Genomic DNA, 85,567 nt, shown 5'->3' with positions numbered 1-85,567 from the left:
ACCCACAGGGGCGGACAGCCCGGTCAATTCAACCAATCAAAAAACAATCGGTATCAACAAACTTGGCACACTATTGAGTTCTCAAACAACAGACACACCCGGCACCACCACCACAACAACACGCCATGTGGATCGCTCCGGAGCAACTTTTCAAACTTACCCGCTGGCTTCTCACTTGTCAAACCGGCGTCTGCGACGATCCACACCCGAAGGCTTGATTGTCGGTTTTTCCGTCTGACTCCGTGGAGCAGCGCGGAAATAAACTCTACCACCACTGTGCCCGGATGGCCAACCCGGCAGTGAAGCTCATTCCTGACCAGCACCGCAGGCCACGAAAAAGCCCGGGATCGCGGGGATCCCGGGCCTTTCACAGGGCTGGCGGTCAGTTGGCGGCTGACCCCGCCGGCTTGAAGTACGCAGCACCAAGCGGCGGCAGTGTGACGCTCAGGGTGGCCGGCTGTCCGTCCTGGCCCTCGTCCGTTGCCTTCAGTTCCCCGTTGTTCAGTACACCGGAACCGCCGTACGTCGTGGCGTCGGTGTTGAGGACTTCAGTCCAAGCACCAGCCTCCGGCACTCCCAGGGTGTAGCCGGCGTGCGGCGCTCCGGAGAAGTTGATGGCGCAGACCAAAGGGTTGCCATCCTTGTCCCAGCGGATGAACGACAGGACGTTCCGTTCTGCGTCTCCCCCGTTGATCCACTGGAAACCGCCAGGCTCGTTGTCGCGTTCGTACAGAGCAGGGGTGGATGCGTAGAGCTCGTTAAGGTCCTTGGTCAGCAGCTGCAGTCCCTTGTGCGCGGGGATGTCGGCGAGCCACCAGTCCAGCCCGTGCTGTTCGGACCACTCCGCTTCCTGGCCGAACTCGGTACCCATAAAGATGAGCTGCTTGCCCGGGTGTGCCCACTGGTAGGCAAAGAAGGCACGCAGGTTGGCCAACTGCTGCCAACGGTCACCGGGCATCTTGCGGAGCATGGAACCCTTGCCGTGCACTACTTCGTCATGGCTGATGGGGAGCAGGAAGTTTTCCGTGAACGCGTAAACCAGGGAGAACGTCACCGTGCCGTGGTGCCACTTGCGGTTGATGGGCTCCTCGGAGGCGTACTTCAGGGAGTCGTGCATCCAGCCCATGTTCCACTTCAGGCCAAAGCCCAGGCCGCCGTTGCTGGTGGGTGCGGTAACACCGGGGAACGCCGTTGATTCTTCAGCGATCATGACAGCACCGGGGTGCGTCTTATAGACAGTTGCATTGACTTCCTGGAGGAAGGAGATGGCTTCCAGGTTTTCCCTGCCGCCAAAGCGGTTGGGCCGCCATTGCCCTTCTTCCCGGGAGTAGTCCAGGTACAGCATTGAGGCGACGGCGTCCACGCGCAGGCCGTCGATGTGGAACTCATCCAGCCAGTACAGGGCGTTGGCCACGAGGAAGTTGCGGACCTCGGTGCGGCCGAAGTCGAAGATCAGCGTTCCCCAGTCCGGGTGCTCACCCAGGGCCGGATCAGCGTGCTCGTACAGGGGCTCGCCGTCGAACTGGGCCAGGGCCCAGGCGTCCTTGGGGAAGTGTGCCGGCACCCAGTCCAGCAGGACGCCGATACCGGCCTGGTGGAGGGCGTCCACCAGGTACCGGAACTCGTCAGGGTGGCCGAACCGGGAGGTGGGCGCGAAGTACGAAGTGACCTGGTAACCCCAGGACCCACCGAAGGGGTGCTCGGCCACCGGCATGAATTCGACGTGGGTGAACCCGAGCCACTTGACGTAGTCCACGAGCTCCTTGGCGAGTTCCCGGTAGCCGAGTCCCAGCTTCCATGAACCAAGGTGGACTTCGTAAACGCTCATGGCGGAGTTGTGCGGATCCCGTTTGGCACGGGCCGCCATCCATTCGTCGTCCTTGAAGGCGTACGAGGGTTCAACGACCCTGGACGCCGTCAACGGGGGAACTTCGGTGCCGAAGGCCAGCGGATCTGCCTTCTCCACCCAGTGGCCCGACTTGGTCCTGATTTCGAACTTGTAGCACGCCCCTGCTACAACACCGGGAATGAAGATCTCCCACACTCCGGAGGAGCCCAGGGAGCGGAGCGAGTTTTCGCGGCCGTCCCAGCCATTGAAGTCGCCAATGACGCGGACAGCCTGGGCGTTGGGCGCCCACACGGCGAAGGACACACCATCCACATCCCCCAGGGAGGACTTGTAATGCTGGACATGGGCGCCCAGTACTTCCCAGAGTTTTTCGTGCCGGCCTTCACCGATGAGGTGCAGGTCCACTTCACCAACGGTGGGCAGGTAGCGGTAGGGCTCGTCCACGGTAACCGGTTCAGCACCCGGGTAGGTGACGGCCAGCCGGTAGTCCGGGACGTGCCCTTGCTGCAGCGGGTCCAGCACAGCCACCCACACCCCGTGGGCCTCATGCTCCATGGGAATTTCGCCGGCCGCGGTGATGACGGTGACAGCTTCGGCCAAATGCTTCACCGTGCGGATAGTGACGTGCCCGTAGTCGTCCAGGTGTGCGCCCAGAATGGAATGGGGGGCGTGGTGTTCGCCGTTCGCGATCCTGCCCAGGGTGCCCGCATCCACGTGCAGCGGCACCCCCGGACGGTCCGTTCGTGCTGAGCCTGTCATTTCACTACCTTCCGATGCTGCCCCGGCGTTGTCGCCGACGCCCTTACCGCTGAGGAGCCGCCTGGCGGCCTTCACTGGGATCGCCAGCCAGTCCGGCCTGTTACGCATTTCATAAACTACTTCGTACAGGGCCTTATCCAGCCACAATGCCACAAACAGCGGTGATTCCCTGTTGACCGTACCCGGGGTGACAGCCGCATAACCGGCAAGGAACGCTTCGGCGCAGTCATCAACCCAGGAGTCCGGCACCTGCGCGCCCTCCTGCTCGCGCTGCGCTGCTCCCGCGGCGTAATCGAAGGAACGGAGCATGCCAACGACGTCCCGGAGGGGAACATCGGGAACGTTCCGTTCCGCGATGGGGCGCAGCGGTTCACCTTCGAAGTCGAGGATCGCCCACCGCGGGGCGTTTCCGGCCTGCCCGGGAACCTGGAGGATCTGGCCAAGGTGGAGATCACCATGGATCCGCTGGAGCGGACCGGTGGGCACAGCGTCAAGCCCGTTCAGGAGTTCGTCCAGCGCTGCGTCGTAGGGGCCGACGGCGGAGGCGGCTTCCGCCCAGGCCTGCCGGACGCGCTTGGCTACTGCAGGGGCAACCGCCTTTCCGGGTTCAGCTTCCGCTGTTTGCCCGAGCGCTTCGGCGAGGCGGCGGTGGACTGTTGCCGTGGCAGCACCCAGGGCGCGTGCCTCGGCCGTGAAATCCGTCCCGGACCGGGCCGCGTCAACAGCGAGCCGCCAGGCGTCCCGTCCGCCGGCCAGGAACTCATGTGCCACCGCAAGCTCTCCCTGGACGTACCGCGAGCCGGAGCCCGGCCCGTCGGAGGAGGAACCGCCGTGCGTCAGCCATTCGCCGCGGACCCAGCCCAGGGTTGCCGGCACTTCAGCGGTGCCGGCCGACGTCAGGGCGGCGCCGACCTCAACCTCGGGGTTGGTCCCGTCCGACAGGACACGGAAGAATTTCACGATGGCGGCCGATTCGCCGTCGTCCACAATTACTGAAGTGTTGGACTGCTCTCCGGAAAGGACCTTTACCACTCCGTGGGCGGTGGGCAAACGGTGGTTACCCGGGGTGCGGAAGCCGGTGGCCGTGCCGCTGGGGGCCTTTTCCCCGCCACGCATCAGCTCAAGCCAGCCGCCAACAAAATCGGGATCGTGCACAGCGTCGTAAACCCATGGCCGCGACGGATCCATGCCGGCGGCCTCCCCCACCAGCGCCCGTTCCATCCCTGCAGCCGGCGCCGGCCGGAAGCTCAAGGGAACCTGGATCACGTCGGTGCGGCGTCCGGCACCGGCTCCCTTGCTGGTCACTTTCAGGAGGAACACTGCGAGTGCGGCATGGCCGGAAGGATCTTCCAGGCCCAGGCTGCCGGCTTGGGACAGCTCGAAGCCGGGCGACTTCACGGGGAACCAACGTTGCTTCGGAAGCCATTCCTGAAGCAAGGCGGTAAGGGCAGGAGTAAGGATGGGCTGGTTCATGTGTCAGTTCTCAATCGAGAGGATCGGCATTGCCTGCGTATAGGGGGACGAAGGATTGGACGCTGCCGACCGGATCCTCAGCCAGAAGAAATCGTGGCTGCCTAGGGTCAGCGTCAGCGTCCCGTCCTCGTTGATGCCGGGAAACGGCTGGCCGCCAAACACGTCACGAAGACCGCGCCCGCCGTAATCGGGGATGCGAAGCCTGGCGGCCACTGGATGCTGCGAGAGGTTGAAGGCACACAGGATGGATTCGCCGTCCACACCGGCGGAGTTACCTCCGGGCAGCTCCCGGAGGTAAGCCAGCACGGCGTCGTGGTCGGCCTCAACATGCTTGAAGGCACCGAGGCCGAAGGCGGGGTGGTTCTTGCGGACGGTGAGGATCTGCCGTGTCCAGCGCAGGAGGGACCCCGAGTGGGCGGCCTCGGCCTCAACGTTTGCCATGTTGTAGTTGTAAACCAGCGACTGGATGACCGGCAGGTAGAGCTTGCCCGGGTCCGCGTTTGAAAAGCCCGCGTTCCGGTCGGGGTTCCACTGCATGGGGGTCCGGACAGCGTCGCGGTCTTCCAGCCAGATGTTGTCCCCCATGCCGATCTCGTCCCCGTAGTACAGGAACGGGCTGCCCGGAAGCGACAGCAGCAGGGCATTGATCAGTTCGATCTCGGCGCGGGAGTTGTCCAGCAGGGGCGCGAGCCGCCGGCGGATACCGATGTTGGCCCGCATCCGGGGGTCCGGTGCGTACCATCCCAACATCGCCGCCCGCTCATCGGCGGTCACCATCTCAAGGGTGAGCTCGTCGTGGTTCCGCAGGAACGTACCCCACTGGGCGCCGTCGGGAATGTCAGGCGTGTCCTGCATCGTCTCGATGATGGGCGCGGCCTTTTGGTCCCGGAGCGCGTAGTAAAGCCGGGGCATGATCGGGAAGTGGAAGGCCATGTGGCATTCCGGTTCCTCATCCGTCCCGAAGTACTCCACCACCTCGTTGGGCGGCTGATTGGCCTCGGCAATGATTACGCGGCCGGGGTAGCTTTCATCCACCATGGCGCGGAGCTTCCGGAGGAAGTCATGGGTGGCGGGCAGGTTCTCGCAGTTGGTTCCCTCCTCCTCGAAGAGGTAGGGAATGGCATCGGCGCGGAACCCGTCAATGCCCTGGTCCAGCCAGAACCGCACCACGTCGAAGAGGGCGTCGATAACCTTGGGGTTCTCAAAATTCAGGTCGGGCTGGTGGCTGAAGAACCGGTGCCAGAAGAACTGCCGGCGGATGGGGTCGAAGGTCCAGTTCGATTCCTCGGTGTCCACGAAAATGATGCGGGCATCCTGGTACTTCTCGTCAGTGTCGCTCCACACGTAAAAGTCGCCGAAGGGCCCGTCCGGATCCTTCCTCGATTCCTGGAACCAGGGGTGCTGGTCCGAGGTGTGGTTCAGGGGAAGGTCGATGATGACCCGGACCCCCCTGGCATGGGCCTCGGCAACCAGCCGCTTGAAGTCGGTTATGGTGCCGAACTCGTCCAGGACTGAGTTGTAGTCCGAGATGTCGTAGCCGCCGTCGCGCAGCGGGGACTGGAAGAACGGCGGCAGCCAGAGGCAGTCCACGCCCAGCCACTGCAGGTAGTCAAGCCTGTCGATGAGGCCCGAGAAATCTCCCGAGCCGTCACCGTTGGCGTCCGCAAAAGCTCTGACGAGGACCTCGTAGAACACGGCCTTCCGGTACCACAGCGGATCGTGCTGCAGGCCCGGCGCATTCAGTTCGAAGGTGCTCTTCGGCGTGAAATGCTGGCCCGAACTTTGCGGGTTAAAACTCACTGATGCGTTCTCCTCACGCTGAGGATGTGTGCGGGCTCAACGTGCGGATCGAGGCGGACGTAGTTGAACTCGCCCCACTCCCAGCTTTCACCGGAGATGAGGTCATCCACGTGGAAGCCGCCGTTCCCAGTGAGGTCCTGGGGGTCCAGTTCAAGGGCGGCCAGGTCCAGAGCGACGCTGCATTCCTTGGTGACGTGCGGATCCACGTTGACCACCACGATGATGGTGTCCTTGGAACCATCGGCGAGGGTCTTGTGCTTGGAGTACACCACGGTGGAATCGTCAGTGCTGTGGTGCACAGTCAGGTTCTGCAGGTCCTGCAGCGCCGGGTGTGTGTGCCGCAGTTCGTTCAACCGGGTGATGTAGGGGGCAAGTGTCCGCCCGGACTGTGCTGCTGCGTCCCAGTCCCGCGCCTTGTATTCGAACTTCTCGTTGTCGATGTATTCCTCGGCACCGGGGCGGGCAACATGCTCGTACAGCTCATAGCCGGCGTAGACGCCCCACAGCGGGCTTGCCGTGGAGGCCAGGACTGCCCGGATCTTGAACGCGGCCGGACCGCCGAACTGCAGGTATTCCGTGAGGATGTCCGGGGTATTCACAAAGAAGTTGGGCCGGAAGAAGGCCGGGGACTCATGGCTGACCTCGTGGAAGTACTGCTCGATTTCCTTCTTGGTGTTCCGCCAGGTGAAGTAGGTGTAGGACTGCTGGAAGCCCGCGCGGCCCAGCGCGTGCATCATGGCAGGGCGCGTGAAGGCCTCGGCGAGGAAAACGACGCCGGCAACTTCCTTATTAACCTGCGCGATGAGCCATTCCCAGAACCACACGGGCTTGGTGTGCGGGTTATCCACGCGGAAAATCTTCACGCCGTGGCTGACCCAGAGCAGGACAATACGGAGAATTTCGTTTGAGAGGCCCTCGGGGTCATTATCGAAATTCAGCGGATAAATGTCCTGGTACTTCTTCGGCGGGTTTTCCGCATAGGCAATACTGCCGTCAACCCTGGTGGTGAACCACTCTGGATTGGACTGGACCCAGGGGTGGTCCGGGGCAGCCTGCAGGGCCAGGTCCAGAGCTACTTCCAGGCCGAGTTCGTTGGCCCTTGCCACGAAGGCGTCAAAGTCATCAAAGGTGCCAAGGTCAGGATGGATGGCGTCGTGGCCGCCCTCCTTGGCGCCGATTGCCCAGGGCGAACCGGGATCGTTGGGCCCTGCAATCAGCGTGTTGTTGGGTCCCTTGCGGTGCTGGACACCGATCGGGTGGATGGGCGGCATGTAAATGACGTCAAAGCCCATCGCGGCAACGGCATCGAGGCGTTGCGCCGCCGTGCGGAAGTTTCCGGAGGTCCAGGCGCCCGTGTTGTGGTCACGGACTGCACCTTCGGAACGCGGGAAGAACTCGTACCAGGCGCCGCGGCCGGCCCGGTCCCGCTCAACCAGCAGCGGGTACTGCTGGGAGACTGTCACCAGTTCGCGGATTGGCTGGCGCGCCACGATGCCGGCCACTTCCTGGCTGAAACCGGCGGCGAGGCGCTCTTCCGCGGTGAGGGAGGAGTCCGCCAGCGTGTTGGCGGCACCGCGCAGGGCGGCCCGGTCCGCCTCGCTGCGGGAGTCGTCGTCGGCTGCTTCATTCAGCAACACGGCACCCTCGGCGAGCATCAGCTCGACGTCGATGCCCGCTTCCACCTTTACTTCCGCGTTGTGGTGCCACGTGCCGTAGCGGTCGTGCCAGGCTTCGATGACGAAGGACCAGTTGCCGGTGTCCGACGGCGTGAGGACGCCTTCCCAGCGGTCCGTGCCCATGCCGCGGACCCCGCGCGGCGGTGCGAGCCTGACGCGCTGGCGTTCCTGGCCCGCCGGATCCAGGAGCACGGCACTAACCCCCAACTGGTCATGCCCTTCCCGGAACGCGGTGGCACCCACTACGATCCCCTCGCCAGGCAGCGCCTTGGCTGGAAACTTTCCACCCTCCACCACCGGCTGCACGGCCGTGATGGGGAAACGTCCAAACCGGAGGCCGTCCGTGATGGCGCCCAGCGGCTTTTTCTTCGATGCGGCAATGGTTTCTGAGTTAGTCGTCACAGGCTCGACGTTAGCGAGAAATGACCCGGAATGCTAAGCCTGCGCACTATTTTCATTGCGGCCCGTGTCATTTCCTCCCTGCCAACTGTCATTTACCCAAAAGAAACCCGATGCTGGTTCCGGCTGCCCATGTTGTCGGTTAGTGTGACGCAGGTGAAGGCAATCCGCAGATTTACGGTCCGTACAGTCCTCCCCGAACCGATCAGGCCGCTCGCCCGGCTGGCGAGTAATTTGCGCTGGTCCTGGCACCGGCCCACGCGGGAGCTTTTTGCCGGTTTGAACCCCCGGCTTTGGGTGGAGAGCGGCGAGGACCCGGTGGGTTTCCTTGGCCTGGTGAGCCGGGAAGAGTTCCAGCAGCTGGCGGCAGACCAGTCCGTAGTGGAACGCGTCCGCGCCGCCGAGGAGGACCTTGACCGGTACCTCGAGGAGCCCCGCTGGTACCAAAGCCTGGGCCCGGATGCGCCGGCGTCCATTGCCTACTTCTCCCCCGAATTCGGTATCACCGAAGTCCTCCCCCAGTACTCCGGCGGCCTGGGCATCCTGGCCGGTGACCACCTCAAGGCGGCCTCGGACCTGGGCGTGCCCCTGATCGGCGTGGGCCTGCTCTACCAGGCCGGGTACTTCAAGCAGTCGCTGTCCAGGGACGCCTGGCAGCAGGAAACCTATCCTGTCCTGGACCCGGACGGCCTGCCGCTCACTTTGCTCCGTGAGCCTTCCCGCGACGGCAATGGCCGGCCGCTGCAGATCTCCCTGCCGCTGCCCAACCACCGCCGGCTGCTGGCACACATCTGGCGCGCGGACGTCGGACGCGTCCCTCTGCTGCTCCTGGACTCGAACGTCCCGGGCAACGACGAAGCCGCCCGCAGCATTACTGACCGCCTTTACGGCGGCGGCGGAGACCACCGCCTGCAGCAGGAACTGCTGCTCGGCATGGGCGGGGTCAAGGCGCTGCGCGCCTTCCAGAAGCTCACCGGGACCGGCGCCCCCGAGGTGTTCCACACCAACGAAGGCCACGCCGGCTTCCTGGGCATTGAGCGCATCCAGGAACTGATGTCCGGTGACGAGGCGCTGACGTTTGATGAGGCTTTGGCCGCAGGCCGTGCCTCCACCGTTTTCACCACGCATACACCGGTGCCTGCCGGCATCGACAGGTTTGAAATTTCCCAGATCCACCACTTCTTCCAGGCGGGGCTCGCTCCGGCTGTGCCCGTGGACCGGATCCTGGAGCTGGGCCGCGAGAATTACGCAGACGGCAACCCGTCCGTCTTCAACATGGCCGTGATGGGCCTGCGGCTGGCGCAGCGGGCCAACGGCGTGGCCAAGCTCCATGGCGAAGTGTCCCGTGGGATGTTCTCCGCGCTGTGGCCGGGCTTCGACCACTCCGAAGTGCCCATCACCTCGGTGACCAACGGTGTGCACGTGCCCACGTGGGTGGACAGCCGCATCTCCAAGCTGGCCCGTGACCAGTTCGGCAGCGAGGCTGAAGCGCTGGGTCGCTGGGACCTCGCCTACAACGTCAGCGACGCCGACGTGTGGGAGCTGCGCCGGCAAATGCGGAGCGCCCTGGTTGACGATGTCCGCCGCAGGCTTCGGGCTGCGTGGAAGAAGCGCGGCGCGGCCGACGCCGAGCTGCGCTGGACGGACAGGGTGTTGGACCCGGACGTTCTGACCATCGGGTTCGCCCGCCGCGTGCCCACCTACAAGCGCCTCACCCTGATGCTGCGCGAGCCGGACCGGCTCAAGGCACTGCTCCTGCACAAGGAGCACCCGATCCAGCTGGTGATCGCCGGCAAGTCCCACCCCGCGGACGACGCCGGGAAGAAGATGATCCAGGACCTGGTGCGCTTCACCGATGACCCGGAGGTCCGCCACCGCATTGTCTTCCTGCCCAACTACGACATCGCGATGGCCCGGACGCTGTTCCCGGGCTGCGATGTGTGGCTGAACAATCCGCTCCGGCCGCTTGAGGCCTGCGGGACGTCCGGCATGAAGGCCGCGCTGAACGGTTCGCTGAACCTGTCCGTCCTGGACGGCTGGTGGGATGAGATGTACGACGGCGAGAACGGCTGGGCAATTCCGACGGCCAATAACGACGCGTCCCCCGAGGAACGCGACGATATCGAGGCCGCCGCGCTCTACGAGCTCCTTGAGACACAGGTTGCCCCGCGGTTCTACGGCAGCACAGTTTCGGAAGGAGCCGGAGCAGCCGGGCCGTCCACCTCGGGCACCGAGAAGGTGCCAACGCACTGGGTGTCGATGATCAAGCACACGCTTTCACACCTCGGCCCGGCAGTTTCGGCCGAGCGGATGCTGCGTGACTACGTGAACATCCTCTACCGCCCCGCCGCGGAAGCGGGCCGGGCTGCCGGTGCCAACTCCTACTCCCAGGCCCGCAGTCTGGCAGCCTGGACCGCCAAGGTCCGTGCCGCCTGGCCGCAGGTGCACGTGGAGCACGTGGACTCGGTGGGGGTCGCCGAGGATCCGCAGATCGGTGACACGCTCCAGGTCAATGCCTACGTGGCACTGAACAGCCTCACCCCGGAAGATGTCAGCGTGGAAGTCGCGTACGGCAGGGCCGAGGAAAGCGACACACTCACGGACATCACCGTGGTGGAGCTGAAGGTCCAGGAAGACCTGGGCAGCGGCCGCCACCTCTTCAGCGGTTCCCTGATGATCGACCGCTCGGGATCCTTCGGCTACACCGTCCGGGTGCTGCCGCGGCACGATGCGCTGGCGTCCAAGGCCGAGCTGGGCCTGATCGTTAACGCATAACAGGCAGGGCCCCTAACCACTGCAGGAGGATTCCGTGAACGACCGTACAGTGGCAGACCTGATCGTGGAGCGGCTCACGACCTGGGGCGTCAACCGCGTGTTCGGGTACAGCGGGGACGGGATCAACGGTTTCATGGGGGCCCTGCGCCGTGCCGGGGGCCGGGTCGAATTCGTACAGGCCCGGCACGAGGAAAACGCCGCCTTTATGGCGGTGGGGCATGCCAAGTACACCGGCGGCGTGGGCGTGGTGACGTCCACCCAGGGTCCGGGCGCCGTCCACCTCCTCAACGGTCTTTACGACGCCAAACTCGACGGCGTGCCTGTAGTAGCCATTGTGGGGCAACAGAGCAGGACGGTGCTGGGCTCGGCCTACATGCAGGAAATTGAACTGACCGGCCTTTTCAAGGACGTCGCAGCCCAGTTCGTGCAGCAGGTCAACGCCCCCGAGCAGCTTCCCATGGTCCTGGACCGCGCCTTCCGCACGGCAAAGGCGACGTCCTCGCCATGCGTGGTGATCCTGCCGCATGACATCCAGTCCGCGCCCGCGCCCGAACTGAAACAGGAACATGGCGTGGTGGTCACCGCGCCGTCCTGGAGCACCTCCGCCAAAACACCGCGCGGGGAAGACCTGGACGCTGCTGCTGCCATCCTCAACAACGCTCAACGGGTGGCGCTGCTGGTTGGCCAGGGCGCCAGACATGCCGGCCAGGAAGTGGTGGCCGTCGCGGAACAGCTGGGGGCGGGCATTGCCACGAGCCTCCTCGGCAAGCCCTACGTGGACGAAACCTTGCCCTTCGCCGTGGGAACCATGGGACATCTGGGCACCACCGCCAGCGCGCACCTGCTGGGCAACTGCGACGCGCTGCTGATCGTCGGCTCGAATGATCCCTGGACCGAGTTCTATCCACCACCCGGAGCCGCCCGGGCTGTCCAGATCGATATCGACGAGCGGAAGATCGGCAACCGGTACCCCGTGGAGGTGGGACTGGCAGGGGACGCGGCAAGCGCCCTCCGGGCCCTTGGTTCGCGGCTCAACCAGCGGCAGCGCGGGCAGTGGCGGGAGGACGTCGAGAAGGAAGTCACGCGCTGGCGTGCCCTTGCCGAAGAACGCGCCGCGGTAACAGCCAACCCGGTCAACCCGGAAAGGGTGGTGCGGGAGCTCAACGGCAGGCTGCCGGCTGACGCCCAGTTGAGCATCGACGTTGGCAGCTGCGTTTACTGGTATGCCCGCCAGCTGGTACTTCCGCAGGGGGTACCGGCCCACCTGTCAGGGACGCTGGCCAGCATGGGCTGCTCCATCCCCTATGGTATTGCTGCCAAGCTTGCCCGCCCCGACCGGCCGCTGGTGGCGTTGTCCGGGGACGGCGCCATGCAGATGGCCGGAATCGCCGAGCTGGTGACGGTGGCGCACCGGTGGCGGCAGTGGGAGGACCCGCGGTTCGTCGTCTGCGTCTTCAACAACCGGGAGCTCGCCGAAGTGACGTGGGAGCAGCGGGAGTCCGAGGGCGAGCCGCGGTTCCGGGACAGCCAGGAACTTCCGGACTTTCCGTTCGCGGGCTACGCCGACCTGCTGGGATTGACCGGCATACGGGTGGACGATCCGGAGCTTCTTGGCGATGCCTGGGAGCGGGCGCTGGCCGCTGACCGCCCGGTGGTCATCGAAGTGCTGACCGACCCGGAGGTTCCCCTCCTGCCGCCCTTCCCGGGAGGCCGTGAGAAAGCGGAAAGCATGCGCAAGGCCCTCGGAGAGGAGGAAGGCAGCGGCCGGGCCCTGGACCTGCTGGAAACTTACACCGGCCAGGAAGAACGGTCCTAGGGGCAGCGCCACTTGTCAGAGCAGGACGGCTGTGACGGAGAGGTCTTTCCCGGCGTAGCGCTCAGCGTCCTGCAGGATCTCGCAAATGACGCCGAAGGACCTGTCGGCCCGAAAAGGCGCGGCCACTTGCCAGAGCACGGTGACCGGCGCGTTGCCGTTGTCCGTGATGCTGTCCGCGAAGTCATGCAGGGAATCGTTCAGGGCGTCAAGGTTGACGGCGTAGTGTTCGGGAAAGCTTAGGACCTCGCCAAAGGTTTCAAGGACGGCCCTCTTGCTGTCGGCTGCGGGAACCACCAGGCTACGGCGGCCGGCGTCGGCCACCTGTTCCTGCAGTTCTTCCAGGGTCCAGGTGTCGCCGGAGTAGATCTTCATTATTGACTAGCTGCCTTCTGCTATGAATCGGAACGTCTCGTAGTGGTCATCGGTGTAGTATTTCTCGCCGCCGTCGCCCGCAACGATGCGCCGCGCTCCCCGGTCTGATTCTCCCGGTGTGGGCACCGTATATTCCCGGTAGTAGCCCCTGTCCCGCCGCGGCAGGATCCGTTCGAAGTTCCAGAAGGTCTGGTCGTCCTGGCTGTATCGGTACGGTCCACCGGCGCGGATGAGGTTGAGGGTCCGACGGGCTTCACCGGGCAAGGCCGACTCCCGCACTTCCGGCAGCCCTGACGGGTTTTCCGGCGCCTGCGCTCCGGGGGTGGCAGCTGCCTTCCCCGGGGCGGCAGCAGGGGAACCGGCTGCAGGGGGGCCTGTTGCGGCACCCGGGCGGGGCGTGGCACTGGCCCCGGCCTCCGTCGTCGTACTTTCCGCCAGTTGGCCCAGGATACCGGTGCCGCCGAACGCGATCAGTCCCAGTACCACGAGCGCAGTCAGCAGCAAGGGCAGAATTTTGCGGTGGCGCATTATGTTGTTCCCCGGTGCATCAGGTGCGGTAGATGTTGATGGAGTTCGCCTCCACGAGGTCCCGCTCCCCCGATAGCACCCGGCTGCCCTGGCGGAGCTCGTGCTGCGGTGTGGTGGTCAGCCGCAGCTCGAACTTCGTGTGCAGAGCACCATCGGTGACGGTCCGGGGCAGCGTGATCTGAACGTCGGAAGTGCTGCCGTTCACCACCACCAGGCCGGCCAGTGTCCCGTCGTCCGAGCCGAGCAGGAGTTGGATCACGCGGTGCTGCGGATCGTTCCAGCGTTCCATGGACATGGGCTGCCCGGCGTGGTCGAACCAGTACAGGTAGGACTGCTCATCGCGGACCGGGAAATCGCGCGGCTGCGCGGCGAGGAACTCCTTGCGAAGGCGGATGTACCGTTTGGTGCTCCGAAGCATCTCGGAGGACTCCGGGGTCCTGGTCCAGTCCAGCCAGGCGATGGCGTTGTCCTGGCAGTAGGCGTTGTTGTTACCCTGCTGGGTCCGGGCCAGCTCGTCTCCGGCGGTAATCATTGGGACGCCCAGGGAAATCAACAACGAGGCCATCAGGTTGCGGCGGGACTGGGCGCGCCTGGCCAGGATCTTGCCGTCCTCGGTGGGGCCCTCGAAGCCGTGGTTGTAGCTGCGGTTGTCGCCGTGGCCGTCCCGGTTCTGCTCACCGTTGGCTTCGTTGTGCTTGCGGTCGTAGGAGACGAGGTCGTTGAGGGTAAAGCCGTCATGGGCCGTGATGTAGTTGACGGATGCCAGCCTGGAGCGGCCGGACCCGGCAAACAGGGCTGCGGAACCGGACACTACGTCTGCGAGCTTGGCCACCGTGCCGCCCTGCCCGCCGGATTCAAGGGAAGCGCGGTCGGCCAGCCAGAAGGTGCGCACGGCGTCACGGAAGTGGTCGTTCCAGTCTGCCCAGCCGGACGGGAAACGCCCGGTCTGCCAGCCGCCGTAACCGATGTCCCAGGGTTCGGCAATCAGCTTTACGTCGGAGAGGACGGGGTCCGCAGCAACGGCAACCAAAAACGGGTGCCCGGGGTCAAACTCATTGGCATCGTTGCGGCAGAGGGTCACGGCGAGGTCAAAGCGGAAGCCGTCAATGTGGAACTCGTCTACCCAGTAGCGAAGGGAATCGAGCACCAGCTGGACCACCTGGGGCTCGGCAAAGTTCAGGCTGTTACCGCAGCCGGTGGTGTCCGCGTACTTGCCGTGCCCGTCGGTCCGGTAGTACTTGTCCTCCCCCAGCCCGCGGAAGCTCAGGGTTTGCCCGTCCGGCCCGCCTTCTGCAGTGTGGTTGTAAACGACGTCGAGGATGACTTCCAGGCCAGCGGCGTGGAGCGCTTTGACCATTCCCTTGAACTCATCCTGGACCGCCTGCGGGCCCGCTTCCTGTGCCGCTCTGGTGGCATAGCCGGGATGCGGGGCGAAAAAGGCCGCGGTGTTGTACCCCCAGTAGTTGGTCAGGCCCAGGTCCTGCAGGTGCGGTTCGTCAAGGTGGAAGTGCAGGGGCAACAGCTGAACCGCCGTAATGCCCAGGCTCTTGAAGTGTTCGATAACGGCCGGGTGTGCCATGCCGGCGTAGGTGCCGCGCAGTTCCCGGGGCAGGTCCGGGTGGAGCATGCTTTGCCCCCGGACGTGGGCCTCGTAGATGATGGTGTCGCGCCATTCCAGGCGAAGCCGCGAATCTGATTCCCAGTTGTAGTCACCGGCTACCCGGACGCTGCTCAGGAATCCGTCGCTCTGGTCCACTGCCCGGCCGTACGGGTCCAGGAGCAGCGGCTGGCCGCCGTCGCCATTAACGTTCTGCGCAGGCACGGCAAGCGGCAGGGACTGCTCCGGTAGCGCCGGCCGGAACCCGTACCGCGAGCCGTAGGGCAGGTTGTCCACGATCCCGTGGTGGACGCCGTGGTTCAGATTGGGCAGCGCCTGCACGCGCCAGTCCCGGCCTGGTGCTTTGTAGACGATCTCCAGGCTCCGCACGCCCGGGGCGTAGCAGGATACATTGGCCCGCGCGCCCGGACGGGGACCAGCACCGGCTGGAGCCGCGGCATCTGGGCGCGAAACAGTCACACCAAGTGGAAGGGCCGTTGAGGCATCCGTGGTGGAAGCAGTGTCGAAGAGCGGCATGACCATCCCCTAAATCTTAGCCGCCGAGGGCACATCGCCTGCCTGTGCGTCACATTCGCGCACAGGCAGGCCTGGAAACAAACTTTGTTGTTGTGACGCGGTTACTTTGCCTTGCGCTGGCGTGATATCTCGTACAGCGAGATGCCCACTGCCATGGAGGCGTTGAGAGATTCCATGGCCGAGTCGATGGGAATCGAAACGATCTGGTCGCAGTTCTCCCGGACGAGGCGGCTGAGGCCTTTGCCTTCCGAGCCCACCACGATGCACACCGGCTCGGTGGCGAGGGTGAGCTCGGGAAGGGACACATCGCCGTCTCCGTCAAGGCCCAGGACAAAGATGCCCATGTTCTTGAACTGCTTCAACGCACTGTTGAGGTTGGACGCGCGTGCCACGGGGACCCTGACCGCTGCCCCGGCGCTGGTTTTCCATGCTGAGGCGGTGACGCCCACAGAGCGGCGTTCGGGGACAATCACGCCGTGGCCACTGAAGGCGGACACGGAGCGGATGATGGCACCCAGGTTTCGGGGATCGGTGATGCCGTCCAGCGCCACGAAGAGCGGCGCGTTGGCGACGTGCCCCTTCTTCCAACTCTCCACCGTTTCTTCGGCGAGCTCGTAGGCGTCCTGGTAGTCGTACGGCGGGATCTGCAGGACCAGGCCCTGGTGCACGGCGTCGTCCGTCATCCGGTCCAGTTCCGGTTTGCCGGTCTCCAGCAGCGGAATGCCGCGTTCGGCGGCGAGCTTCAGGGATTCCTTGACCCGGTCATCCATTTCGATGCGGATGGCAATGTGCAGGGCCTTGGCGGGAATGCCGGCCCGCAGCGCTTCAACCACGGAGTTCCGGCCCGTGACCACTTCCTCCGTAGCCCGTCCCTTGGGGCCGGACTTTGCTGCACCGGCGCTGCGTGCGCCTGTGCTGCGCTTGGCGGCTGAGCGCTCCGCGAGCTGCTTGGACTTGTGGGCTTTATGGTACGGGCGGTCCTCCGCCTTGGGCGTGGGGCCCTTGCCTTCGAGGGCCTTGCGGCCATGGCCACCGGTTCCGATGGTTGGGCCCTTCTTCGCTTTAACCGATCGGCGACCATTGTTGGCCATGATGTTCCACCCTTGATTGTGCTGACTGACTCTGCCTACCAGTCTACTGAACCAAGTAAAATCGCCCGACCCGCTGGAATTGCCTGCGCTGAAACTGCCAGCTCAGTCCCGCTTCAGGCTCCAGCCCGCACCGTCCGGGCCATCCTCCACGACGACGCCGGCTGCGGCCAGTGTGTCCCGGATCGCGTCCGAGGCGGTCCAGTCTTTTTCGGCCCGCGCCGCGGCACGCGCTTCCAGCTGCGCCTGGACCAGGACCTCCAGCGCTGTTGCTTCCTTGCTGCTGACGGCATCGGTTCCCGCGACGGCGTTGAGCCCGAGCACCTCCGTCATCGTTGCCACGGCGGACAGCGCCTGGCGGGCGGCGTCGTCCTCACCTTCGGCGAGGGCGGTGTTCCCGGCACGGACCGTCTCGTGGAGGGCCGCCAGGGCACGCGGCACGTTAAGGTCGTCGTCCAGGGCCTCCGAGAAGGTGCGGACAGCAACGGCGGATGAGCCGAAGTCACCAGAAGCATCGCCTGAGGCTTCACCGAAGCGGGCGGAGGCCTTTGCCAGGAAACTGTCAATACGTTCGACGGCGGCGGCAGCCTCCTGCAGCGACGTGGGACGGTAGTCCAGGAGGGAGCGGTAATGTGCCTGGCCGAGGTAGTAGCGGACCACCCGGGGCGACGCCAGTTCCAGCATCTCGGCCGGGCTGATGGTGTTCCCGATCGATTTGGACATCTTTTCGCCCTGGTAGGTGACCATGCCGTTGTGCATCCAGAAATTGGCGAACGCGTGGCCGGCGGCCTGGGACTGGGCCAGCTCGTTTTCATGGTGCGGGAACCTCAGGTCCAGCCCGCCGCCATGGATGTCGAACTCGGTGCCGAGGTACTTGGTGACCATCGCGGAGCATTCCAGGTGCCAGCCCGGACGGCCGGCGCCCCAGGGGGAAGCCCAGCTCGCGGTGGCCGGCTCGCCGTCCTTGGATCCCTTCCACAGCGCAAAGTCGCGGGGGTCCCTCTTGCCCCGCGGATCAGCATCGGGGGCCGCCTGCATGTCGTCGATGTTCTGCCGGGTGAGCGCGCCGTATTTGCTCCAGGAACGGACGTCAAAGTACACGTCACCGGACTCGTCCAGCGCGGGGTAGGCGTGCCCGCGGTCGATCAATTGCTGGATGAGGGCATGCATCTCCGGGATGTGGCCGGTGGCGCGGGGCTCGTAGGTTGGCCGCGAGACGCCAAGCGTGTCGTATGCCTTCAGGAACTCCTGCTCGTAGCGGTACGCGAGGGCCCACCACTCTTCCTGGGGCACTTCGCCGGCCTCCGGCGTAAAACCTGCCGCGAATGAAGCCTCGGATTTGGCGAGGATCTTGTCATCGATGTCGGTGACATTCCTGACCACCGTGACCCGGAGCCCCCGGTAGGTCAACCAGCGGGTGAGCTGGTCGAAGGCAATGGCTGAACGGATATGGCCCACGTGGGGCATGCCCTGCACGGTGGCCCCGCAGTAGTAGAGGCTGGCCTTGCCCTCAACGAGAGGGACGAAGTTCCGGACTTCGGCGGAGGCGGTGTCATAGAAGCGCAGGGTCACCGCTCCAGATTAGCCGATGGCGCCGGAGGGTCTCGGATACACCAGCGCTGTGGCCACCGCAGAGATACCTTCTCCGCGGCCGGGGAAGCCCAGGCCGTCGCTGGTGGTTGCCGTGACGCTGATAGGTGCGCCGGCGGCTTCGCTGAGTACCCTTTGCGATTCTTCCCGCCGGGGGCCGAACTTCGGCTCGTTGGCAACGAACTGGACGGCGACGTTGCCGATCTCGAAACCTGCTGCCCTGACGATCCGTGCCGCCTCGGCGAGCAGGGTAACTCCGGAGGCGCCGGCGAATTCGGGCCTGCTGGTTCCGAAATGTGTACCAAGGTCACCGATACCGGCCGCCGAAAAGAGCGCGTCGGCAGCCGCGTGGGCAACGGGGTCGCCATCGGAGTGCCCGGCGAGGCCGCGTTCACCCTCCCAGAGGAGCCCTCCGAGCCACAACTGCCGCGGCGCATCTTCCGGTGCGTAGGCATGGACGTCAATGCCGATGCCGGTGCGGGGCAGGACAACGATGGGGTCAGGCACGGTCAGCCCTCCACCCAGCGGGCGCCCAGCGGCCCTTCGAGAAGCCCCTCGGCGAGGATCAGATCCAGCGGAGTGGTGATCTTCAGGGACTGGCTGGAGCCCCGTACGGCATGGACCGGGGTACCCAGCAGTTCCACGAGCATGGCGTCATCAGTAACGGCGGCGGACTGGTGCTCGTCCAGGTCCCGGGCTGCCTCATGTGCGTTCAGGAGGGTCCCCAGCCGGAAGCCCTGGGGCGTCTGGACAGCGCGCAGGTCCTCGCGCGGTGCGGTCCCGGTGACAACCTCCGGTGCGAAGACGCTGTCCTCCCCCGTAGTCGCGGCCACGGTTTTGACAGTGTCCACGACGGCGACGGCAGGAATTACTGCCGAGGCGCCCGCCGCCAGTGCGTCCACCACCCGGTGAAAAACCGATTCGGGCGTCAGGGCCCGCGCTGCGTCGTGTACCAGCACGGCGTCGATGCCCTCCATAAGCGCAGCTATGCCGGCGCGGACGGACTCAGCCCGGGTGGCACCGCCGACGACGATGGAAAGGAGGGGGCCGCCGTCGGCCAATTCCTCCCGGAAGTCCTCGCACAGCTGCCGGAGGGCAGTGTCAGCGGCTGGCAGCGCTATGCACACCTGGCTGCTGACCCCGGATGCAACAATGCCCCTCAGGGCGTGCATCAGGATGGGTTCGCCGCCGAGCGGCACCGCCGCCTTGGGCATGCCGTAGCCCAGCCGCTGCCCGGAGCCGGCGGCCACCAGGATCACCGCGGTGACAGGGCGCGTGGAAGTTTCACTCATGCGGACTAGCCTACGTCCCCGCTGCCGGCCCCGCCCGGACCTGAATCCGGGCAAAAAGAAGCCCCGGCGGCACTTGGGTGCCACCGGGGTTCAATTCTTAGGAAGCCAGGACCTCGTCGAGAACGCTTGCAGCCTTCTCCTCGTCGGTCTTTTCAGCCAGCGCCAGTTCTGAAATCAGAATCTGCCGGGCTTTGGCCAGCATTCGCTTCTCGCCTGCGGAAAGGCCCCGGTCGTGATCGCGGCGCCACAGGTCGCGGACGACCTCTGCAACCTTGATGACGTCACCGGAAGCAAGCTTCTCCAGATTTGCCTTGTACCTGCGTGACCAGTTGGTGGGTTCTTCGGTGAACTCGGCACGAAGCACATCGAACACGTGCTCCAGGCCTTCCTTGCCCACTACGTCCCGAACCCCAACAAGATCAACGTTCTCTGCTGGAACTTCAATGGTCAGATCACCCTGGGCCACCTTGAGCTTGAGATACATCTTCTCTTCGCCCTTGATGGTGCGCATCTTGATTTCTTCAATCTTCGCAGCACCGTGGTGAGGGTAAACTACTGTCTCGCCGACCTCAAATACCATGTGGACATTTCCCCTTTCCCGCTGACCAGTTTATCACGATTCAGGCATATGACCGGCCGGGAAGCGGGCCGGGAACCGCGTAAATACGCGGAAAATGGGCATAAACAACCCCCTTCACCCCCTTGACGAACACGGATAATAGTGCATGCTGCGGGTGCTGCCAAGGGCGATATGACAATGCCGAATCCGCGTTTAGCAGGGTTTGCGGATAGGCTATGCGTGAATAATCTTCCAGAACTTTCGAGGAGTACGTGACGTGCGTTTCACTGCGACGAACCGGGCCCGCCGCGCCAAACTGGCCCTCACGGCAGGTGCCCTTGGCATCGGACTGCTGGCCTCGGGCTGCGGGTACACCAATTCCCAGCAGACCAGCGTTCAGTACCAGTCGTCGGACGGCATCATCACCGACCTCGGCCCGCTCCAGCTGCGCAACATCCTCATCATCTCCAATGGGGAGGACCAGCCGGGCCGCGTCATCGGCGCCGTCTACAACTCGTCCTCGGAGGATGTGACGCTGACACTCAACGGCGCTGAAGGCTCGCAGACGGAAGTTCCGGTCAAGGCCAACTCCTCCACCCTGCTGAACAACACCACGGACGAAGTGGTCCTGAGCACCACGGGCGGAATCCCGGGCTCCCTTGTGGACGTCAAGATCAGCGAAGACGGCACCAACGTGAGCAACACCGTGCAGGTTCCGGTGCTGGACGCAACCCTGCCCGAGTACAAGGAATACCTGCCGGCAGGCAGCACTCCTTCGCCGAGCCCGTCCGCCACGCCAACGGCCTCCGAACTCGGCGGCGGAAGCGGCCACTAAGGCCCACACACAACGCAAACAAAAGGGAGGGGCCCACGGGCCCCTCCCTTTTTGTGCTCCTAAATGGTTCCGGTCCGGAGCCGGCAGTCCTGCGGCTCCAACCTGTTGCCCGTACTTACGGCTCGAACTTGTAACCGAGGCCGCGCACGGTCACCAGGAACCGCGGCGCCGAAGGATCGGGTTCGATTTTCCCGCGCAGGCGCTTGACGTGGACATCGAGGGTTTTGGTGTCGCCCACGTAGTCCGAGCCCCACACGCGGTCAATGAGCTGGCCACGGGTGAGCACCCGGCCCGAATTGCGCAGGAGCATCTCCAGGAGTTCGAACTCCTTCAGGGGAAGCAACACCTGTTCCCCGCCCACGCTGACCACGTGGCGTTCGATGTCCATGCGGACGGGGCCGGCCTGGACAGTGGCGGAAATCAGTTCCTCGGGCTCACCCTGGCGGCGCAGGACGGCCCTGACCCTGGCCACCAGTTCCCTGGAGGAGTAGGGCTTGGTGACGTAGTCGTCGGCCCCGAGTTCCAGCCCCACCACCTTGTCGATCTCTGAGTCCTTGGCTGTCAGCATGATCACCGGGACGCTGGAGCGCTGGCGCAGCTGGCGGCACACCTCGGTGCCGGAGAGCCCGGGAAGCTGGAGGTCCAGCAGTACCAGGTCCGCTCCGTTCCGGTCGAATTCGGTGATGGCGTCCAGGCCGTTGTCCACGACCTCCACCTCGAACCCTTCCTTGCCCAGCAAATAGGACAAGGGATCGCTGAACGATTCCTCGTCCTCCACAATCAAAATCCTGCTCAAGCGTTAGCTCCTCGTTCTTTTGCGCCTGCGGCGCGGGGTACTTGGGTGACGTTTGGCTCCCGGTTTCCATGACCAGACAATCCCGGGGCTGCTGCGGGCAGGACGTCGTCCTCCCCCTCCTGCCCTTCCATTTCCGGGAGCCGGAGCGTGAAGGTGGAACCCTGGCCCGGCTGGGACCACAGGGTCACTTCCCCGCCGTGGTTGGAGGCAACGTGCTTCACGATGCTTAGCCCGAGGCCCGTGCCGCCGGTGTGGCGGGAACGGGCCGAGTCCACCCGGTAAAAACGCTCGAAGACCCGCTCCTGGTCCTCGGGGCTGAGCCCCTCGCCCTGGTCCGTCACCGAAATGGAAACCAGGCCGTCCCGGGAGCGGACTCCGATGCCTACCCGCGTGTTGGCCGGCGAGTAGCGAATGGCGTTGTCAATCAGGTTGCGCAGTGCGGTGACCAGGAGGTCCTGGTCACCAAAGACCTTGCCCTCTGTCCGTCCGCCCACCACAATACGGATGTTCTTGCTCTCGGCGGGAAGCTGCGAGCGGTCCACTGCCTCGGCGATGACGGCGTTGACGTCGACGGGGCGGCCCTCCTGAATGACGCTCGCGCCCTGCAGCCGGGAGAGTTCGATGATGTCCTGCACCAGGGCGGCCAGTCGGCCCGACTCCTTATGCATGCGCTTTGCGAAGCGCCGCACTGCCTGTTCGTCGTCGGCCGAGGACTCGAGGGCCTCGGCGAGCAGCGAGATGGCGCCGACAGGGGTTTTGAGTTCGTGGGAGACGTTGGCGACGAAGTCGTTCCGGATCTCTTCAGTACGGGTGATCTCAGTGCGGTCGTCCGCGAGCAGGAGGATGTATTCCTCCCCGAGCATCGCGGCCCGTACCTGGACGATGATGGTGCCCTGCCCAAGGGGACCGCGGGGAAGTTCCAGCTGCTTTTCCAGGATGACGCCGTCCCGCCGGACTCCTGCTGTCATATCCAGCAGTTCCTTGTGGACCACGGTGTGCCCACGGACCAGGCCATAGGCGTAGGCCGCGGGGCTGGCGCGGACCACACCATCCACAGCGTCCACCACCACGAAGGCGCGTCCGACGACGGCGAGCACCTCGGCAGCGCCGGCCGGCAGCGCGATGTCATCGGCGTCGACGTCCAGCAGATGCCGCTGCTTCTCGCTGACCCTGTAGGCCAGCACGCCAAAGGTGCCGAGCGCCAGGCCGATAAGGCCGGCGACCAGACCGATGAGCATAGGATCCACAGCTCCACCTTATGTGCTGGCGGATGGCCGTCGGCGCGTCCGGGACTGCTGCACCGACGGTTCAACTAACGTTCATCTTCAAGCACTTAGCCGTTTACCGGATACTGGCAGAGTATCGAGTTGGACTGCCGAACGGCGACATGAATTCCTGCTGCCCTGGAGCGGGCGGGACGGAGTTCCAAGGAAAGGACGCCTAGTGCGTAAGGTTTTTCAGGAAGAGCTCACCCAGGTCGGTGACCAGCTGGTGGAGATCTCCCGGCTGGTCAGCGAAGCCATGGACAAGGCCACCACATCGTTCCAGGTGGCAGACGTTGACCTCGCCCAGGACGTGATCGCGGCGGACGCCCGCATCGATTTCCTGCAGAACAGCCTGGATGAACGTGCCATCGACATCCTGGCGCTGCAGGGTCCGGTTGCCAGTGACCTGCGGATGATCGTAGGGTCCCTGCGGATGAGCGCATCGCTGGAGCGCATGGGCGATCTTGCCCGTCACCTCGCCCAGCTGGCCCGCCTCCGTTTCCCCTCCACCGTCATCCCGGAATCCATGTCCGGGACGTTCAAGAGCATGGCGGAGCTGGACCAGGAGATCGCCGACAAACTAACCGTGCTGTTGGAGACCCGCGACCTTGAGGTGGCGCGGGACATCCTGAAGGCGAACACGGCCATCAACGATCTGCACCTGAGCGTGTTCAAGGCGATCGCCGCCCCTGAGTGGGCGGAGTCGCCCGCCACCACTGTGGACGTTGCCCTGGCCAGCCGGTACTTTGAGCGCTTCGCGGACCACGGCGTCTCCGTCGCCCAGAAGGTCACGTACCTGGTCACCGGCGCCTGGCAGCCGAACGGCACTGAGCACAGCTGATCCGGCGCAGCTGTTAACGAACGACGGCGGGCTGGTCACCCCAGGTGACCAGCCCGCCGTCGTTGTTTAACGCCCTATTTCTTGCCCTGGTTGGCCACGGCGAGGATGGCCTCGGCAGCGGCGTCGGGGTCCAGGTAGGTGCCACCGGGCTTGACGGGCTGGAAGTCCTCGTCGAGGTCGTATACCAGCGGGATTCCCGTGGGGATGTTCAGGCCTGCGATGGCTTCATCGCTGATGCCGTCCAGGTGCTTGACCAGCGCGCGCAGGGAGTTGCCGTGGGCCGTGACCAGGACTGTCTTGCCGGACTTCAGATCCTCCTTGATGTCAGATTCCCAGTACGGCAGCAGGCGGACCAGGACATCCTTCAGGCACTCGGTGCGCGGCAGGGCGGCGCCCAGGTCTGCGTAGCGGGGGTCGTGCGCCTGGGAGAACTCGGAGTCATCGTCCAGGGGCGGCGGCGGGGTGTCGTAGGAACGGCGCCATTCCATGAACTGCTCTTCACCGTATTCGGCGAGGGTCTGGGCCTTGTCCTTGCCCTGCAGGGCGCCGTAGTGGCGTTCGTTCAGGCGCCAGTCGCGCTTGACCGGGATCCAGCCGCGGTCGGCCTTGTCCAGGGCGATGTTTGCGGTGTTGATGGCCCGCTTCAGCAGTGAGGTGTAGAGGATATCCGGGAGAACATCGTTCTCAACCAGGAGCTCCCCGCCCCGCGCTGCTTCCTTGCGGCCCTGGTCGTTGAGGTCTACGTCCACCCATCCCGTGAAGAGGTTCTTGGCGTTCCATTCGCTGTGGCCGTGGCGCAGCAGAATCAGCTTGTAAGTCATGATTTTCATCCTAGCCGAGCGCTGCGGCCGCCTGCCCAGCGTTACAACGGACACTGCCCGGCTGGGATGCGGCAAGGGATAAGGTGGGGCGGTGGTGCAAAAAGCTGAACGCGTGGCCGCCCCGCAGATGACCGGCAGGAACCCGGGCAGCAGGCAGGGCCGGCCGGTAGGGAACGTCACCCGCGGCACCACGAATCCGAACCGCATGCGCCGGGTTGACCGCTGGCTCGCCGGGCCCCAGGCGTGGCGCCTCCGCTCGGCGGAAAGTCCCCTGGTGGTGGACCTGGGCTATGGCGCAACCCCGGCCACCGCCGTCGAACTCTACGAGCGGCTGTCCGCCCTGCGTCCGGACGTCCAGGTGTGCGGCATCGAGATTGAACCGGACCGGGTCCGCGCGGCGCTGCCCCTGCAGCGGCCGGGTTTGAGCTTCCACGTGGGCGGGTTCGAGATCCCGGTGCCCGGACGGCCAGTGCTGGTGCGCGCCTTCAATGTCCTGCGCCAGTATGAGGAAGCGGATGTGGCGGGGATCTGGCGGCTGGTGCAGGACCGCCTGTCCGCCGACGGCCTGTTTATCGACGGGACCTGTGACGAAATAGGGCGGCGGGTGACATGGGTGGCGCTGGATGCGGAGCGGCCGCTCTCACTCAGTATTTCCGTCCGGTTCGGCAGCTTCGGCCTTCCCTCGGATGTTGCTGAGCGGCTGCCCAAGGCCCTGATCCACCGCAACGTCCCCGGTGAACCGGTGCACGCCCTGATGCAGGCGATGGACCGGGCGTGGCTGGAGTCCGCCCCGCTGGCGGCTTTTGGCAACAGGCAGCGCTGGCAGTCCATGGCCCGCTTGGTGCGCGACGCCGGCTGGCCGGTTCAGGACGGGCCGGCCAGGTGGCGGCTGGGCGAGCTGACCGTGGACTGGGAAGCGGTGGCCCCGGGGAGTTAGTTCACCAGGGCCCGTAGGGCCCGGTGTTGCGGCTGCCGCCGCGGCCGGCATCCTTGACGGCCGGCCGTACGTCTGCCAGGTAGACGGACGCGGCGACGACGGCCGCGAGCCCGAACAGGCCAAGCGTGCCGAAGAAGCCGCCACTGCCGAAGAACGATATGACGCCCACCAGGGCGGCTCCACCCGTCAAAGCCATCCAGAAGGTCTTGGTCCTCTTCCCGGTTGCCTCAAAGGCGTTGGCGCGGTGCCGGGCGCAGTCCACCACGGCCCACAGTTCAAGTCCGAGTGCCACCAGGGCAAGAATAAAGAACACTGCCTGCTCTACAGGCCGAATAATGAGTTCACCGTCCACAAGCCCAGCCTAGCCGCCCAGCGCGTCCAGCGCCTGCTTCAAATCCGCCCAAAGGTCCTCAACATTTTCAATGCCCACGCTGAGGCGGACCAGGTTCTCCGGCACGTCCGGCGGCTCGGCGGCGTGCCGGCGGCGGCGTTCTATCAGCGACTCGACCCCGCCAAGCGACGTCGCGGGCAGCCACAGCGCCATTGCCCGGACCACCGCGTCCGCAGCGTCGGCACCGTTCAGCCCGCCCACGGGTGCCACCTGGAAAGAAATGATCGAACCGAAGCCTTTCATCTGCGCCTTGGCCCGTTCGTGCCCCGGATCCGTGGGAAGCCCCGGGAACCGGAGCGACTCGATCCGGGGATGGGCTGCCAGACGCTCCGCCAGGACCATGGCGGTGGCCTGAGACCGTTCAATGCGCAGTGCCAGCGTTCTCAGCCCGCGCAGGGCAAGCCAGGATTCGAAGGGCCCGGCAATTCCGCCATGGATGGTCCGGTGATGGAGCAGCGCGGAACGGATATCCGGGTTGGAGGTGACCAGCGCGCCGAGGACGACGTCGGAGTGGCCCGCCAGGTACTTGGTCACCGAGTGCAGGACGACGTCGGAGCCCAGGCGCAGGGGCTGCTGGACCAACGGCGTGGAAAAGGTGTTGTCTGTGACGACGATGGCTCCGGCCGCGTGAGCTGCGGCAGTGAGGACCGGCACATCCGCGACGCTGAGCATGGGGTTTGTAGGGCTCTCGAGCCAGAGCATGGCGGCCGCCCGACCGGCCGGGCCGCCGGGCGAGAGCGCTTGCCCGACTGCTTGAGTATCGGCAATATCAACGGTTCGGAGCTCGATGAAGCCCTTTTGGGCAAGCTCGGCCGCCATGACCAGGGAACCTGAATAGCAAAGCGTCGGCATGACCAGCACTCCCCCGGCGGGAATGAGGGACAGGGCGGAACTGACTGCAGCGAGGCCGGACGCGTAGAGGAGACCCGGCAGTTCCGAACCTTCGAGCTGCCCCAGCGCTTCCTCGAACGGATCCCAGGTGGGGTTGGAGTACCTGCCGTAACCGCGGTCCCCGTCAGCAAGGGCACCAGTGCCGAAGTATGTGGAGGACAACACGATGGGCGGGTTGACTGGCTGGTCCCTTTCCCGCGGGGGACGCCCCGCGGCCACCACTACCGTCTCAGCCGCCAGGGAAGCTGCTTGCTGTTCGGAAAGACTCATGGACGAAAGCCTACTGTCCGCGCGAAGCACCCCGGAAAGCCGTTACCCCGCCCGCAGATGCTGTCCACATGGGGCTGCGGCGGTCTGCGATTGTCCGGGCGGATCGGTAGGCTTGACCGGTGAGCAAACAACGGGCGGGCCTTTTCATCGCGTTTGAGGGCGGAGATGGTGCCGGCAAGTCAACCCAGGCGGCCCGGCTTGCGGATGCCCTTGAATCGCGCGGGCTGACGGTCCTGCGGACCCGGGAACCCGGTGGAACCCCCATTGGCGAGAAGCTGCGGTCCCTGGTCCTTGACCATGGGCACGGCCACATTGATGCCCACACCGAAGCCCTTATTTTCGCCGCATCGAGGGCTGCCCACGCCAGCCAGGTCATCCGGCCGGCACTGGAGCGCGGGGACATTGTTTTAACGGACCGGTATATCGACTCTTCCGTTGCCTACCAGGGAGCCGGGCGGAACCTGGGCAAGGACGCCGTCCGGTCCATCAACGCGTGGGCCACCTCGGGCCTGGAGCCCCACCTTACGGTCCTGCTGGACGTTGACCCGGAAGTGGGCCGCCGCCGCCGGACCGCCGGTGATGCCGCCGAGGACCGGCTGGAGTCCGAAGCTGACGAATTCCACCTGCGGATCCGGGAGGCCTTCCTGGAGCTGGCCGCAAGCCGGGCCGGTTCCTACCTCGTGCTGCCCGCCCATCTTCCCGTAAGTGACCTTGCTGAGCAGATTCTCCAGCGGGTGGACGCCCTGTTGGCGTCCCTGGAGGTTGACGCATGACCGTGTGGGACGACCTGCAGGGCCAGGCTGCCGTCGTCGAACAACTCCGCCAGGCCGCCGGCGGTGAAAGCCTCACTCATGCGTGGCTGTTCACCGGGCCCCCGGGGTCCGGCCGTTCGAATGCCGCCAAGGCGTTTGCCGCGGCGTTGAACTGCGACCAGGAGGATGCCAGCCGCCTCGGCTGCGGGCAGTGCCCGGCCTGCCGGACCATCCTCGGGGAAACGCACTCGGACGTCACCTTTGTCCGTACCGAAAAAGTCACCATCACCATCGACGAAGCGCGCGACCTGGTGGCGGCGGCGGGCAACCGGCCATCCTCCGGCCGGTGGCGGATAATCGTGGTGGAGGACGCGGACCGGATGGCCGAGCGCACCACCAATGTCCTGCTCAAGGCCATCGAGGAGCCAACTCCCCGGACGGTGTGGATGCTGTGCGCCCCGTCCCCTGCCGATGTGCTGGTGACCATCCGCTCCCGCTGCCGGAGCGTGGCGTTACGGCTGCCGCCCGCCGCTGACGTGGCGGCTCTGCTGGTAAAGCGCGACGGCGTGGAGCCGGCGCTGGCGGAGCAAGCGGCCCGTGCGGCACAAAGCCATGTGGGTATTGCCCGCCGGCTTGCCCGGGACCCTGCGGCGAGGGAACGGCGCCTGGAAACCGTTAGGTTCCCGTTGGGGCTGCGGGGTGTGACCGCCGCGGTGATGATGGCGGAGAAGCTGGTAAAAATCGCCACCGCCGAGGCCAACAGTTCCAACGAGGAACGCGATGCTGCCGAGAAGGCTGCCCTGCTGGCAACGCTGGGGGCGCCGGAGTCCGGAACTTTGCCTCCTGCCATGCGCAGCCAGGTGAAGCAGTTGGAGGACGACCAAAAACGGCGGGCCAAGCGGTCCATCACCGATTCCCTGGACCGGACGCTCACGGACCTGCTCTCCTTTTACCGGGATGTGCTGATTATCCAGCTCGGGAATGCTGTGGAGCTCGTGAACGTTGAGCTGAGGGGTGAATTGGAGGAGTTTGCCGGCCGCTCCACTCCGGAGGTCACCCTCGCCCGGATGGATGCCATCAACAAAGCCCGCGAACGCATCACCACCACCAACGTTGCCCCGCTGTTGACCATTGAGTCCATGGCAGCCAGCCTGATCTAGCCCTCCAAGGAGACCCGATGACTGCCCGCCCCCTGCCTGCACACCCCCGATCCTGGGTGATTGGCGTGCGTGCCGCCGGGGCCATGGCGCTGGCCATGGTTCTGGCCTCCTGCACCCTGTTCGACGGCGGAGACCGCAACCAGGAGGCTGCCACTGCCAAGGCGGATCCCTCGATTGTGGCGTCCGCTCCGGCCGGGCTCGAGCAGTTCTACTCCCAGGAAGTGGTGTGGGAGCCGTGCGAAGGTGAATTCCAGTGCGCCAAGGTGAAGGTGCCGATGGATTATGACAAGCCCGAAGGCGACACCATCGAACTGGCCGCGTTAAGGGCTTCGAGCACCGGCAACAAAACCGGCAGCCTGCTGGTCAACCCGGGAGGCCCGGGCGCATCCGGCTATGACTTCGTCAAGGACGCTTCGGGAACGCACTTCTCCCAGGCCGTGCGGGACGCGTACGACCTCGTGGGATTCGATCCCCGGGGCGTAAAACGTTCTGCACCTGTCTTCTGCATAACGGACGCCGAGCGTGATGCCGCGCGGGCCAAAATTTACGATCTGGAAACCGACGCCGGCCTGGAGGCTGCCCGGACGGACAACAGGGCAATCGCCGCCCAGTGTGCGGAGCAGACCGGTCCGGTCCTGGCCCACATCGATACGGTGAGTTCCGCGAAGGACATGGACATCCTGCGCGCCGTGGTGAACGACTCCAAGCTCAACTACCTCGGGTACTCTTACGGCACCTTCCTGGGATCCACCTACGCTTCACTGTTCCCGAACAACGTGGGGCGGATGGTGCTCGACGGCGCCTTGGATCCGGCCATCAGCAACGAGGAGCTCACCCGGGGACAGGCCCGCGCCTTCGAAAAAGCCATCCGGTCTTATGTTGCTAGCTGCCTGGAGCAGGACGGTTGCCCGCTAAGCGGGACCGTTGATTCAGGGGTGCAGCAGCTGCGGGACCTCATTGCGGCCGTTCAACAAACGCCCCGAACCGCCAAGGACGGGCGTGTGGTCAACGCCACGATGTTCGTCAGCGGGATGATCACCCCGCTGTACAACGATCAGAGCTGGCCTGCCCTGACCCAGGCCCTTGAAGCGGCGATGACCGGTGACGTGAGCCTTATGCTTCGGCTGGCCGATCTTGGTGCCGACCGTGCTTCCAACGGGACGTATACGTCCAACTCGACGTTCGCGTTCAATGCCATCAACTGCCTGGACTACCCCATGGAGTCCGATACCGCAGCTATGCGGGCCGAACAGCAGCGCCTGATGCAGGACTCCCCCACCTTCGGATACTTCTTTGCCTACGGCGGCACCAACTGCGCTGACTGGCCCTACCAAAACACCCGGACGCCGGCACCGGTTGAGTACACAGGAGATTCACCCATTGTGGTTATCGGCACTACCGGCGACCCTGCCACTCCGGTCGAGTGGGCCGCTTCGCTCCGCAAGCAGCTGGGCAACGCCGCCCTGTTGACGTGGGAAGGCGAAGGCCACACCGCTTACGGCCGGTCCAACAGCTGCATCGAAGACCCCGTGGACGCCTACCTCGTCAGTGGCGAGGTTCCGGCGGACAACACCGTGTGCTGAAAGCCTCATACCCTTTGGCCCCGCCCATTTTGACCGGGGCGCTGGGACTCTACTACAGTTGAATCTTGCATGAAGCGCCCGGTTCTTCCGGGCAGCATGCGGTGCTTCCTTAGCTCAGTCGGTAGAGCGTTTCACTCGTAATGAAAAGGTCATCAGTTCGATTCTGATAGGAAGCTCGGGACAAACCCCCTAGAAATCAAGGTTTCTGGGGGGTTTTTCGCTGGCTTATGGACAAGCGGGGAATCTTATGCATTCCCCGCTTTTTCTTTTGACTCCCAGCTTGTTCGTCACTCTCTCCTCATCTCCTTACAGGAGGGCCTATACAGCCTCCGCCCCGGCCATGAGCAAATGTTTCATGTCTTCGGCCACCGTTAGCCCGAGCAATCAGGTGCCCCTGCCTACGGCAGGGGCACCATAATCTTCTTCGGGCAGGTGTTGTCGGTTTCAATCTAATTACCGGTTTACCAGGTCGAGAGCCTTGGTCGGTTCGTCCAGGATCAGCCTTTCGGGTTCTTTCAGATGATGACCGGGCCAGACTTTTGTTATTTAGAAGTTATGATTTCGTCCCTAAAGTGGCCTGTCTTAACAAGACTTTGCCTCTAGTCTTTGACTAATGCCGCCGGTCCTGATTCTTGGGATCTGAGGGGCAGACAGTGCGCGACGAGCGCCTTCTTGGGGGAATTTCAATATCGTGACTTCCAACCGCTTCGGATTTTGTAGCCTAATGACTGTCGGCGGTATTGCCATCGGCCTTTTCCTTTCAGCATGCGGGCCCAAGCCTGCAGAAAATTTGGTTGTGGAGAGTACAACTCCCAGCGCTGGGGCCTCCGCGGCAGCGGCGCCGACGGCTCTTTCCACCCCCAGTCGAACAGCCATGCCCACGGAAGCTGCCCCTCAAGTTCCGGCCCGGCCGGTGGTGCCAGCGGCGCCGGTCCAGCCCGCACTGAAGTCGTTCACGTTCCCTGACGGGCACATCTCCTTCTCATACCCTGCTTCCTGGTCCGTCAGGATCGAGCGGGGGCCAGGCCAGGAGGGGCCCCCCGAGCAGCCCTATGAAGTGACCGTCTCGGACCAAACAGGCGCCGCCCTCGTCCGCGTCCTAAGTGGTGCCAAGGGCATCGGATGCACAGGGGGACCAGTGCACCGGACTGTGTTGGATGGGGCAGCCGTACCAGGAATGAGCGAAGTTGATGGCACCGCGCCGACATTTGGATTCATTGTGGAGAAGATTGGCACCGATAACTCCTACGTCATGGCGGTCATGAACCCCCGCAACCTAGAGGAGGGGAACGTCTCGTCGCACTGCACTTTACTCATGATGGGCAATGGCGGTGCGATGAACACAGCCATCTTCAACCAGTCGGTATACCCGAGCCCAATGCCGGCTTTTCCGAGCCGACAGGCTGCGGAAGCGTGGATGGTTACTGAACAGTACGCGCAGCTCAAGGCGCTGATGATCAGCTTGAAATACTCGTAGCTGTCCTGCGAAACGCGGTCGCGGCCGCCCCATAAGTCCGCAACGGATAACGTCCGCCCCCTTCCGCTTTCCACGGTGGGTCAATTCGAGTTAGTTACGACTGGAGTTCAGATCTGGTGGGGTAGCCTCTGATCGCCGTAGCGCTGCATAAAGCTAAAGGATGGAACAATTGGCGGGAAGCGGCACACGGGTTTCATATCGCTACTTCAGCGGAGTCACCACCTGCCAATAAGGACCATTATTGGGGTCAGCTTAGGTTGCGGGCGACACTAGGCTAAGCTCTGCTGCATAGTTGGTACGAGTAGTTATGGAAAATTTTAGAACGCCCACTGTAATCAGGCCACCTATGGGTCTACATAGCCACAGTAATATTACGAGCCTACCCACAGTATTGACATAATTAGTTTGGCAAGTGGCGCGAAAAGGTTCGTTTAGCTGGCCGTGGGGCGGGCGGCTTCGTTTCCCTAGGTCTCGGGTTTGGTAGGAGTGTGATCCCAGTGGAGGATTGGCGCTTATTCGACGGTTGCATCTAGCCGAGCTTGAATCGATGAGGTCGACAGCGGCGCGGCTGGGGATCTCAAGGAATACGGTCGCCAAGGCAGTCAGTGCTGAGGGCCGCCAGCATGTGCCCGAGCGCCGCAGGACTCCGGGAGAAGGGCAGTGGACCGGCAGTTCGGGCGATGCTGCCGGAGAACCCTTTGATGCCGGAGACGGTGCTCGCTGAGCGGGTTGGGCTGGTCCGGGTCACCGGCTTGGTTTGAGGAGGACGTAGCAAGGAACCGGTCCGAGTAGCTGACCGGATCTCTCACGAACCCGGGGATCTGGCGGTGCGACCTGTGGTTCCCGGGGGTCTGGATAATCGTTGGTGACGGCGAAGACAAGGTATTGCCGGAGCCGTGATGGTCTCCTCGCCTTCTTGGTTCATTATGGCCCGGATGACCCCGTCCAGGATGACCGGAGACCTGCTGGCCGGTAAGTGGGACGAATCCGATCCCTAAGCGCTGTTCCCCGCCGGCTGATCTGGGACGCGAAACCGGCGTCGGCAGGCGGAAAAGCTACGCCGCCGGAGTCGCTGCGTTCGCCAAGGTCTTGACCACCCGGATCGTGCAGGTCAAGCCCTACGAACCGGAGAGTATGGGCGTGGTTGCGCCGGCCAATCAGTTCCTTGAAACAGCCTTCCTGCTAGGCCGGGTCTTTACCTCACCGGAGGACTTCAACGACCAACTCGCGCAGTGGCTGCTGAAGGCTAACGCGCGGGCTCGTCAGACGGACCGGCGCCCGCTTGGCGGCCCTGCTCTCCGTGAACAAAGCCGCCATGCTGGCGCTGCTACCCGTTCCACCAGTCACCGGCTCCATCGCACGGTCCTACTGCCGAGGGACTACTACATCCGGGCGGGCAGACGTCTTCCCTAAAAAGCAGCGGTAAGTAGTAGGCCCTTTAAGGAGTCGAGTACTTCCTACGCATGCACGCCAAGGCACCCGACCCTAATCTTGTTGATACGGCAGCAGGCCGGCTACGGCTGCTGCCGGCCATCGGGTCACCGGTGGTTCACGCACTCAGCCTATGAAGACGGTATTGGTGCACAGCTTCCACTGCTTACAGGACTCCCCATGCCGCTGTCACCAGATCCAGCCGAAAAGCACGCACCGCTGGATATGCTCCCCCGGCAGTTGCCCGACCTGTCGGCCGAGGCCGCCGCGCTGCAGGCTTCCGTGGGCGAGGACGTCCTGCGGCAAGCACCCGGCCGGCCGGTCCTGATGCTGCGGCCTGCGCGGGTGAAGGTGGGCTCCAGGACCGGACTCGCCACCGCCTACACCGTCACCCATGTGTTGGTGGCGTGGGACGACGGGCAGGACGTCCGGTGGGTGGCCAGCTGGCTGGTGCGCCGGCTTTAGCCCGCCGTGCCCCACACACGCCCGTGGCACCGGCGCGGACGGAAGTCCCCTTCGTCGTAGGCTGAACTTCGCATGCGACGGAGGAGAAACCAAAATGGCGGCGAGCGGAATGACCGGAACCAGTCTGGAAGGGCTGATGGCGGAGCTTGCCGCCCTTGAAGACCCGCGGGTCCGCGAGGTAAACGAAAGACACGGGGACAATCACGGTGTGAACCTCGGCCAGCTGCGTGCCGTCGCAAAGCGCCTTAAGACCCAACAGGAACTCGCTTGCCGGCTCTGGGAGACGGGTGACACTGCGGCGAGGCTGCTGGCCCTCCTGGTCTGCCGTCCCAGGGCGTTTAAGAGCGACGAGCTGGACACCATGCTCCGCGAGGGCCGCACACCCAAGGTGCACGACTGGCTGGTGAATTATGTGGTGAAAAAGAATCCCCACGCAGAAGAACTGCGCCTGGCGTGGCTTGACGATCCCGATCCGGTGGTGGCGAGTGCAGGCTGGGCACTTACCAGTGAACGCGTGGTGAAGCAGCCTGAAGGCCTTGACCTTGCCGGACTGCTGGACGTGATAGAGGCCGGGATGAAGGCCGCGCCGGACCGCCTGCAGTGGGCAATGAACACTTGCCTGGCACAAATCGGGATCGGGCATGCGGAGCACCGGGACCGGGCGGTCAGCATTGGTGAGCGCCTGGAGGTACTCAAGGACTACCCCACTCCCCCGGGCTGCACCTCGCCCTATGCGCCCAGCTGGATTACCGAGATGGTTCGCCGGCAGCACGCTAATTAGTATGGCGGTTATGGAAGACGAGGCCCTGGCGGAGATAGCGAACGGGCTCTACGCCAAGCCGATGGAAGACTTCGTGCCGGCACGTGCCGCCGCAGCAAAGGAAGTTGCCGGTGCAAACAAGGAACTCGGAGCCGCTGTACGGGCACTGCCAAAGCCTTCGGTTGCCGCCTGGACCGTAAACATGCTGGCCCTGCACCAACCGGAGGTCCTTGCCGGGTTGGCGGACCTGGGGACCCGGATGCGTGCGGCCCAGGCGTCATTGGACGCCGCAGCCCTCCGGGAGCTGGGACGCGAGCGGCGAACCCTTCTGGCTGCCGCCGTCGACACCGCCCGCTCCGTAGCCCAGGAGCACGGCCGGTCCATCAGCGATGCGATGACTACTGACGTCGAGGAGACCCTCCGGGCCCTGACGGCAGATGAGGGGGCCGCTGCTGCCGTCCAGAGTGGACGGCTCCTGAAGACAATCTCGGCGGACGGCGTAAACGCCGTGGAGCTTGAGGGCTCTGTGGCAGTCCCGGCCGCCCTGCCCGCACAGCGGGCAGCTCCTGCGCCGTCCAAAACGCCGGTGCGAAAGGAACAAAAGGAAGGCACGACGGCGGCGGGAACCGCCCGGACCAAGCCTGATAAGCCGCGCCTCGAGGCAGTCCGCCAGGCACCGCGGCCAAGGTCGCTGCCCGCACTGGACAAAGCCCAAGCCGCCCTTGCGGAAGCACAGGCGGCAGAAGCCGAGACGGCGCAGCTGGCCAAAAATCTGCAGAACCAGGCGGACGAAACACGGACCGAAATTGCTGGGCTGATCCAGGAGGCCTCCGGTCTGCGGGCGCAGCTCAAAGCAGTTGAGGACCGGCTCGAGCAGTCCCGCAAAAGGTTAGCCAGCACCACGGCGGAGGCAAAACAGGCCCAGCGGGCAGCCGACAAAGCCGAGCGGACTGCGATGCTCGCGCAGGAACGGGTCCTCCGGCTGGGCAGCTGACAGAAGTATCCCCGGGCTGCCGGCCAAACTGTGGACGCGGGTTTAGGAACACTTCGTCAGGGGTACTCCCATGACCTCAGCTGAACTGCTCAAGCCACGGCCACGCATTGGACCCACACCCTGCGTGCTTGCACACAAGTTAGGTTTGCCCCGTGAAGGACCCGTCCCACTCCCAGAACACCAGCAAGCAGCCACCGCGCAGCTTCAAGTACATCCTGATGCTCGGCGCCCTGGCCGCGCTTCCGGCTGTTACCACGGACATGTACCTGCCCTCCTTGCCCGCCGTGGAAGCCGACCTCCGTACAACCCAGACCGCCGTGCAGCTGACCTTGTCCGGAACCCTCGTCGGTGCCGGCGTTGGCCAGTTGGTGATCGGCCCGTTCTCGGACCGGTTCGGACGGCGGCTGCCGCTGGTCATCGGTATTTCCCTGCACGTGGTCATTTCGTTGCTGTGCTCCATGGCTCCGAACATCGAAACGCTGACAGGGCTCCGCGTGCTCCAGGGTTTCTTCAACGCAGCTGCCGCCGTGGTGGCCCTGGCCGTCATCCGTGACCGCTTCGTTGGTTCCGCAGCAGCCCGGCTGCTGTCCCGGCTGATGCTGGTGATCGGTCTCGCCCCGCTCCTGGCACCCACCGTGGGCCAGGCCATCGCCGGGCTCTGGGACTGGCGTGCCGTCTTCTATGCGCTGGCCCTCATCGGGGTGGTCCTGGTGGCAATCGTCTGGAAGTTCATGCCTGAAACGCTGCCGGAGGACCGGCGGGCGCCGGCCCACCCCAGGCACGTGGCAGGTGCCTACTGGTCGCTGCTGCGGGACAAGCACTTCATGGCCCTGGCGGTGATCCCCGGCCTGGGGCTGGCCCTGATTATGAGCTACGTGGTGGGTTCCCCCTTCGTCTTCCAGAACGAGTACGGCCTCACGGCCCAGCAATTCGCCCTTGTCTTTGCCCTCAATGGCGCCGCGCTGGTGCTGTCGGCACAACTGAATGCCACCCTTGTCCGGAAGTTCCCGCCGGTCCGGCTCCTGCGCACCGCCCTCCTGGTGCAGTTGGGCCTCGCCCTGCTGCTGCTCGTGGTGGTCCTGACGGGTGCCGGCGGCCCGTTTGGCCTGATTGCCGGCCTGTGGCTGGTCCTGTCTGCCCAGGGCATGATTCCGGCAAACGCCTCCGTACTGGCCCTGCACAACTACGGCCATATGGCGGGTACAGCGGCCGCGGTCATCGGAGCCCTGCAGTCCGGCGTCGCAGGGCTCGTCAGTCCGCTGGTGGGGCTTCTGGGTGGAAACGCGCTCTCGATGGCCGGCGTCATGGCGGGCAGTTGTGTAGTGGCAGTAATCGTACTTGCCGCGGGAACTCCCGCCTACCGAAAGGGCGGGTGGCCTCAGCCCGCGGAACGCGATGACGACCAACGGGTCAGTGCCGACGATTAGTTGACTTTGAGCCCCTGCCGCCGCGGACGGTGCTATGGGAAGGGGCCTGTGACTACGTCGGAGAGCAACACGCGGGGCTGATTCCGGGGAATGTCAGACCCCGGTTGCACACTGGATTTATGGAAAGCCAACTCGTACAGGAATTTCACGTCACCTACTTCGACGCCGACTGCGGCCGTGCACGCTCCGAGACTTTTGACACCTTGGCGGAGGCCGAGCGGTTCGCCAGCCGGCACTGCGCCGGTGAGGACAGCTGGGCCGTCGTGGACGCGGTTCCGGTCCAGCAGGTCCGTATCGCTGCCTAAAGGGAATTCTCCCTGAGGCACTTAAAGCAGTAACCCGCGTTGCGAGGGGACACCCCCAGGCAACGCGGGTTGGACGGTCTATTGGGACCGGACTGCTTAGACCGGCAAGCGGTCCGGGCTAAGCGAAGTCGGAGACAGCGGGATCGGCTCCAATACGGCCTTCGCCCTTGGCGCTGCGGTCCAGCGCGTTGATGGCTTCGATGTCGTCGGCGTCAAGGGAAACGTCCAGGGCCGCGAAGTTTTCGCGGATCCGGGACTCCGTGACGGACTTGGGGATGACCACGTTGCCGATGGCGAGGTGCCAGGCGATTACCACCTGGGCGGCCGTGGCATCATGCTTGGCCGCGATGGACGCCACCGTCGGGTCCTCCAGGAGCTCGCCGCCCTGGCCCAGTGGTGACCAGGCCTGCGTCAGGATTCCCTTAGAGGCACCAAAATCGCGCAGTTCGCGCTGGCTGAAGTACGGGTGGAGTTCAATCTGGTGGATGGCCGGAACCACGCCGGTCTCGCTGATAATCCGCTCCAGGCCTTCGATGGTGAAGTTTGAAACACCGATTGACCTGACCCTGCCACGCTTCTGCAGCTCAATCAGCGCCTTCCAGGTATCCACGTACTTGTCCTGCTTGGGCTGCATCCAGTGGATCAGGTAAAGGTCGAGGGTCTCAAGGCCCAGCCGGTCCATGGACTCTTCGAACGCCGCAAGGGTGGATTCGTAGCCCTGGTCTGCGTTCCAGAGCTTGGTGGTGATGAAGAGCTGCTCGGGTGACAGGCCTGAGCTGGCAATGGCGCGGCCAACGCCGGCCTCGTTGCCGTAGATCTTGGCGGTGTCGATGTGGCGGTAGCCAGCTTCGAAGGCCTGCCGGACAACCTTTTCCGCCACCCCATCCTCAACCTGCCATACGCCATAGCCGAGCTGGGGAATCTGGTTTCCGTCGTTGAAAGTCAGTGTCGGTGAAAGAGTCATGACCCCATCCTGCCAAAACAACTGCCCTGCCAACGGCGATCAGCACGAACTAAGCCAGACGCTTAACCGGGAATATCCTCTTGCCGGGGGTCCGGACTCTCCTCCCGCAGGTGCCGCTCGGCGTCGGCCACCTGCTGGAACACCGCCTCCGCGCGGCGCCGCACAGATGCTGCGCCCACGGGGACGGGACCGACGGCGAGGCGCAGCATGGCTGCTGCTTCGGCGGTGGTGGCGAGGGAATTGCCGGCCTTGGACAGGGAGCGGTGGACACCCGCGAGGGCGTCCGGGATGTCCAGCCCGTCGCTGGGCGAGCGCTGCTGTGCTTGCACGCAGACTGCCCTGACGCGGTCCAACAGTGCTGCAAGTTCATTGGCGACATCCACCAGCTCCGAATAGAGCTGGTCGTCTTCCACCCCTTCGAGGACCTGGTGGAAGCGGTCCAGCCCCCGGTGGAAGCGATCGTGGGCCCGTCGCCACAATCCCTTCCCAAGTTCAGCGTCGTCCTTGCGCCCCTGCCTGGCGGCGCTAAAAAAGCCCAAATGCCCTAAAGGTACTGTCCCGGACCGTGGTCCGGGTCAGTGGGCTGGCCTGGCCGTCCTGGAACACCGGCCCGCGGCACGGCCGACGCCCGCTGAGGCTCCCCGTTCTCCCCGATGACCACACCGGGAGCAATAATTGTGCCCGGAGGAAGCTGGCGGAGCTGGTGCTGCGCCGCAGCGTGCTCGCGGGCAGCGTGTTGGGCGGCGATGGCAGTCTGGATACCGTGGAACAACCCCTCCAGCCAGCCCACCAGCTGTGCCTGGGCAATGCGCAGCTCAGCGTCGGAGGGAGTGGCCTCGTCCGGGAACGGGAGGCTGATCCTGTCCAGCTCCTCCACCAGCTCAGGGGCAAGCCCGTCTTCCAGTTCCTTGATGGAGCGCTCATGGATCTCGGCGAGACGTCCCCGGGCGGCGTCGTCCAGCGGCGCGGACTTCACCTCCTCGAGCAGCTGCCTGATCATTGTTCCGATCCGCATCACCTTGGCCGGTTCATCCACCAAATCCTGCAGGTTGCTGCCTTTGGGCTTGCCGTCATTGGCGGGGACAGCCGGCGCAGGTGCCGGCTGTCCGCCGTCGATGGTGGTGCCCTCTACCGGGAGGTCCTCAGGTGCCTGAGTGTCTTTCGGATCGCTCATGCGTTCATACTCTCACGAGCAATCGGCCGGTTGTTCACTCCATGAAGCGCACTGACGGTTTGTCCGCTGCAGGCTCAATCAGCAGCACCGGCCCTGGGGATTGGTGTCCTGCCGGTCGGTCTGGTCCCGCCAGAACTCGCGCTCGGTCAAAGGCGGGGTGCTGTGGCCTGCAGCCCGGTGGTGCTCCAGGTACTTTACGTAGGCATCCGCGCCCAGCACGCCGCCGAAGTAACGTGCAAAACCCCGGAAGCCCTGGGCAACCGCGGCGAGTCCGGAGCTCATCAGTGGTGGCCTGCCCTCTCGAACCGCAACTCGGCAGGAACCTTTTCCCACTCGGCCAGCAGCTCCTTCTCGGCGGGCGTGGGGATGAGACCGGACGGGGCAAAGACGCGGGACGGCCGGGCCGGGTCCTCGGTGTCCTTCGCGGCTGTCCCGTCAGCACGGGTGCGGAACGCCTTGACGGTGGCAAGCACCGCCGTCGTAATAACAATGATGCTGAGCACGACGAAGATCACCGAGAGCCAGCCCTGGATGGCGGTGTTGCGGACTACGGCTTCCATGGCTGCCACGGACTTGGCCGTGCCGAATTCGGTCTTGCCTTCGGCGAGGGCCTTGCTGAAGGCGGCGTTGTTCGCGAAGTAACCCACTGCCGGGACGGGCGAGAAGATCTTTTGGTAACTCGCCGTGATGGTGACCACCGCGGCGAACGTCAGCGGAAGCGCCACGATCCACAGATACTTGAACGTCCCGCGCTTGGCCACGATGGCCAGGCACACGGACAAGGCGATGGCTGCCAGGAGCTGGTTGGCGATGCCGAACAGCGGGAAGAGGGTGTTAATGCCGCCCAGCGGATCTGTGACGCCCATCAGGAGGACCGCGCCCCACGCGAGCACCATGATCGCGGTGCAGAGCCAGGCTCCGGGCCGCCACGAGTGTTCCTTGAACTTGGGGACGAAGTTGCCGATGGAGTCCTGGAGCATGAAACGGGCCACGCGGGTGCCGGCGTCAACGGCGGTGAGGATGAAGAGAGCTTCGAACATGATGGCGAAGTGGTACCAGAATCCCATCATGGCCGTGCCGCCGATGAACTGCTGCATGATGTGCGCAAGGCCCAGGGCGAGCGTGGGGGCGCCGCCGGTACGGGACACAATGCTTTCCTCGCCCACGTTCTCGGCGGTCTGGGACAGGAGGTCGGGAGAGATGTTCACCCCGGTCAGGCCCAGGCTGTTCACCCAGGTGGCTGCTGTTTCAACCGTGCCGCCCGTCAGGGCAGCCGGCGCGTTCATGGCGAAGTACAGGCCCCTGTCGATGGAGATCGCAGCAACCAGCGCCATGATGGCCACAAAGGACTCCATCAGCATGCCGCCGTAGCCGATGAACCGGGTTTGGCGTTCCTTTTCCACCAGTTTCGGGGTGGTGCCGGACGAGATCAGGGCGTGGAAGCCGGACAGGGCACCACAGGCAATGGTGACGAAGAGGAAGGGAAACAGCGCACCGGGGAATACGGGCCCGTTCTCCCTGCTGGCAAACTCACTGAACGCGGGAACCGTAATCTCCGGGCGGACCGCGATGATGGCCACCGCGAGCATCACGATCACGCCGATCTTCATAAATGTCGACAGGTAGTCACGCGGTGCAAGGAGCAGCCAGACCGGCAAAATAGCTGCGATGAAGCCATAGATGATGATTCCCCAGGCAATGGTGACCCTGTCGAGGGTGAAGAGATCAACACCCCACGGGGTTTCAGCGACAATGCCGCCGCCGATGATTGCCGCCATCAGCAGCACGAAGCCGATGAGCGAAACTTCCAGGATTTTGCCGGGCCGCAGGTAGCGGAGGTAGACGCCCATGAACAGGGCGATGGGGATTGTCATGCCGACGGAGAACACGCCCCACGGGCTTTCGCCGAGGGCGTTGACCACGACGAGTGCGAGGATGGCCACGATGATCACCATGATGAGCAGGGTGGCGATGAGGGCGGCGGTGCCGCCGATGACGCCCAGTTCTTCCCGTGCCATCTGGCCGAGGGATCGTCCTCCGCGGCGCATGGAAAAGAACATCACCAGGTAGTCCTGGACAGCGCCTGCAAGGACGACGCCGACAATGATCCACATAGTGCCGGGCAGGTAACCCATCTGCGCGGCAAGCACGGGGCCCACGAGCGGTCCGGCCCCGGCAATGGCGGCGAAGTGGTGGCCGAACAGAACGTTGCGGTCCGTCCGGACGTAGTCCTTGCCGTCGGCCTTGTACTCGGCCGGGGTGGCCCTGCGGTCATCGGGCCTGGTGATGTAGCGTTCGATGACCTTGGAGTAGAAACGGTAGCCGATCAGGTACGTGCATACGGAGGCGAAGACAAACCAGATGGCGTTGACGGTCTCCCCGCGGATGATCGCCAGCATGAACCATGCCACGCCGCCCAGCAGGGCGATCGCAGCCCAAAGCGCGATCTTTCCCGGCGTCCACTTTTTTTCTTCGGCCTGGCGGACATTTTCATCCACGGCCGACGGCGGGAGAACGGTGTCGGTGGTAACCGTACCTTCCCCCCGGGCTGCGCTCCGACGATAATCAGGCGTTTCGGCCATGTCTCCTCCTTGAGATTTGTTCCTCATCTGCTGACTCGCACACTACCAACGGTGGCCCTCAATCGGGGCGCTTTTTTGCCCTTGGAGCACGGCCTGCGCCGAACGGCCTGCACCGGGCGCCTAATGACGGGCCCCACTGCCCCGGCTCCTACTCCGGTACCGGCATCCCGGGAAGCGGTAAAAGCAAAGAGGGTCCCCATCCGGTGTTCCGGACGGAGACCCTGGTTCCCGCGTGGGCGGGGAGCTTGGCTAGGCGTGGGAGTAGGTGAGGCAGTCCGCGTTGTCGGCTCCCGGACCGACGTGAACTTCAGGCGCCTTGCACATCAGATGGTCGTTGTGGACGCATTCGGAGCGCTGGCATGCCCCGACGTCGGCCAGCACCTTGGGCAGTCCGCCGTGAAGGCCGGTGTCGATGAAAGTGGCGCAGGTTGCATGGTTTTCGGCGCCGCCCACGGTGATGGCGGCTGCGTTGCAGTTGGTGTGGTCGTTAAAGGAACAGTTCGTTACGCTGCAGTCGGCGACGTGCGTTGTCATGGAAAGCCCTCCTGGCTTCGGCGCCCGGTGCGGGCGGCTCCTGAAACCCACGGTAAACCCGTTGGCAACAATCAAAAAGACCCAATTCAGTGACTTAATTGTTCAGATTCCTGTGAGCCCTGCATCTGACGTGCCCCCGCTGGATGTCCTGCGTGTTGGGCTTGGAGACTGCGCCTGCTGGACCATTCTGGCTTCACAGAGGTCCAGCCAGCGGACCTCGGCTTCGGTCTGGAAAATGAGGGAGTCAAGGACCAGCAGCGAGGCGGTATCCCCTGACCGGTGGGTGACGGCGGTGTCCCTGCGGGCCTTTGTGTAGTCCTGCAGTGCGCGGATGGAAGCCACACGCTGCGTCTGGATGATGCCCTGCACGTCCACGCCCGGGATGGTGACGGCGAGCGCCAGCTTGATGGCCAGCTCATTGCGCGGCGGATTATTCCGCTCCACCGGGGCGGCAAACCAGCTTCCCACCTCAGCCTTGCCGGCACCCGTAATGCTGTGGACCACGTGCCCGTTGCCGTCATCGCCGTCCCTGACAACCAGGCCGTCCCGTTCCAGCCGGTCAAGCGTGGTGTAGACCTGACCGATATTCAGCGGCCAGGTGGCTCCCGTCCTGTTCTCGAACTCGGCCCGCAGCTGGTAACCGTAGCGCGGCTGGTCCTGGAGCAGGGCAAGGAGGCTGTGGCGGACGGACATCGGCGCTCCTGGCGTTGGTGGGCCTCGGTATGCGGGCTACCCCAAGACAGGGTGCATACCGCGTATGCACCCTGAGCTTAGGAGCAGGAAGGCTCCGAAGCAATACTGGATATGAACGCCACGTGGGCCGTTACATCAGCAGGAGGATCTTTCCCACGTGGTCGCCCGAGTCGAAGTATTCATGCGCAGCCTGGACCTGTTCCAGCGGGAAAGTCTTGGCCACGAGCGGACGGATCCTGCCGTCACTGACCAGCGGCCAGACGCCATCGCGAACGGCGTTCATGATCGCGCCTTTTTCTTCCACCGGCCGCGGCCTCAAGGCGGTGGCCACCACCGCTGCACGTTTCTTCAACAGCTGCCCCAGGTCCAGTTCCCCTTTGACGCCACCCTGCAGGCCAATCACCACCAGGCGCCCGTAGTCGGCGAGGGCGTCCACGTTCTGCGAAAGGTACTTGGCTCCAACGACGTCGAGGATAACGTCGGCGCCGTGCCCGCTGTTTTGCTCGCGGAGGCTCGCCGGAAAGTCCTCTTCGGCGTAGTTGATGGCAATGTCCGCGCCCAGGAAAGCTTTCGCGGTTCCCACCTTTTCGTCCGTTCCGGCTGTCGTGGCCACCCTGGCTCCCAAAGCCTTGGCGAGCTGGATGGCCATGGTGCCGATCCCCCCGGTGGCGCCATGAATCAGCACCGTCTCGCCAGCCTGAAGCTGGGCAGTCATCACCAGGTTGGAGTACACCGTGGCGGCGACTTCCGGCAGGGACGCCGCCGTCACCAGGTCCACACCGTCCGGTACCCGCAGGACCTGTTCCGCAGCCACCGCCACCTGCTGGGCATATCCGCCGCCGGCCAGCAGCGCCACCACCTTGTCGCCAAGTGAAAAGGGTTTGCTGACGCCGGGGCCGAAGCCGGCTATGCGGCCGGAGACTTCCAGGCCCGGAATCTCGGAAGCGCCCGGCGGCGGCGGGTAGAAGCCCCTGCGCTGCTGCACGTCTGCGCGGTTGAGGCCAGCCGCCACGACGTCGATAAGCACCTCCCCCGGTCCGGCTACCGGCGCGTCCGTCTCGCGGATCTCCAGCACTTCCGGGCCGCCCGGTTCGGATATGTAGACGGCTTTCATGGAACACTCCTGTTTCTGGCTGAATACTCGCTGCAACCAGTGTGCACCGGACACCTTCCAGTCTCTGTTTTGTTGCAGGCAAGCGCCTATGAAACACTACTAGTCAGGGAAGGTTGTCCGAGCGGCCGAAGGAGCTAGTCTTGAAAACTAGTGTGCGGTAACCCCGTACCAAGAGTTCGAATCTCTTACCTTCCGCGAATAGGACCCCTGTCATGCCAGCTTGCTGGCAGGCAGGGGTCCTTCGTTTACCCCGGCAACTGCGCGACAAGCGCTGGGCGCAGCCGGAACCATAGGGGCTGTCAGGCCCGGCCCAGCGCCGTGGTGTCCCTGCCTGGGCTTGGCTGCCTTCGCCAGAGGCGCAGCGAAGATACCGGCAAGAAATCCCGGAAAGATCTGCCCGTCTGGACCTTCCCCTAAAGCTACCGGCCGGTATTCTTTTGTGATGGCCGGCACATGGGTTCCGGCCACCAAACCAACCACTGCCGAGAGCATCATCGGACGGGGCCACTGGGTCCTGGTCCGGTGGGGCGGACCGCTCCGCTGGGGAACGTACCGTCGAATGCACGCACTAGCAACCTTGCGTTCATTCATCCCTGTTTTGATGTGCCGGATACCACTTGACCAGGAGCAGGATCCGGGCCCTCGTCCATCGGTACAACCTGGACACCTTCCACTGGCTCCCCCATCGGGGAGACCCTTCTGAAAGTAAGAGCAGATGCAGACACCTTGGAAATTGGCGCTGGGTACAGCGCTGTCAGCGGGGCTTATCGCTCCGCTCGCAGCCTTTCCCGCGCTTGCGGACGGCACAGCCGCGGAGGTCTCGCCCGCGGCGGGAACTTCGCCGGTGGTCATCAACGAGGCCTACCTCAGTGGCGGCAGCGCAGGCGCCGCATTCAAGCACAAGTTCGTTGAGCTGTACAACTCATCGGACGCCCCGGTGTCCCTGGACGGCTGGTCCGTTCAGTACCGCTCCGCTGCCGGCACGGCCCCTCTGACCAACGTGGCGACCCTTTCCGGTTCCATCCGGGCCAAGGGGCACTACCTGGTCCAGGGTGCCAGCAACGGCGCCAACGGAGCGGATCTCCCTGCCGCGGACCTGGTCGCCACTGGCCTGAACTTCAGTGGCACAGCGGGCACCATTGTGCTGGCGAAGCAGCGTACAGCCCTTACACTGGCCACAGGTTCGCAGGTGGAACCGGCCGGCGTCGCCGATCTCCTCGGGTACGGCAACTCCAATACTTTCGAAGCACTGGCGGCCAAGGCACCCTCCTCGAACACGGAAGTTAAGAGCCTGAACCGCGCGGCCGGCGCGGACAGCAACAGTAACGCCACGGACTTCAGCCTGAACGCGGCCATCACCCCAACGGGCGCAGGCGGCACTTCAACACCGAACCCGGTTCCCACCCCTGACCCCGCGCCCGCGCCGTCCACCCGGACCATCGCCGAGATCCAGGGCACGGGCACCGCAAGCCCGCTGGCCGGGTCCACCGTGACCACCACGGGCAAGGTCACTGCAGCCTTCCCCACCGGCGGGCTGAACGGCTACTACCTCCAGACCCCGGGAACCGGCGGGGATCTGACGGCGGCCAACCATGCGGCGTCGGACGGCATCTTCGTCTACTCCCCCGCCACCCTAGCGTCGGTCCAGCCCGGAGACCACGTGCAGGTGACCGGCACCGTGGCCGAGTACCACGGCATGACCCAGCTCAACGTCGAAGCCGCTGCCGGGCTCAGCAAGCTCCCAGAAGCGGCCCCGGAGGTCAAGGCCACTGCCTTCACCCTGCCTGCCAGCGAATCCTTCCGCGAATCACTGGAAGGGATGCTCCTGGCACCCCAGGGCCCGGTGAGGGTCACGGACAACTACACGCTGAACCAGTACGGCGAGGTGGGCCTCGCGGGCGGAACAGCTCCGCTGGTCCAGCCCACCGCCGTCGCTCCCTACGGCTCAGCCGGGTACAACGCCGTCGTCGCTGAAAACGCGGAACGCGGCATCAAGCTGGACGACGGCTCCAGCACCAGCTTCCTCAAGGACGCCACCACCAAGGCGCAGGTCCTGCCCTACCTCACCACAACTGACCCGGTCCGCGTGGGATCGCCGGTAACCTTCACCACCAACGTGGTACTCGGCTATGGCAACAACGCCTGGAAGCTCCAGCCGCTGACCCACCTGACGGAAGCCAACAAGGCCACCGTCCAGCCCGCATCGTTCGGCGCCACCCGCACCGAGGCTCCCGCGGCAGTGGGAGGCAACCTGAAAATCGCCTCCTTCAACGTGCTCAATTACTTCCCCACCACGGGCGACACCTTGGCGGGCTGCACCTTCCACGATGACAGGGCGGGCAACCCCATCACTGTCCGTGGAGGCTGTGACGCCCGTGGTGCCGCCAACGCCGAGAACTTCGAGCGGCAGCAGGACAAGATCGTCGCGGCCATCACGAAGGCAGGCGCAGACGTTGTCACGTTGATGGAAATCGAGAACTCAGCACAGTTCGGCAAGAACCGGGATGACGCCCTGGCCAAGCTGGTGGACGCCCTGAACGTCGCAACCCCTGGCGTCTGGGACTACGTCCGTTCGCCTGCCAATGCCCCGCCGCTCAGTGATGAGGACATGATCCGCACGGCCTTCATCTATAAGAAGGCTGTTGCAGAACCGGTGGGTGAATCCAGCATCCACAATGACACCACAGCGTTTGCCAGCGCACGCAAGCCGCTCGCGCAGGTTTTCAAGCCCGTGGGCGGCGGCGCCGGAACCGAATTCATAGCGATCGCCAACCACTTCAAGTCCAAAGGCTCCGCAGCCACTCCGGAGGACACAGACAAGGGCCAGGGCGCATCAAACCTGGCACGTACAGCCCAGGCGAAGTCACTCCTGGAGTTCAGCAAGTCCCTGCAGCAGGCCAAGGGCACGGACAAGGTCTTCCTCATCGGCGACTTCAACGCCTACGCCAAGGAAGACCCCATCAACGTCTTCACCGCCGAGGGTTACGTCAACCAGGACGAAAAGGCGCGCAACGCGGACGGCACCGCCAAGCACTCCTACCTGTTCGGTGGAATGGTCGGGTCCCTTGACCACATCCTCGCTTCCCCTGCAGCGGATGCTGCGGTTACGGGTGCGGACATCTGGAACATCAACTCGGTGGAATCCGTAGCACTGGAGTACAGCCGCTACAACAACAACGTCACTGACTACTACGCCCCGGACCAGTACCGCGCCAGCGACCACGACCCCGTCATTGTGGGGCTGAACCTGCAGTCCGTTCCCGCCACCGTTGACCTGAACTTCCTGGGCATCAACGACTTCCACGGCAGGATCGACACCAACACCGTCCTGTTCGCCGGCACCATTGAAAAGCTCCGGGCAGCAGCAGCTCCCGGCGCAACCGCCTTCCTCTCGGCCGGCGACAACATCGGAGCTTCGCTGTTTGCGTCCTCCGTCGCCAAAGACCAGCCCACCATTGACGTGCTGAACGCCTTGGAACTCCAGGCCTCCGCCGTGGGCAACCACGAGTTCGACGCCGGCTGGGCGGACCTGCAGGACCGCGTCATCGCAGGCGGCAGCAACGCCCGGTTCCCCTACCTGGGCGCCAACGTCTACCGGAAGGGCACCACCGAACCGGTCCTGCCCGAGTTCACCGTCCTGGACATGAACGGCGTCAAGGTGGCGGTCATCGGCACCGTAACCCAGGAAGTTCCCTCCCTAGTGACCCCCGCCGGCATCGCGGACCTCGAGTTCGGCGATCCCGTGGACGCCATCAACCGGGCAGCGGCACGGATCACCGCGGATAACCTCGCCGACATCATCATCGTGGAAAACCACGACGGCGCAGGCTCGGGAACGGTGGAAGGCGCCACGCTGGAAGAGGAAGTGGCGGCCGGCGGACCCTTCGCGAAGCTCGTGACCGAAACTTCCGCGGACGTCGACGCCATTTTCACCGGCCACACGCACAAGGAATACGCCTGGGACGCCCCCGTCCCTGGAGTTGAAGGCAAGACCCGCCCCATCGTCCAGACCGGCAACTACGGCGAAAACGTGGGCCAGATCCAGCTCACCGTGGACACCGCCACCAAGGAGGTAACGGCTTACAAGGCCGGCAACGTCAAGCGCACTACCGATCCCGCCGCGAACCTGATCGCCGCCTACCCGCGCGTGGCCGCCGTCGACGCCATCGTCAAGAAAGCCCTCGCGGATGCCGCCGTGGTGGGGAACCAGCGTGTTGGCGCTGTTACAGCTGACATCACCACCGCCTTCACCACGGACGCCGCAGGTGTCGCCAAACGCGATGACCGCGGCAACGAATCCACCCTGGGCAACCTCGTGGCCGAGTCCCTGCTGGCTTCACTGCAGCCGGCGGAACAGGGCGGGGCGGAGATCGGTGTAGTCAATGCTGGCGGCCTGAGGAATGAGCTTTACTACGCACCGGATGGAACCATCACGTATGCAGAGGCGAACGCCGTGCTGCCGTTCGTGAACAACCTCTGGACCACGTCCCTGACAGGAGCCCAGTTCAAAACGATGCTGGAACAGCAGTGGCAAACAAACGCGGACGGCACGGTCCCCAGCCGCGCCTATATCCAGCTCGGCCTGTCCAGGAACGTGAACTACACCTATGACGCCGCCCGGCCGGCCGGTGACCGCATCACGTCCGTCCGGGTGAACGGGGCCCCGCTCGACCCCGCCCGGTCCTACCGGGTGGGCACGTTCAGCTTCCTGGCCACCGGCGGCGACAACTTCCGGATCTTCACGGAAGGTGCCAACACAAAGGATTCAGGGCTGGTGGACCGGGATGCGTGGATTGGGTACCTGCAGAAGAGCAGCCCCGTGTCGCCCGACTTCGCCCGCCGTTCCGTGGCCGTCACCAACTCCACGCCCGGCGAGGTCAAGCCGGGCGATTCGATCACACTGGCAGTATCCAAGCTGGACCTGACGTCCCTTGGCAGCCCGGCGAACAGGACCTTGTCAGCCGTGTTCACCGACTCCGCCGGGACGGTAACCCAGCTGGGGTCCGTACCAATTCAGGCGGGTGCAGCCAGCGTCAACCTGGCTGTCCCGTCCGGTGCCGCTGCAGGAACAGGGACGCTGGTCCTTACCGCCGCCGAATCCGGCACGGTGGTCACTGTGGGTGTCACGGTGGCGAGTGTTGCCGTTGAACCCGTGTGCGCCCCTCCGGTTAAGCCTGTCCGCCCGGCTGACGTGAAAGGCCAGGCGAACTACGGCCAGGCCATGGCCGCCTACCGGGCTTGCCTGCGCCGCTGACGGCAGCGTGGGGCGGGCCGCCGTCGTAAAGGCACGGCCCAGCCGAACGCTCTCTCACCTAATGCGCGCTTTCCCTCAACGCTCTCTCACCACGGTGAGGGAGCGCTGAGGTGAAGGTGCGACTGGTGAGAGAGCGTCCGCCGTTAAGGCGCAGGAAGTGAAAGAGCGTTGCGTTCTAAGGCGCAGGAAGTGAAAGAGCGTTGGGCCGGGTGCCTTGTCCTGCTCAGGATCCCAGGATGGCGCCGGCGATTTCGTCGGCGTCGCGCAGTGTCCGCTGGCCGCTGCGGTAGTTCGGCGCGCCGGACTGGACCGCTTCGGCGGCGATGGCCGTGCCCCATTGGGCGGACGAGAGCTGGAGCCCCAGCACGTAGAGGCCTTCGGTCACTGACCCGTTCGCTGCCACCGGCCGGTAAGGGTGCGGCTCCACATCCAGGCCGGTGGACTCAACGGGAGCACCCTCCACGGACATCATGAGCCGCGGCCGCACCAGGCCGTCAGCCAGTAGCTGCTCCAGGACCGGCGAATCGTTGGCCGAGACCCTGTTGCCCGGCGCCAGCGCCTCCACCATGGTGCGTGCGGCCACCGGGGCGTCGTTCACCCATGGCGAGGAGGCCGTGAAAACACCGTTCCTGCGGTCTACCCCGAACTTGGGGTCAGGCCCTACAAAGCTGACCACCCCCGCCCTGGCCAGCGCCGCAAGCTGTTCGGAGCGCAGCGCGGGCGGCCCGCTGGCGAGTCCTTCCACAAACGATTCAAACCAGCCCCGCAGGCCGGCAACCCAGGATTCATCGGTGATGCCGCCGTCGGCCACCGCCGTCTTGAGCACGGCGCGCCCGTGGTGGAGGGCACCGATGGCCATCTTCACGGGGTCACCCTCGCCCAGCGCAGAGCGGCGGGCATCATCGAGCAGGTATTCCACCACGGCGGCGTCGTGCTCGGCGCGCGAGGCAAAGGAGCGGCCCGCCAAGGGTGCCGCGAGCCCCGGCAGGTCCAGCCGGTGCCGGGGCCCGACGTGCACGGCCAGCACGCTCTCCACGGCGTCTTCCCAGTTGGCGGCACTGTGGGCGTGCGGACGCAGGGCCTCGTCCAGGGCGGCAAGGAACGCCGCCGGGTCCGGCACCGCGTTCGGCTGCGAGCGCACCAGAGTGGAGTAGTAGGCCCACAGCGCATCGCGGTGCAGTAACGGCCAGAAGTCGTGATCAAACGCAGGGCGGATCCCGGCCGTGTGGAAGCGCTCAAGGGCCGCTTCAGTGAAATAGCGCAGACTGACCGACGCCGGGTAGTAGCCGCTCAAGGCAGCCTTGGCGCGGTAAGGCGTTCCCCGCCGGGAGGCAGCAATGATGTGCGGCTCCTGGCCCGAGGGCTCGTAATGGAGCATCGCGCCGTTATTGATGAACTTTCCGCCGCGGCCCTCCGTCAGCTGGCCCATGGTGTCAAAGAAGTTCAGGCCCATGCCCCGGACCAGGACAGGTTCCCCGGCAGGGATCAGGGACCAGTCCACGTCGGCGGGCACAGCCGGGGGCAGGTACCGCAGGCCCAGCTGATCTGCCGAAGCCTGCAGGTCCCGCTGTTCAGGGTTCAGCCGGGACGGGATGTGACCCAGCGCCAGCACCACGGATCCGGTGCTTAACGTGGTGCCGGTGGCCAGGCGGACATCGAACGATGCGTCGCCCGAGGGGTGCACGGACAGGGCGGACGTTTCGTGGAAGTCGATGGTGACGCCGTCCGGAACGTTGCGTGTCAGCTCCTCCACGGTGCTGCGGAGGTACCGGCCGTAGAGTGCGCGGCTGGGAAATTCATTGGCGGTGAGGACGGAAAGTTCGGCCAGCTCCTCCTCATCAAGATCCGGCAACGGGTCCTCTTGCTGCCGGGCACGCCATTGGTCGAAGGTGGTGCCGGCGACCGGCGGCGCCAGCGAAGGATCTTGCGGGATTACCGTGGGATAAAAGGACTGGGTGTTCATCAGGAACAGCCGTGACTGCCCCGGCTGCCACACGTGGCCCGGACCCGCGGGGTAGGGGTCGATGACGTCGATGTGGAGGCGCACTGGGCCGGCGCCGGAAGCAATCCGTGCGGTGCTCTGGGCGAGCAGGCGTTCCAGGACGCTGGTGCCCCGCGGACCTGCCCCGATGATGGCGGTCCGTATGCTCTGCGTTATTTCCACGGCATCCAGAGTACGGCTGAAAGGTGAGTACGTGCTGCCGCTTGACTTGCTAGCCGCCCGGGGATGTTGTTTGGATGGGGCGCATGACCACCACTGCAGCTGATCCAGCGCCCGCCCCCGGTTCCGGCAACACCCCCGGAGTGCCCTCGGGCACCGCGCCCGAGCCCACCGATGAAAATGTCTGGCTCGAGGAGATATACGGCGAGCAGCAGCTGGCCTGGGTGAAGGAACAGAATTCACGCACGGAAGACCTGCTCGAGGACGCCGAGTACGTGGAGCTCGAGGCCGGCATCCTTGAAGTACTGGATTCCACGGACCGGATTGCGATGGTGGGCAAGCGGGGCGACTGGTACTACAACTTCTGGAAGGACCGGCAGAACCCCAAGGGGCTGTGGCGCCGCACCACCTATGACAGCTACTGCACGGACACACCGGACTGGGACGTCCTGCTGGACCTCGACGCCCTGTCCGCCGCGGAAGGCGAAGAATGGGTCTTCCACGGGGCCACTTTCCTCCGCCCTGTCCCGGGCCAGCCCTACCGGCTGGCGCTGCTGGCGCTGTCCCCGGACGGGGGCGACGCCAACCGCTACCGCGAATTCGACGTTGAAACGCGGACGTTCGTGGACCCAGCCCTGGGCGGCTTTGACCTGCCGACGGCGAAGGGCAACGTCTCGTGGCTGGACGCGGACACGCTGCTGGTCGCCTCCACTGCGGAAGGGCTTCCAAAAACGGCCTCCTCCTACGCCCGCACTGCCGTCACCCTTAAGCGCGGCGTACCACTGGGTGAAGCGCCCCGGCTGTTCGAGGTGCCTGAGAACCACATGATGGCAGTGGTGGCCCACGACTCTACGCCGGGGTTCGAACGGACCTTCGCCGTTGACTACATCGACTTCTACAACCGGAGCAACGCTGTCCTGCAGGACGGTTCCTGGGTGGTGATCGACGTTCCCACCGACATCAACGTCAGCGCCCACCGCGAGTGGCTGCTGTTCCGCCCGCAGCAGGACTGGGCCCTCAACGGCTCCACGTATCCGGCGGGTTCACTCCTCGCCGCACCGTTTGAAGACTACCTGGCCGGTTCGAGGAAGGTTTCGGTGCTGTTCACCCCCGACGCCAGCACGTCATTGCAGTCGTGGAGCTGGACCCGGAACTTCCTGCTGCTTAACCTCCTCAAGGATGTGTCCTCCGAGATCCGCGTCCTGGACCCGTCCCGGCCGACCGGCGCCACGGACGGAGCCTGGGAATCCACTCTCCTTGATGCCTGTCCCCCGCTCCACGATGTCAACGCCTATGCCGTGGACGATGAAGACGAAACAGACGGCGCCGGGGACGACTTCTGGCTGGTAGCCACCGGCTTCACCACCCCCAGCACGCTGATGCGGGGCACATTGGAGCGCGCGGCGTCGGGGACACCCGGCGTGGTGAGCCGGCACCTGACAGTCAAGACGTCGCCGTCGTTCTTTGCCGATGACGACTATGAGGTGCAGCAGCATTTCGCCGTCTCCGACGACGGCACACGGGTGCCGTATTTTCAGGTCGCCTCCCGCGACCTCGCTCTGGACGGGCAAAACCCTACCCAGCTCTCCGGCTACGGCGGCTTCGAAGTTTCCCGTACCCCCGCGTACAGCGGCACGGTGGGCAGGGCGTGGCTGGAACGCCGCACGTCCACGTCCGCCGGCTCCAAGGGGGAGACACCGCACTCCCGTGGCGGGGTTTACGTGGTGGCGAACATCCGCGGCGGCGGCGAGTACGGGCCCGGATGGCACCGTGCGGCACTGCAGGAAAACCGGCACAAGGCGTACCAGGACTTCGCGGCCGTCGCCCGCCACCTCATCTCCCGCGGCGTTACCTCGCCGGAAAGGCTGGGCTGCGTCGGCGGGTCAAACGGCGGGCTGCTGGTGGGCAACATGCTGACGCAGTACCCCGAACTGTTTGGAGCGGTGTCCTGTGGCGTCCCGCTGCTGGACATGCGCCGTTACACCAAGCTGTCCGCCGGCCACTCGTGGATCGCCGAGTACGGGGACCCGGACGTCCCCGAACAGTGGGAGTACATCAGGACGTTCTCCCCGTACCACCTGCTCAGGGATGGGGTGGAATACCCGGAGACGTTCATCTGGACCGCCACCTCCGATGACAGGGTGGGCCCGGTGCAGGCCCGCAAGATGGCTGCCCGGATGCTCGCCATGGGCATCCCGAACGTATGGTTCCACGAAGCCCTGGAGGGCGGACACGCCGGAGCGTCGGACAACCGGCAGGCGGCTGCGCTGCAGGCCCGCAGCCAACATTTCCTGTGGAAGGCGCTGGCCGGAGGGATGCTGTAGCGGTGTCTCTCGTGGTCCGGCGGGCGGTACAGGCAGACGTGGGGCGCCTTGCGGAGGTTCACGCCCGCTGCTGGCAGGAGACGTGCCGGGGCATGCTGTCCGAGCAGTTCCTGGCCGCACAGGGTCCGGAAGTCCGGCTGCCGCTCTGGCGCCATCTCCTGGAGGCAGCCGCGCCTGCGAATGCGTGGGTCGCCTGCGACGACGGCATCGTAGTTGGCTTCGCCGGCACCCGGCATCTGCCGGACAGCGGACCATTGCATGAAGCAGGGCCGCCGTCGTCCGGGGACCTGGAACTGTGGGGACTGTACCTGTTGGCATCGCACCAGGGGCTGGGCCTGGGGCGGCGTCTCCTGGAGGCAGCGTTGGGCAGCAATGCGGCCAGCCTGTGGGTGGCAGCCGGGAACGGGCGCGCGATCAGCTTCTACCGGCACTTCGGATTCCAACCCGACGGCGCCGCGGACGTTATCCCCGACTGGGAAAACCTGCGCGAAATCAGGATGGTGCGGCCGGCACAGGCTCCGCTCCTGTAGCCGGCGGGGGTGTCGCGGCACGCTTGCGGGGTGGTGCGGCCCGTTTTGCACTGCGTGCCAGGTTCTGCGTATCCTTGGTGGGCTAGGAATAGCAATTGGAGACGTGCCAGAGCGGCCGAATGGGCTTCACTGCTAATGAAGTGTGGGGCACAACTCCACCGGGGGTTCAAATCCCCCCGTCTCCGCGTTTGGCCCCGGTCCTGTACCGGGGCCTTTTGCGTACCTAGGGAAGGCTGCTGGCTCCCGACCCTGCTGCCCGGGCCTTTCCTTCCGTCCCGCGCACCTTTTCACCACAGGGCTGTCCGTCCGGGGTACGGACACGTGGGTCCGGCGACGCTGTGCCAGTGGAATGATGAACGGATGGCAGCAAACAATGCGGTGGATGAAGCCGGCAGCACCACGGCATGGAGTCCCCGCCTGGCGCTCCTGGTGGCCGCCACCTTCTTTATGGAGTTCCTCGACGGCACCATCCTCACCACCGCCATTCCCAACATTGCTGCCGACTTCCGGGTACCCGCCGCAGACGTGAACATCACCATGACGGCGTACCTGCTGGCTGTTGCCATGGGCATACCGCTCAGCGGGTGGCTGGCCGAACGGTTTGGCGCCCGCCGGATCTTTTGCCTGGCCATCACGATCTTCACACTTGCTTCCCTGGCGTGTTCTATCAGCCCGGACCTTCCTGCGCTCACCCTCAGCAGGATCGTCCAAGGGGTTGGCGGTGCCATGATGGTTCCGGTGGGAACCCTCCTGGTACTGCGCGGTACGCCCAAGGCGGAGCTGCTCCGCGCCACAGCGTTCCTGGTGTGGCCCGGCCTGCTGGCCCCGGTCCTGGCACCGCTGGTGGGCGGTGCCCTCACCACCTACCTGTCCTGGCACTGGATTTTCCTGGTCAACCTTCCCCTGGGTGTTGCGGCGCTGATTGCCGCCGTGCGGCTTGTGCCGGCGACGGCGGGCGACCAGCGGCGGCGGCTGGACTGGCCGGGGCTTTTCCTCACCACGCTCGGCGTGGGGGCCCTGGTGGTGGGCCTCGAACTGGCGAGCACCCACCCTGATACTCCCTGGGCGGCCGTGAGCGCAGGATCAGGTGCGGTTGCCGTGGTCGGTGCCGTGCTGTGGATGCGGCAGAGCCGCAGTCCGCTTTTCGACCTCGGGGTCTTCAACACCCGCACATTCAGGGCCATGGCTACCGGCGGGTTCGCCTACCGGCTGACCATCAGCTCCGTCCCGTTCCTGCTGCCGCTGATGTTCCAGGCGGGGTTCGGCTGGACACCGCTGCACGCCGGCGCCATGGTGGCGGCCGTTTTCATCGGGAATATCGGCATTAAACCGGCCACCACACCCCTGATCCGACGCTTCGGCTTCAAAGCAATGCTCGTGTTCGCCTCAGTTGCTTCTGCAGGGACCTTCGCCCTGTGTGCCCTGCTCACGCCGGAGACCCCTGAGCCGCTGACCTTCGCCCTGCTCGTCTGCAGCGGCGCCTTCCGCTCCATTGGCTTCTCTGCCTACGCGTCCGTTCAGTACGCGGACATCGCGCCCGCACAGCTCACCTCCGCGAACACCGTCTCCGCCACCCTGGTCCAACTGGCCGCTGCTGCCGGCATCGCTGTGGGAGCCCTGCTGATCCGCCTGTTCGAAGGTCTCGGCACCTTTCCCCACGACGCTGCAGGACCCTTCCGCGGCGCTTTCCTTGCCATGGCAGTGCTGATGCTGGCGAGCACGGCCGACAGCTTGTTGCTGCCTCGCCATGCCGGCGCCGAAGTCAGCCGGCGCAGAGCCCAGCGGGTTTAGCTCTCCTGCTTGCGGGCCCTGCTTCTGGCAGTCCCCGCCGGGCCTGGGCTTTGTGCAGTTGTTCTTGAGCCCCGGCCCGAACTCAGCCTGCCTGCGCGAGGACCAGCGGGAGCACAGGCCCTGCCCCGGCCTGCTGAAGGGCCCGCCCGGCCACCGTCAGCGTCCACCGGCTGTCAGCCAGGTCATCGATCAGCATCACAGGCTTCCCTTGCACTGCGCCCAGCGCTGCTTGCAGTTCAGGACCCACCACAAGGCGGTCCCACACCCCCGCGAGGCGGTACGCGCTGTTGCCGCCACGGCCTCCCGTAGGACCACCGTGCCCCAACTGCATGGCTCCCAGGTAGGGAATGCGCCCGATGTCGGAGATCCCCCGGGCCAGGGAGCCCACCAACTCCGGTTTGCTCCGGGATGGAATGCTGACGATCGCGGCAGGCCGGCCGGCGCCGCTCCATCCGGGATTGCGGGCGTCTCCGGTCCCCCACTCCCGCAGTACCTGCACGCAGGCCTGGAGCATGGCCGGATCCACTGGGCGGTCTTCAGCTCCGGCTGCAAACAGTGAGCGCAAGGCACCACCCCAGCCGAGGTCGGTCAGCCTGGCAAGGACGCGCCCCTCGGCAAGGCCTTCGCCGGGCTTGAGCTTTCCCTTGACCGGCACGCCCAAGCGGTCCATGCCGCTGGGCCACTGGAGCCTGGCTTCGAGGACCCCACCCGCCCTGCTGAGGGTCTGGCCGGCGGCCTCGGTGGCTGTTTCTGCAATGTCCGCCCGGAACCAGCGCCCCGCGCAGTTGTCGCACCGGCCGCAGGGCTGCGCCGTCTCGTCGTCGAGGACAGAGGTGATGTACTCCATCCGGCACCCGGCAGTGTCCTGGTAGATCACCATGGAGTCCTGCTCATCAACGCGTGCTTCAGCAATCCGCCGGTACCGCTCGGCGTCGTAAATCCACGGCTGGCCGGTGGACCGCCAGCCGCCTCCCACCCGTTCCACGGCGCCGTCAACGGACAGGACTTTCAGCAGCAGTTCCAGCGGCGTGCGGCGGAGGTCAACCCGCGCTTCAAGGGCCACCGTGGAGAGCGCGGTGCCGGCTCCTGCCAGCGCCGTCAGGACCGACGCCGCCTTTTCTTCAGAGGGCATGGACGCTGTGGCGAAGTACTGCCAGATGTCGCGGTCCTCCGAACCCGGAAGCAACAGGACATCGGCATTGGCGGCGCCCCGGCCGGCACGGCCCACCTGCTGGTAGTAGGCCACCGGGGAAGACGGCGCCCCCAGATGGACCACAAAGCCCAGGTCGGGTTTGTCGAAGCCCATTCCCAGGGCTGAGGTGGCCACCAGCGCCTTGACCTGGTTGTCCTTGAGCAGCTGTTCGGCGCGTTCCCTGTCCGCGGGATCGGTGCGGCCGGTGTAGGCCAGCACGTCATGCCCGGCTTCGGCGAGGAGCCGGGCGGTGTCCTCCGCCGCAGACACGGTCAGGGTATAGATGATGCCGCTTCCGGGAAGATCAGCCAGATGTGTCAGGAGCCAGCCCAGGCGCTGCCTTGAGTCCGGCAATGACAGGACGCCCATCCGCAGCGAATCCCGCCCCAGGGAACCGCGGATGGTGAGGACCCCGTCCCCGAGCTGCTCCTCAATGTCATGCACCACGCGGGAGTTGGCTGTGGCCGTGGTGGCCAGCACCGGAACAGAATCCGGCAGCTGGGTGATCAGGTCCGCGATCCGCCGGTAATCGGGGCGGAAATCGTGGCCCCAGTCCGAAATGCAGTGTGCCTCGTCGATCACCAGCAGGCCGGTCCGCCGGATAAGTTCGGGCAGCTGGGTTTCCCGGAACGCCGGATTGGTCAGCCGCTCGGGGGAGACCAGCAGCACGTCCACCTGGTCCGCCGCGAGCTGTTCACGGACGGCGTCCCATTCCAGCTGGTTGGCTGAGTTGATGGCAACGGCACGCACCCCTGCCCGGGCAGCGGCAGCCACCTGGTCCCGCATCAGGGCAAGCAGCGGTGAAACGATAAGGGTGGGCCCGGCACCGCGGCGCCGCAGCAGCAGGGAGGCAACAAAGTAGACGGCCGATTTGCCCCAGCCGGTACGCTGGACCACCAAGGCCCGGCGGCCGCCGTCGACCAGTGCTTCGATGGCCTCAAACTGCCCCTCGTGGAAGGCCGCCTCAGGGTGCCCGACGAGTTCACGGAGCACCTCCAGTGCCTGATGATGAGTGGCAGAAGCGGAGGCAGGACCGGCTGGCGAATCTGCGGACGCGGCAGGGAAACCGTCAAGATTTGGGGCTAAGTCAGAAATTGCTGTGGCGTGCTGGTTATCGACCATTGATTCAGTATCCCAGCCGCCCCCGACACCCGGCACCGGCCGCAGCCCTATGTGGAAAATCGGGAGAGACCGCGGCCCGGAAACCGCCGTCACATACCGCGCTCCCAGACCTCTCCTCCACAGCCGCTTTCGCCGTCCACGTAAGATGTAGCCCGTGACTAGCGAACAGACAACGACTTTTGACCTTTCGGCATCCTTCAAGGCGTACGACGTACGCGGCATTGTGGGCGAATCAATAACTGCCGAAATCGTCGAGGCCGTGGGGGCCGCGTTCGTGGACGTCCTGCAGCTTCAGGGCCAGACCATCCTGGTGGGCGGCGACATGCGCCCTTCCTCCCCCGAGTTCAGCAAAGCCTTTGCAAGCGGCGCCACCGCACGCGGAGCCCACGTCGAGCTCCTGGACCTTATTTCCACCGACGAGCTGTACTTTGCCTGCGGTTACCTGAACCGCGCCGGCGCCACCTTCACCGCCAGCCACAACCCCGCCGGCTATAACGGCATCAAGATGTCCAAGGCCGGAGCGGTGCCCATCTCCTCCGAAACCGGCCTCAAGGACATCCAGGCCCTGGCCGAGCAGTACCTGAACACCGGTTCCGTCCCTGCCGCCGAAAACCGCGGCCGGATCAGCGTCCGGGACGTGCTCAAGGACTACTCCGAGTACCTCCGCAAGCTTGTGGACCTCTCCGGCTCCCGCCCCTTGAAGGTGGTAGTGGACGCGGGCAACGGCATGGCCGGCCTCACCACCCCGGCAGTCCTGGGCGATGCGCTGCTTCCCAAGCTGCCCCTGGACATCGTTCCCCTGTACTTCGAACTCGACGGTTCCTTCCCCAACCACCCGGCCAACCCGTTGGAGCCGGAAAACCTCCGCGACCTGCAGGCGGCCGTCCTTCAGCACGGCGCCGACATCGGCCTGGCTTTCGACGGCGACGCCGACCGCTGCTTCGTCATTGACGAGAAAGGCGAACCGGTTTCGCCGTCGGCCATCACCGGGATGGTGGCGCGCCGCGAAATCGCCCGCGCCAAAGCGCAGGGCGAAGCTACTCCCACCATCATCCACAACCTCCTCACCTCCCGTGCAGTTGCCGAACTGGTTGAGCACGACGGCGGCCGTGCGGTCCGCACGCGCGTGGGCCACTCCTTTATCAAGGCAGTCATGGCGGAGGAAGGAGCGGTGTTCGGCGGAGAGCACTCAGCACACTTCTACTTCCGTGACTTCTGGAACGCTGATACGGGCATGCTCGCTGCGATGCACGTCCTGGCCGCCCTGGGTGAGCAAAACGGACCGCTTTCGGAACTGGGCCGCGAATACGAGCCCTACGTATCCTCGGGCGAGATCAACTCCGAGGTTGAGGACAAGGCCGCGGCAGTCGAGCGCGTGCGCCTCGCTTTTGCTGATGAAGACCTCACCATCGACGGGATGGACGGCAGCACCTTCACGGCCAATGACGGCAGCTACTGGTTCAACCTGCGCCCCTCCAACACCGAGCCCTTCCTGCGGCTCAACGCAGAGGCCACCGACCGCTCCACCATGGAGCGGGTCCGGGACCGCGTCCTCTCGATCGTCCGGGCATAGTCCACCCATGGCCGAGGACACGGATTTGAACTCCGGATCGGGCGCTGGCGGGCAGTCCTCCTGGCGGGACTCCGTACCGGATAGCACGGCGACCGACCTTGAAAACCTTTTGGGGACGGGTATCAGTGCCGCGCAGGAACAGCTTCAACGCAACGGCGGCTTCCTGCCGTTCGCGCTGACAGTGCAGAACGACGGTGAGGTACGCCTGGTCGCCGTTTCCCCAGCGGACGCGGAGGAAGGTTCCGACGGCGACTTTGACGCTGATGCCATGATCAGCGACCTCACGGCACTGCTGCGCCAGAACCGGGATGATTTCCGGGCAGCGGCAGTGGTGTGCGACATCCTGTTGGTGGAGGAGGACTCGGACGCCATCCATGTAGCCACCGAGCACCGCGACGGCCCGGTGTTCGCGGCCGTACTGCCGTACTCCGCCGACGCCGCCACCCGGACCTGGGAGTTCGGCGAGCTCGCAGCCGATGCCAGCGAGCCCGCCATCTGGGTGGACTAGACCGGCTGACGCCATGAAGATCAACGCTTTTGCTGACGTGAGCCTGCGGGCCCTGATGGTTCTGGCGGCCGCGCCCGGTGGCACCCTGCTCACCACGCAGAACATCGCCGACACCGTGGGCACCCCCTACAACCATGTCAGCAAAGCGATGGCAAAACTGCGGAACATGGGACTGATCGAGGTGGAGCGCGGCCGGACTGGCGTTCCCGGCTGAGCCACGCAGGCCGGAATGCCACTGTCGGACAGATCCTGCGTCAATTGGATACCCGGTCCGACGCTGCAGAGTGCGTTGCACCCAGCGGGAACTGCCCGCTCATCAGCGAATGCAAGCTCCGGTCCGCCCTGTCCCGGGCGCGTGAGGCGTTTTACCGCGAGCTCGACGGCGTGGTGATTGCCGATCTTCCTGCCTCCCGGCAGATGGCTCCGGTCTTCGAAATGATCGGACTGCGGCCGGGGCTCCAAGCGCCACTCCGGTAGTGCCATCCCCTGCGTTACGGACCTCCGCAAAGCCTTCCAAACAGGATTTGGATCCAATTTCTACAACCTGTAGAAATTGGATATGAATACAAGCAATGCGGGTATTCCATCCGGCCGACGAAGGCCCCGGTCACTACCTCAGGAGTTCCTATGCTCTCGGACAAATCCCGCCCTGTCATCGAGGCCACACTGCCCCTCGTCGGGTCACGCATCAGCGAAATCACACCTAAGTTTTACCAACGGTTGTTCGCCGCGCACCCGGAACTCCTGGACGGGCTGTTCAGCCGCTCAAACCAGCGCTCAGGCAACCAGCAGCAGGCATTGGCGGGCAGCATTGCAGCCTTTGCCACCCACCTCGTCAACAACCCGGGCACCCTCCCCGAGACTGTCCTTTCACGGATCGCCCACCGGCACGCGTCCCTGGGCATCACCGAGCCCCAGAACCAGGTGGTCTACGAGCACCTGTTCGCCGCGATTGCCGAAGACCTGGCCGGGGTCATCACGCCCGACATAGCTGAAGCCTGGACCGAGGTCTACTGGCTCATGGCCGATGCCCTGATCAAACTCGAGAAGGGGCTGTACGCGGGCCAGGCCAACGACAGGATGTGGATGCCGTGGCGGATCAGTACGAAGACTCCCGCCGGGGCCGGCTCCATGACCTTTACTCTTGAGCCCGCCGACGACACCCCGTGACGCCGGCGCTCCCCGGCCAGTACATCAGCGTCAAAGTGGTCCTGCCGGAAGGCCTCCGCCAGGTTCGCCAGTACTCCCTGTCCGCCGAGGCCGGGACCACCCGCAGTTTCACCACCAAACTGGACGACGGCGGTGAGGTCTCCCCAGTCCTTCACAACACTGTTCAGGTGGGCGACGTTTTGGAAATCTCAAACCCTTACGGTGAAATCACCCTCAAGGACGGCGATGGTCCCGTGGTCCTGGCATCCGCGGGCATCGGCTGCACCCCCACCGCCTCCATCCTGCGGTCCCTGGCAGAGTCAGGGACCGTCCGGCAGGTGCTGGTGCTTCACGCAGAAAGCTCCCTGGACAGCTGGGCGCTGCGCAGCCAGATGACGGACGACGTCGAGCGCCTGGACCGGGCGGAGCTGCAGCTCTGGCTGGAGCGGCCGGAGGCATGGGCCAGGACAGGATTTATGTCGCTGCGCGAAGTGGACCTTCCGGCCGGGGCGTCCCTGTACCTCTGCGGCCCGCTGCCGTTCATGAAGAACATCCGCAGCGAGGCAATCAACGCCGGCATCCCGGCCACCCGGATCCACTACGAGGTCTTCGGCCCGGACATCTGGCTTGCAGGCTAAATCCCCGCCGCGTCCCTAGCTTCGCTCCGCAAGGGAACCTCCGGCGGCGGAGGCCCTGTCAAGGAACGACGGCGGCCCCGCACCTTTCGCTGGAAAGGTGCGGGGCCGCCGTCGTACTCCAGGACGCCGTTGTCCTGATGCGGGCTCAGCCCAGGCGGGCCTTCAGGCCTTCGAGCTCGGACTTGAGCGCATCCGGCAGGGAATCGCCGAAGTTGGCGAACCATTCCTCGATGGAGGCCAGCTCCGCAGCCCACTCGGCGGGGTCCACCCTCACGGCCTCCTCTACCTGCGCGGGCGTCATGTCGAGGCCCTCGAGGTCGATGGAATCACCGGTGGGCACGAACCCGATGGGGGTTTCGACGGCGTCGGCCTTGCCTTCAAGGCGCTCAATAGCCCACTTGAGGACGCGGGCATTGTCGCCGAAGCCGGGCCACGCGAAGCCGCCCTCCGAGTTCCGGCGGAACCAGTTCACCAGGAAGATCTTGGGCAGGCGCTCCGGGTTTGCCTTGGCGGAAAGGTTGACCCAGTGGTTCAGGTAGTCGCCGGCGTCGTAGCCAATGAACGGCAGCATGGCCATGGGATCGCGGCGGACCACGCCCACGGCACCGGCTGCGGCGGCGGTGGTCTCCGAGGACAGGGTGGAGCCCATGAAGATGCCGTTGGTCCAGTCGCGGGCTTCGGTGACCAGCGGAATGGTGGTCTTGCGGCGTCCGCCGAACAGGATGGCGGAAAGTTCCACGCCGTTGGGGCTGTGGTACTCCTCGGCCAGCATGTCAATCTGGTCGATCGGAGTGCAGAAACGCGAATTCGGGTGCGCCGCAGGCTTGTCCGAATCCGGAGTCCACGAGTTGCCTTGCCAGTCGGTCAGGTGCGCAGGCACCTCGTCCGTCATGCCCTCCCACCAGACTCCGCCGTCGTCGGTGAGCGCAACGTTCGTGAAGATGCTGTTGCCCTTGGCGATGGCACGCATGGCGTTGGGGTTGGTGCCCCAGCCCGTGCCGGGTGCCACGCCGAAGAGGCCCGCCTCGGGGTTGACGGCACGGAGTTCGCCTTCCTTGCCGAACCGCATCCAGGTGATGTCGTCACCCAGGGTCTCCACCTTCCACCCCTTGATGGTGGGATCGAGAAGGGCGAGGTTGGTCTTGCCGCAGGCGGAGGGGAAGGCCGCCGAAACGTAGTACGTCTTCTGCTCCGGGGAGGTCAGTTTGAGGATCAGCATGTGCTCGGCAAGCCAGCCCTCGTCGTGGGCCATGACCGAGGCGATGCGCAGGGCGTAGCACTTCTTGCCCAGCAGTGCGTTTCCGCCGTAACCGGAGCCGAAGGACCAGATGGAGCGCTCCTCGGGGAAGTGCACGATCCACTTGTCCGGGTTGCACGGCCACGGCACGTCAGCCTGGCCGGGCTCCAGCGGGGCGCCGAGGGAGTGGAGGGCCGGGACGTAGAAGGCGTTGGTCTCGGTGATGCGGTTCAGCACGTCGGTGCCGATGCGCGCCATGATGCGCATCGAGGCGACGACGTAGGCGCTGTCCGTGATCTCGACGCCGAACTTGGGGTCCTCAGCGTCGAGGTGGCCCATAACGAACGGGATGATGTACATGGTGCGCCCGCGCATGGAGCCGGCGAACAGGCCGCGCAGCTTCTCCTTCATCAGGTCCGGAGCCATCCAGTTGTTGGTGAAGCCGGCGTCGTGCTCCTTTTCGGAGCAGATGAAGGTCTGCTCTTCGACTCGGGCCACGTCAGCGGGGTCCGAGAAAGCGGCGAAGGAGTTGGGGAAAAGCTCCTGGTTCAACCGGGTCAGCGTTCCGGCCGCAACAAGTTCGTCGGTAAGACGGGTGTTTTCCTCTTCAGAGCCGTCTACCCAGTAGATGCGGTCCGGCTGCGTAAGCTCAGCAACCTCCTCGACCCATGCCAGCAGGCCGGCATGTGTGGTGGGTGCTTTCTCAAGCAGCGGCTTCTGCGCCAGATCGCCCATTTCGGTTCCCTTCCTCGGGTTCATCGGTGTGTGCTAAATGCTATGGTCCGGACCACTCGGGTTTTTGGGACGTATGCTGATCATCTGGCGCCCTCAAAATGTCTTTCCGCGGGAAATCAAGGAATTTTGAGCTCAAATCGTACAACAAAGTGACAAAGGTCACGTAGACCGGTCTAGTTGCGGATATTACACGGCAGTCGATTTGGCATCACGGCCAACCCTCGCGTAAAGTAATTCGAGGTTCAGGGAGAGCGGTTCTTCTCCTGGGACACGAGATGCGCCCATAGCTCAGCTGGATAGAGCGTCTGTCTACGGAACAGAAGGTCAGGGGTTCGAATCCCTTTGGGCGCACAGAAGAAGGTCCGCACCGGTTTACCGGTGCGGACCTTTTGCTTTCTGCTGAAGGGCCTCCTGCGGTCACGTCCTTCCCAATGCAGTCACGTCCTTCCCAGTGCAGTCGCGGGCGTAGGCTTTCCCCATGATGCCCGAGGCGATTTTGCGTGAATTTGATGTTGTAGTTATCGGCGCAGGCGCCGTGGGGGAAAACGTGGCTGACCGGGTGGTGCAGGGCGGCCTTACCGCCGTGCTGGTGGAAGCGGAACTGGTGGGCGGCGAATGCTCCTACTGGGCGTGCATGCCGTCAAAAGCCCTGCTCCGGCCCGGCACAGCCCTCCACGGAGCGCAGGCCTCCCCCGGAGCCAAGGAAGCAGTGACGCGGACCCTTAACGCCGCAGCCGTCTTGAAGCGCCGGGACTCCCTCACATCCAATTGGCAGGATGACGGACAGGTTAAGTGGGTAGAGGACACCGGCATCGAACTTCTGCGGGGCCATGCGTGGCTGACTGCGCCGGGGTCCGTTGAAGTGGCAGGGCTTGATGGCAACTCCTACCAGCTTCAGGCCCGCCATGCCGTGGTGCTTGCCACCGGCTCAGCACCCAACACTCCCCCTGTCGAGGGGCTCGAGGACGTGCAGGTGTGGGGCACCCGGGAGGCGACGTCAGCCAAGGAAGTGCCGCCACGGCTGGCGGTGCTGGGAGGCGGCGTGGCCGGCACCGAACTGGCCCAGGCCTATGCCCGGCTGGGCTCAAAAGTAACACTGGTGGCGCGCAGCGGCCTGCTCGGAAACTTCCCGCCGGAAGCAGCACGCCTGGTCGCGGCAGGACTGCGTGCAGACGGCGTCGAGATCCGGCTCAATACAGCTGCCGAAAGCATCAGCCAGAACGACGACGGGACGCTGAGGCTGCACCTCGGTAACGGTTCCAGCGTGACTGCCGAAAAAGTCCTCGTGGCCACAGGCCGGCATCCGGCCCTGGAGGGCCTGGGGCTGGAAAGCGTGGGGTTTGAACCGGATGAGTCAGGGCACCTGGTCCTCAAGACAGACAATTCCGGGCTGGTCAATGGAGCTCCCGGAGAGGAGCCCTGGCTCTATGCAGTGGGTGACGCCGCAGGAAAAAACCTTTATACCCACCAGGGCAAGTACGAGGCACGCGCCACAGGAGATGCCATCGCTGCGCGGGCGAAGGGTGAACTGAGCGGCACAGCGAGGGACTGGAGCCGCTTCGCACAGACTGCCAACGAGCATGCAGTACCCAGTGTCGTATTCACGGACCCGGAGCTGGCAGCCGTCGGTCGGACCCTGGAAACAGCACAACAGGAAGGCTACAACGCTTCCTCGGTGGAACTTCCCATCCAGGTGGCCGGCTCCTCACTGCACTCCGAAAATTACGAGGGGTGGGCACAGCTGGTGGTGGATGAGGACCGCAGGGTTCTCCTGGGCGCAACGTTCTGCGGACCGGACGTTGCGGAGCTCCTGCATGCGGCCACCATCGCCGTGGTGGGCGAAGTGCCATTGGAGCGCCTCTGGCATGCAGTGCCCTCTTACCCCACCATCAGTGAGGTATGGCTGCGGCTGCTGGAGAAGTACGGGCTGTAGGCGACGGCAGAGGTGCGAGCGTGCCGCTGGGCGGGCTGGCTGCACCGAGGGACCAAAGTGTTGCAGCCATTATGGTTGACTCGCGCGGCTACGAGTGGAAGTTGCCCCTCTTCGGGGATGATGGTGGTCATGCGTCACATGGGAAACAGCGGCAAGTTCGCGGTCATCGCCGGCATCGTGGCTGCCGGGCTGCTGATCCTGACGGGCATGACCCTGGCGGAGCCGGTGTTCATCGCTTTCCTTGGCGTCCTGAGCCTCGCCTGCGTCGCCTGCATTGCGGAAGTGCTCCGCCGCCGCCGCATCTTTATGCTCGTCGTCGCTGGTTTCTCCACCAGCCTCGCCATAGCGGGATCGCTTGCCTTCCTGAGCACCTGGGAAGCGGCCTTCGCCGGCCAGACCTCACTGTTCGGCACCCCACTGCCCACCTCAGACCCGGATAACTACTTCTTCCTGGCCGCGCTCTCGCTGCTGACAGCCCTGGCGGCACTGTTCGCGGGGGCCGTATGGCCGGGGCGGCGAGGCAGAGTGCAACACCCGGGCGCAGCCCGGGCCAGCGGCGCGCGAACCGCTTCCCGCGACAGGAACGCCGGCGGGCCGGCAGCACGGCAAACACGGCCTTTCCAGCCCCAGCGCCGTCCCGCGCCCAGGAAGTAGCCTGGCTCAGTGTGACCGCGGCACCTTGAACCTGGTGATCCGTGCGTCCTGCCCGTCCAGCTCCGCCCAGGACTTTTCAGTTTCGAGGACGGTAAGCGCGTTGGTGGGATACCTCGTGGCGGCGTCCATGTAGGCGTCGTGGTCAGAATCACGGGAGGCGAGGTGCATCGCAAGATCCTGCACGCCGGGCAGGTGCGCGATCAGCATAAGCGTGGTCACGGTATCCGGAACATGGTTGACCACCGTCAGCATACGGAGGGCCGAGGCGGCGTAAAGCCCGTCTTCGAGTTTGGGCGTGGGCGCCTTGTCACCCAGTTCGGAGCACACCCAGGTGCAGGTCTGGCGGGTCCGCAGGGCGCTGGAGCACAAGATGAAGTCGGGCACGATGTTGTGCTTAAGCAACCAACGCCCGGCAAGCGGCGCCTCCCGGTGGCCCCGCTCCTCCAGGGGACGGTCGTGATCCGCCACACCGCCGGGCCAGTCCGCCTTGGCGTGCCGCATGATCACAAGGCGTCGAAGATGGTGCTGGCTCATGGCTTAAGCTTAATGCCCGCCCCGGCAGGGGCGGCCAACGCTCTGAGGGGCTAGATCGAGTATTCCGGAGCGGCCCAGACGATAACCTCGGGGTGCTCGTAGAACCGGTAGCCCTGGCCGCGCACCGTGCGAACGGTGTTGGCGAGGCGGCCAAGCTTCGAGCGGAGGCGGCGGATGTGGACGTCGATGGTGCGCTCGTTAGGGACTTCTTCGGCGTTCCGCCACAGGCCTTCAAGCAGTTCGTCACGGCCCACGGTGCGGGTTCCGTTTTCCACAAGGTAGTTGAGGAGCTCAAACTCCTTGAACGTCAGGTTCAGGGATTCACCATCAAGGTGTACTTCGCGGCGGGCCAGGTCGATGAGGACGCCTGAGGGGCGCGGTTCCTGGGGCTGCTGGGGCCGCGGGGTTTCCGTGCGCTGCCGGGTGTTAACCGTGGGGTCACCGAACGTGGAGCGGACGACGTCGAGCGCTGACCCGGGGGTGCCGGCCGGGGCTACGGCAACAGCGGCGTAGCTTTCGGCTCCGGTTACCAGGGACTGGGCGTAGGCGCGGATTTCCTGGGCAAGCTTGGCGATGGAGGTGCCGGCGGCGGCCGCAGTTTCCTCATCAATTCCCATGTACAGAACGAATCCGCGGGCAACGTTCTCATTGGCTACCGGGCGGACCGGGGCGGGGCCGGCCACTACGGGAGTGGGAGCCGTCACCGGCGCGGAGTCAGCCGGCGGAACGGCGCGGAGTTGGCCGTAGGAGTTGGGATTGAAGCCCTGGGGGCCATAGCCCGCGCCGGGAAAGCTGCTTCCCGAAGTTGCGGGAGCGAGCGACGTGCGCGGTCCGAAACCGGGGCGGAGGCCGGAAGGCTGGCCACCTTTGGCGGCGTTACGGACAGAAATGTGGACGTATCCGGATGCAACTGACATGGATTGCTTACCTCAATGTGAATGGCCGTCATCGCGGCTCGAATGCTGGGTTCCCCGCATGGACTGCGGGGAGGGACGCCCGACGCTGGGCTGGGGGCGTATGCCTACTAACTTCGAGGGGTGGGAAGATCAGGCGTACATTCGACAACAGCGCATGTCGGCAGCAGCGGATGTGCTGGGCCAATGTTCTGCGGCTGCAGGTGCTGTTGAGTTCTTGTTCACAATGGAAGTGTGCAGCGTAACAATGCTAACTTGCAAGTAACAATGGACCGCTTCGTCCGGATAGTGAGACAAAAGCGCTTAACGTGTCGCAGATCACGATTCTGGCTGATGGTCAGATTGCTGATCAATATCCCGTTTGACGCTCCTCCTGAAGGTGCCAGCGCAACTTAATTCGGCGAACAGTGCGCACAAGTTCGCTTTCTTCATGCGTCTTCAAATTGCCGGAATCGCCTTCCTTTCGTCGCTCACTGTCCAGTAGCGGCCACTAGTAGCCCCGGGAAATCGGCCGAAGCACGTGACGAATCTGGGCGGCCTGGCCCGCTTTCACCTCAAGCGGCGGCAGCGCAGCCTGCCATCCCTGACTCCTCAACCGACACCGTGGCTCGGGGTAACAGGGGCATAACGCACGAAGTCAGCTCAATAGCGAAAACGCCATTTCTCCGGTTGCTGCTTCGACAAGGCGACGCGCCGTCGTCGTGATCTCTGTTACCAAGTTGTGACTTACGGTCTGGTTCCTGTACCGTCGATAGGGTGCGGTTCGGGCGTTCGGGCCGCATATCCGGATGACGCCAAGCTCTGCCACTTCCCGGATTCCTCTTGAACATAGGCAGAGGCGGGGGACCCACCGTCCCGGGCACTGATTGCCCTTGGGGTTAAGCCAGCACGTGAACTTTCCGTAAGGCCGGATGCCCTCATCCGAACCCGACAGCTAACTCCGCAGGTGTGAGAGGCGATTCATCATGTTCAAATTCCTGGCACAGCCACGTCCGAAAATTGAGTCTGCACCGCAGGCCGGGCCTGAAACTGGCAAAATCCCTTCGTTCGGCAAGCGCGCGGCAGTGATTGCCGCGTCATGCGCACTCCTTATTGGAGTTGGAGCTGCAGGACAAGCTACCGAAACCAGCATCCGCGCAGCTGCCACCGAAACACAGGCGGTTGAGGCGCAGTCCAACCTCAGCATCGAAAAGAGCGAGATCACGGCGAATCCCGCGCCGGAGTCGGCAGCCCCGGCCCTGCCGGAAATCAACGTTGTACCGCAGGCGGCCGAGCCTGCACCGGCACCCGAACCTGCACCGGCACCGGCTCCCGAGCCGGCACCGGCACCCGCTCCCGAGCCCGCACCGGCGGCCGCCCCCGAGCCTGCCCCCGTCGTCGCGGTCAATGATCCCGCCGGCGCCCAGGCCTATGCGGCCGGCCAGCTTGGCAACTACGGCTGGGCTCCTGACCAGATGCAGTGCCTGGTTACTCTGTGGATCAAGGAATCGGACTGGACCACCACGGCCACCAACCCGAGCAGCGGCGCCTACGGCATTGTCCAGTCCCTGCCGGCCGAAAAGATGGCCAGCGCAGGCGCGGACTACCTCACCAACTACCGCACACAGATCAACTGGGGCCTGAACTACATTCAGGAGCGCTACCAGTCCCCGTGCGGCGCGTTGAACTTCCACTTGTCCAACAACTGGTACTAAACGCCCGGGATATCAAGAACCTGTCAGCCGTGCGGCCCGCACCTTCTGAAGGTGCGGGCCGCGCGGCATACTGTCATTCATGAGGTTTACCACCACGATCCAGGGCAGCGGAAACAAGACCGGCATCGAGGTTCCCGGGGATGTTGTTTCGGAGCTCGGGGCCGGCAAGCGGGCGCCTGTGGTGGTCACCATCAACGGCAAGAGCTACCGCAGCAGCATTGCCGTGATGGGCGGGCAAATCCTGGTCTCACTGAGTGCGGCCAACAGGGAGTTTGTTGGCGTTGCCGCAGGAGACACTGTGGAGGTGGACCTGGAACTCGACACCCAGCCCCGGGTAGTGGAGATGCCCGAGGACCTTGCGTCCGCACTGGCTGCCGAGCCCGCCGCCCAGGAGTTCTATGCCACCCTGAACTACAGTGCCCAGCGCCGGTACGTTGATCCGTTGGGTGAAGCCAAGACCCCCGAAACCCGGCAGCGACGCATCGCCAAGGCAGTGGCGGACCTCAAAGCCGGCAAAAAATAACGTCCGCCGCTTTTGTGTCCTCTGCCATTTCCTGCCCGCGTGCCTGCGCCCCCGTGAAGGTTAGGCGTCGCGGCCGGGGATGTACTGCACCGCCCACCTGTTGCCGTCCGGGTCGGCGAAGTACACAAAGTGGCCCCAGTCCTGCACGTCCACGTCGCTGACGTCCACTCCGTTGCCCTTCAGGTGTTGGTGGGCGGATTGCATGTCGTTCACCACGAGCTGGAGGTTGGAGCCGGTGCCCGGAGGGGCGTCCGTGAGCCCGTCACCAATGCAGATTGAGCACGCAGAGCCCGGCGGTGTCAGCTGGACAAAGCGGATGGAGTCAGTTGGCCGTTCGTCGAAGTCGGCATTGAACCCCACCTTGTTAACGTAGAAATCCTTCGCGCGGTCTACGTCTGATACAGGGACATACACAAGTTCCAGTTTCCAGTCCATCCGCACAGGCTAGCGGCGGCACAAGGAATGGAAAAGGCTTGAGGACTACCCTGCAATGCCGTAGAGGCGGTCCCCCGCGTCCCCGAGCCCGGGCACGATGTACGACTTCTCGTTGAGCTTTTCGTCGATGGAGGCAAGGACGATCGTCACGTTTGCGTCCGCGAGTTCCTCCTCGAGCTTGGCCAGGCCTTCCGGAGCGGCCAGGAGGCAGATGCATGTCACATCCGATGCTCCGCGCTTGAAGAGGAACTTGATGGCTTCGCGCAAGGTTCCGCCGGTGGCGAGCATCGGATCCAGGACGAAGATCTGCCGGTCAGTGAGGTCCTCGGGGAGTCGCTCGGCGTAGGTGATGATGTCCAGGGTTTCTTCGTCACGTGCCATGCCCAGGAAGCCGACCTCTGCGGTGGGAACGAGTTTGGTCATGCCCTCCAGCATCCCCAGCCCGGCGCGCAGGATGGGGACCACCAACGGGGTGGGTTTGGTGAACGCGGTGCCCACAGTGGTGCTGACCGGTGTTTCGATGGTGACGGGCTCGGTGCGGACCTCGCGCGTGGCCTCGTATGCAAGGAGTGTCACAAGCTCCTCCGTCAACTGCCGGAAGACCGGGGACGGCGTGTTCTTGTCCCGCAGGACGGTGAGCTTGTGGGCGACCAGCGGGTGGTCAACAACGAGAGTGCGCATGGGTCAAAACTATCACCCGGCTGCTGGTGCCCCTCGGCTCTCAGCCTCCCGCGCCCGTCCGCGAGGAGCCGTCGCTCCCCCGCAAGGAGCCGCCGTCGCTCCTGCGCAAGGTGCCGCCGTCGTTTCCTTGCGGGGCGGTGCCGTTATTCCTTCCGGAGGTGCCCGCGTTGCTGGGGAGCGGGTCCTCGCTGTGCTCCTCGCGAAGAACCGGATGCTCAAAATCCGGGGCGGGGCCGGCGTGCTCGCGCTTCCGCACGAGGTGGAACAGCCGATGGGCGAGGATCACCATGCAGACCCAGGCGAGCCCCAGGAACCATCCCGCCATGACGTCGGTCATCCAGTGGTGCCCCAGGAAAACCCTGCTCAGGCCCATGGCGATGATGAAGAGAACCCCGGCAGTGATGGCGGTTATCCGGGCCCAGAGGGCCTGGAACTGAAGGCACATAATGTACACCAAAACGCCAATAACCACAGTGGTATTCAATGTGTGGCCGCTGGGAAACGACGGGGACGATTCGAAGGGCGGCACGGCCTCGGAATGATCCGGCCGGGTCCTGCCGACAAGACGCTTACCCATGGTGGTGGCCGTGGTGGAAACAAGGGCGGCACCGCCCACCAGGACGATGGGACGCCAGGTCCGGCTCAGGAAGGTCAACCAGGCCGTGAGAATGGTCGCGACGATCGGCATGCCAATGCCGCCGCCCACATTGGTGAAGGCTGTAGCGAAGGCGTTGACGTCGGGGTTCCGCAGGGATTGGGAATACTCCAGCGCCGGAATATCGAGGCCCGCCAACCCTTCCTCGTCCACCACATCCGAGTAGACCTCGGCTCCCAGCAGGGCCATGGCGAGCACCAGCGCGCCACCGACGATCATGGTTAACCAGAGGGCGGCGTAAGGCTTGATCCACTTGTCCACGCGTTTCCGGACTCTGCTCACGTTGCCTCCCGGCGGCGTACCTGACGGGTTCTGGGTATCCTTCGAAACTATCATTGAGCCATGGTCTCCGGGGAAAAGAATCACGACGTGTGGATGGGCCTTGCCCTGGCGGAGGCGCGCCGTGCCCTTGCCACAGAAGACGTGCCGATCGGGGCCGTAGTACTAGGGCCCGACGGCGCAGTGCTGGGTTCCGGACGGAACCAGCGGGAGGAGCTGGGAGACCCTACCGCCCACGCCGAAGTAGTTGCCATCCGGGAGGCTGCGGCGCGGCTGCGCGAGCTTTCAAAGGCTGACGGCGTGAGCGGAGACGGATGGCGGTTGTCCGATTGCACGCTGGTGGTGACGCTGGAGCCGTGCGCCATGTGCGCCGGTGCCATTGTCCTGGCGCGGATACCCAGGGTGGTTTTTGGGGCGTGGGACCAGAAAGCCGGAGCCGCGGGCTCGGTGTTCGACGTTTTGCGGGAGCGTCGGCTGAATCACTGGGTTGAGGTTTACGCAGGGGTCCGTGAGGACGAGTGCGGCGGGTTGTTGCGGAACTTCTTCGCGGGGCACCGCACCCGTTTATAGCTGCTGCCGAGTACATGCGGCACTGCTACCTTTCACCCCCGAAGCATGTCCAGCACTTGCGCGGCTGTCTGTCCCAGCCGGGTAAACGGCCCCTCGTCTCCACCGCTGCGGAGCGCCAGGTGCTCCTGGTTTCGCTGTCCAGCAGCCAGCGCCGCAGGACCCCGGCCAGCACGTCCGGGTTTTCCGGATCGCCGTTTTGTGGGAACTGCACGGCCGTACCGGGGAAGCGGATGCTTTCGCCGTCGACCGGGGCGGCAAAGGTGAGGGCTTCCACAGCACCTGTTCCCGCGCGTATCACTACGGGAATCCCGTGCGGCAGCGATTCCGTGACCACCATACCGAAGGCCTCAGCCTCGGAAACCAGGACGCTCAGGTCTGCCCTGTTCCATTCCTCTTCCAACGCCTGGCCCCGCAGCTCACCTGCTACGCGCACCCGCCGCTCGAGCCCGTGCGCTGCGACCGCGGCCCGCACGAGGCCTGCGTACTCCGGGTCGGCCTGATCCGATCCAACAAGCGCTGCAGTCCACGGGAGGTCCTTGATGCGCGCCAGAGCTTCAATGGTCAGCAGCTGCTCCTCATTAGGCAGGAGCGCGGCCACGGTGACAATGTGCGGCGGGACCGATCCCTCCGAGCGGGGCGCGGAACCGGTCCCGGGAAGTGCGATGCGCAGTCCCTGTGAGCCATGGCGTGCTGCAAGGACGTCGGCTGCCCAGCTGCTGGTACACACAATGCCCGAAGCCGCCCGCAACGACCGTGCCTCCAGCTCGTGGTGCGCAGGTGCCGGCATGTGCACCAGCACCCAGGTCTCGCGCCGGGCGTTGGCGGCAAACTCCAGCTCCTCCGGGGGCCCATTGCGATCAGTCCGTCCAGAATCGTCACGACTGATGGTTGGTCCTACGGCGCCCAGGCGCTGAGTAAAGGGCCCAGCCGCCGTCGTTCTTCCGGGGTGGACTCCGGCCAGGAACCCTCCACAGGCAGCACCTCCACCTCCGCGCCCAGCCTTCGCAGCCCCTCAACGTGCCGGGCGTTATAGACATTGCCACCGGAGTTGTGGCGGATGTTGGCTGGTACGAGGAGCCGGATGGGGCGCACGGGCTAAGCGTTCAGTTCCATCGAACAGGTTGCCCAGGCGTCCGGGTTCTCCCGGAGCGTGACGTCGACGCCGGCGAGTTGGCGGCCGTCGTCGTCCTCCTTCAGCTTGCCCGCAACTGACTGGGCGATGTACTCAGCCAGCGCTTCGGTGGTGCTGAGCCTGCCTTCAAAGTCCGGGTGCTCGTCCAGGTTGCGGTAATTCAGGCCGGACAGCACCTCCTCGATGATGGTTCCCGCGGCACCGATGTCCAGCACGATGGCGTCATTGTTGAGCGTCCGACGGCGGAAGGTCACCTCAGCGACAAACGTTGCCCCGTGCATGGCCTGGGCGGGGCCGAAGGCCTCCCGGGGAAGACTGTGGGCGATCATAAAGTGGCGGCGTACGGTCAGGCTGAACATGGGCTACCTCTGGTCTTCGCGGGTTGGGTCCTGGAGATTTCGCTCTTGGGGGTATTCGATGACGTGGCACAGCGCATCCAAGGTCCCTTGGGCGAGGCCCCGCACTACATCCGGCAAATCGGAAAACGTTGAAGAGCCGGTAATGAAGGCATCGAACACTGGATCTGCGAGGAGTGAGACGGCCAGGTCAAGGCGGTCCGCGTTGGTCCTGCGGTGGCGCCGGGCCCGTGCCACAACTCCCACCTGGCTCGCCCGGATGGACAGCCGGCGTGCGTGGAAGTCCTCGCCCAGAGGCAGCGTGACCTCCCGGTTGGCGTACCACGACATCTCAATGACGTCGCCCTCATCACCCGCCAGCTGGAGGCTGCGTTCGAGGCCCTCCTGGGAGGCGGAGCAGTGGAACACTATGTCGCAGTCCGTGAGTGCGTCATCCGGGTGGATGAATTCGACTCCCAGAGTGTCTGCCAACTGTCGCCGGTTGGGGTCCAGGTCAACGAGCTGCAGCCGCTGCAGCGGGAAGGTCCTCAACAAGGTGGCGACCATCCCGCCTACCAGGCCCGCACCCACCACGGCTACCCGGTCCCCCAGCCGCGGACCTGCCTCCCAGAGGGCATTGATAGCCGTTTCCACCGTTCCGGTGAGGACAGCGCGCCGGGAAGGAACGCTGTCCGGAATTTTAGTCAGGGCATCCAGCTCCACTACATACAGGTCCTGGTGCGGATTCAGGCAGAACACGCGCTGGCCCAACCACTCAGCCGGCCCCTCTTCTACGACGCCTACGGACAGGTAGCCGAACTTCACAGGACCTGGGAACTCGCCTTCCTGATGCGGCGCCCGCATTTCCTCGGCCACCCGGGGCGGAACCGAGCCGTGGTGAACCACCATCTCAGTGCCCTTGCTGATACCCGAGTAGAGGGCGCGGACCAGCACTTGGCCGGGACCCGGCTGCGGCAGCTCCTCGGAACGGAGTTCGCCGTGCTCCCTTGCTGTGGTCCAGTAGGCGGTTGCATGTAAGGGCGTCCGTGAATTAGTCATCGTGCTGATGAATCTAGCGGCCCGGGTGCTCGGGCGAAAGTTTGCGGCTTAGTTGGGGGCTGTGGCGCCGTGGATCACTTTCACTCAGCCCAGACACTTGCGAAAGGTCACCGGGCACGTTGAGGTTCGCGGCCCCGGCTGTCTCCGGCCAGTGTGGCTCCCAGTCCTGGTGTTCGCTTTTGTAGTGCCGCTGCTGGGTGATACCCAGCCGCGCGGTGGGCAACGCCACATCAGCAACCCGCTCCAACGGATCATTTTCCAACCCACCAACGGAGACTGGTTTACCCGCAAGGCTCCCGCCACCCAACGCAGCCATCAAAGCCCGGACAGCAGCCCTAAGCGACTCCTCCGCCTGCCCCACTGCCGGGTTCATGTCCATACCTCCATCATCACGAGAGGGTACGACAAAACAGGGCCCCATAGCCGGTCCGCTCCAGAGAACTATCCGAGCACCCAATTGGGACCCGGGCAACGGGCAAACCTGACGGCATCTGCATGGCAAAACCCGCTCAGGCACTTCCGTTTTGGGGATGAGCGCCTCGCTCCGGTACCCTATTGAGGTTGGTGACGTGTCCGAGCGGCCGAAGGTGCAACACTCGAAATGTTGTTTGGTGTAAAAGCCAACGTGGGTTCAAATCCCACCGTCACCGCCACGTAGCGAGGCCCCTACTTCCCTTTTTTTACAAGGGAAGCAGGGGCCTTTGCTTTGCCTGGACCCGACTCATTGGCAAAGAATTGGCAAACCTCATCTACGGTGCGCCCTGCCTGCCGACGATTTTCGCGTCGGCCTGATGAGTACTTGAACCGGATCATCATGGGCTAGGTCATACCCCGTCGAATACAGGTGCACCTCTCCCGACGGCACTGTCGAGTTGACCTTCGATAGCTCGAAATACGGCAGGATGAAGGATGCTGCGCTCCACATCGACGACCAGGATGTGCCTCTCCAATGCATCAACGGCGGCTTCTGGACCGACGGGAAGATGTTCTGCATGCCGAATTCAGCCACTCCAAAGCCGACCGGTAGCTAGGGTGAAGCGGTGACTGTGCAGATCGAAAATCTACTGGCTTCGTTGAATGAGGAACTCCGGCTTGCCAAGGAGCAGCGCTCCACCGGCGCGTCTGACCTGTCACTTCAGTCCGTGGTCAGCTTGCTTCAGCGAGGTGACACGCTGGCAGCCTCGGGCCAGTGGGCAAACGCCAAAGAGGTTTTTGATGCTGCGGCACGACAGGTATCGGACTCCTGGTCCTTCAGCTCAAGACTGGGTGTCGAAGTTCTGGAATTTATACGAGCAGCCGCGGGTGGAGCTTTAACCAGGGCTGCAGGTCAAGGGCCGCCGCGGCCGGGCCATCGACCAGATTTAAGCCCACCGCATGCTCCTGCTGCGCGGCGGCGATAACCTCGGCTGCCGGGCATCCCTCCGGCTGCAAGAGGTGTTCACCGCGGACGACCCTACCGGCGCCCTTGGTGAAATCGACACCCCACCCGACGGGGACACCGCCGGCCGACCCCAACAATCGTCTCCGCAGTTCATGCCGGGAACCGCGGACAGCTTGTGAACTGCCAGAAGGTTGCATCGAACGAGGTCGATGCAACCTTCAGGATGTGCTGCTGCGTGTCATTGAGGATCGAAGCGCTGTCCTTCGGCCTTGGACGGCATCAACGCCAGAATGAAAACAACCAGACCGCCAACAAAGGGAACAAGCCCAATGAACGCAAACGGCCCTGCCAGGTTTGCATCATGCAGGCGCCGCCAGAGCAGCGACAGCTGAGGCACCAGGAGCGCCAAACCCAGAACAACGACGAGAATGAGACCAACCACCATCAGACCGCCAGTAGGCGCGTTCACAACCCCAGGAGCGCCCTCATAGAACACTTCCTGCCCCGTGGCCGGATCGAAACCCATTGACTGCACAATAGGGTTCTGCTGGGCCCAGACAGTGCTGGCCACGATCCCCACCGTCATGGCGACGTACGGCACCAACATCACCAGGAAAACAAAAAGCTGACTCCACCAGAACTCACTCCGCGAGGCGCGACCCGCGAACTTCGCATACTTTGCAAAGAACCGCTTTACCGACGGACCAAACGAGGCGCCGTAAAGCGGCGCACCCAGCCCAACTGAATTTGAAACCTCCGAAGGGCCTCCACCTACACCATCAACAACCTTCATATCCATATAACTTCATTCCTTCCCACGAACCACTTCTTGAAAATAACAAGTACAAGGATGCTCCGGATCAAAATCTTAAATTTCCCAGCAACCGCAATGAACTGGCATCCAAAGGCTAAACATCAGGTGAGACTCTGAACGAATCGCCTCTCGATATGCGAATGCCTTTTGCCTTTCTTGCGTCTTGGCAAATCCGGCGTTTTTCCGCCACGCAGTAAGAAACAATATTCCCGATACGCCTATCACTCAGGAAGATGGCCGCCAGCACGGAGAATCCCCTCGGCAAAAATCCACGCACCAATGACGCTCAAACTCACGAATCTAGACAGAGGATTTGAGCGGGACGCGCCCGGACTTGGTCCTGGGATTCTTTTTAGGGCGTCGGACTGTCCTCGTTATGCCAAGAATCGACACGAGGACAGGCAGTATGGCAATCTGCATTGGAAATGCCACGGCCCGAGCATCAACCCACAGCGAGCGCGCACCGGGAAAACCTCAGCCCCATCAAGATCCCGCACCACGTGCATTTTGACTATGGTGTCCTACCGGCTTCCACTACCACTGCGAAGTCCGTCAAACACGCGGAGTATCAACCTACTAAGCGATAGTCCTGCACTGAAGGAATACCGTGCCTGATGTCTTTGGTCACCACTCGTGAGAACCAACCAATGTCGAACTCGTATTCAGTACCGGCTTTAAAGGACGCAGCAACCTGGTCTTGGTTATCGAAAGTCACTCCCGGAGACACGTAGATACTCCCGCAGTTTGACGTCTCAACCAGAACCCCCGCAGTCGATGCCGAACCCCGGGAACCGCCAGAACTCGTGTCCGGTTTCGCCGTCATTATCTCGCAACGTATGCTCTCAACACCAATCGAGTCCCACACCGGAAGCAACAAAACGAAAGCGCCATAACCCAGAATTCCGAATCCGAGTAAGCTCCAATACCACTTCAACGTCGGTCTCTTGGCGATCTTTCCCGAGCCGTCATTCGAAATCGTCATTCCATCTCCCATTCAGATCACCACCCACTCGCCCTGAGGCCGCTGGTTGGCCCAGTTGCGCCGTTGGCGAAGCCCTGAACCGCACCGTTTACCAAATCCTCGCGCTTTGCATTGCCCGGCTGCAATTCTGTGTTAATGGCGCCAACAGCTGCCCCACCCAATCGATTTGTCAGGTCCTCACTAATGACAGACCCCCAGTTGATCTGCGTCCCAGCATGCTCAATTTAGAAGGCCCTGCGGCTTTCGCTTGATCATACCAAACTGCAACCCAATCCCTTTGGAGAAAATAACCGCACATTATCAACTAGCAAAAAAGCCGCCGGCTTCCAAAATCGATCTGGCAAACGTCCATTGTGCAACTACGCACCCTAAAGTCATAACCGGAGCGAGAATATAATACGCAATTCGCGACCCTTTTCCCATCTGGTGCGAATCCGACTTGGCTCCTGAACGCCACAGCAGAAATAGCAGAATCAGCGCGGGAAGCATCGCAACAGGCATGGGAATGCCGGTCCCGCTCCGATTGAATTTTCCGTCGTAATCCATCCGCGTATCAATCGGAACGCTCATGAAAACGAAGACTGCAATTCCCACACAAACCAAAAATGCAACAACACACAGCTGCGTCTTAATCCGCACCGCGCGCTTACCCAGGCGCAGATCTTCCTTAGTTAGACCACTGGGACCTTCTGCTTCCGAATCAGGATGCCTATTTTCGTCTACCATGGTTGCATGCCTGTGACTCTTCCAAAGACTTGCTCTCCTACAAATTTACCGCTCGACGATAGCTCCGAAATGAGCCCCGCCATAAGCCGCAAATGAGTGCGCCATTCATCCGGGATTTGAATCGAGGTTGGATGCTCCCGGGAAGTGTGTAGCGATCCCGCCCCCGACGCCGTCAAATAGCAATTCTCCGAATCGATATGTCTCTCCGTTTGCAAACTTGTCGACTCTGCCTCCAGCCACAGATCCTTCGGCACCGATGGCATATTGAGTCAGTCTCGAGAGATCACCTGACAGCGGACGAGCAACATACCCCGCCTGCGGACTCACGGCTCCACTGATGAAACCGTTTGCAGCTGCCCCACCAACGCCTGCGAGTTCCCATTCACCCGGGGGCTGGTTACGAAGTAAATGCCGGTATTTCCGATACTGCCGGTGGCCGCGGCTCTCAGCACTGAAGCGGACCGGGGACGCTCCCCCGAGCCGACGACCAGATGCTTGTAACGCAGGGGAGCGCTATCCTTCATTGAATTTGGTGGACTTTTCTGTGCCCAGCCTCAGATTTATTGGCGCCGTTTACTAATGCGCACAAATTCCAGGATGTCCCTACCCAAAGTTGAATTGAACGACCATGTATCTGCCACCTGACGAGCAGCAGCATCGAGCAGATCGCGAGTATGTTCGGACTGACCAGCATGCGCTGACTCGTCAGCTCTTTGAAGCAAACTATTGACGGACTTAAGCGACAAGTCAGACGCAGCTGTGGCGCGCTTTTCTTTAGGAACTTTCATCTCCTCATTCAAGGAGTTCAGTAGATCTTCTACTCGCACTGTCTCTACTCGATTCTCGTCAAAACGCTAGGATCCGGAACATAATACTGAATACCTCCACCCGGATAACCAAAGTTAGGACCGACCCGCCCTGAAATGTAGGTGGAACCCTCAGCAATCTTGAACTGGGCTAAGCGCTCCATCGTGTTTACAGAAGGCAAGGCCAAATCGCTCCTGTTGGCGGGGAGGTTGGGCGTGATGTACCGACCGAGAGCTTCAGATCCGCCTCCGTAGAATCTCAGACCGTACTGTTGCGGTCCTGCCACATCAAGGGAAATCGTTCCAGGATAGAAGGACTGCAAAGCCTCCTGTCTAAACTGACGGGGAACTCCAAGACCTTGTAACCATGCGGACGCTTCTTGCACCCCGGCGTAGGGGTTGGGCGCCAAGTCTTGGAGTTTGACGATGGGGAGCGCAGTTGGTTGCTTGAAATGACCCGCGGAGCCGAAGACTCCACCCAGAAGTGCTCCTTGCGCGCCGGACTGGAGGAATCCTGCTACTGAGTGCGGGCCGGGAGCAGTGCCATAGGCGGCAATACCGCTTACGCCGCCTTCAACCCCACCACCGATGACTGAAGTGGTTACCTTCCCACCGACCTGCGAGACCAAGGCACCCGTCCCCGCCCCAAGTCCTCCCGCCAAGGCTCCAATCGCTGCGTCGACCCCAGCCTTGCCCCAGTCAACAGATCCATTTTGGTACTTCTGAGTACCAACAGAGATACCGCCCGAAATCAAGGTTCCGGACGCTGCACCAATTAGGGCGACCCCAACCGGCCCTCCCACCCCAGTGCACATGAGAGCGATGCCACCTACGACCGCAGCCCCAGCGACGAGGTATTCCCAGTTGTCGTTCAACCAATTTCCCGCGGCGGCAAACGCGCCACGGGTAGAGCCATCGTATGCCTTGAGTTCGCTGTCGGTCAGGGGGCGGAGCCCCGTAGGATCCGTCGTGTTCAGGGGGTTATTGCCCGCGTACGCGTACGGATTCCCGTCCCAACCCGCGCCAAGGACAGGAGCCAAAGGATCGGTTGAGAGGAAACTACGGCTGACAGGGTCATACGCCCGTGCGCCGAGCCATTCCAGCCCCGCGATATCCAGGCCACCATTTCCCGTCAGCATAATCCCAGCCGGCAACGCACCCGCCAGGCCAGTCCCAGCTCCCGCAACACTGCCCGTCACAGGGTCCGCCACAGTCGGGGTGCCAACAACAGCCCACGGATCAGCCTGATCCGTGGGACGGGCAGCCCGCCAGCCTGGCGCAGTCCAGGCCTCCCCCACACCAACAACACCGCCCGGCAGGGAAAGGACCTGCCCGCCGCCGATACCAGCCAGGGTGGGGACGGGGTTGGCCGTATCCCACCACAGCTCCAAACGGTCGACGGCGGCAAGCTCACCCAGCGCGTCGACCCACAACTCATACCGGGACACCTCAGCCCCATCACGGTCCCGCACCACAGATCCGCTCAGAAGTCCGGTGGGACCCCACGCATGCTCGGTCCAGGACCCGTCCGGTCCAAACAACCGTGCGCGGCGGCCCAAACCGTCATGGACGTACTCCGTCCGGGACCCGTCGGGTTCCGTGACGGACAGGAGCTGGCCCGCAACGTCGTAGCCGTAAATCCGGGACCCTCCGGGGAGTGTCTCACGCAGGAGCCGCCCGCCGGCGTCATACTCCCACCCCAACACCACAGCCGGCACGTCACCTTCGCCGGAACCGGTGGTCGTCGCCGACGTTATTTGCCCGGCACCGTCATACCCATAACGAGTGACAGCACCTGACCGGGTCAGCCCCGTAATCCTGCCGTCGTCATCGCGGCCGATCAGCGTCACGTCGGCCGCACCGGAACCGGCCCGGTCAACCCGGTTGTGCTCGACGAGGGCCCCGTCGCGGTAAGCCCACTCCTGGACCAAGCTGCCTGCTGTGGCGGACGTGATCCGGCCGGCGGCGTCGTGGGTGAAGACCGCTTTCCCCAGGAGGGGGTTAGTCACGGCGGTGATTCGCCCGGCGGCGTCGCGGGCGTAAGTGGTAGTAATCCCGGAGGCGTCTGTGAAGCTGGCGCGGTTCCCGTCTGCGTCATACTCCCAGGACAGGCCCTGCGCACCACGGGTGCGGGAGGTCAACCGCCCGCACCGGTCAAAGCCGAGCTCATGGTCCACGGCCAACCCGTCCGGGCCGGTGTAATCGGTGATGATCACCTGGCGGCGGACCAGGTCGCGTTCGACGGCGGCCAGCAGCTTCCCGTCAAAGGATGTCGAGGCTTCGCGGCCGGCCTGGTCGTAGGCCCACGTGGTGGTGTGCCCGTCCGGATCCGTCTGGGACAGCTGCCGCCCGGCCGGATCATACGTCGCCGTGGTGACCCGCCCCAGCGGGTCCGTCACCGAAGCGACGAGGTCCGTTGCCGTGTAGGTCCGGGTGGTGACAGCGCCGTTGGGGTCGGTGATCCTGACCAGCCTGCCGCGGATGTCGTATTCGAACCGGGTCCGCCCGCCTACACCGTTGACGGATTCAACAAGTTCGCCAGCGGTGTTGTATTTGAACCGACGGGTCCCATACCAGGTGTCCTGGGAGAAGCTCAGACGCCCGCACCGGTCATAGCCATACCGGGAGACTCCCTGCCCTGGGCTGTGGCGAAGCACGAGCCGGCCACACACGTCGTACTCGAACGTCTCCACCTCGCCGGTGGGCAGCGTCCGGGCGATAACCCGCTGGTCGGCGTCGTACGTCAACTCCGTGACTGCACCGAGGGGGTCGATGGTCTGCCAGGGGCGCCCGCATCCGTCGTACTCAAAGCGGGTGACGGCACCGGTGGGAGAAGTAATCGAGGTGATCTTCCCCGCCACGTCCCGGCCCAAAACCGTCAGGCCGCCCTCACCGTCGACGAGTTCCACCGGGTTTCCCGCCACGTCGTAGGTGACAAGCTCAGCGGACCCGTCCGCGGCCTCCACCCGGGTGGGGCGCCCAAACTCGTCAAAGCGAATGGTGGCGGAGGCGAAAGCCTCCGTAAGGGTGGCCGTCCCCGCCTTCCGGTCGGTGGCAGCGTCCGTGCGGACTCCGGTGGGATCGATGACGGCAGTCAGGGCACCGACCTTGTCGTACTCCCGCACCCAATCATGTCCGGCCGGGTCCGTGATGCCGATGAGCCGGGAGAGGGTGTCGTGCGTGAAACCCCAGGCTGCGCCGTCGGGCAGCACCGCGGCGGTGACGTTCCCCAGTTCGTCAAAGACCCGCTCCACGGACCGGCCCAGGGGGTCGATGGTGCGGACGAGTTCACCGTTGGGGGCGTATTCGAGTTCGGTCCGGCCACCGTCCGGGGCCACGGTCGCCGTAATCCGCCCGGCAGCATCATGCTCGAAGGCCCACACGGCTCCGTCCGGGTCTTCCCGCCGGACCAGCAGCCCGGCACCGTCATAGGTGTAGCAGGTCTCGGCGCCGGAGGGGCTGACCGCCGTCACCGGCCGACCCGCCTGGTCCCGGACGATCCGCGAAACATCGCCTACCGCGTTCCGGGTCGCAACCAGGTCCCCAAAGGCGTCGTACTCAAACCCAACCCGTACCCCCACCGGGTCCGTGACCTGGACCAACCGGCCCTCGCGCCACTCCAGCTCGGTTCGGCCACCCAGCGGGTCAAGGACCACGGCAGGGTCCCGGGAAAGGTCATCGGCGTATTCGTAAGACACGACGGCGCCTGAGGCGGTCACCAAGGTGGTGATCCGGTCCTGGTCATCCCAGCCGTAGGTCAGGTCGGCGCCTTCCGGGGTCACCGTCCGGGTTTTCCGGCCCCTTTCGTCATACGCGTGGACAGTGACCGCACCGTCGCGTTCGGTGAACGACACCAGGTTCCCGTGGGTGTCGTACGCCATCGACTGGCGTTGGTCATGGGAATCCAGCACGCCCACCAGGCGGCCCTTCGCATCCGCGATCCACGAGTTGGAGCGCGTGCCGTCCTCATCCGACACCACGGTGACCCGGCCCGGCAGGTACGCGAACCGGACCCGGCGCCCATGCTGGGTCACCTGGAGGACCACCCGGCCGAGATCGTCATAGGAGTTTTCGGCTTCAAGGACACCCGCGGCGGAGTACACGGCATCGATCAGGCCAGCCTCGTTCCACCGGTACGTCCGTGTGCCTGTTTCCGTGCCCACACTGACCAAACGGCCTGTGGCGTCGTACCCGTATTCGACGCGCCGGCCATCGGAGGCGCGCACGACGGCGGCGCGTCCAGCCGCGTAGTCCACCTCCAGGAAGCGGCCCCGCACGTGGTCCAGCCTCGTCACCAGCCCGGCGCTGCCGCCGTCGGCCGCCTCGGTGCCGTCCGCCGGGACAGCAGCAGGTGCTTCCCGGTGGGCCGACACGGTCCGGCCCGGACCGGAACCGGCCCCCAGCCATACTCCGGCGAGGCTGAACGCCCACCAAGCGCCTTGGTTGTCCCGGACCACGAGCAGCTCGACTGTGCCCGCGGGCAGGGAGCTCAGCTCCGTGAAAACGCCTGCTGTGGCGGATTCGCGGGTGAGCCAGTAGTTCTCCCCCACACCGCGGGCCCAGCCGGCACCGTTCCGGGGGAAGTCCACGGCCCGGCCATCGGCCAGCACCCACCGGCCGCCCTCATCCGAGATCGCGAGGTGCTGATCCAGCACCGAGGCCCAGCCCGGACCG

The 85,567-nt window shown here is 64.5% G+C and carries 68 protein-coding genes, 5 tRNA genes, 2 pseudogenes and 1 riboswitch (1 of these 76 running past the window's edge); of the genes and pseudogenes, 34 read left to right on the top strand and 41 right to left on the bottom strand.

What is annotated here, in order from left to right; translation table 11 throughout:
• A partial coding sequence (locus AC5RTE_RS07615) for a hypothetical protein (protein ID WP_494040772.1) occupies nucleotides 1-238 on the top strand: 238 nt, incomplete at its 5' end.
• Between the two features lie 144 nt (nucleotides 239-382).
• On the opposite strand, the gene AC5RTE_RS07610 is transcribed toward AC5RTE_RS07615, so the two are convergent.
• From AC5RTE_RS07610 to AC5RTE_RS07600, 3 genes are read right to left on the bottom strand one after another with little or no spacing between them, the layout of a single operon-like run.
• A complete protein-coding gene (locus tag AC5RTE_RS07610; RefSeq protein ID WP_494040771.1) occupies nucleotides 383-4,081 on the bottom strand; it encodes a 1,4-alpha-glucan branching enzyme in 3,699 nt (1,232 codons plus the stop codon).
• Nucleotides 4,082-4,084: 3 nt separating this feature from the next.
• Nucleotides 4,085-5,881 carry a maltose alpha-D-glucosyltransferase gene (gene treS / locus AC5RTE_RS07605; RefSeq protein ID WP_494040770.1) on the bottom strand — a complete coding sequence of 599 codons (1,797 nt, stop codon included), beginning with the start codon at nucleotides 5,879-5,881 and terminating at the stop codon, nucleotides 4,085-4,087.
• The gene (locus AC5RTE_RS07600) at nucleotides 5,878-7,959 is read right to left on the bottom strand and encodes an alpha-1,4-glucan--maltose-1-phosphate maltosyltransferase (RefSeq protein WP_494040769.1); all 2,082 of its coding nucleotides are present in this window, start codon (nucleotides 7,957-7,959) and stop codon (nucleotides 5,878-5,880) included. Before AC5RTE_RS07600 ends, treS begins: the two co-directional genes overlap by 4 nt.
• A gap of 153 nt (nucleotides 7,960-8,112) precedes the next feature.
• On the opposite strand from AC5RTE_RS07600, the gene glgP reads away from it, so the two are divergent.
• Both glgP and AC5RTE_RS07590 read left to right on the top strand, forming a co-directional pair.
• On the top strand, nucleotides 8,113-10,731 hold the full coding sequence (gene glgP, locus AC5RTE_RS07595; protein ID WP_494040768.1) for an alpha-glucan family phosphorylase: 2,619 nt from the start codon (nucleotides 8,113-8,115) through the stop codon (nucleotides 10,729-10,731).
• A gap of 34 nt (nucleotides 10,732-10,765) precedes the next feature.
• Nucleotides 10,766-12,547, top strand: coding sequence for a thiamine pyrophosphate-requiring protein (locus tag AC5RTE_RS07590; RefSeq protein WP_494040767.1), 1,782 nt, complete (start codon nucleotides 10,766-10,768; stop codon nucleotides 12,545-12,547).
• Between the two features lie 15 nt (nucleotides 12,548-12,562).
• Here the strand turns inward: AC5RTE_RS07590 and AC5RTE_RS07585 are convergent, their stop codons facing one another.
• From AC5RTE_RS07585 to AC5RTE_RS07550, 8 genes are all read right to left on the bottom strand, one after another.
• Nucleotides 12,563-12,919 (bottom strand): barstar family protein, encoded by a 357-nt coding sequence (locus AC5RTE_RS07585; protein WP_494040766.1) that lies wholly within the window; start codon nucleotides 12,917-12,919, stop codon nucleotides 12,563-12,565.
• Between the two features lie 6 nt (nucleotides 12,920-12,925).
• Nucleotides 12,926-13,447 carry a guanyl-specific ribonuclease gene (locus AC5RTE_RS07580; RefSeq protein WP_494040765.1) on the bottom strand — a complete coding sequence of 174 codons (522 nt, stop codon included), beginning with the start codon at nucleotides 13,445-13,447 and terminating at the stop codon, nucleotides 12,926-12,928.
• 19 nt (nucleotides 13,448-13,466) lie between these two features.
• Entirely contained in the window at nucleotides 13,467-15,587 is a 2,121-nt protein-coding gene (glgX, locus tag AC5RTE_RS07575; RefSeq protein WP_494040764.1) for a glycogen debranching protein GlgX, read from the bottom strand.
• A 95-nt stretch (nucleotides 15,588-15,682) separates the two neighbouring features.
• The gene (gene rlmB / locus AC5RTE_RS07570) at nucleotides 15,683-16,672 is read right to left on the bottom strand and encodes a 23S rRNA (guanosine(2251)-2'-O)-methyltransferase RlmB (RefSeq protein ID WP_494040763.1); all 990 of its coding nucleotides are present in this window, start codon (nucleotides 16,670-16,672) and stop codon (nucleotides 15,683-15,685) included.
• 102 nt (nucleotides 16,673-16,774) lie between these two features.
• Nucleotides 16,775-18,241 (bottom strand): cysteine--tRNA ligase, encoded by a 1,467-nt coding sequence (cysS, locus tag AC5RTE_RS07565; protein WP_494040762.1) that lies wholly within the window; start codon nucleotides 18,239-18,241, stop codon nucleotides 16,775-16,777.
• A 9-nt stretch (nucleotides 18,242-18,250) separates the two neighbouring features.
• Nucleotides 18,251-18,766 carry a 2-C-methyl-D-erythritol 2,4-cyclodiphosphate synthase gene (gene ispF, locus AC5RTE_RS07560; RefSeq protein ID WP_494040761.1) on the bottom strand — a complete coding sequence of 172 codons (516 nt, stop codon included), beginning with the start codon at nucleotides 18,764-18,766 and terminating at the stop codon, nucleotides 18,251-18,253.
• 2 nt (nucleotides 18,767-18,768) lie between these two features.
• Nucleotides 18,769-19,551, bottom strand: coding sequence for a 2-C-methyl-D-erythritol 4-phosphate cytidylyltransferase (ispD, locus tag AC5RTE_RS07555; RefSeq protein ID WP_494040760.1), 783 nt, complete (start codon nucleotides 19,549-19,551; stop codon nucleotides 18,769-18,771).
• 97 nt (nucleotides 19,552-19,648) lie between these two features.
• Nucleotides 19,649-20,131, bottom strand: coding sequence for a CarD family transcriptional regulator (locus tag AC5RTE_RS07550; protein WP_011690592.1), 483 nt, complete (start codon nucleotides 20,129-20,131; stop codon nucleotides 19,649-19,651).
• Between the two features lie 256 nt (nucleotides 20,132-20,387).
• Between AC5RTE_RS07550 and AC5RTE_RS07545 the strand changes: the two genes are divergently transcribed.
• Nucleotides 20,388-20,945, top strand: a complete 558-nt coding sequence (locus AC5RTE_RS07545; RefSeq protein ID WP_494040759.1) for a hypothetical protein — start codon at nucleotides 20,388-20,390, stop codon at nucleotides 20,943-20,945.
• Between the two features lie 115 nt (nucleotides 20,946-21,060).
• Here the strand turns inward: AC5RTE_RS07545 and AC5RTE_RS07540 are convergent, their stop codons facing one another.
• Nucleotides 21,061-21,741, bottom strand: coding sequence for a response regulator (locus AC5RTE_RS07540; protein ID WP_494040758.1), 681 nt, complete (start codon nucleotides 21,739-21,741; stop codon nucleotides 21,061-21,063).
• Nucleotides 21,738-22,979: a sensor histidine kinase gene (locus tag AC5RTE_RS07535; RefSeq protein ID WP_494040794.1), complete on the bottom strand. Its 1,242-nt coding sequence runs from the start codon at nucleotides 22,977-22,979 to the stop codon at nucleotides 21,738-21,740. Before AC5RTE_RS07535 ends, AC5RTE_RS07540 begins: the two co-directional genes overlap by 4 nt.
• 205 nt (nucleotides 22,980-23,184) lie before the next feature.
• Between AC5RTE_RS07535 and phoU the strand changes: the two genes are divergently transcribed.
• Nucleotides 23,185-23,847, top strand: coding sequence for a phosphate signaling complex protein PhoU (gene phoU / locus AC5RTE_RS07530; protein WP_494040757.1), 663 nt, complete (start codon nucleotides 23,185-23,187; stop codon nucleotides 23,845-23,847).
• Between the two features lie 74 nt (nucleotides 23,848-23,921).
• Here the strand turns inward: phoU and AC5RTE_RS07525 are convergent, their stop codons facing one another.
• Nucleotides 23,922-24,668: a phosphoglyceromutase gene (locus AC5RTE_RS07525; protein ID WP_494040756.1), complete on the bottom strand. Its 747-nt coding sequence runs from the start codon at nucleotides 24,666-24,668 to the stop codon at nucleotides 23,922-23,924.
• A gap of 91 nt (nucleotides 24,669-24,759) precedes the next feature.
• Here AC5RTE_RS07525 and AC5RTE_RS07520 point away from each other — a divergent pair, with 91 nt between their 5' ends.
• Nucleotides 24,760-25,605, top strand: a complete 846-nt coding sequence (locus tag AC5RTE_RS07520; RefSeq protein ID WP_494040755.1) for a class I SAM-dependent methyltransferase — start codon at nucleotides 24,760-24,762, stop codon at nucleotides 25,603-25,605.
• A gap of 1 nt (nucleotide 25,606) precedes the next feature.
• Here the strand turns inward: AC5RTE_RS07520 and AC5RTE_RS07515 are convergent, their stop codons facing one another.
• Together AC5RTE_RS07515 and AC5RTE_RS07510 are read right to left on the bottom strand one after the other, a co-directional pair.
• Nucleotides 25,607-25,957, bottom strand: a complete 351-nt coding sequence (locus tag AC5RTE_RS07515; protein WP_387553740.1) for a DUF2516 family protein — start codon at nucleotides 25,955-25,957, stop codon at nucleotides 25,607-25,609.
• A gap of 9 nt (nucleotides 25,958-25,966) precedes the next feature.
• A complete protein-coding gene (locus AC5RTE_RS07510) occupies nucleotides 25,967-27,157 on the bottom strand; it encodes a trans-sulfuration enzyme family protein (protein WP_494040754.1) in 1,191 nt (396 codons plus the stop codon).
• A 119-nt stretch (nucleotides 27,158-27,276) separates the two neighbouring features.
• Here AC5RTE_RS07510 and tmk point away from each other — a divergent pair, with 119 nt between their 5' ends.
• The 11 genes from tmk (at nucleotide 27,277) to AC5RTE_RS07455 (ending at nucleotide 37,511) form a co-directional block, all read left to right on the top strand.
• Nucleotides 27,277-27,930, top strand: coding sequence for a dTMP kinase (gene tmk / locus AC5RTE_RS07505; protein ID WP_494040753.1), 654 nt, complete (start codon nucleotides 27,277-27,279; stop codon nucleotides 27,928-27,930).
• Nucleotides 27,927-29,069, top strand: coding sequence for a DNA polymerase III subunit delta' (locus tag AC5RTE_RS07500; RefSeq protein ID WP_494040752.1), 1,143 nt, complete (start codon nucleotides 27,927-27,929; stop codon nucleotides 29,067-29,069). The genes tmk and AC5RTE_RS07500 overlap by 4 nt, the downstream gene beginning before the upstream one ends.
• A 17-nt stretch (nucleotides 29,070-29,086) precedes the next feature.
• Nucleotides 29,087-30,652: an alpha/beta hydrolase gene (locus tag AC5RTE_RS07495; protein ID WP_494040751.1), complete on the top strand. Its 1,566-nt coding sequence runs from the start codon at nucleotides 29,087-29,089 to the stop codon at nucleotides 30,650-30,652.
• A 103-nt stretch (nucleotides 30,653-30,755) separates the two neighbouring features.
• Nucleotides 30,756-30,828: transfer RNA gene (locus tag AC5RTE_RS07490), tRNA-Thr, on the top strand.
• A gap of 1,001 nt (nucleotides 30,829-31,829) precedes the next feature.
• Nucleotides 31,830-32,129 (top strand): hypothetical protein, encoded by a 300-nt coding sequence (locus AC5RTE_RS07485; protein WP_494040750.1) that lies wholly within the window; start codon nucleotides 31,830-31,832, stop codon nucleotides 32,127-32,129.
• Nucleotides 32,130-32,676: 547 nt separating this feature from the next.
• Nucleotides 32,677-32,853, top strand: a complete 177-nt coding sequence (locus AC5RTE_RS07480; protein ID WP_494040749.1) for a hypothetical protein — start codon at nucleotides 32,677-32,679, stop codon at nucleotides 32,851-32,853.
• Between the two features lie 887 nt (nucleotides 32,854-33,740).
• On the top strand, nucleotides 33,741-34,025 hold the full coding sequence (locus AC5RTE_RS07475) for a hypothetical protein (protein WP_494040748.1): 285 nt from the start codon (nucleotides 33,741-33,743) through the stop codon (nucleotides 34,023-34,025).
• A gap of 109 nt (nucleotides 34,026-34,134) precedes the next feature.
• Nucleotides 34,135-34,806 (top strand): DNA alkylation repair protein, encoded by a 672-nt coding sequence (locus AC5RTE_RS07470; RefSeq protein ID WP_494040747.1) that lies wholly within the window; start codon nucleotides 34,135-34,137, stop codon nucleotides 34,804-34,806.
• 1 nt (nucleotide 34,807) lies between these two features.
• Nucleotides 34,808-35,779, top strand: a complete 972-nt coding sequence (locus AC5RTE_RS07465; RefSeq protein ID WP_494040746.1) for a hypothetical protein — start codon at nucleotides 34,808-34,810, stop codon at nucleotides 35,777-35,779.
• Between the two features lie 152 nt (nucleotides 35,780-35,931).
• On the top strand, nucleotides 35,932-37,206 hold the full coding sequence (locus AC5RTE_RS07460; RefSeq protein ID WP_494040745.1) for a multidrug effflux MFS transporter: 1,275 nt from the start codon (nucleotides 35,932-35,934) through the stop codon (nucleotides 37,204-37,206).
• A 119-nt stretch (nucleotides 37,207-37,325) separates the two neighbouring features.
• A complete protein-coding gene (locus AC5RTE_RS07455; RefSeq protein ID WP_494040744.1) occupies nucleotides 37,326-37,511 on the top strand; it encodes a hypothetical protein in 186 nt (61 codons plus the stop codon).
• Between the two features lie 118 nt (nucleotides 37,512-37,629).
• Here AC5RTE_RS07455 and AC5RTE_RS07450 read toward each other — a convergent pair whose 3' ends face one another.
• From AC5RTE_RS07450 to AC5RTE_RS07415, 8 genes are all read right to left on the bottom strand, one after another.
• Complete coding sequence (locus AC5RTE_RS07450) at nucleotides 37,630-38,475, bottom strand: aldo/keto reductase (protein ID WP_494040743.1); 846 nt, start codon at nucleotides 38,473-38,475, stop codon at nucleotides 37,630-37,632.
• A gap of 62 nt (nucleotides 38,476-38,537) precedes the next feature.
• Nucleotides 38,538-39,014 carry a hypothetical protein gene (locus tag AC5RTE_RS07445; RefSeq protein ID WP_494040742.1) on the bottom strand — a complete coding sequence of 159 codons (477 nt, stop codon included), beginning with the start codon at nucleotides 39,012-39,014 and terminating at the stop codon, nucleotides 38,538-38,540.
• A 5-nt stretch (nucleotides 39,015-39,019) separates the two neighbouring features.
• Complete coding sequence (locus tag AC5RTE_RS07440) at nucleotides 39,020-39,649, bottom strand: bacterial proteasome activator family protein (protein WP_494040741.1); 630 nt, start codon at nucleotides 39,647-39,649, stop codon at nucleotides 39,020-39,022.
• Nucleotides 39,650-39,727: 78 nt separating this feature from the next.
• Nucleotides 39,728-39,931 (bottom strand): YbdD/YjiX family protein, encoded by a 204-nt coding sequence (locus tag AC5RTE_RS07435; RefSeq protein WP_494040740.1) that lies wholly within the window; start codon nucleotides 39,929-39,931, stop codon nucleotides 39,728-39,730.
• A complete protein-coding gene (locus AC5RTE_RS07430; protein WP_494040739.1) occupies nucleotides 39,931-42,231 on the bottom strand; it encodes a carbon starvation CstA family protein in 2,301 nt (766 codons plus the stop codon). The genes AC5RTE_RS07435 and AC5RTE_RS07430 overlap by 1 nt, the downstream gene beginning before the upstream one ends.
• A 249-nt stretch (nucleotides 42,232-42,480) precedes the next feature.
• Nucleotides 42,481-42,765: a DUF1540 domain-containing protein gene (locus AC5RTE_RS07425; protein WP_494040738.1), complete on the bottom strand. Its 285-nt coding sequence runs from the start codon at nucleotides 42,763-42,765 to the stop codon at nucleotides 42,481-42,483.
• A 102-nt stretch (nucleotides 42,766-42,867) separates the two neighbouring features.
• The gene (locus tag AC5RTE_RS07420; protein WP_494040737.1) at nucleotides 42,868-43,458 is read right to left on the bottom strand and encodes a PadR family transcriptional regulator; all 591 of its coding nucleotides are present in this window, start codon (nucleotides 43,456-43,458) and stop codon (nucleotides 42,868-42,870) included.
• Nucleotides 43,459-43,588: 130 nt separating this feature from the next.
• Nucleotides 43,589-44,572 (bottom strand): NAD(P)H-quinone oxidoreductase, encoded by a 984-nt coding sequence (locus AC5RTE_RS07415; RefSeq protein ID WP_494040736.1) that lies wholly within the window; start codon nucleotides 44,570-44,572, stop codon nucleotides 43,589-43,591.
• Between the two features lie 107 nt (nucleotides 44,573-44,679).
• Between AC5RTE_RS07415 and AC5RTE_RS07410 the strand changes: the two genes are divergently transcribed.
• Together AC5RTE_RS07410 and AC5RTE_RS07405 are read left to right on the top strand one after the other, a co-directional pair.
• Nucleotides 44,680-44,767, top strand: a tRNA-Ser gene (locus AC5RTE_RS07410).
• 520 nt (nucleotides 44,768-45,287) lie between these two features.
• A complete protein-coding gene (locus AC5RTE_RS07405) occupies nucleotides 45,288-49,826 on the top strand; it encodes an ExeM/NucH family extracellular endonuclease (RefSeq protein WP_494040735.1) in 4,539 nt (1,512 codons plus the stop codon).
• A 223-nt stretch (nucleotides 49,827-50,049) separates the two neighbouring features.
• Here the strand turns inward: AC5RTE_RS07405 and AC5RTE_RS07400 are convergent, their stop codons facing one another.
• On the bottom strand, nucleotides 50,050-51,990 hold the full coding sequence (locus tag AC5RTE_RS07400) for an FAD/NAD(P)-binding protein (RefSeq protein ID WP_494040734.1): 1,941 nt from the start codon (nucleotides 51,988-51,990) through the stop codon (nucleotides 50,050-50,052).
• Nucleotides 51,991-52,073: 83 nt separating this feature from the next.
• Here AC5RTE_RS07400 and AC5RTE_RS07395 point away from each other — a divergent pair, with 83 nt between their 5' ends.
• From AC5RTE_RS07395 to AC5RTE_RS07380, 4 genes are all read left to right on the top strand, one after another.
• Nucleotides 52,074-54,311, top strand: a complete 2,238-nt coding sequence (locus tag AC5RTE_RS07395) for a prolyl oligopeptidase family serine peptidase (RefSeq protein ID WP_494040733.1) — start codon at nucleotides 52,074-52,076, stop codon at nucleotides 54,309-54,311.
• A gap of 92 nt (nucleotides 54,312-54,403) precedes the next feature.
• A complete protein-coding gene (locus tag AC5RTE_RS07390; RefSeq protein WP_494040732.1) occupies nucleotides 54,404-54,841 on the top strand; it encodes a GNAT family N-acetyltransferase in 438 nt (145 codons plus the stop codon).
• 97 nt (nucleotides 54,842-54,938) lie between these two features.
• Nucleotides 54,939-55,026: transfer RNA gene (locus tag AC5RTE_RS07385), tRNA-Ser, on the top strand.
• A 175-nt stretch (nucleotides 55,027-55,201) separates the two neighbouring features.
• The gene (locus AC5RTE_RS07380) at nucleotides 55,202-56,632 is read left to right on the top strand and encodes an MFS transporter (protein WP_494040731.1); all 1,431 of its coding nucleotides are present in this window, start codon (nucleotides 55,202-55,204) and stop codon (nucleotides 56,630-56,632) included.
• An 82-nt stretch (nucleotides 56,633-56,714) separates the two neighbouring features.
• Here AC5RTE_RS07380 and AC5RTE_RS07375 read toward each other — a convergent pair whose 3' ends face one another.
• Nucleotides 56,715-58,946, bottom strand: a complete 2,232-nt coding sequence (locus tag AC5RTE_RS07375; RefSeq protein ID WP_494040730.1) for a RecQ family ATP-dependent DNA helicase — start codon at nucleotides 58,944-58,946, stop codon at nucleotides 56,715-56,717.
• A gap of 154 nt (nucleotides 58,947-59,100) precedes the next feature.
• Between AC5RTE_RS07375 and AC5RTE_RS07370 the strand changes: the two genes are divergently transcribed.
• From AC5RTE_RS07370 to AC5RTE_RS07355, 4 genes and pseudogenes are all read left to right on the top strand, one after another.
• Nucleotides 59,101-60,519 carry a phosphomannomutase/phosphoglucomutase gene (locus AC5RTE_RS07370; protein ID WP_494040729.1) on the top strand — a complete coding sequence of 473 codons (1,419 nt, stop codon included), beginning with the start codon at nucleotides 59,101-59,103 and terminating at the stop codon, nucleotides 60,517-60,519.
• 7 nt (nucleotides 60,520-60,526) lie between these two features.
• Nucleotides 60,527-61,027, top strand: a complete 501-nt coding sequence (locus AC5RTE_RS07365; protein ID WP_494040728.1) for a hypothetical protein — start codon at nucleotides 60,527-60,529, stop codon at nucleotides 61,025-61,027.
• Between the two features lie 13 nt (nucleotides 61,028-61,040).
• Nucleotides 61,041-61,504 (top strand): annotated as a pseudogene (locus tag AC5RTE_RS07360) (RrF2 family transcriptional regulator).
• A 150-nt stretch (nucleotides 61,505-61,654) separates the two neighbouring features.
• Nucleotides 61,655-62,814, top strand: a pseudogene (locus tag AC5RTE_RS07355) (globin domain-containing protein).
• A 145-nt stretch (nucleotides 62,815-62,959) separates the two neighbouring features.
• On the opposite strand, the gene AC5RTE_RS07350 reads toward AC5RTE_RS07355, so the two are convergent.
• Nucleotides 62,960-64,786: a phosphoenolpyruvate carboxykinase (GTP) gene (locus AC5RTE_RS07350; RefSeq protein ID WP_494040727.1), complete on the bottom strand. Its 1,827-nt coding sequence runs from the start codon at nucleotides 64,784-64,786 to the stop codon at nucleotides 62,960-62,962.
• 277 nt (nucleotides 64,787-65,063) lie between these two features.
• Between AC5RTE_RS07350 and AC5RTE_RS07345 the strand changes: the two genes are divergently transcribed.
• The 3 genes from AC5RTE_RS07345 (at nucleotide 65,064) to AC5RTE_RS07335 (ending at nucleotide 67,373) form a co-directional block, all read left to right on the top strand.
• A tRNA-Arg gene (locus AC5RTE_RS07345) sits at nucleotides 65,064-65,137 on the top strand.
• Nucleotides 65,138-65,264: 127 nt separating this feature from the next.
• Nucleotides 65,265-66,719 carry a dihydrolipoyl dehydrogenase family protein gene (locus tag AC5RTE_RS07340; protein ID WP_494040726.1) on the top strand — a complete coding sequence of 485 codons (1,455 nt, stop codon included), beginning with the start codon at nucleotides 65,265-65,267 and terminating at the stop codon, nucleotides 66,717-66,719.
• A gap of 129 nt (nucleotides 66,720-66,848) precedes the next feature.
• Nucleotides 66,849-67,373, top strand: coding sequence for a hypothetical protein (locus AC5RTE_RS07335; RefSeq protein WP_494040725.1), 525 nt, complete (start codon nucleotides 66,849-66,851; stop codon nucleotides 67,371-67,373).
• A 6-nt stretch (nucleotides 67,374-67,379) separates the two neighbouring features.
• Here AC5RTE_RS07335 and AC5RTE_RS07330 read toward each other — a convergent pair whose 3' ends face one another.
• Both AC5RTE_RS07330 and AC5RTE_RS07325 read right to left on the bottom strand, forming a co-directional pair.
• Nucleotides 67,380-67,907, bottom strand: coding sequence for a SixA phosphatase family protein (locus tag AC5RTE_RS07330; RefSeq protein ID WP_494040724.1), 528 nt, complete (start codon nucleotides 67,905-67,907; stop codon nucleotides 67,380-67,382).
• A gap of 50 nt (nucleotides 67,908-67,957) precedes the next feature.
• Entirely contained in the window at nucleotides 67,958-68,824 is an 867-nt protein-coding gene (locus AC5RTE_RS07325) for a winged helix-turn-helix domain-containing protein (RefSeq protein ID WP_494040723.1), read from the bottom strand.
• A gap of 796 nt (nucleotides 68,825-69,620) precedes the next feature.
• Nucleotides 69,621-69,781, top strand: a riboswitch (cyclic di-AMP (ydaO/yuaA leader).
• Between the two features lie 5 nt (nucleotides 69,782-69,786).
• On the opposite strand from AC5RTE_RS07325, the gene AC5RTE_RS07320 reads away from it, so the two are divergent.
• The gene (locus AC5RTE_RS07320) at nucleotides 69,787-70,515 is read left to right on the top strand and encodes an aggregation-promoting factor C-terminal-like domain-containing protein (RefSeq protein WP_494040722.1); all 729 of its coding nucleotides are present in this window, start codon (nucleotides 69,787-69,789) and stop codon (nucleotides 70,513-70,515) included.
• 79 nt (nucleotides 70,516-70,594) lie between these two features.
• Nucleotides 70,595-71,038, top strand: coding sequence for a YdeI/OmpD-associated family protein (locus tag AC5RTE_RS07315; RefSeq protein ID WP_494040721.1), 444 nt, complete (start codon nucleotides 70,595-70,597; stop codon nucleotides 71,036-71,038).
• 60 nt (nucleotides 71,039-71,098) lie between these two features.
• Here AC5RTE_RS07315 and AC5RTE_RS07310 read toward each other — a convergent pair whose 3' ends face one another.
• The 3 genes from AC5RTE_RS07310 to AC5RTE_RS07300 are packed head-to-tail and all read right to left on the bottom strand — an operon-like array spanning nucleotide 71,099 to nucleotide 73,091.
• The gene (locus tag AC5RTE_RS07310; RefSeq protein ID WP_494040720.1) at nucleotides 71,099-71,473 is read right to left on the bottom strand and encodes a glyoxalase superfamily protein; all 375 of its coding nucleotides are present in this window, start codon (nucleotides 71,471-71,473) and stop codon (nucleotides 71,099-71,101) included.
• Nucleotides 71,474-71,518: 45 nt separating this feature from the next.
• Nucleotides 71,519-72,154 (bottom strand): uracil phosphoribosyltransferase, encoded by a 636-nt coding sequence (gene upp / locus AC5RTE_RS07305; RefSeq protein ID WP_494040719.1) that lies wholly within the window; start codon nucleotides 72,152-72,154, stop codon nucleotides 71,519-71,521.
• Between the two features lie 40 nt (nucleotides 72,155-72,194).
• Nucleotides 72,195-73,091: a phosphatase PAP2 family protein gene (locus AC5RTE_RS07300; RefSeq protein ID WP_494040718.1), complete on the bottom strand. Its 897-nt coding sequence runs from the start codon at nucleotides 73,089-73,091 to the stop codon at nucleotides 72,195-72,197.
• A gap of 60 nt (nucleotides 73,092-73,151) precedes the next feature.
• Here AC5RTE_RS07300 and AC5RTE_RS07295 point away from each other — a divergent pair, with 60 nt between their 5' ends.
• On the top strand, nucleotides 73,152-73,658 hold the full coding sequence (locus AC5RTE_RS07295; RefSeq protein ID WP_494040717.1) for a nucleoside deaminase: 507 nt from the start codon (nucleotides 73,152-73,154) through the stop codon (nucleotides 73,656-73,658).
• 25 nt (nucleotides 73,659-73,683) lie between these two features.
• Here AC5RTE_RS07295 and AC5RTE_RS07290 read toward each other — a convergent pair whose 3' ends face one another.
• From AC5RTE_RS07290 to AC5RTE_RS07275, 4 genes are all read right to left on the bottom strand, one after another.
• The gene (locus tag AC5RTE_RS07290) at nucleotides 73,684-74,445 is read right to left on the bottom strand and encodes a glycosyltransferase (RefSeq protein WP_494040716.1); all 762 of its coding nucleotides are present in this window, start codon (nucleotides 74,443-74,445) and stop codon (nucleotides 73,684-73,686) included.
• A 107-nt stretch (nucleotides 74,446-74,552) separates the two neighbouring features.
• Nucleotides 74,553-74,750, bottom strand: a complete 198-nt coding sequence (locus tag AC5RTE_RS07285) for a hypothetical protein (RefSeq protein ID WP_494040715.1) — start codon at nucleotides 74,748-74,750, stop codon at nucleotides 74,553-74,555.
• A 3-nt stretch (nucleotides 74,751-74,753) separates the two neighbouring features.
• Entirely contained in the window at nucleotides 74,754-75,149 is a 396-nt protein-coding gene (locus AC5RTE_RS07280) for a 6-pyruvoyl trahydropterin synthase family protein (RefSeq protein WP_494040714.1), read from the bottom strand.
• 3 nt (nucleotides 75,150-75,152) lie between these two features.
• The gene (locus tag AC5RTE_RS07275) at nucleotides 75,153-76,184 is read right to left on the bottom strand and encodes a zinc-dependent alcohol dehydrogenase (RefSeq protein ID WP_494040713.1); all 1,032 of its coding nucleotides are present in this window, start codon (nucleotides 76,182-76,184) and stop codon (nucleotides 75,153-75,155) included.
• A 563-nt stretch (nucleotides 76,185-76,747) separates the two neighbouring features.
• On the opposite strand from AC5RTE_RS07275, the gene AC5RTE_RS07270 reads away from it, so the two are divergent.
• A tRNA-Ser gene (locus AC5RTE_RS07270) sits at nucleotides 76,748-76,837 on the top strand.
• Nucleotides 76,838-77,803: 966 nt separating this feature from the next.
• Here the strand turns inward: AC5RTE_RS07270 and AC5RTE_RS07265 are convergent.
• The 5 genes from AC5RTE_RS07265 to AC5RTE_RS07245 form a co-directional block, all read right to left on the bottom strand.
• Nucleotides 77,804-78,364 carry a DUF805 domain-containing protein gene (locus tag AC5RTE_RS07265; protein WP_494040712.1) on the bottom strand — a complete coding sequence of 187 codons (561 nt, stop codon included), beginning with the start codon at nucleotides 78,362-78,364 and terminating at the stop codon, nucleotides 77,804-77,806.
• Between the two features lie 583 nt (nucleotides 78,365-78,947).
• Nucleotides 78,948-79,361, bottom strand: coding sequence for a hypothetical protein (locus AC5RTE_RS07260; protein WP_494040711.1), 414 nt, complete (start codon nucleotides 79,359-79,361; stop codon nucleotides 78,948-78,950).
• A gap of 300 nt (nucleotides 79,362-79,661) precedes the next feature.
• Complete coding sequence (locus tag AC5RTE_RS07255) at nucleotides 79,662-80,087, bottom strand: hypothetical protein (protein ID WP_494040710.1); 426 nt, start codon at nucleotides 80,085-80,087, stop codon at nucleotides 79,662-79,664.
• Nucleotides 80,088-80,647: 560 nt separating this feature from the next.
• Nucleotides 80,648-80,875 carry a hypothetical protein gene (locus AC5RTE_RS07250; protein WP_494040709.1) on the bottom strand — a complete coding sequence of 76 codons (228 nt, stop codon included), beginning with the start codon at nucleotides 80,873-80,875 and terminating at the stop codon, nucleotides 80,648-80,650.
• Between the two features lie 44 nt (nucleotides 80,876-80,919).
• Nucleotides 80,920-85,567 carry the 3' portion of a DUF6531 domain-containing protein gene (locus tag AC5RTE_RS07245; protein WP_494040708.1) on the bottom strand. Its footprint extends 1,016 nt past the window's final position, so 4,648 of the gene's 5,664 nt are visible here — the last part of the coding sequence; its start codon lies off the right edge, out of view — the gene reads right to left on this strand; it ends in the stop codon at nucleotides 80,920-80,922.

This window comes from Arthrobacter sp. K41, from assembly GCF_059089645.1.
This window is presented reverse-complemented; position numbering and strand designations above follow the sequence as displayed.

What these genes read in the sequence shown, in the direction of transcription:
- glgX (WP_494040764.1), bottom strand. Translation starts at nt 15,587, where the DNA reads ATGGTCATGCCGCTCTTCGACACTGCTTCCACCACGGATGCCTCAACG.
- AC5RTE_RS07465 (WP_494040746.1), top strand. Translation starts at nt 34,808, where the DNA reads ATGGCGGTTATGGAAGACGAGGCCCTGGCGGAGATAGCGAACGGGCTC.
- AC5RTE_RS07405 (WP_494040735.1), top strand. Translation starts at nt 45,288, where the DNA reads ATGCAGACACCTTGGAAATTGGCGCTGGGTACAGCGCTGTCAGCGGGG.
- AC5RTE_RS07395 (WP_494040733.1), top strand. Translation starts at nt 52,074, where the DNA reads ATGACCACCACTGCAGCTGATCCAGCGCCCGCCCCCGGTTCCGGCAAC.
- AC5RTE_RS07420 (WP_494040737.1), bottom strand. Translation starts at nt 43,458, where the DNA reads ATGTCCGTCCGCCACAGCCTCCTTGCCCTGCTCCAGGACCAGCCGCGC.
- AC5RTE_RS07275 (WP_494040713.1), bottom strand. Translation starts at nt 76,184, where the DNA reads ATGACTAATTCACGGACGCCCTTACATGCAACCGCCTACTGGACCACA.
- AC5RTE_RS07430 (WP_494040739.1), bottom strand. Translation starts at nt 42,231, where the DNA reads ATGGCCGAAACGCCTGATTATCGTCGGAGCGCAGCCCGGGGGGAAGGT.
- AC5RTE_RS07315 (WP_494040721.1), top strand. Translation starts at nt 70,595, where the DNA reads ATGAGGTTTACCACCACGATCCAGGGCAGCGGAAACAAGACCGGCATC.
- AC5RTE_RS07510 (WP_494040754.1), bottom strand. Translation starts at nt 27,157, where the DNA reads ATGAGTCTTTCCGAACAGCAAGCAGCTTCCCTGGCGGCTGAGACGGTA.
- AC5RTE_RS07475 (WP_494040748.1), top strand. Translation starts at nt 33,741, where the DNA reads ATGCCGCTGTCACCAGATCCAGCCGAAAAGCACGCACCGCTGGATATG.
- AC5RTE_RS07325 (WP_494040723.1), bottom strand. Translation starts at nt 68,824, where the DNA reads ATGTCAGTTGCATCCGGATACGTCCACATTTCTGTCCGTAACGCCGCC.
- AC5RTE_RS07455 (WP_494040744.1), top strand. Translation starts at nt 37,326, where the DNA reads ATGGAAAGCCAACTCGTACAGGAATTTCACGTCACCTACTTCGACGCC.
- AC5RTE_RS07435 (WP_494040740.1), bottom strand. Translation starts at nt 39,931, where the DNA reads ATGAGCTCCGGACTCGCCGCGGTTGCCCAGGGCTTCCGGGGTTTTGCA.
- AC5RTE_RS07255 (WP_494040710.1), bottom strand. Translation starts at nt 80,087, where the DNA reads ATGGTAGACGAAAATAGGCATCCTGATTCGGAAGCAGAAGGTCCCAGT.
- AC5RTE_RS07260 (WP_494040711.1), bottom strand. Translation starts at nt 79,361, where the DNA reads ATGACGATTTCGAATGACGGCTCGGGAAAGATCGCCAAGAGACCGACG.
- AC5RTE_RS07375 (WP_494040730.1), bottom strand. Translation starts at nt 58,946, where the DNA reads ATGGTCGATAACCAGCACGCCACAGCAATTTCTGACTTAGCCCCAAAT.
- AC5RTE_RS07380 (WP_494040731.1), top strand. Translation starts at nt 55,202, where the DNA reads ATGGCAGCAAACAATGCGGTGGATGAAGCCGGCAGCACCACGGCATGG.
- AC5RTE_RS07330 (WP_494040724.1), bottom strand. Translation starts at nt 67,907, where the DNA reads ATGAGCCAGCACCATCTTCGACGCCTTGTGATCATGCGGCACGCCAAG.
- AC5RTE_RS07280 (WP_494040714.1), bottom strand. Translation starts at nt 75,149, where the DNA reads ATGTTCAGCCTGACCGTACGCCGCCACTTTATGATCGCCCACAGTCTT.
- AC5RTE_RS07535 (WP_494040794.1), bottom strand. Translation starts at nt 22,979, where the DNA reads ATGCTCATCGGTCTGGTCGCCGGCCTTATCGGCCTGGCGCTCGGCACC.
- AC5RTE_RS07390 (WP_494040732.1), top strand. Translation starts at nt 54,404, where the DNA reads ATGCTGTCCGAGCAGTTCCTGGCCGCACAGGGTCCGGAAGTCCGGCTG.
- AC5RTE_RS07580 (WP_494040765.1), bottom strand. Translation starts at nt 13,447, where the DNA reads ATGCGCCACCGCAAAATTCTGCCCTTGCTGCTGACTGCGCTCGTGGTA.
- AC5RTE_RS07340 (WP_494040726.1), top strand. Translation starts at nt 65,265, where the DNA reads ATGATGCCCGAGGCGATTTTGCGTGAATTTGATGTTGTAGTTATCGGC.
- AC5RTE_RS07585 (WP_494040766.1), bottom strand. Translation starts at nt 12,919, where the DNA reads ATGAAGATCTACTCCGGCGACACCTGGACCCTGGAAGAACTGCAGGAA.
- AC5RTE_RS07250 (WP_494040709.1), bottom strand. Translation starts at nt 80,875, where the DNA reads ATGAAAGTTCCTAAAGAAAAGCGCGCCACAGCTGCGTCTGACTTGTCG.
- AC5RTE_RS07610 (WP_494040771.1), bottom strand. Translation starts at nt 4,081, where the DNA reads ATGAACCAGCCCATCCTTACTCCTGCCCTTACCGCCTTGCTTCAGGAA.
- rlmB (WP_494040763.1), bottom strand. Translation starts at nt 16,672, where the DNA reads ATGGCCAACAATGGTCGCCGATCGGTTAAAGCGAAGAAGGGCCCAACC.
- AC5RTE_RS07525 (WP_494040756.1), bottom strand. Translation starts at nt 24,668, where the DNA reads ATGACTTACAAGCTGATTCTGCTGCGCCACGGCCACAGCGAATGGAAC.
- AC5RTE_RS07425 (WP_494040738.1), bottom strand. Translation starts at nt 42,765, where the DNA reads ATGACAACGCACGTCGCCGACTGCAGCGTAACGAACTGTTCCTTTAAC.
- AC5RTE_RS07480 (WP_494040749.1), top strand. Translation starts at nt 32,677, where the DNA reads ATGAGGTCGACAGCGGCGCGGCTGGGGATCTCAAGGAATACGGTCGCC.
- AC5RTE_RS07320 (WP_494040722.1), top strand. Translation starts at nt 69,787, where the DNA reads ATGTTCAAATTCCTGGCACAGCCACGTCCGAAAATTGAGTCTGCACCG.
- ispD (WP_494040760.1), bottom strand. Translation starts at nt 19,551, where the DNA reads ATGAGTGAAACTTCCACGCGCCCTGTCACCGCGGTGATCCTGGTGGCC.
- AC5RTE_RS07290 (WP_494040716.1), bottom strand. Translation starts at nt 74,445, where the DNA reads ATGCCGGCACCTGCGCACCACGAGCTGGAGGCACGGTCGTTGCGGGCG.
- AC5RTE_RS07335 (WP_494040725.1), top strand. Translation starts at nt 66,849, where the DNA reads ATGCGTCACATGGGAAACAGCGGCAAGTTCGCGGTCATCGCCGGCATC.
- AC5RTE_RS07470 (WP_494040747.1), top strand. Translation starts at nt 34,135, where the DNA reads ATGACCGGAACCAGTCTGGAAGGGCTGATGGCGGAGCTTGCCGCCCTT.
- AC5RTE_RS07485 (WP_494040750.1), top strand. Translation starts at nt 31,830, where the DNA reads ATGAGCGAAGTTGATGGCACCGCGCCGACATTTGGATTCATTGTGGAG.
- AC5RTE_RS07265 (WP_494040712.1), bottom strand. Translation starts at nt 78,364, where the DNA reads ATGGATATGAAGGTTGTTGATGGTGTAGGTGGAGGCCCTTCGGAGGTT.
- AC5RTE_RS07415 (WP_494040736.1), bottom strand. Translation starts at nt 44,572, where the DNA reads ATGAAAGCCGTCTACATATCCGAACCGGGCGGCCCGGAAGTGCTGGAG.
- AC5RTE_RS07295 (WP_494040717.1), top strand. Translation starts at nt 73,152, where the DNA reads ATGGTCTCCGGGGAAAAGAATCACGACGTGTGGATGGGCCTTGCCCTG.
- AC5RTE_RS07365 (WP_494040728.1), top strand. Translation starts at nt 60,527, where the DNA reads ATGGCCGAGGACACGGATTTGAACTCCGGATCGGGCGCTGGCGGGCAG.
- AC5RTE_RS07500 (WP_494040752.1), top strand. Translation starts at nt 27,927, where the DNA reads ATGACCGTGTGGGACGACCTGCAGGGCCAGGCTGCCGTCGTCGAACAA.
- AC5RTE_RS07495 (WP_494040751.1), top strand. Translation starts at nt 29,087, where the DNA reads ATGACTGCCCGCCCCCTGCCTGCACACCCCCGATCCTGGGTGATTGGC.
- AC5RTE_RS07310 (WP_494040720.1), bottom strand. Translation starts at nt 71,473, where the DNA reads ATGGACTGGAAACTGGAACTTGTGTATGTCCCTGTATCAGACGTAGAC.
- AC5RTE_RS07450 (WP_494040743.1), bottom strand. Translation starts at nt 38,475, where the DNA reads ATGACTCTTTCACCGACACTGACTTTCAACGACGGAAACCAGATTCCC.
- AC5RTE_RS07350 (WP_494040727.1), bottom strand. Translation starts at nt 64,786, where the DNA reads ATGGGCGATCTGGCGCAGAAGCCGCTGCTTGAGAAAGCACCCACCACA.
- AC5RTE_RS07440 (WP_494040741.1), bottom strand. Translation starts at nt 39,649, where the DNA reads ATGAGCGATCCGAAAGACACTCAGGCACCTGAGGACCTCCCGGTAGAG.
- AC5RTE_RS07550 (WP_011690592.1), bottom strand. Translation starts at nt 20,131, where the DNA reads ATGGTATTTGAGGTCGGCGAGACAGTAGTTTACCCTCACCACGGTGCT.
- upp (WP_494040719.1), bottom strand. Translation starts at nt 72,154, where the DNA reads ATGCGCACTCTCGTTGTTGACCACCCGCTGGTCGCCCACAAGCTCACC.